Raw genomic sequence first — 115343 nt, 5'->3', positions numbered from 1 at the left:
TATTCATATTCCAAAGTGAAATCTTCCTCTGGTAAAGCATCAGGATTTGGCTTTGGCGTTTCTTTGTCAGGAAGAGGATATCCCACTTTATAATCTCCTGTATCTACATCAATATAAGGTGCAAAAACTTCTCCTGGAAGTCTTGACCAGTCAAACCCATAATTAGGAATTCCTTGTGGGTCATTCTTGAAGTATTCTAACAGGTTCTCTCCCATTGTTTTATCGGTTGCTTCTAAGATAGTCATATATTTATCCTTGATTTTGCCTTCTGGTAACTCAAAAACAAGAGCATGAGCTAACTTATAGTCGGGTTCTATTAAACTTTCTGTTACACGATTAATAGAAGTATCAACAAAATATAGTCCATATTTTACTTTAGCATCGTTATCTGATAATCCGTCAATCCAAAAGAACATTTCATCTAATAAATTGTCTTTTTCTTCGGATTTATACCCGCTTGACCAAGGAAGTTCAATTAAGGTGTCGATTGCTTTCTTCACATCTGCCTCCAACGCAGTCTGCTTTGCCTTATCAACAGCCTCTTTCGCTTCTTTTAATTGTTGGTCATATAGTTCATCATCTTGTGAGTAGTAAAGCGTATTTGCAATACTTTCAAGTCCTAACAAGTTTAACGTATAAGGGTTTGCTACCAATGCCACTCCTGTAACTGCTAAAGTAGCTGTTTTCCATTTCTTTTTCAATGGACAACCTCCTTTCAAATAATCTATTTTCTAAAACTTATCTATTATATACAAGTTTTATAATTATAATTTTCTTGCTCCGAATTCAGCTAAACGACCACGTTGATTTCTATTATCAATATCTAATGTGATGTGACCGATAAAATCTTCTTCTTTACCAGTTTCAATCAAATGAATCATACCATTGTTGTAACGGTTTAAGTTTCTATCATCAATTTGGTCTACGTCACCTGTTACAATTAGCTTAGAAGTGTCTGTTAAGCGTGTAACAATACTTTTCATAGTGTGGCGATTTGTATTTTGTCCTTCATCCAGAATGACTCTTTTATCGAAAATACTCATACCACGAATATGAGCGAGAGGGAAGAACATGAGAATGTCTTCATTGATTAATTGTTCTACTTTTTGGTCTACTGAAATGCGTTGAGAAGCACGATAAAGGTCTTCTTTAAAGATTTCTTCGACTGCAGAGTATAACGGTTGGAAATGTGGTTTTAATTTGTCGTTTAGACTGCCTGGATAGAATCCCAATTCTTCTTTTGAATCAATCGCAATAGTCGGTTTTGTATAATACAGTTTATTGGCTAATTTGTTGTCAATGGATGAAAAGGCGTAATCAACTGGTAAAAGAGTTTTTCCTCTTCCTGCAGTACCCAATGCTGAAACACATAACACTTCAGGGTCTAATAGCAAGTACAAGAACATTTTTTGCTCTAAATTTCGTGGGCGTAATTTCATGCCTTTGAAATTCATTTTGTCAAAATAAACAGGTAAGATTCTATTTTTCTTACAAATACCGATACCTACGTGTTGAGGATTCCATTCACTTTCCATGATGACAAATTCGTTTGGATATAAACCATATTCATTTTCGAGTTTTTCTCTATAAAGAAGTTCTATTTTGTTTTCTGGAACAATGATTTTACGGTATCCTTTATAGATTTCAGTTTTAATCATATCGGCTTCATAATCTTCAGCTTTTACGAAATCTCTTGCAAGTACACGCATCATTCTATCTCTGGAAATGAGAATAGCATTTTCATTCTTAGCACATGCAATGATTTTATAATCATTTTTGTCCATAATAAGAGATTGCTTGATTTCTTTGTTTTCAATTTTATAGCTTGTCCGAATTAGTATGTTTCCTATTTTAACTCCCTGACGAAGAGGGGATATTTGAGATAATTCATCTAATTGTTCTGCAACTTTTCTTGCATAATAACCTCTTTCAGAATTTTCCTCTTTTAGAATGTTGATTTCTTCATGAACTACCGAAGGAATAATAACCTCCTCAATATCTTGCAAATCTTGGAATTTGCTAATCCACTCAATATCATAAATAGGAATACTTGTATCTAAAACGACTTTCTTTGACAATAGAACATCTCCTCTCGATTATTGTTTATAGTCAAAATCCTGCTACTCTCATAGTAAGATTTCTTTTTACTTTATGCAATACGAAATCGGTTTAATCAGTTTGTAGAAGAAAGCAGTCATATAAATGATAGAGTGCGAATATAGATAAATGGAGTTATAATGATAGGGAAGGGGGTTAATCAAAGACAGAGAATCTATCTGTTAAAGATAATAACTATTACTTTCATTCTTTTATCTATTTAAACAAAAATAATATAAAAGATTATATAGGTATTTTTTTAAGGGTTCTTTAAAGATTAAAACCAGAAGTTTAGCAAATGGAAAACACGAAACCCCTTCATACACATGACTTAGACCTCTTTTTTACCCTCATGATTTTTTCCAAGCATTTTACACTTTATTTCTACTGTGAGTATTTTTTTTAACTATGTGAACATTTATTTTTCAACTGTGATTATCTTTATTTTTTATGTGAATATGATTTGTTCTCCTGTGATTATCTATCTTTCTTATGTGATTATTATTTTTTCTTATACCGTATTAATATTTCCACTGTGGATAGAATGTGAATAAAATGTGGATAAAAACGTGGATAAAATGAAGGGTAAAATAAAAAGACTTTGCATAAAAAAGGGGAGAGATACCCTAATCAAGCAAAATCTTTTATAGATTATCCTTTTATTTATATATTTTGAATAAAATGGAAGTTTCAGGCACGATAAATAAACGTAGATTAAGCTACATTTTGAAAAATACCTTTGATAAAGTTGTTCCGAATGACAGTCCGAATAAACCCACCGACATTGTTAATTTTTTCAGGGGTTGATTGATTGCGTTGGAAATCTATATAAATATCCAATGCCTCTATTACAAGGTCTACACCATATTCCATTGAAAGGTGAGAAAGGTCTTCAGTATCAGAATCCAATAGTTCAACAGATTCCTCACCAGCCATAAACAAGCCCCGATTCACGTCAATCATATGACCAGTAATCGTGCTCTTAAACTCTTCCTCTTTTTGTTGCTTCTGTACTTTCCCATTAAATTCATCTTTTAATGAAATAAACAAGCCTTTATCGGTTGCTTCAAAATCAAAAATGTGTTTGGTTTTCAACAACAATTCATCAATGATTTTTTTATGATTGATATTAGAAGGCATGAATCTCTTTATGTCATTGTAGCTGTAATAACATTGTTCTTTCTGCTTTAGTTCTACCTCATTGTCATATTGCAATAAAGCACGAATCGCTAATCGCATAGAGTTTACATTATCTAATGTAACAAGAGCTTCTAAGAAGTTTTTGCTCATTTGGACATAACCAGTTCCACCTTCCATTTTAGTAAGGTGGTAGTCTTCATATCCTTGAATGTCCACGCTAAATAAATCTGAACTATAATGAGTAATAGAAATCAGACCTAACTCAACAAAGCGTTTGTTGTTGTTTTTAATCGTTTTTACTGTACAATCAAATTTCTCTGCTAATTGTTTAGCCGATACAAAAGGAACAACTCCACGAGAATCCACGCCTAAAAAATGATAGCTTACTAATTGCAGAAGTTGGTATTTAGACAGTCTATTATCCTCTACTACCAATTCCTTTTTAATGTTATATTTGTGGCGTTCATTCATGTACACAACTTTAGGTGTTTTCATTTGGCGATTATGTAGGCAATTTTCCATACAGACATTTCTCTTTTTCTCCACATCAAAGCGGAATAATGGACAGTCAGTAGGGCAAGAATCAAAATCTATTTCTTCTACAATCATTTCCTCTTTGTAATTTTGACATACTCCTGCTACCATGACTAACAGCTTTTTTCCAACCTTGCCAATTTCTTTGAATGGAATCTCTTTCACCAATGAAAACACCTCCTCATTTACTAAATAAATTTATTAAAACTCTCAAAATTCATTGTAGTAGATATCCTTTTCTTTGTCTAAACAGCAAAAATATGTCACAGAGTACGGATAAAAATAGACTTTGGCTAAAAAGAAGTTGGTATAGCACTCTTTGTTATTTTTTTCTATCAGTTTGTCACAGAGTACGGATTACGATAGACAAGAAGGAAAATCCATTCACATCAAGACATTAAAGAAAAAACAATGGAAATATGTTGATTCAAGAAAAGAAATTCATCTTTTTTCAAAAAGCAAAAATTTTTTTGTGTTAAAAACTCCACACAGTACGGAACTTTTTAGACTTTGAAGCAAATTTTATCAAAATATGTCACAAAGTACGGAGATTAATCGACAAGCAATCTCAAATATAAGGGAATTCAATTCTTAAAAAATTAATTAAAAATTTTATGTCACACAGTACGGAAAAAAGATGACAATGAACTTAAACTTACTTCTGATAAGGTTTTTATGAAAGTTCGAGTGTTTTTTTTATATAATAATTTCCTTTTTTAAAATGTTGTTTGGTACAAATACCTATGAAAATTTGCAAAAATTCCACATAGTACGGAGAAAAATAGACAATGGCTGAAATCTGTCATAGAGTACGGAACTTTTTAAACTCCCGACAGAGCGGTATGTCACAAAGTACGGAACTATTCAGACTTGGATTCATTCAGAATTATTCTATTAACTATTTCATAGAGGGAAATACCTAAAAAATCTATTTCCAGCTTATAGAGTATCCATAAAGTCGGTGTTATAATGTAAGAAAATAAGCAGTAAAGAGGTGGGAAGATAGTGGAATTATCCAAATCTCTTGTATTAGATATTACTCAATTTATTCATGATAAGTTTTACGATGTGTATAAAGAATATATACAAGAAAAGAGAGACAACGATTTTCAAGAATATCTTGAAGAAGTAATGGCAGAAACATGGAATGAGATTTTTAACTTAATAGAGATAACCGATGATTATTTGTTACAAATTAAACAAAAAAGATTACTGAATAAAAAACGGTGGGTAAAAAAAGAATTAGAAGACGTGAAAGATGATAATAAGAGGATAGGCTTTAACAAACAAGTGCTACTGACTGCACGTTTATTTTATGAAGAATTTCAACAAAATGAGATTGCTTGTTTATCTGCTTATGAATATAAAACCTTTAAAGAATATAAAAAATCCAAAATAGAAGAACTTGTGAAATGGAGAGATGATTCAGAGACTTTTGTTTGTGATTATCTCTATTTAGAAAGCAAGAAATGGAATCAAATAGAAATTTCTTTGAAAAATGATATACGGTATCTCATGATTAAAGAAGTAAAAGAAAGATACTCACAGGATACTGGAAATGAGATTCTTTCTATACCGAACACTATGACCAAAGTCCCTTATGACTGGTCAAATAAAGCTCGTTTGAATGATAGTAATATTGTAAAAAAGATAGTAGATGGAAAAGAAGCGGATTACTTTCGGGATGTTCGCATATTAGATGATAGTACCGTATTGGAATCGCACTTAGCAGTAGAATCTTTAAAAGAGGGATTATTGAAAGCAAGTTTTAAAACATTAAATTCTACTGACCAACGAGTTCTTTTATATCTGATGTCCATTAAGGATGAAGAGTTTTATCGAACAGGGAAAATGGTTGTTAGAATAGGAGATATTGTACGTGGTATCAATCTAACAGACGGTGAAAAAAATTACACTACCGTTAAGCAAAGTATTATCAAAATGAAATTTTTAGACACTGCAGTAATAGACAAAAGTCTTCGCATGGTAAATGTGAGTATCTTTTTAAGTGCAGAGATTGTACCTGAAAACGAATTAAATAAATTCGATATGTCTCATATTATAAATGCAAAGGACTCAACAGAACTTATTTCTAACAGAAAGAAAAAGATAGAGTTTGCTGTTCTTCATTTTAGTGATGCGTTGGTCAGGGAAATTGTGAAAAACGAAACAACCAGCGTATATAAAAATGTATTTAACCAGTTTACTTCAAGGGCTTCTCAACTTTTAATTTATCCACTTCAAGGTGAAAGGATTGCTTGTTGGAGGGCAAATCCTGACGATGAAGAATTGACATTTCAAGTGAATTTAAACTATTTCAAAAAGATTATTTTATTCACAACAAATAGACGTGATAGGCAGATTAAAGTGATAGAAGAAGGCTTAAACGAAATTGTGAAATGTGATTTTATTATCAAAACATATGAACGAATAGGAGATAAGTTTACGATTACTTTTTATCCTTTAACAATAAAAGAACAAGAGGACTTACTGGACAATAATAAACCGATTTCTTTATTAGAAGCACCTTAAACAAAGGGGAGGAGATTGCTATTCCTTCTCTTTTTGTTTACAAAAAAATACAGACTATGTTATATATAGTCTGTATCTTTATTAAGAATTATTCTTCAACAAGTTCTTCTTGTTCTGAATCTACTTCAATAGAGTTATCTACTACAATGGATGAACCCATTAGTTTTCCTTTGATTTCTTCATAGATAGAAGGGTTGTCACGAAGGAATTGTTTTGCATTTTCACGACCTTGCCCCATGCGTTCGTCATTATAAGAATACCAAGAACCCGATTTTACAATCACATCTTCGTCTGCACCCATATCAAGGACTTCTCCATATGAGTCGATACCTTGTCCATACATAATGTCAAACTCAACAGTTTTAAATGGAGGAGCAACTTTATTCTTTACAACTTTTACTTTTGTCTTGTTACCAATCATATCTTGACCATTTTTCAAGACTTCTGCACGTCTTACTTCTAAACGGACAGAGGCATAAAACTTGAGTGCTCGACCACCAGGAGTTGTCTCAGGGTTTCCGAACATAACGCCAACTTTCTCACGAATTTGGTTTATAAAGATAGCAACAACTTTTGATTTATTGATTGCACCAGAAAGTTTACGAAGAGCTTGTGACATCAATCGTGCTTGAAGACCTACGTGAGATTGCCCCATATCGCCTTCAATTTCAGCTTTTGGCACAAGTGCGGCCACTGAATCGACTACGAGAACATCAATTGCACCAGAACGAACCAACGCTTCTGCAATTTCAAGAGCTTGTTCACCTGTATCTGGCTGTGATAATAGTAGGTCATCAATATTTACACCTAACGCCTGTGCATATACAGGGTCAAGGGCATGTTCGGCATCGATAAACGCACAAGTACCGCCTTGTTTTTGTGCTTCTGCAATGGCATGTAGGGCAACGGTTGTTTTACCTGACGATTCGGGACCGTAAATTTCGATAATACGACCTTTTGGATGACCACCAATTCCAAGAGCTTTATCCAAGTAAATAGAACCTGTCGGAAGGGCTTCAACTGTCATATCAGACTTTTCACCCAATTTCATGATAGAACCTTTACCAAATTGTTTTTCAATGTTTTTTAACGCCATTTGTAGGGATGCTTGTTTATCACTTGTTAATGTCATTAGTGTAATTCTCTCCTTTTCTTTAATCCATAGTTTTATATGTCATGGTGTTGATACCTTTACCATAGAGCTTATAGCAATGCCAAAACGACTTTTCAAAAAAGACCTTTTGAGCAATCACTTGTTTCTGGAAAATCGTAAATTCTTTTGCTTTCCATTTGGCTTTCTTGATTTCCAGTTCCAATTCTTCATTCGGAACTTTTTTATCAAAATAGGCATTAAGCCTATCAGCTTCCATTTGATAGTCCAATGTTTTTGCTTGGATAAAATTCTCTACATCGGACATGTAGTTACTCCAAAGATTACATTCCGTCATTACCTGAAAAATTTCGTACAAATCATGGTCTTGTAAACGGAAATATCTCATGACAACTTCTTTGTAACCTTTAAAATTCAGATTTAAATTCTCTTCTTTTAAATAGAAGTTAATCTTTTTTGCCATATCCTCAAACCTTAAAGGGGATTGGCTTTTCTTTTTTCTTCCACTTGAGCCTTCTTTATACGTTTTCATATAAAAACCCCCTTATCTTTGGGGCTGTTGGGAAGACATTGGAGAAGGGGTTGATTTGTTAGCCCATTCGCAAGTAGCCTTACAATGGTAGTAACCTCTTTCCAAGAATTTAATTTTCGCTTCCAATTCATCATGGAAGGCTTTAAGCGTATTTCTCTTTTTTCTTGCGTCAATTACTCTTGGGTCTTTATTTGATAAACGCTCTCCATTTGCCACTTTGACTGAATCGGCTTCAATAGAAGAGGTTGCTTGAACTTCGATTTTATCTGTTTCAGCATCCAAATAGACTTTTTGAATAAGGTTCGCAATACTTGAAAAGTATTCAGACCAAGCATTTAACTCTTTCGTTAATCGCCAAGCCTTTTCTACCTCATGTTCTTGCATATTTGCATAATCAATGAGCGTATCTGTATATCCTGCAAAGTTCAGATTGATACCGTCTTTTTTTAGATACACATACGACATTCGTACTAACATTTCAAAATAACTCATTTCTTTTCCATCCTCTGTTTTTAGAGGTGTTACAGGTGGCTTCGCCAAGTTATTTCCCCCTCTCCATATGTAATGCTTATAGTCTTATTATAGATAGTTTATTGCCTATTGTCAATTATTTTTTACTCAAATATAAGAAAGAAAAGAGCCTCAAAAAATGAAGCTCCTTGCCTGTTTATCTTATGGTTTTATGTTGTTGGAACAGGTTGCTGAACCTTTAGGTAATTATCTCCATCTACAATAAATTGAAGAGAAACATTTCCTCTAAAGACATTTAATTGAGGGAATCCAATTGCTTTGATTTCTGATGGCTCTCCCATTGCTTTAAATCGTTCTGCTTCGCTCCACATAATGAGAGATACTTTATTTCCACCTAATTTTACGTGTTGTTTTTCTGAACCCATATAGAATGGTTTGTCACCCTTGAAATTTTCCATTACCAAAATTGGTTTAGGAAAAGATTCTCCGAATGGTTCAAGTTCTTTTAAATCATCCACAATATCAAGTTCAATTGTTTTAGCATCAAGTCTTGCATCGACATGATATTTTTTTACAAAGTCATCTTCTGTTAGCCATTTGTCAGCTAAATCATTTACTGCTTTTTCAAAACCTTCTAATTGGTCTAAACGAATGGATAATCCAGCGGCCTTTGCGTGTCCACCACCGCCAACCATATGTTCTTTGACGATTTTAAAGGAATCCTTAAGATGAAAATTATCAATGCTTCGTGATGAACCTTTTAATAGTCCATCATGGTTTTTCGTAAAAACGAAAGTAGGGCGGTTGTATTTCTCTTTTAATCGACCAGCAATTAATCCCACAATACCCTCATGGAAATCATCTGAATAAACAACAATGACCTTTTTTAAGCCTTTTTCAGTAATCATTTCTTCAGCACGTTCACACATTTCTTGTGTCATGCCTTTTCGTTTTTCATTGAGGTCTTTTAGATAAATGATACTCTCACGAATTTCGTCTTCATCTTCTGTAAAGAACATTTCAATCGCTCTACGTGGGTCTCCATCTAATCGACCAATTGCATTTATCATTGGTACATAGATAAATCCTAATGTCCAGTGAGCATTAATTTCTTTTGCTTCTGTTACTTCTTGGAAGATACGGAACACAGCACGTTTGTTATCACGAATCATTTTTAGACCTTCCTGAACCATCACACGATTTTCATCTACTAATGGTACAATATCTCCCACAGTTGCTAATGCAACAATATCCAACGTATCATAAACTGGTTCAAGCGGAAGTTCCATTTCCCAAAATAGAAGAAGCATTAATTTGAAAGCAACTCCTGCACCACATAATCCTTTAAATGGATACTCACAATCATGGCGTTTTGGGTCTACAACTGCATGGGCGTTAGGAAGGGTGTCTCCTTGCTCATGGTGGTCAGTTACAACCACTTTCAATCCTTTATCAAGAGCATGTTGAACACCTTCAAATGCCATAATTCCGTTATCACAAGTAACAATTAATTTTGTATTAGGATGATGCTCCAAGATTTGGTCTACACCAGAAGGCATCATTCCATAACCTTGTGTAAAACGGTTATTTGTATAGAATTCTGCTTTTGCTCCTGCTTTGCGTAAAAGAGAAGTCATAACAACTGCACTGTTTACACCGTCACTGTCATAGTCACTATAAACAACGATTTCTTCACCATTCTCTATAGCTTCTTTAATAATAGCGACTGCTGTTTCTGCATCTTTCATTAATCGAGTATCATGTAGAGCATTATCCATGTTCGCAAAAAGGAATGATTCAATTTCGTCTGCTTGAGTGTATCCACGATTAACTAAAATTTGTAGCACAATGTCGGAAACACCAGTCAAACGCTTGTCCTTCTTTAATTCATCTATTTTGTTTTTGGAATAAATCCATTTCTTTTTCAAGATATTTCCTCCTTTAATTTCGGATTTTAATGCAATGTTGTTTGATATATAAAGCCATTATATGCTTCAGCTAAGAGGGTTAGTTTAAAAAACATAAATGTATTATACCATAAAAAGGTTTTACAGTAAATTATATTTTACACAATCAAATTTTTATACAAAAAACATGAGTAAGGCATTGATAAAAGGGTAGATTAAAAGGGGAAGGTGGTATCCTTCTTGTAGGATAAAGAATCCCTACATACCAAGAAGTTCCATTGACCTTGCTTATCAAGGGCGACTATACTGGAACAGTAGTCAGGCTATCAAGGACTTTCAAGGAGCAGTGATATTGCAAAAAACCAAGATGTATAAAAGGCTTAGAAATTTTCGCATACAATCAACCGTAACAGGAAAAAGACAAATCACCATTCCGAAAGAAATCTACGATTACTATGATTTGAAGAACGGAGACCAAATTAGCTTTATTGAAAAAGACGGTCAAATCATTTTTGAACCTTCGGATTACACTGTCCCTTGTTTTATTTGTGAAGGAACAGGAGCTATTATGGAGAAAGTTTGTTTTGTTTGTTGCGAAAAAGGTCGTATTGATAAAATTATGTTAGAAGATAACATGAGATTTTTTAGTTTTATTGGATTTAATGCGTTTCGTTATCGTGTTAGCGTGGGCTACAAATGTTTCAATGTTCCTTCAAAAGAAGGGGAGCTTTATTTAAATTATCCTGTCCTTTCTTTAGATAGCCAAGAGTATGATTCTGATAAACTGGTATGGATTAGGGATTTTCTTCAATCTAAAGTTATAGAAATGGAAGTTAAGAAAGATATAGAAAAAGCCTATCATCAAAGAGAGTTTCTTGAAAAAGGGATTGAGGCTTCCATGTATTTAGAAGAAGAAAAAGAAAACTTAAAATCCTGGTTGAAAAAGACATTCGATGATTTTATAGAGGAACGTACTTATTCATCAAATTAGAGAGGACTCTGCCAAGTCCAAAAGAATGCTCTGCCAAGTATTCAACTTTCTATAGATGAACCTCTATTGTCTTGAATGATAAAAGATTTGCATGAACATTTCCCCCTGAAATGAATCTGCAGATAAAAAGAAAACAACGGTCAAAAGGGAGTAAATCCTTTTTAATACCGTTGTTTTTTCTTTGTGCAAAATTATTTAAATAAATCAGGTATATATAACTTTTCGTGATATTCTTCAAGTTCTTTTGTTGAACGTAAATAGATAGAACCAAATGTAAGTGGTAAAAGAACAAATAAAGACGAAAGAAGAAAGTTCCAATATACAATATCTTTTGTAGCAAAATACATAGCAACCAATTCAAGGCAAATTAAAGAAGCAAAAAATATAAACATAGCAATTGTAGGAATTTTTAATTTAGAACGATAGTTCATGCTGTCGTACACAAATATAAATCCGAATCGACTTTTACGTATCCCTTTAGAAATTAGAAGAAGAATAAGAAATTCAACTGTTTGAACAATACAAGTCGCAAATGGTGTATAGATTACATCTTTCATTCCTATTAATTGAAACGAATCAAGAATAAAAATAAAAATGGATTGTACAAAAAGACCTGATATATAACCAGTAAGTGAAAGCAAGATAGAGTGCCACCAGGTAGCCTTTAAAAATAGTTTACTTAAAATAAAAATCATAAAAATAACGGTAAATTCGTTAATAACAAAATAGGATTGAATCATATCATATTCAATCGTCTGAACAATACTAACAAGAACAGAAATCCATAGAAGCTCTTTTAGAAATAAACCATACGTGCTACGGAAAATAGCTGTACTAATTAATAAAACTCCCAAAACTTCTAAAGAACCAAAGAGCGTTTTTAGGAAATAGATTAGCATATTATTCAAATATCCCCTTAATCAAATGTTGTATTTTCCTTTTGAAATCTGGTTTCATTTCTAATGTCTTATCATTTTGAAAAGCAACCATTCGTTGCAGTAGATTTTTTACAAAAGGAATTTTTATTCTTGCAACAGTACAAAAGATACTGTCAGGTGTAGGATTTTCTTCAAAGAATACTTTACCATATTTTTCGTCAAAAGAACGGATTTTTCGTAAATTTACAAGATTTGGTCTATCTAAAGAGACAAAACCTTCCTTCAATAACAGTTCATCAAATTCTGTTTTAGTAGACAAATGATAATATTTTTTTAATCCTATATAAAAAATAATTTTCCTTTTATCACTTTCAATGAATTCAACATCAGATAGATTAATAGATTCTAATTCTTGTTGTTCATTGATAACAGTCATATACATGTTTTCCATTTTGTCAAACTCCTTTAACACAAAATTATCATGAGGTCAATAAAAATTCGTGTACGCTTATTCGTGTTTACAGGATGAATCATGATTAGATATACTTACAAGGTAAGTTACAACGGATGATAGTTAATTAAAATTTAAAACATCAAGTTCTTTATCTCTGCCAAGATAATTGAGTTTGATAAAATCAATTGGTTGTAAAATGATAGCATAGTGAATCCCCCTAAGTTTTTACTGTGCATAAAAAACAAATCCTGTTTTATCTTTTATCACTGCCATGAAAAAAGATGAAAATAGGGATAATCACGATAAAATAATAGCTTTCTAATTATATAGGGAGCTATTTTTTTAGTCAACGAAAAAAAGACCAATCTTTTCTATTTTGAACGTAGAAAAAATTGGTTATTTTTTTTAGATAAAAGGTATCGTAAACACATGTCTGCTACCTAAGAACAATAATGTTCCGACTATGATAACTAAGCCTACGACCCCTTCTAAGAAGCCCCCTGTTGTTAAAGGTAGAAAACTGAATTTCTTACTTGTTAAAGGGTAGAGAAGAGGAGCACCGCCTTTTGTCAAGCAATCTAAAAAGATATGACTGGCAATCCCAAAACCTAATCCAATTGACATGTAACTAAATAAATCTGTTGCCATTCCTGTCATAAAGGTTCGTGAGATAAACAGTAAGAATGCTACAACTCCCATGAGTAGGAGAGGGGTGTGAGTAATTCCTCTGTGAGAGATGATGGTGCTGGTTGAGCCTTTCTTTCCAGTTACCGTATTCGTCACTTTTTTCACTTGCTTTGTTACTTCACCAGCTACAGTAAGAGGTGTTGAGACAATTCTCATTCTTCTTCCTAAATAGCTTCCTCTATGGTCAATGTCTGGTAAGATAGAACCAATCACTGACCCTGCTACAAAAATGGAACTCATTAGCATCTGTGTTGCTGTATCACCAGAAGAGGTGTGCTGAATTAAAAATTCATTTGCAATAACTCCTGTACTTATACCGCCTATAACGTGTGTTTTGAAATTCATATATATTCCTCCTGATTTAATATTCTCTTGATGTTAATATACGGTTCTGCAGACGATTATATAAATTCCAGAAGGTTAAGTAGTTAAAATAAAAAAGCATAAGTATGGGGATACCTATGCGTTGGTTATGATTTCCTTTTTACGACTATATGATATTCTCATTGAAAAAAAATAGTAAGGAAACACATATGTTGTTAATTACCTACAGGAAAGAATAACAACAGGATAAAACTTTCAAAAAGAATAACTTAATAAATATTTTTTATATCATACAAATAAATCTCTAAGATATAACTTTATATAGATAGAGTAACCTGTTAAAAGGGTTGCTCTATTCTTGTATAGAAACAAACTCTAATGGACTTATAGATAATAAAATAAAAAAGCAAAACAAAAAGCAGTAGGAGATGTCCCACTGCTTGTCGTTACAGGATTAGCCGATGATGAAGACTTTTACGTAATACCCTGCGATTAAACCCAAGGAAATCATAAGAACGTCTCCGATAATTTCAACCAGCAAATTCTGAACGAACTCTTTGTTCTTGAACTTTGCCATCAGAGTTTTCATGATTTACTAACCACCTTTTTTGAATTGATAACATATGGCTGAATTCTTTCACCCAATTTTTTGTAGACCTTAATATACTTCTCATTGAACTCATTACGAAGTTCTTCTTTAGCTTGAGAAGTCAACTTTACAGTAGAAAGGTCGCTACCCTCTTCTTTTAGCTCCTCTACTTTAGCTGGAGTATGATTGTTCAGAAGCTCTTTTAGGAGTTCTGCATGTTCATCTCTGGTCATGTATTGCTTTGTATCTTGGTTGAAATATTCAAAACCATTTACCGCTATCTCTTCTTTTTTGGCAGTGTTATCAAGAATCATCAGGTTGACAACATCTACATAAAGAGTAGAGTCTCTTTCTTGCTTGTAAGGCTTAACCCAAGCACTTTCAGTAAGAGTAAATAGTTCCTCAACAGAGATACCTAAAACATGACTTACTTTTAGTGCAAAGTCTACGCCAGGTTTCATTTTGTTCTTAACAACAGCATTGATGTTCTGTCTTGAAATACCTGTTAGCTTCGCTAAATCTGAAACGAGTAGTCCTTTCTCCTTTAGTATGGTCATAATGTGGTTTTCCACAGTTGTTTCATCTTCATCTATTATACACAAGCCTTTTTGCTTTAATTCGGCAAGACTTTTTATTTTCTCTCTACGAGGGATACTTCTTAATTCTTCCATTAGAGCTTTCTTAGCGTCTCCTGCTGGTAAGAAATGAAGTAATTCTCTTGCTGTTTCTACTTCTGGATACATACCAGATTCTTTCGCTTTTGTAACTGCCTCAACCGCTTTATTGTAGGCTTTTTTTACCTCTTTATCTTCTACTTGTTTTACTTCCGCTTCTACCAATTGAATCGTTTTTTTGTTTAGCATGTCTTTTCTCCTCCGTTGTGTACGTTCTGATTTTATTATTATTCGACACATTTCGATAATGTTGTTTGTTTTATTTTTACAATTAATACTTAAAACCTATCACAACAAAATGATTTCGTCAAGTATTTTTTACAAAAAGTTTAAAAATGTGTAAATTATTTTTTCTTCATAACCTATTTGAATGATAGATTAGACATATAAAGATATGTAAAAGGTCTGTTTATCGTAATGAACAAATAATTGAAATCAAATACATTCAGATACGAAAGAGATATAAAAACCCTTCCTCTAAAAAAGATAGAGAAAAGGTTTCGGAAAAGATTAGAGCGAAGAATAAACTAAATAAAAAACCATTCCGACTGTAAAGAAAAAAGCTCTTCGCAGAATCAACCATTTTTTAGCGATTATTTTTTGAACAAAGCCTCTCTCCAATGCCTTATCCTGAAATAATACATCACTTGATAGGTTGACCACCTTTTCGTTTTGACCTGTATTCATTTATCAAATCTCCCCTTTCAAGAACTAAATTAAGTATATAATGATTTAAAAATATTGTCAATTATTTTTTACAAAAAACAAAATGTTAATACGCAAAAAAAAGAAGAGGGGATTATCCCTCTTCCTTTTACTTATTTACACGACTAACAACAAAGTCATAAACCTCTTGAATAATATCATTCAGTGGTCTTAAATCTCCTGGTTGACCCTTTTCTACTTTGTCCTTAAAACTATCTTCTGTTACAGAATAAACCGTCTTCCAGTTCATGTACTCTGCAACCCAACAAGCATTTTCGTAAGATTTTCTCATAAAGTTTTGGTCTCCTTCATGAATGTCTTTCTTACTTTCACCTGTTATTTTATTTGCACGTTCTTCCATCAACTTTAAACTGTTTTGAATTGGCATGTTTAAAAAGATGGTTTCAGTAGGGGAGGGAAGTCCCATTTTAACGAACTCTAAATCCCAAAGCCAATCTAAATAGATTTTGCGTTCCTCTTTATTCTCGATTTTTGAGGCTTGGTGAATAGCGTTAGAAGAAGTGTATCTATCCGCAATGATAATCACTTTGTCTTCATAGGCTTCTTTCCATTCTTTTAGATATGACCCAATTCGGTCTACTGCATAAAACGTAGAAGCAGTATAAGGGTTTACATCTTCTGCATGAGTGCCAAAATCTCCATTTAGATACATTTTGACAAGAGCAGACGTGTCACTGCCATAGTTCGGATAGGTTAGCTTTAATGCCTTGTATCCATTTTCTATCAATTTTAAATAAACGGCATCTGATACGGTTTGTTTCCCACTACTATCTGTTCCATCAATTACAAATAAATTCCCTATTTGATTAAGTACATTTTGAATGTTTGTCATGTTTATATACTTCCCTTCTTATATAAGATAGAATCTTTCCTTTTTTATCAATAAAGTCTTTATATTCTAATGGCAAATAAGATGAATCATTCCAAATTAGTGTACCATTTCATTGACTATTGTCAATATAGTATAATATAGATGAATCGTATATACAAGAAAAGAAATAGAAGATAGTTCGAGAAAGAGTCTGGTGTCGTCTTATACGATGATATCTTTTTATAATTTACATTTAACCAAACTATAATGATAAAAACGAGAATGAATATAAATATGAGAAGAGGAGGGAAAAGAAGATGAAAACACTAAAAAAAATGACAGAATATATGTGGAAATATACTCCAATGTTCGCATTGATAATGATTTTATATACAGAGGTAGCTTTTGCAAGTGATAACAAACAAAAGGATTTTATTACAGCTTGGAAGGCATTAATGAATGAATACAGCGTTATTGTGGCTGGTGTAGCAGGATTGGGTGCTTTAACTTCCATGCTGGTCTTTATGGTTCATATGTTCCAATTAGCCTCTATCGGAAGTGCTCACCCTACAATAAGAAGAAAGATTATTAATGATATTATGATTTCAGCAGTATGTACAGCCTTATTAGGTGGAGTAGGCTTAATTTATGTAATTGTTTATCAAACAGTATGGTTTGGATAAGAATAAGAATAAGAAAAAGAGCTTAGACATTAAATCTAAGCTCTTTCTTATTGCAATGATTGATGTAATAGTTCAATAATCTTTTGTTTAACAGTTTCAGAAATCTGTTTATCTTGATAAATGCAAATATCTTCTGATAAAACCTTTTCTAAATCCACACAATTACTTTGTGGACTTTCCAAAAGATTTGCAACTTTTAATAGAGTTACATACTCAACATGAAGTGGAATTGCTAACTTCTCAAGAGTTAGGGGAGAAGGGTGTCGAACTCCTCTCTCCATTCTTGAAATATGAGAGGCAGAAATGCCACTTTCTTTTGAAAGTTGTTGAATAGATAGTTTCATTTCTATTCTTCTTTCTTGAAGAAAATCATGGATGGTTGTGCTCACATTTCTACCTCCTCTTTTTATTTATTATGCTTCATTTGGTTTGAATGTAACTGCTTTGATTTCTTGTAAGACATCTTGTTCAGGAAGATAACGTAAGAACGCACCTGTTTCATAAAGAACACGTTGAATCCGTTCATCCGTAGATAAGCGGAAGTTCTTGATTTCAGATGTTTCCGTAATTAACTTTCCTGCTTCTAAAGCAGTTAAATCACTATCAGCAAAAATAAATAGAATTGGAGGCTGGTCAGCATCGTAGTAGTATTTCTTCCAAGCATTTGTGGTTACAAGGCTTTCTAATTTAAATGCCTTATCACGCATAGTTACAGGGAAGTCAAACTCTCGAACACATTCACCAATGAAATACTTGTTTTGTCCATTTATCTTCATAGCCATTTCAAAGGAAGGAACAACATTTTTCTTTCCTACTCTAAATTCAGGCTCTACATTAAAGTAAAGCAGTTTATCTTTTGAAGTTTCTCTTACACGTAAGAAGATTTCAGTGGCTAATACGTTTTTGGAGATAATTTCCGATGTTTTCATATTCACTGTGCTGTACCAATCTGTTGTATCCTCATTAGAATAATGGGAAAGTAGGTATCTTCCACCTAAATCTAAACAGTAGACTTGGTAAGCATCTGGTGCTACTTGTTCCTCTTCAAATTCAGAAAGCATAAACTTATTAAGTACACGATATTTTACCAGTTTGTCCAATCTGTTTTTTAGATTTACTTTTGTTTTATCTTCTCCCAAAAGTTTATAAATTTGGTCTGCAGTAGCAAACTTAAATTGAAATAAGAACTTGGCAATTAAAATATCTCTGTCTGTAATGACATTGTTGTTTTTCATTTTGATGATTTCGTTTTTACCAATATTTAAATTAAACTTATTTTCAAAAGTTTGTTTTAAATCTGCTGGAATAACGGTAGGTTTGTCCTGTTCTTTTAAATACATCAATTAACGCTCCTTTCTTATTTTGAAAAATAGGCAGAAAGGGCTTCTTTCTGCCTTTTTATGAAACGATTAGAGGATTCTTACGATTTTTCCTCTTACACGTTGGTCTTCTGGTTTGATTTGAGTGATACGGAAGGATACTTTCATACCTTCTTCTAATTCGCCAGTTCCAGGGATAGGGCAAAGTGCGTCTAATCCTGGTGCGATGCAAACATATACACCCCAAGGTTTTACGTTACGAACGACACCAAGAACTACTTGGTCACGCTCAAACATATCGAAGCTCATGATTGTTGGGTTTTTGTATTTTTCGATAGCTTCAAAAATTAGGCGGTCATTAGAAGATACTTTTTTCAATTTAACATTGACAGTATCCCCAACTTTTAATACTTCACCAACAGTTGTGTAGTCATCAGCGAAGTCTACGTTTTTAAGCAAACCAGTTACTCCGTCAATTTCTACATATGCTCCGTATTTCAATACATTGATAACCTGTGCGTTGAATACTTCACCTTCACGTAGACGCTCAACTACTTCTTGTTTTAAGATTTCTTGTGCGTCTTTACGAGAGCAGATAACTACACCAGTATCTCTATCAATCTCTTTTACTACGAAACTTACTTCACGACCTAAGAAACCAACAAGAGACTTCCACTCTACTTCAAGGTCTACTTCGTCACGAATGATGATACCTTTCACACCATCAAGGTCAAGAACCAATACGTCTGTATCAAGTTCAGCGTTGTGTTGAACCACTTTCACCAAACCTTTAAGAATTTCCTTGCTATTCATTGCTTTTTCATATGCTGTAAATTTAGTCATAATATTTTATTTCCTCCTTTTAATGTTTTTTACTTTTTAAATAATTTTTTGACCATTCCAAACAAGCCATCATTTTTATCATTATAGTTGTCTTTATCTGAAACATTCAAAATTGGTTCTTCTACATCTGTTTCATCATAATTATCATGTTCGGAACGAAGAACTCTGCCTCTTGGTGGGCGAATATTTACTTCTCTTCCATTGGAACTATACGTTCCTTGTGGGCGAATATTGATTTCTTCTATTTTTCTATCAGTCTTTTTAGACTTCGTAATTTCAACAGTAGAAATCAATGTTTCTTTCTGAACAGGATTAGAAGCTGAAGATTGTACCTCTTCACGTTTTTGTGGTGGGTTTGGTGTCGCCACTGGTCTTGGTTCAGGTTTTCTTGGTGGAACAGGTGCTATTGGAACAGGTTGCTCAACCACTGGTCGTCTACTGATAGGTTCTTTCACTACAGGAGTAGGTTGTTCATCTGTTTCAAACTCAATGAGGGTTTCATCTGGTTCAAATTCGACAAGAGTTTGATTGTCCTCTAATTCAATAAGGGAATCATCTTCTTCGACTTTTTCTTTTGTCAGACCAAATTCCTCTTGTTCTCCTTCCACAAGCTCCTTATATTCCTCTGGAAACTCAATAGAATCTTCTTCATTTTCAATCACAAACGTCATGCTCTTACTTTCGTCAGGCTTGTCCATGATTTCAATTTCAAAGTTATCAAAATTATCTTCATCTGCTTCCATTGCAATGACAGGGGAAGATGGAGCAATTTCGATTTCTTCTACAACCGTTTCCGCTTCTAATTCAACCGTTTCGGGTTCTTCTAACATCTTCTCTAACTTACTCCATAGAAAAGCTGGTTGGAAAGGTTTTTGAAGATATTCCAAGACTCCTGCTTCTAAAATTTGACGTTTGATTTCGTCATCATTATTACCAGTTACAGCAATAATCTTAGCGTTAGGGTCTTTCGATAAAATTTGCTTCGTTGCTTCGATACCAGAAATGTCAGGCATATTAATATCCATCGTGACAATATCAGGTTTTAATTCAAAATAAAATTTGATACCTTCTTTACCATTTTTAGCTTCTCCTACGACTTCATATCCTGCTTCTTTTAGAGCTTTCTTTAACAAGTTCCTCATAAAATAAGCATCATCGATAATCAATACTGTTTTGCTCAATAAATGAACCTCCTTTCAAATATCAGGTACTTTTTAATATCTTAGTTGACCAGCGTTGATTTCATTATACTCTCGTATTGACTATGGACAAATAGCATTTTGGTTTGACTATGTTCTATGATTTTTGCCTATAAAATGTACACATTTATGATTTTGTAAAAAAAAATTGACGTTTTCCTGATTATTTGCTATGATAGTTATACAAACCAAAACAGATTGGCATTATAGGAGGAGAAAGAAAAAATGATTGGGAGAATGTATCGACCATTAAAGATTTTGAACCTAAATAGTTTCCGTAAAGATAAAGATAAAAGAGGATTTAAAATTTTCAACAAATACAAATCAAACTTCGGGGGTACGTTTAAGTTTGAAACGAATATCTATTTGAAATATGATGCAGAAACACAAACAGAAGTCGTTCAAGTAGAATTTGAAAACCTAACGCTTCCTATATATATGGAAACCGCTATTCGTTTAGATGAAGACAAAGCGATTAGCTCTAATGAAGAAAGAACCATTTCATCTTTGAGAAAGCTGGTTAGACCTACGAAAATTACTTCTAAAGATATTCTTGAATTTGTCATGATGATTGAATCTTCCAGAGAAGAAACAGAAAATGACATTTTAGAAATGAGTCTTGTGCCTGTTATGAAAGATAATCAGGAATACATGAAGATAGAAGTATCTTGTCAAACACCAGTCGTTATCCATTCACAAACAACATTGAAAATAGCAGAATAGGAAGTGAAAAAATGATTCCAAAGGAAGGAATGAATATTCCAGTACGGTTTGAAGTCGTTAAGATTAGACACCGCAATGAAGCAAACGGATATACGATACTCCAAGCGAAATTCATTGATTATCCTTCCACATATTTACCTACATCAGAAATCGTCATTATCGGAAATTTTCCTTCCATATTAGTAGAAGACGAATTTGAAGGAGTCGGTAGCTGGAAAAGTAACAATGTATTTGGATACAATTTTGTATTGGAACAAGCTAAACGTGTTGTCCCTCAAACGGAAAAAGGGATTCAGGAGTTTTTAAAGCGTTGTGCCAAAGGTATCGGAGCAAAAACAGCAGAAAAGATTGTAAAGACATTTGGAATCCAAACCATTTCCATTATCGAAAAAGATTGGAAAAATCTTTTAAAGGTTCAAGGAATGGGTGAGAAAAGGGCTAAAGCCATTCATGAAAAGCTAATCGTTCATAAACGCTTTGAAGAAATTGCTATGTATGTATTGAGCCAAGGAGCTTCTTATAATACTGCCATCCGTATATATGAAGCGTTCGGTGAATCAGCTATTATGAGAATAAAAGAAAACCCATATGTCTTGTGTACCATTCCTAAAATCGGATTTGCAGAAGCAGATAGATTTGGAAGAGCAGAAAGAGTCCCATTTTCTCATGTAGAACGAGTAAAGTATGGAATCCTGCAGTTTTTAGAGTTGAACACCAAGAATCGTGGGAATTTATATACAGAAAAGCAATACCTGAATGAACGTATTCAGAAGTTCTTATTGGATTACGGTGCTTTTAAAGCAGAGAAGAATGTGGAAGTGATTTCACCAGACAGAGTGAATGAAGCTCTAAAATTCTTGAAAGATGAAGAAAAAATTGCGATTGAAAAAGAAAAAAATGGTACTGAATGTATCTATATGAAATCCTATCATATTACTGAAAACCAAATTGTTCGTCATTTGAAGAAGTTGATTGAAGAACCAAAAACACCTATTGCATTGACTTCACAAATTGATACGTTTATTGAAGAGTATCAGGCGACAAAAGGAATTACATTAGCCCAAAGGCAAAAAGAAGCGGTTTATATGGCATTAAGGAATGGTATGAGTATCCTAACTGGTGGTCCTGGTACTGGTAAAACGCAAACCATTAATACCATTATCCAATGTATCAAATCCGTTAAACCAACTGCTGTCATTCATCTTTGTGCTCCGACAGGAAAAGCAAGTAAACGAATGACTGAACTAACAGGTATGGATGCCATGACTATTCACCGTACCATTGGATTAAATAGCTTTGAGAAAGAAAACGAAACAAGTGTGATAGAAGGGGATTTTGTTATCATTGATGAATCTTCTATGATTGACGCTTTCGTATTCTACAAACTGTTGGAATCTATTGATGAAGATGTAAGAATCCTGTTTGTTGGTGATTATGAACAATTACCAAGTGTGGGACCTGGTTTGATTCTTCGTGATTTGATTAACTCTAATAAAATTCCTACTACTGTATTAAATGAGATTTTCCGTCAAGCAAGAGAGTCCCAAATTGTCATGAACTCTCATAAGATTATCAATGGCGTAAAAACAGGGGATGAAGACGGATTAACCTTTGACGTAGAGAAAAAGGACTTTTATTTTGTTAGAAGAAGCGATAAAATCAAAGCTCAACAAGGGATTTTAGAGAGTGTAGAAAGTTTCATTAAAAATCATGGCTATAAACTCCAAGATATTCAGATTCTTTCTCCTATGAGAAAAGGGGATTTAGGTGTTTGGCAACTAAACCGTTTGATGCAACAAAAATACAATCCACCTACCGCTCATAAAAGAGAAATGAAATTAGATGAAATTTCTTTATTGCGTGAAGGCGATAAGGTCATTCAGACAACCAACAACTATGAGTTGGAAGTCTTCAATGGAGAAGTGGGTTATGTGAAATACATTGGTCTAAATGCAGATGGAGACCAAATTGTAGAAGTTGATTTTGACGATAAAACGATAACTTATGATGCATTGAGCGTAGAAGAGTTAGAATTGGCGTATGTCATGACGATTCATAAATCACAAGGAAGTGAGTTTCCGATTGTGATTATGCCAATCCATGCTTCACAAGAAATTATGCTGAATAAAAACTTGGTTTATACTGCATGGACAAGAGCCAAGCAAACAGTTGTATGTGTAGGTACGACAAGTGCATTGGATAAAGCTATTGATAAAAATGACAACACACTTAGAAATTCAAAAATTAAAGATAAAATCATTGAGCAAATTCAACCGTTGGCTTCTTAATAGAAGGGGTAGTCTATTATGGCTACCTTTTCTTTTTTATTTCTTTATGGAATGAAGGCTTTTTTTATATAATGAAATATCTAAGAAGAAAAAGGTGTTTGGAACAAAACTTTTTTAACAGGATGACATATAAGGGGTGAATCGTTATGTGGAGCATGAAAGAACTTTTTGATGAAAATTTCAAAAAGAAATTTGTGGCTAAATTTGGGAAGAATCTTTGGAGACTTACTCGAATTATTGTTATTTTGATGTGTATGTCGCACTTTTTCCATTTTGCGATTGTACCATCAGAATCAATGTACCCAACCATGCACGTAAAAGACTATTTGATGGTTTATACTCAAATTGACGAGTATGAAAGAGGTGATATTATAGCCTTTAAGTTTCCTGAAAATGAAGAGGAAACCTATTTAAAACGTGTCATTGGGCTACCTGGTGATACCGTAGAAGTCAAGGATGGGTTGGTTTATGTGAATGATAATTCTTTACAAGAAGATTATCTAAATGAAAAACCAACTTACACATATTCTAAAACGGTTGTTCCAGAAGGGAATTATTTTGTTCTTGGAGATAATCGAAATAACTCTTACGATTCTCATAATTGGGGATTTGTAAAAAAAGAAAAGATTAGAGGAAAAGCGGTTGTAAGATTGCTACCTTTTAGTCGTTTCCACGTTATCAATGAACAAGATTGAAGAATAGGGCATAGACTTTAGTCTAATGCTCTATTTTTATTGCCTAAATAGTACATAACTGATAAACTATATAGTAGCTTACTATAATGTTTTATACATTTTGTATCATTAATTAAAGGAGGGAACATGATGAAAAAGAAACAAAGTACATTACTTTTAACTGCACTATTAACACTTGGCTCGTCTGTACCAGCAATGGCAACAAGTGTCACAGATACAGCAACCGCTACACCAACTTTCTCATATTCTAATTCAACTTTGCCTAATTTCGAGTCGTTTTCAAATGAAAAAGTATCAAAGGAATTAAAAGAGAGAAAAGAAATGTTAGAGGAAACCATTTATGCGGATTCTTTTAAAGAATTATCGTTAGGAGAAAAAATGGTTTTAGTAGAAGGGTATTTTACGGTTCGCTCTGACATTCACAAAGAAAACCAAAAGACTATCTTATCTGTAACGGACATTTTAGAATTACACAGAATAGAAGGTGATTTAAAGAAGGAAAGCGATAACGAATCAAAAGACAATGCCTTAATTTCCGCTTTAATTCAAGAAGTAAAGACCAAAGATATGTCCAAACTAACTGCAGATGAAATCAAAAATTCAAAAGAATTGATGAATAAATTGATTGGGTCTAATAAAGATTTAAGAACTGCAGGAAGGGACTTGGATACGCTCATTCATACTCAAATCAAAATGTTTAATTCCACTCAATTGCGTATGCTCAATAAATTCGGACAAGAATCTGAAATTAACGGAGATAAAGAACAAGCATTGGAATTGAATAAAAAAATGTTGAAATTAACAGAAGGGGATATTCAAGCCTATAAAAAGGTAACAAGTCTACTATCTGCTCAAGGAAAAAACTTCTTCTTTGTTGATAATGAAGTCATTGAAACGACTATTCCATTCTTTACGAAAAATGGTGGAGCATATATTGATATTTCTGACATGTCCAAAGTAACTGGATTTGAAATTACGAATGAAGAGAAAAAATTAACGGTACAAAATGGAGATAATAAAATTGAAGTGAACAAAGAGGATTCAAGTGCTTCCTTCAATGGAACGCCTATTGGAAAGGATTTCACTGTTTTAGATAATGGAAAACTCTATCTTCCAATTCACTCTATCTTTGAATTGTTCCACTATGATGTAAAGTGGGATGGCGAAATTCAAAAAATTGTCATTTACAAGCAAGTATATGAAAAGAATGAATTAGATTCTCTTTCAGTAGAGCAATTTGTTGATAGCTTGTTTCCGCAAGTACCTGTTGAAAAGGTAGAGAAAAAAGCAGACAAACCTTCAACAGATAAGCAACCAACAAAAGAAGAAAAGATACAATCGAAACCACAACAATGAAGCGAAAATGTAAAAAATAATTGACAATAGTCTACGAATAGGTTATACTGAAAGTAGGCTATTTCTATGAAAAGAAAGCGAGGAATGTACTCATGAGAGCATTACTAATTGCAGAAAAACCTTCTTTAATGAAGGAAATCCAAGCAGTTTACAATAAATATGGTCATAAAGATACGATTGAATTTAAAACATTTGCTGGTCATACGATGACTTTGCAAGAACCTCAAGAATATAACAAAGATTGGGAAAAGTGGAATTTAGCTGTTCTTCCAATGATTCCTGATAAGTTTAAGTACAAGCCAACTAAAGACAAATATGCAATGTATAAAGATATTAAAGAAACCATTAAAGTTGGTGAATATGATTACATTATCAACGCATGTGACCCTGGTCGTGAAGGACAACATATCTTCTTTAGTTTTTATGATTCTATCGGAGTGAAATTACCAGTTAAACGTATATGGCATAAAGATTTAACTGAACCTGAACTTAAGAGGGCTTTAGATAATTTGCGTGATGAAAAAGAAACAGCATTACAGAACATGACAATCGCATCTAAATATAGAGCTTATTTTGATTGGTTAATTGGGTTGAATGGAACGAGAGCAGTGAGTATGACAACCAACAAGAAAATTCGTGTTGGGCGTGTTATGACACCTGTCCTAAAATTAATTGTTGATAGAGAACTGGAGCTTCGTAACTTTGTACCTAAACCGTTTTGGGAGATTGAAGGAAACTTTGGTTCATATAAAGGGATTTATTTTGATGCAGAAAACGAAAATGAAACCAAGTTTTTAGATAAAGCAAAGGCAGAAACCCTAATTAAAAAGTTAGGTAAACAAGGAACAGTAGTTCAAGTAAATAAGAAGAAGGAAACTAAATTTGCTCCTGGTCTTCATAATTTACAAGAATTATCAAATGAAGCCAACAGAACCTTTGGTTATACAATGGCAGAAACTTTAAAGATTGCTCAAGAACTGTATGAAAAGAAAATTTTAAGTTATCCAAGAACGGATTCTCCATTTCTTACAACAGCCATAGCAAAAGATTTTACCAAGCATTTAAAATCTCTGTTATCAGTTCCAGAATTGAAAGATAAAACAGAAGCCATTATGAAAAATTCTTCTGTACTGACTTCCGTATCAGGAAACAAAAAGTACGTAGATGATAAGAAAGTTACAGACCACTACGCTATCATACCAACAGGGGTAAGTGTTGACCTTTCTAAGTTATCTGTGAAAGAAAAGAATATCTTTCAAATGGTCTGCCGAAGATTTTTGGCTATTTTCTTACCACCAATGGTAACAAACAAAACAAACATTATTACTGATAGTAATGGACATAAGTTCAATACGACTGGTAGTGTGCTTGTAGACCTTGGCTTTATGGAATTATACAACTACAAAAAGACTGACAATGTGCTTCCTGATGTGAAAAAAGGAGAAGTGTATGACCTAAAAGGAGTAAAATTAATTGAGAAGAAAACATCTCCCCCACAGCGTTATAATGACGAAACATTAGGTAAAGCAATGGAAAACCCAACGAAGTTTGTAGAAGATGAAGAATTATCTTCTGTCCTAAAAGAAGCAAATGGAATTGGTACACCAGCTACAAGGGGTGGAATTGTAGAGAAACTGGTTGACCTTGAATACATGGGTAGACAAGGTTCAGGTAAAGTAAAGCAGTTTTATGCTACTGATTTTGGAATTTCTGTTATCGAAGCATTAAAAGGCAAGGATATTACTCTTCCCGAATTAACTGCTACATGGGAGAAAAAATTATCAGGCATAGAAAAAGGAACATACAAAGCTGAAGACTTCTATAAAGAAATGATTGAATATGCAAAACAAACGACAGAAGACTTTAAGAGCTTGAAAGCCACCGTTTCAACTGCTTCCACTAAAGAATCATTAGGTCAATGTCCAAAATGTAAGTCGAATGTAGTGGAAGGTAAAAGTTTCTACTTGTGTACAGAGTATAAAAAGACATGCGATTTCATTATTGGAAAAGAAATTATGGGTGCAAAAATCAGCAAAACAGAAGCTAAAAAGTTGTTAGCTGGTAAAGAATCCAAAGAACTTGAATTTACATGGAAGTCTGGTAAGAAAGGAAAAGCAAAACTAAAATTAAATAAAACCAAATTGGATTTTGTTTTTTCTAATAAGAAATAAAAGAAAGCTCCCTTTGTAGGGGGCTTTTTTTTGTTATACGCTTGTAAAAATTCATTATTAAACTTGATTCTACATATTATTTATATGAAGATAGTCAACGAAAGTTATATAATTGACTATATGCAAAATAATAAGGAGGAGATATCGTTGAAAGAAGTAGCGAAAAAGAAAATCATGATTGGTGCATTAAGTGTAGCGATTGTCGTTAGTTTGGGATTTAGCATTTATACTTCCAAACATTTAAATGATGATAATGACAAAGAAACTCCTAAGACCAGCCAAGTTTCTCAAAACCAAAAGGGTGAAGGGGATAAAGCAAAGGACAAAGATGAAGAACCTGTTTACACAAATCCAATGAATGAAGGAAAAGAAGACCCTGTATTAACAGAAGGGAAAAAAGAATTGAGTGTAGGTGAAATGAAAGGGAAAGAGCAAGAAGTTCGTGACCTTTATCGTGAATATAAGTTCGATGAAGGAATTAAGGAACTTGATAAGTTGCAGAGTAGTTACAAATTCACAGAGGATGCAGAAGTTTTGAAAAAATTGCAAGACGATGGTGCATTGTTCTCTAATCTTTTCTCTGGTCATCTTACCGATGAAGATGGAGAAGTAAATGGATTGGCTCTTGTAAACTTGATGGGTGCGTTTGAAGACCCTGAAGATTTATTAATCGCCATGCTTCATCTTGATTCAGATTTAAGGCAATATGTCATTCTTTATGATGGAAGTTTGAATCCAGTTCTTTATGAAGAAAAAACGTATCCACTTATTTCAAAAAAGACAACAGAGGAAATTCCTCATGAAATTGGGATTATGTACCCTGAAACAAAAACGTATCACAAAATTGAATTTACTTTAGAAAAATTCAAATTAGAAGCCTATATTTTAGAAGATGAAAGCGGTGTTCTTCGTTTTTACATGATTAAAGACCCTTACAACAAATCTAATTATTACACAATTGGTCAGTGGACAAAAATGGAAGAAAACAGACAAAGTGGCAGACCAATTATGGATGGTGTTATGGAGCTGAAAGATAAGGCAAACGATGGTATTTCAACTCCAACGATTGAAGAAGAAGTCGAATCTTTTGAAGATACACCAGTAGAATCAACAACAGAAACAAACGAAAACAAAAAGTAGTTTGATTCATAACAACAATTCATAGAAAGGAGAGGACAAGTTTTGTCAGAGAATAAAAACAAGTTAAGTGCCAAAGCAACAAATGTATTAAAAGAACAGTTCAATACAATTATCACCGCTTTATTTACCCTTCAAATAGCAAATTTTGTATCTGCCTATTTGTTTTATAAAGGTTTGATAGTCGTTACCTTTACTCTTTTTGCTCTTATTTTTATCGTCTTTGCGGTAGGAAAAGATTATACAGAAGAAAAATCGAAGAAATATGGGTTTAAAATTTTTAAAATTTCATTGCTCATTTTCATTCTTTCATTAGTCAATCATTTCTTTTTAATGTTAGGAGGAATGTCCAGTAGTGAATCGAAAGCTCATGCCATATTCAGATTGAGTATCTTTATCAATATTGCAACATCTATTGGGATTATGACTTTGGTAAGAAAAGACGAAACCAAAGATGTTTTTAACAATATTTATGAAAACTCCATTTTGGAGAAATTTGGTCTTAAATCTTCAACAACTGAAACAAAACAAGGAGATATTAAAATAGCAGTCAATAAAGATACTGGAAAAGAGGAGATTCTACCATTTAAAGATAGATTCTTGCACATGTTAGTTCTTGGACCAACGGGTTCTGGTAAAACCTCTCAAACTATCATTCCTATGATTAACCAAGATATGCAGAATCCTGATTGTGGTATTACTGTAATTGAACCAAAAGCGGATTTGGCTGAAAAAATCTATGCAATGGCAAAACATTATGGTAGACCAGTTATCTACTTTAATCCTATTTTGCCCGATTGTCCTTATTTTAACCCTTTATTCGGAAAAGAAGAGGATGTAATTGAAAACATTGCTACAACATTTAAAATGTTAAGCCCTGATTCTCCACAGTTCTTCATGGACATGAACGAAAACCTTATTCGTAATGCCTTGAAAGTATTGAAAAGAACAATGGCAAATGATGCAACCTTTATCGACCTTTATACACTAATTGCAAATCCTGGTGGAGCAGGGAGAAAAATGGTTATGTCTTTCTCACGTATGAACGCTGAAAGTGCAGAAATTGCAAAAGAAAATTCAGATATTGCTCAATACTTCTTGAATGACTATTTCAATGAGAAATCTAAAACGTATGAACACTGTTCTGCAGTACGTACACAAGTTGGTAAATTGATTTCTAATAAATTCTTGCGTAAAGTGTTAAATCCACCAGCAGGAAAGAATGATATTGACTTCGATAAACACCTTGCAGAAGGTGGAGTTATTGCAATTGCGACTGCACAAGGTACATTGCGTGACCTTGGTCGATTCTTGGGTTACTTTATCATTCTTCAATTCCAAGCGTCTGTATTCCGTAGACCAGGGAATGAGAATACTCGTCTTGCACACTTCTTGTATATAGATGAATTCCAAGTATATGCAAACCCAGGTTTTGCCGACATGCTTACACAAGGTCGTTCTTATCGTGTAGCTTCTCACCTTGCAACACAAAACAGAGCGTTAATTGGTATGGGTCGTGGACAAGAAGGGAAAGACTTTATCGAGCTTGTTTCTACGAACGCACGTAATATCATTATCTATCCTGGTGGAAACGCACTGGATGCGAAATATTACAGTGACCAATTTGGTGAAATTTTGAAAAAGACACTTCAAAAAGGGGTTTCTTCACAAAAATTCAATCCGTTATATGGATTCCAAAAAATGAGTTACGACAATGTTAGTGTTCGTGAAACAGAAGCAATGGAAGCACGTTTCTCCCCTTCGGATATTATGTATCGACCTTTCGGAGAAATTACGTATCTATTAATCAAGAAAAATAGTATTCAATCACCAGCAGTTGGAACAATTGAATACATTCCAGTTGAATTAAACAATAAACTGGATGCCATGATTGAAGAATACAATGAAAACATCTTTAAAAAGCCAAGTCTTGATAATACAAGCAAAGAGGATTCTTCAGAAGAAACGCCTCAACAAGCTCATGTACAAGACCTTGTTCTTCAAAAAGAGCCTGTTATCGCAAAGAATCCAGTTGTTGCTCCTGCAACAAAGAAAGAGATTCCTGATAGAGTGCCAAACATTGATGACTTTATCCTTGTAGAAGAAAAGAAAAAGCCTGTTGATAAAAGAGAATTTATTTCTCCTGATGACGACTTTACGGATGACATTGTATTAGAGGCAGACGATAAACCATTTACTATCAATGAAGCTAAAAAGAATGATTCTTCTTCTGATGAAATTAGCTTTATGAATGACGAAGAGGATGACCTCATTTAATAGGAGTTGAAAAAGGGGCTATAGTAGACAGAGAACAAACCAGTGACCCTGAAAGACCCACAACCTATGAATAGGTGGTTGAAGCTGTTAGGTTCTCTAATGTCCTATTAAACAGTTAGAGAGAGTACGGAAGTAATTCTGTACTCTTTTTTATTTTTTGATAAATAGATATGAAAAAAGTATGAATAAAGCATGAAGATTAACATAAAAAGTACATAAAAAAACAGGCTACTAAGAGCCTGTTTCTGTTTGTTAGCGAACGCTTTCGATTAGACCGTAATTTCCGTCTTTACGCTTGTAAAGAAGGCACATTGTATCTGTTTCTCCGTTGAAGAAGAAGAAGAAAGAATGTCCTAACATTTCCATTTGAAGAATAGCTTCTTCCTCCATCATTGGTTTCATGTCAAATTGTTTGCGTTTTACGATTGGTTCTTTTTGTTCCATAGTAATATCTTCATCTCCTTCGTTTAATTTAATGTTTTCCGCATAGCGAATCGTTTCATGAGTACGTTTGTTTGATTTTTCAATTCGTTTATTGACTTGATAATTCACTTTATCAATGAGTGTATTAATAGATACGTACAAGTCAGAATGAACAGCTTCCATTTTCAATAATTGACCAGCGACATGAAGCATAACTTCTGCTTTTTGACCTTCTTTACTGGTCGATAAGGTAACATGGAGAGTTGTGTTTTTGTCTACTTTTTTTGTAAGACGTTCAAACTTCTCTTCAACAAATTGAGTGATTCCTTTCGTTAATTCAAAGTTCTTTGCAGTAATGTTCAATTTCATAGTTCCAAAAACCCCTTCCATCAACAATATTCAACTAAAGTCTTGTAGAGCAAATATGCTATTCAAAAACTTTGTTGGCTTTATTATACTATACAATAGGCAATAAGTAAATATATATAGACTATAAGCAATAATGTCTGATATAGTAAGGAGGGAAGATATTGAGTGGTCAAATTCGTGAAAATATGAGATTAAATCATGTGTATCAAATGGATTGTTTGGAAGGTTTAAAATCCATTCCTTCGGAAAGCATTCATCTTTGTGTAACTGACCCTGCTTACAAGACTATAAGCGGTGGAAGGAAACGAAAAGAAGGACAACCAAGCGGAATTCTCTTATCGAATGACGGAAAGATTTTTCAACATAACAACATCAAAATTAAAGATTGGATGACAGAAGTATATCGAGTATTGAAACCACAATCTCATTTTTATGTCATGACCAATACGCTTAATTTACAAGAAATGTTGAATATTGCAACAGAGATTGGTTTTAAACTTCATAATCTTTTGGTGTGGAAAAAGAACAATTGTACGCCAAGTCAATATTACATGAAAAATGCAGAATACATTCTCTTTTTAAGGAAAGGAAAAGCCAAATACATTCACAATCTTGGTTCAAAAACAGTCATTGAAATAGATAACGTCAGAAACAAACTTCATCCTACGGAAAAACCAGTAGAACTTATGGAGCTATTTATTCAGAACTCCTCTAATGAAGGAGATATTATCTTAGACCCTTTTATGGGTAGCTTTACAACAGCAATCGCTACTTTGAATGTAGGTGGGAATCGAAAGTTTATTGGATTTGAAATTGACCCTACTTATATAGAGATTGGGAATCAACGATTACTTCCTTCTCAATATTGACTATAAACGATACAAACTATTTTTTGACTAAAAAGGAGGTGGTTTAGAAGTGTGGGAGAACCGATTGTTTCATGAAGATTGTGTAGGAGAAAGAGGAATGTGTCAAATTCCAAATCAATCAGTGAGCTTAATTTTTACGGATTTGCCTTATGGAACGACACAGAATCGTTGGGATACGGTTATCCCTTATGACGTGCTCTGGAAGGAGTATGAACGTGTAATTAAGCCAAATGGAGCTATTGTATTGTTTGCTCAAAATCTCTTTGCAAGTGACCTCATACAAAGTAATCGAAAGCTCTTTAAGTACAAATGGATATGGGTAAAAGATAGACCTTCTAATTTTTTAAATGCGAAACGGATGCCTCTCTTTGATTTTGAAGAACTGCTTGTGTTTTACAAGAAAGCTCCAACATACAATCCTCAATTTTTTGAAGGAAAACCTCTTCATGGGATGGGGAGCAAATACAAAGAAGGTCAATTAAAAAATAACAATTACGGTGAGTTTAAAAGTCATGAAAATCCTTCGGCAAATCGAACAGGGGATACAAAAAAATATCCAAGAACAACCCTTTTTTATCCGAAGCCTCACCCACCTATTCACCCCACCCAAAAGCCCATAGATTTAGCAGAATATATCATTCGTACCTACACAGATGAATCGGATGTCGTTTTAGACAGTTGTACAGGAGTAGGAACAATTCCTATTGCTTCTGTTCGTACTGGTCGAAAATTTGTCGCTTTTGAAAAAGAACAAGGTTTTTATGAAAAAGCCTATGAACGAATAGCTGAATCCATAACAGAAGAAAAAAGGGACTTTTATCAAAATTTCTTCTCTACACCATAGATAAAGTTTTCTACCAAACAACATAGAGAGAGGAGTGAAAAGGTGAATAATCAGTTTTTATTGAGAGATACATTTGAAGGATTTAAGGAGTTAGAAGACGAGAGTGTGGACATGATTCTGACGGATATTCCTTATTTGATTAGTCGTGAAACCAACTTTGCCAAACTCAACCGTTATAAACGGAAAAATAAAGACGTTCGTGGATACGAAGGGATGGAATTTGGAGAGTGGGATAAGGAATTTGATGTTGAACAATACATTCGTGAATGTGCCAGAATCCTGAAAAAAGGAAGAAGCATGATTGTATTTGGGTCATGGCAACAACTAAAAGAAATTAACGATATTGTTCAAGACGCATTAGGAAAAGACACTGGAAGCCCAAGAATTGGTGTTTGGGAAAAAAGTAATCCTGCAGTCTTCAATATGGACAAAATGCCAATTAATGCGTTTGAGTTCTTTGTCTGGAATCGAAAGGGCAAAAATTGGGTGTTTAACAATCAGCGTGGAAAACGTGTAAAAAATAACGGAACAGAAGTTCAAATTCCTGAACGGTTCTTGTTTAATTATCCGATTGTCGTAGGGGGTCATAAGACTGCTAAACCTGTTGGACTTTTTGAAGATTTAATTAAAACCTTCACTGATGAAGGACATGTTGTATTTGACGGATGTGCTGGTGGTGGAACAACTGCCATATCTGCACTCCGTACTGGAAGACAGTTTATCTGCTTTGAAAACAATCAAAGTAATTATGAAATTGCCAAAGAAAATTTCCAAAAATATCAGATTAAGAATCTGGAAGCCTATTTTAAATAAGAGAGGGGATAAAGACTGTGGAAAAACAAGAAAAAAATCAAGTTGAAATAGAAAACAAAGAACAACCAGAGAAATTGTCTTTCGACAAAATGTACTTTTTTGATTTAAACAAAATGACAAAGACAATGGGAAAAACCACGCTATTAGTGATATTAGGTGTCGTTCTCTTTAACTTTATGTTTTCCGATATTCAATGGTGGGCGAAAGCATTAGTTGGATTAGGCTCATTTCTATTAGTAGCGTTTGTTTATTATGACGTGAAATATATGTTGGGAATGAAAAAAAATCCATTTCAAATATTCCCTGAACGAAAAATCTTCCGTTATTACAACGAATTTGAAGGAAACAAAGAAATTGACATTACAAAAATCAAAGAAATTAAAGTGTATAGTCGCCCGAAACCAGAAGAAATCTTTTTATTAGAAATTTTTCTACACAACAAAAAGAAAGAAGAAAACGTGAATGTTGCTGGATTTACGCAAAATACCATTCATGAATTAATGAACGATATTAGACAGTTTAACAGCGATTATATTATCACAACGAATCGTGACCCAAAAAATAAAGAGAAAAAATAATAGAGAAGGGAGTGTTTTTGATTGGTTCAACACAATCATATTTATCATGGCAACAGCAAAGAAGTGTTAAAAACATTCCCTGATAATTACTTCCATTCTATTGTAACCGACCCTCCTTATGAAATAGGCTTCATGTCAAAGGGGTGGGATTCCACTGGAATTGCTTATGATATTGAATTCTGGAAAGAGTGTCTTCGTGTATTAAAACCAGGAGGACATCTCCTTTCTTTCTCTGCTTCTTCCACCTATCACAGAATGGCAGTAGCCATAGAAGAGGCTGGATTTGAAATTAGAGATAAAATAGATGTCTTTTATGACGGAAATCAAGACTTAGCAAATTTCATGGATTCCTTATCAACAGAACAAGCAAGTGCTTTTGCAAGATTAATAGACCAGCAGAATGACAGAGGATTATTTAGCTGGATATACGGTCAAGGGATGCCAAAGGGACAAAACATTTCTAAAGCAATTGATAAGCTCTATGGAAAGAAAAGACCACTTAGCGAAAAGCAACGCCCTATTGGTGGAAAAAACGGTGTGTTAATGGGGCAAGGAGGTAATTGGGGAGAAACGGAAGATATTCCGCAAACAGAGGAAGCAAGTGAATGGCATGGTTGGAATACTGCATTAAAACCAGCAAATGAACCTATTTGTATTGCAAGAAAGCCTCTTAGTGAAAAAACGATTGTCAAAAATGTCCTTCAACATGGAACAGGTGCATTAAATATAGACGCTTGTCGAATTGAACGTAAAGAAAATGACCGATTTGAGTATGGTGTTACAGGCAATCAAAAAGCGACCACTGGAACATATGGAATTTACGGACACTATGACCCTAACGCTTATACACCACATGAAGGTGGGAGATTCCCTGCTAATGTCATGATAGATGAAAGAGTAGCGGAAGAATTAGAGCAGACACATCCTGATAGCAGTCGATTCTTTTTTTGCTCCAAAGCAACAAAAAGTGAAAGAAAAATTGAAGAAGACCTTTTACAAATGAGAAGCGACCTAACACCTGAACAAATAGAATATGTACAAAATGAATTAAAACGATTAGGGGTAAAGGAGGAGAAATAATAGCGTGAAATTTAAAAAAATGTTAAAAGGATTTATTCAACATCCTATTTTTGATATTTCAATATTTGCTCTCCTTCTTTATGCGAAGTATCTTCTTCTTTTTGATGAAGTTTATATTGAAGGGGATACTTTCCTTACAACACCAGCTAAGATATTTACTACACTGACGTTAATTGCAATAGCTGGTTTGTTTTGGTTTGTATCGAACCGAAAAAGAAAATGGATTCTCCTTTTTGTTTCGTTCTTTATTTCTATCAGTATTTTTGCAGATGCAGTGTATTTTAGACACTTTAAGGACTTCACTTCTTTTTCCCTTCTTTATCAGGTAAATCAAGCAAATGATGTAAAAAATGCAATCTTCCATCTGTTGCAAGGAAAAGACATTTTATACTTTATAGACCTTATTTTTATAGGTGTTTTATTGTTTCTATTCAAAAGTAAGGTAAGTACAAAAAAACAAAAACTAAATTTAAACAGAGGTTTTGTTTACTTTACGTTTCTAACTATGTTCTTATTTGGTAACTTTGCTTTTATGCTGGTACATCTTGGAGACGATGGGATAAAAGATAGAAATTCTAATGCTCTTGCTTCTTGTATGATAGGGACAATCAATTTCCACTTTGTTGATACGTATGAAAGTATTAAAGAAAAAGTCTTTAAACCAGAATTGAACGAACAAAAAATACAAGAAATCCGTCAATCCTTTTATCAACCAAATGAGCAAGAAAAGAATCCTTATTGGGCTTCCATGAAAGGAAAGAATATATTATTTGTTCAGATGGAATCTTTTGCAAGATATGTTGTAAATGAAAAAATAGAAGGGAAAGAAATCACACCGAACTTCAATAAATTGATACAAGAGAGTTACTATGCAGAAAACATGTATAACCAAGTAGGATATGGTCATACATCTGATGCTGAATATCTAACATTAAATTCTCTTTATGGTTTATCAAGTGGAAGTGCAAATATCCTTTATGGTTTTAATGATTATTATACACTCCCTAAAATATTGGAAAGGGAAGGTTATTCTACCTTTTCAGCCCATGCGTATCGTGGGGAGTTTTGGAATCGTGTAAATATGCACAAATCATATGGTTTCCAAGAAAGCTATTTTGAAAAGCAGTTCGATATAAAAGATACTGCAGGATTAGGAATGAGAGATAAGGATTTCTTTATTCAAAGTGTTGATAAAATAGCAACATTGCAACAACCATTCTTCAGCTTTTTAATCACATTAGAAAACCATACTCCTTTTGATAGCAGAGATACAGATTTCAATGTTGGAAAATTAGAAGGTACACAGGTAGGTAAGTATATTCAATCTGTTCATGAAGCAGATAAAGCGATTGGGATATTAATTGAAGAGTTAAAGGAAAAGGGATTATACAATAATACCGTATTAATTATGTATGGAGACCATGATTCTGAATTGGAACAACCAGAAATGGAAAAACTCTTCCCTGATTTAGCTTACAATGATTTATACAAATTAAAACGAGTTCCGTTCTTAATTCATACACCTGATAAGAGTATTGTTGAAATAGACAAGCAACCATTAGGACAAATTGATACGATGCCTACTATCTTGCATTTATTAGGAATGAAATCTGAACACGCTTATTTTTATGGACAAAACATTTTTGACCAAAATAGAGAGAAAATAGTGGGACAAATCATGAATTGGGCGGTTGGAGATGGATACGTTATTAGAATCAATCCAAATGACAACAATTCTTATCTGGCATTTAACATCGATACAAACGAATCTATACCTGTTACAGAAGAAATGATAGAGCAATATGAGAAAGTTCAAACACAAATAAAAAATTCCGACTTACTAATCCGTACAGATGGCATCAAAGATATTATTAAAACAAGAGAGGGTGAATAAATCATGAGATATAGAGCAAGTGAAATACCTGAACATTTGTTGAATTTCTTTGAAAGAAGTGGTGAATCAGTAAGTGTTCATAACAATCATCCGACAGTGAAACCTTTAGACCTTATGCGTGAATTGGTAAAATTAGTAACTCCTCAAAATGGAGTATGTCTTGAACCATTTGCTGGTAGTGGAACAACACTGGTTGCTTGTCAATTAGAGGATATTGATTTTGTTGGAATAGAGCAAGAAGAAGAGTACGTAAAGATTTCTAATAGACGTGTTTCTTCTATAAAAACAAAAAGATAATAAATAGGAGAGGGGGTTGCCCTCTCTTATTTTTAATGAAGAGACGGAAACGATTGAGAATCAGAAGAAAGAATGGAAGTTAAGTAATCATGAACACAGGGTTTTAACCTGTGTTTTTTGTTGCAAAAAAACACCCCCAACAAGGATAATGACCAAGTGGGGGATTATTTATATGGATTCAATTTTCATTGTCTTCTCAAAAACTCTTTCTTCTAATCCGCTATCAGAAAAATGTTGAATATTTCCTAAAAAGTCAAATTGGAAAAGAGCTTCATGAAAAGGTTGTTCATTTAATCGTTTGAACGTAGTGAAGTAGACATTTTTTACGCCAATTAAGTCTACTAACTTAATATCCCGATAGATTTGTTCTTCACTTTCACCGACTACAACATAAGCGATTTCACGATTGTATTTTTGTTTAAAGAACAAGTTACTTTTATCCAGATAAGCCATTTTGTTTAGAACAGATAAAGCACTATACGAAAATTCATCCAATAGAAATTCTTGTATCCGATTGTTCTCAACCATGATATGATTATCTTCGTTGATTTTTCGTAGATAGAGTCCAAATTCCACTCCTTGAAAGACAGAATTTAATATATCTCCATTAGAAACATGAAATCCTTCCTTTTCAACTAAGGTTTTCTTAATTTCGGTTAGTTGTGGGTGTTCTCCTTTTAAAGCTGGAATCATCTTATCTGATAACAGTGTAAGAAGTTCTTCTCTTGAGCCAACATAAATATCAAAGTCAGCGTCAATCGTATCGACAATTCGTTCATAAATCGTATATTTGACCAAATCTGTTCGCTCTTTGATTCTGGTTGTATTTTCACATACAAACAAAACTACGATTTTACGTTCTTTATAAGCGTATTCTCTGGAGTTAATAAAATTTCGATAGTTCTCCCATTTCTCTAAGAGTTGTTTTTTGCTTTCCGTAGCCATATCCATTTCGATAAAAAAATCAGTATCTAAAATGGTAAGCATCCCATCTGGTCGAATACTGGTAAATTGACTAACGTATTTTTCATCATAGTATTTCCAGCCTATATCGAGATTTAACTGAGCAAAATCTATAACAAATTGGTTTAAGTGAACTTGGTGGTTAATGTTCTTCGGATAAATTTTTAATTCAGAAGCACGATAGTAACCTCTCTTCACTACTTGTTTCTTTGCATCATAGATATTGGTAGGTAAATCGAAGCAATAACGAATCACTTCAATACCTAATGGAGTTAAGAAATAAACAGGGTCAGGTTCTCCAAAAATAACTTTCGAGATTCTTTCCACTTCTTCAATCAATCCAAAATTCAATAATTCACCAATTTTCTTTTTGGCTATATCATCTGAAACCAACTCATTGTTAAGTAAAGACTTGCTGTAATGTAATTGATAAAGCTGGTTCATAGTCAAACATCTATATAGATAAATAGATTTTAACGCTTCAACATCCCTTTGAGAAAGAGATTTCAGAATATCTTTAATTGCACTTTTCATACTCTTCCCCTCTTTCCAAGATTCTCACATGTTAGTATAAACACTAAATGCCTTTAACATATTGTATGTAAAGGCATTTTAAAACATAATATATGATGATTTCGTGTAGGTTGTAGGTTTATTCTCACTCAATGTAGGGTAGGGTTTGTAAATAAAATACCATAGGTTAGGAATATATCGTTGTCTTTAGGCAAGTTTCAGAAAATTTATTTTATATTTTCTATATACATCGTTGACTTTAAACAATTTTTTTGTTAGCATAGACTTATGATAACGAAATCGTTATTAAAGACGTTGACTAACTTTAAGTAAATAAACGGTAGGCAAAATTAAAAATCGCTATTTTTAAGATGTTTATAGAAATAAGTGTCGATAGCTTGAAGGATTTTACCAGTTGATTGTAAGTTCATTCTTTCCAACTGATACTCAAGGTTTAAACCGCTATATTTTGTTTCCACCATATCCGCAATTTTCTCACATAGTACATAGCGGTTGTTGGACTTTGTTTCCTGAATAGCTGTTTTGATTAGTTCTTTTGTTCCTCTTGTTAATTTAAATTCTGACACGATAATTTCCTCCCTGTTTTATGTTTTTTTGGTATTAAGTCAATGCGAGTGATTTCATTGACTATAGTCCTAATTATATGTCATTGACTAAAAACTGTCAAGATGAATTTCGTTGATTATAAACATTGAATATTTTGGATATAATAAGGCAAAGAGCATAAAGCAGGTGAAGGTCTTCTAATCTTTTGTATTTTTCAGGTTAATAATTTTATTATCATTTAATTTAATTTAATTTATTAGGGTTCAAACATCAGAGGAGGTAAGGATTATTATGGCAAACAAAAAGGTTGAAACAGAAAAATTGGGATGGTACGAAGAGTTAAAAGCAGGAATGGAAGGGCTTGGAATCGAAAGTGTTTTACGTGTCATGGAGGTTATTGATACGGCTGAAGGTCACGAAACACAGGAAAAAGTTGACGAAATCAACTCATTGATTAATGAATTGGATTTGACTAATGAAGAAATGAAACAAATTTTCGATAACTTTAGTCAAGGTGTTGCTTCTTTCAAAGGTTCTACTGATGCTCTGAAATTTGTGAAAAACAAATTAAAAAGAAAAGCACGATTATTACAAAACCGTATTCAACGTGCAATTCCAGAAGGTTTCGGAAGTTATATCCTTGATTTAAGAAAGAAAAAGGATTACTCCCTAAAAGATGTAGAAAGAATCACAGGTATCAGTCAAAGCTATATCAATCGTATTGAAAAAGGGGAACGTAAAGCTCCATCTTATCCAATCATTGAGAAATTAGCGGATGCATACAGTGTGGAAATTTCTGATTTATTAAAAATCGCTGGAATCGCTACAGACGAATCCAATGTACAAGGGCTACCGCAGTTAATCTATTCTAACAACTTTACCATTAACGGTAAAATGACTTCTACTAAAAAGAAAGAAGTTTTAGTAGAAATTATCGAGAAAATGGACAATGTAAAATGGGATGATGCTACGAAGCACTTAGATACAGTTGAGCTTATCAATCTTATTAATAAGTTCAAAAACCAAGAATAAAATAATCGTTCTACCAGAAAGACACAGGTCATTGTTGCCTGTGTCTTTTATTTTGTCCATAAGTTGAATATAATTTATAAGTTTCTATATATTGAATATAGACTACGAAAAACATAGAACATAGTCAGACATAAAACCGATTGAGTGAGATTTAAAAACATGGAATAATAAGCTCAAACGATTAATTATGTCATTTGATTGAGGAGGTGGAAAGATAAAATGGAAAAAATTCTATTAGCAGTTGGCTTTAGACAGTTAGAAGAGTTTTTAGAAAAACAGCTAAAAAAAGAGTTTGTTTTTGTTGGAACAACGGTTTATCGTGAAGGAATTATTCGTGCGATTGGTCAGAAAAATCCTGATATTGTTGTCATTCGTGAGACATTAGAAGGAAAAGAAAACATTTTGTCTATTGTATATGAAATTCGCCAAAAATTTAGTAAAAAGAGAATCATTTTTATTGCTGGAAAAAGAGAACCAGGTGATGCTCTTCTTGCTACACTTGTAAGTTATGGTGTGTATGACATATTACAAGGTGAAAAGATTCGAGCACAAGAAGTTGTTGCTTTAATCCGTAAGCCGAATGAATACAAAGATGTTCAGCACCTACAACCTGTTCCTGTTTTGGATGAAAGACGTAATGAAGTGTTATTCCAAGCTCCAAACGCCATCATTCAAGAAAAGGAAATTATTAAAGAAATCTACATTGACCAAGGCGTTCATGCTCCAATAGGTAAACAGCCAACTGAAGAACAACCTATCAATGTGAAAAAGCAAGAAGAACCTGAAATGATTCCTGTTGAAGAAACGCCTGTTGCTCCTTCTAAAAAGGAAGTAAAGAAAGAGAAAAAGGTAGAAGTACCAAAAGAAACACCAAAGGATAGTGCTAAGAAAAGTTTCTTAGATAAGTTGGTTTCTAAATCAGAAATCACCAGTTCTTTTGGAGAAAACATGGTTTCGACTACAAAACAAAAAATCATTACGTTCTTAGGTAGTAAAAATGGAGTAGGGAACTCTTCACTTGCTTTTAACACAGCTCTCTCATTAGCTCAAAAAGGATTAAAAACCATTTTTATTGAGTTCGATGACAAAACTCCTGCTGTAAGCTATTGGTATGAGTTAGGGTTTGTAGAAGATGGCATTGATTCCGCTCTAACTGCTTTGGAGAATAATAATTTTGAAAAAGTAGAAGAAGCGATTGTGAAAAGTGCTGATTTAAAGAAAACCGAAAGCCTGATGCAGAAAAACTACCGAAAATTCCCGAATACATTAGATTTTATGTTCTTCTCTAACAAGTATCTCACAAGAGAACCAGAAGAAGGATTAGAAGCACATGTAAATATGGGATTTTCTAAAGAGTTATTCTTGTATCTCATGTTCCAATTAGATTATGACTTTATCATTTTAGATGTCCCATCAGATATTAACCATCCTGCAACGTCAAATGCGTTACTTTATTCTAATAAGGTATTTATGACTCTGACACAAGATGTATCGACTATTGGGTATTCAATTTACAAAATGAATGAGTTGTCTAAAAAGGGCATAAACATCAGCAAAAAACTTTATTATATCATTAATAAATTTGAAAAAGCTGACTTGTCTTTAAAGGAAATTGAGGATTGGATTCAAGCCGAAAACATGACGACTGTTCCAATATTGAACAAGGAATTTGCAAATGCAAACTTCTTAGGATTGCCAGTGTTGCTTTACACAAAAAATTCAGGACTAAGAAGTGCGTTTCAAAAAATAGAAAAAATTATTGTCTAAAAGAAATTGACTATATGGTATAAATATAAATTTTGCCATATAGTCTAAATAAAATAGGAGGTGTAGTTCTTGAAAAAGAAAAGAGGTTTAATGATAGGTGTGCAAGTTGGATTAGTAGTAGCCTTCTCCTTCTCATTCTATCAGTACGTACAAAATGAGGTACAGCCAAAAGAGGTTTATGTATTTAAAAATGACCTACCAGTAAACACACAAATCACAAAAAATGATTTAGAAAAGGTTACAATTCCAGCAAAAGCAATTACAACTGATTTTGCTTTAGATGCAAATGACATTGTAGGAAAATATGTAACAACAAAAACTTTCGGGAACCAGTTTGTTTACAAGCAACAATTGGTGGAGAAAGAGGATGTTGACCCATTTGACAGCATGGATATGTCAAAATTGCGTAAAATTTCCCTTCCAGTTGACTACCTGAACTCGTTTGCAGGAGATATTGAACGTGGAGACAAAATTGACCTTGTGTTCACTGGTCAAGGTGTTAAGGGTAGTGCGAATGGTTCAGAAGGAGAGTTCAAATACTCCAAAGTCTTCTTACAAAACGTATATGTCTATAACGTAGCAACAGAAGATGGTTTCAAATTTGAAAGCCATGCAAACCGAACAAAAGGTTCTGAATCTGAAGACGCTGAAGGTGAAAAAATCGACACTTCTGCTGATGAAAGCAAAATCGGTGTTGTAACTGTAGCTGTAACTTTAGACCAAGCAGAAGAAATTACTGCTCGTATGAAGTCTGGTGAAGTTCGCTTACTTGGTCGTTTTGATGATAACCAATCCTATGAAACTTTAGGATACGTTGTTGGAGAATTCGGTAAAGTGTTTTCAGAAAAAGCAAATGCAGAAACTGGCAGAGCAACAATCAACGAAGATAACCAATTCCAAAAATAAGGAGTAGGAGGTGAAGAAACACGCTGTTTGCGTTAGCTCTGGATGTAAATAGCGTGTTTTTTATTATTATGAAAAAAGTCTTAGTCGCAACAGGACAAAAAATTATTGATGACACAATTGCAAAGTTTGAAAACTTCGATGTAGTAAGTTCTGTTGAATATAAAAGCGAAGTACATGAAGCGTGTGAATATTTCCAGCCTGATATTTTACTAATTGGAGAGGGTTTAGCAGGACATGAGTCGCTTATGCAAATCATGCTTAAATTAGTAAAGGATTTCCCACATTTGCGAATTATTTATCTTGCTGGATATGTCGATTTACGTGACGAGCCAAAAGTAAATGCCCTTGGTATTTTAGTAATGGCTGGAATCTATGACATTGTTCATGAAAGAAAAATTACAGTTCCGATGTTACGAAACATATTGGATAATCAAAAAGATGCAGAAAGCATGGCTTATCTCACAAAGAGGGTAAATGAATCGCATTCTAAATCAAACAAAGAAGATTTGATTGAATTTGAAATTCCAGTTGAAGATAAAGAACAAGAAGATGAAGATATTTATAAAAACCTTCATGTTGTATCTTCTATCAAGCCTGGTACTGGTAAGAGCTTCTTATCAACAAACATTGCTACTGCGATTGCAAACTTTGGTGTAGAAACAAAAGACGGAAGAAAGCCAAGAGTAGGATTAATCGAGGCAGACTTACAAAACCTTTCTGTCGGAACACTTCTTCAAATCGAAGATGACAAAAGAAACTTAAAAGCGGTTATGGACAAAATCGGAACAATCGTAAATGATAACGGATTGGTTGGTACACTTCAACAAACCGAAGAAGTCAACGCTTTTATCAAGAGTTGTTTTAAACCATATTATCGTGTGAAGAATTTAGAAGCGTTAGTTGGTTCACAATTAACTTTCCAAGAGATTGAAAGTGTAAAACCATACTTCTATATTTATCTGTTAGATGCTATCGCAAATGAATATGACGTTGTAATTATTGACTCAAACTCTTCTTTAACACACGTTACCACTTACCCACTTTTACAAATGGCAAAAAGCTGTTATTACGTTTTAAATTTAGATTTTAACAATGTACGTAACAATGCTCGTTACAAAGATATTTTAAAAGAAATGGGAATTTTAGATAAAGTGAAATATGTATTGAATGAAGATATTGTTAATGATGCTTCTGAATCCCTTGCGTCTGGTACAGAGATTGAAGAGCTAATCTTCACTGCTGACCACTTAGACGATTCTGATTTCAAATTAGAAGCAAGAGTTCCTATGTTGCCAAAAACCGTATTCTTAAACCGACTATATGAAGGAACACCAGTCGTATTGGATGACAAAAAATACACATTAAAAGCACGTTATGAGCTTTTTAAAGTAGCCAACCAAATATGGCCTATGAAGAACTTCAAGGAAATCGAGGAAGAATATCTGGAAATGAAGAATGGGAACAAAAAGAAAAAGGGATGGTTTGCAAAATAATCATCCCTTTCTTTTCTCTATATTATCGACTATAACCCATAGAGTAATTATTTTACTTATAGTCTACATCAAGTAAGGAGGGAAAATGGGTGGAAAATAAACAAACAAAAAGACAAATTCTATTAAATAAATCATTGCAATATGTCTTAAACATTTCTCTCATTTTGCTATCCTTTGTTCTTATTTGGCTACTCGGAAAAGAAGGATTTCATTTAATCCATTTAACTTTTTTTGAAGAAACCAAGGAGGGTCACAAAGAAGTATTAGAAAGTATTTTGACTTTCTTCCTATATTTCGAGTTTTTATCAATGATAATTAAATATTTTCAAGAAGACTATCATTTTCCTTTGCGTTACTTCATGTATATCGGTATCACCGCAACAATAAGACTTATCGTTGTTGACCATGAAGATGCAAAACAAACACTTTATTTCTCTGGTTCTATTCTTTTGTTAGTTATCAGTTATGCCATTCTAACTTTGCTTTCTATCATGAAAAAGAAAGCAAATATGAATTAGTGTTTAAAAACAAAATTAAAATAGTCATTTAATAATAAAGAAGATAAAAAAGGAGGCAACATTGTGGAGCAAGATTTTAAATCATTTAGGAAAGATTTAATGAAGTTCAATCGCCAAAAATCAGATACAGTTGGAGCATTAATGGATTACGAGGATGCTCTTGAATTGATTCGTACTCAATTAGCAGAAAAATTGGCAACTGAAATGGAAGTAAACAGTAAAGGAAACCAGCAAAAAGCGGAGAAAAAAGCGAAGAAAGATAAAGAATATTTGAGAAAGAAAAAATCTCAATACAAGACGTACATTACAGATATTGTGTTAGCTGAAAACCTTCGTGTGCGTGGATACGATGATATGAACCAAAATGTATTTATTGAAGAAATGGTGGAAGAATTTGCAGGGTATTCCGTTTTAGCAGATGCCTTCGCTGACCCTGATGTATCAGATATTTTCGTCATAGATTGGAAAACCATTTATGTTGAAAGAAAAGGAGCAAACATGAGGTATCAAAAGACATTCCGAAGTGCAAAACACTTCAAGGATGTACTGGAACGCTTTATTCGTGAATCTGGTAAAGAGATTAACATGGGTGACTCCAAAATCGTTGACTTTGAATTGTATCAAGACAGGGGTTGTGCGACTTCACCAGGGGTTTCTCCAAGAGACTACTCTTTAACGATTCGTAAACACGCTGAAGACCATATTACGAAAGAACAAATTGTCGGTTGGGGCGTATTAACAACAGAAATGGCAGACTTCCTTGGTATGCTAATTGTGGGTGAATGTAATATTATTTATGCTGGATTAACAGGTTCAGGGAAAACGACTTCCATTCGTGCATTGTTAGACTACTATGTAACAAAATCAAATAAACGTATGTTAGTTTGTGAGGATACACAAGAGTTGTTCCCTAAAAACGACCACACGTTAGAATTAGTATCTGTAAAAAGCGATGACAAAGCATTGGCTGTACCGCTTGGAAACCTCATTCATACTGCATTGCGTTTGAAACCAAAATACATTGTAGTAGGGGAGGTACGTGGTGAAGAAGCACAAGCGGCCGTTGAGGGGATGGAGACTGGACACAGTACGATTTTCACGATGCATGGAGGCAACCCTTGGAATATCATCAACCGTCTGGTAACAAAATACCTAATGGCAATGCCTTCACTTGGGATTGACGTAGTAGAACGTATCATTGGTTCTGCAGTAGATTATGTATGTATTCAAGATAACGTACCAGGTACAGGCAGAAAGATTACAACCATTTCAGAAATTAACTACAACTTTGAAAAAGGTCGTGTTGACGTTAAAACCATTTGTCGTTATGACTTCCGTAAGAAAGATTTCGTATGGGAAGGAAAAATCGACAAAGAAAAAGCAGACAAAATGCTTAGACGTGGTATTACACTTGAGCAAATCGAGCCTTGGGTGGAAAAATAATAGTCAAAAGGAATTAAACACTTTTTTTATTCCTCTAATGTTGACTATATGCTATATTTTAATCATTAGAGATTATAGTATATAAGATATGAGGGGTGTATGATTAAATGCCCCTTGTATCCACTATAATTTGTTAGTGAATAAAAAATAAAAAAGGTAGGTGAAAGGAAAAGAATGGGATTTAACATTATGCTATTTGCTGTTTTAATGATACTGACTATTGTAATTGCAAGTGTAGGCAGAGGAAACAAAAGTACATTAGATGGTCGTAAACAGCAATCCAGTAACATTTTGAGAGAAAATGTGTTAAAGAAACGATTAGAAAAATACAACGAAGAAAAAGTAAAATTTTCTAAGCGATATGCAATTGAAACACTAAGCCTACAAGCTGGTTTTAAACTAAGCTACACTGAATATCGTATGATTACGATTGGTTCAGCAATTGTATTTGCTTTACTTGTTGGTATCTTAATGAATAACCCCATCTTAGGCGTATTGTTCGCCCTAATTGGTTACATTCTTCCAAAAGAGGTTATTACTTTCTTAAAAAACCGAAGAGTAGCCCTTTTAGAGAAACAGATTGGACCGTTCATGCAGATGGTTATCAAGCGTTATGAAACCACAAAAGACTTTGGTAAATCACTTGAATTAACAATGGTTGAATTCAAAGGTGAAGAACCTATGTATTCTGAAATCAGACAAACGGTTCTTGAAGTCAATGTAGGTGTCCCTGTTGGAGAAGCAATGGATAACATGGGAAGACGTACAGGTAACAAATACATGGTTCGTTTAGCTGACTATTACAAAATTGCCTCTTCTTTAGGTACAGAGGAAATCCGTAAAAAGCTGTTAAATCAAGCATACCAACAATATGAAGAAAACAGAAAAACAAAATCAGTAATGAAGAAAGAACTTGCTGGTCCTAAAAATGAAGCGTATATCATGTTAGCGTGTATTCCAATGTTCGCTATCTATTCTGCTCTAACCAACGATACGTATATCGACTTTATGATTAATACGTCAACAGGTAAGATTGGAACTGCTGTAATCGCTTCTATCTTCATGGGAAGTATCTGGTTTGTAAACTCCAAAATTGGAGCACCGCTTGAATAAGGAAGGAGGTTAGAAAGGTGTTAGTAATATTTGCAATCGTAGCAGTCATATCAATGTTTTTCCTTGCAAGAAGCCTATTTATACTTGTCTTCTCAATGGAAAACTACAATGTTCACCGAAAAAGATTGAAGCAACTTCAATTTAACAATAAAAAAGAAGATATGGAAATGAATGAGTTAATTGATAAAGTCACAAAACCAGTCATTCGCCATCTTCTTCCAAGGTTAAAACCAAAGAACTTAGAGCAATTAGAACGTGATTTGAAAATGGCAAAGTGGGAGAAAAATTTCACGCCTATTCAATATCGTGCATTAAGCATCACTCTAAAAATAGCTGGATTGGTTTTAGGTTTCGCTCTTTACAACCTAATTGCACCATTCATGGGTATTCTATGGGGAGTTGTGTTATTCTTCGGACTTGATTTCTTCCTAAGAAACTCTAAAAACAACCGCAAAGCATTGTTAGTTGCTGACTTCCCTGACTTCATCCGTATTACAGAAGGATACCTTTCAGCGAATGTTTCTTTCTCACAAGCAGTAGCAGAAAGTATCAAATATGTAGGAGAAGAGTGGAAGCCAATTCTTCAAAACTTTGTTGTTCAATGCGATGTTAAAAGCATTGACGAAGCTCTTGACTCTTTAAGAGAAGATGTTGACCTCTTTGAAGTTCGTGAGTTCGTTGCCCTTGTAAAATTAACTCTTGAACAAGGGGGAAGTGCAAGTGAAAGTTTCAATGCACAAGCGGATAAAATTCGTGAAATGCAATTAGACGCAATGGCTATGAAAATTGGCAAACGCCAAATGATGGCAACTGCACTTCAAGCACCACTGTTGCTATGTATTATGGCTATCATGGGTCTTCCAATGTTAGGCTCAATGACTGGTCTTGCATCTATGTAAGTCAAACTGTCAACACATGCTAAAGCATAGTAAAACCAAAAAAGGCTTTTTTTCAATAGAAGACCTTATTATAATGGTATTATCAAAGTATGTGTTGACTATAATCTATTAAGTAGAGATTATAATATATTGTCGATACGCATATTATGAAAAATAAAACATTTAAAAGGAGGAAATTGGTACTATGAAAAACTTAATGAACAGAGCGAAATTTGTATTAAAAGGTGAAGAAGGAGCTTCCAACATCGAGATTATCGTCTGGATTTCCGTAGTTCTTGTAATCGCTACTGCATTGTTCGCATTCAGAGATTCTATCACTAAGTTCTTGGGTAGCTCTAAAGGCGAAGTTGATAACTTAAAAGTGAAGTAATCGAATATCAAGTAGAAAAGGGAGATGAGACCATCTCCCTTTTCTAAGATATATCAAGAATTAACTTGTCCATACCAAACAAAGAAAGTAAAGGTGGTGAAGAAGACTGCATGAAAATGTTTAAAAGATTGAAAGGATTTAAGAAAAACAAAAAAGGTGCTTTAGCCATTGAAATTGTTATAGGTATGATGATGTTCTTAATGATTGTCAGCTTTGTAACAGACGTAGCTCTTCTCACTTGGAAGTTTACGGTTATATCAGATACAAACTCTTATCTCGCACGTACAGTAGGGATTCAAGGAGGGTTATCAGGTTCTACACCAACAAACTATCCAGGGGGTAGTGGGGCGTATATCACAAGAGGCGAAATGGATTCCATTATCAAAGGAAACATGGATAAAGCAGGGATAAAAAATTACAGTTACAACTTATCTGATTACAGTGCGGATTATGGAGACATGATTGATACGGAACTGAAAGCAGAATACAAATGGGCTATGCTAAGTAACTGGATTCCTGGTAATGTCACCAACGAAATTGTTTCCAAACGAAGTGTAATGTCCGAATTCCAATTCCGCTATGACAACTTTAGAGGAGAGTAATAACATGAAAAATATTAAAAAGTTTTTAAAAGACCAAAAAGGTGCATTTAGTATTCTTTTTGTTATTCTCGCCTTTATTTCTGTCTTAATCATTACGTGGAGTATGGATGTACTAAAGCAATCTTATACCATTAGTGAAGTGCAAGGTATCATGGATGTCGCTGGTGTTTCTGCCTTGAATTATTCAGTAGATAAAGAATCTCTAAGAGGAGAGGAATTTATATATAGTGAAGATGCGGTTCGTACCAAATATCACGACATTATTGAAAAACGAATTCATGCTGGTGGCTCTCAAAATATCAGCTACAAGCAAGTAAGGATTCGTAGGGTTGATTACAAATACACGAATGAAGGTTTGGGAGAAAGAACGAAACCAGCTCACCAATTATGGTTAGATTCTTATATGGTTGTTCGTGTGAAAACAAGCCAAGTATTTGACCTTTTCCCTTCATTAGAGAAACAATTCTATGATTCTTTTGATAAAAACAACTTTGATATTAGCGTCACTGGTCAAACAGAGGATGGAAAAACAGAATTAGTAATTAGGAGTGTGAGTCGTCTTGTTTACAGATAGTCAAACATTTATCAATACGATGCTCCAAGATATACAAGGTCTTTATGGCAACTATTATTTAGTTGCCATATTGACTCTATTCTTGGGAATTGCAACATATACAGATATGAAATCAATGAAAATACCAAATAAATTAAACTTAACTTTTGGTATCATAGCCATTGGCATTATTCCATTTATGGATTATTCTACATCAGAAATTATCTCCAGAATCACTGGTTCATTGTTTGGGTTTTTTGTTCTACTCATTCCTGCTATGATTAAAATGCACAAAATGGGTGGAGATATTAAATGTATCGCAGTAGTAGGATTATATTTAGGATTTTTCCAAGTCCCAATCTTCCTTGTTTTAGCTTGTATCTCTGGAATGGTGTATATTTACTTCCGTTTCAGAACTGGTAAACCGATAGGGAATATGCCTTTTGCCCCATTTTTTTTATTAGCTCATATTAGCTTATTCTTCGGGCAATTCTTAATCCCTTATCTTCATTACCTTTAATAAACAAAGAGAGCTATCCTTTTTAGGGTAGTTCTTTTTTATTGCACCACAATTATCTATACGAAACATTGACTATAGTGTATAATTAATGACATGTGATAAGACAGGATTAAGAGGAGGAAATAAATTGAGTTCATTTATTCATAGAGAAATTGCCAAAACAACCTTAAATGGAGAAGAAATATATGTGTGTATGTATGTACATGAAGAAGTCTTAGTAAATCTATCATTCTTTAAAAAGACAGATGTAGGGTTTGAAGAAATGCTTCGTCATGATGTCCCTGCAGAAACAGGAAAAGAGTTAGTTCGCAGAGTACGTGCTAATGATGTCGAGAAAGTAACACCAACAGAACTTAAAGTGTTCAATCAGTCCCTAAATATGTACAATATCCTTTTATCTAAGGAAATTAAAGGACTGGTGAGTAAATCGGTAAACGGTATGAAAGTAGAATATGTAGGAGAACTTGCTGGAATGAATTATATTGTTTCCAAATCCGATGAAATGAAAATCCAACAAATATATATGCTTCAAAAAGCAGGGGTGGAAAGTGGATTTGAAATCGGAAGAATCCCTGCTCCATTTGTAGAGATGATTCTTCTCGATTACGTTCACCATAACAAAGTAGGGGAGAAAGCTTCTTATTTTATGGTTGACCAAAATCAATTTTTCGGCTTAAAAGAAAGTAAAAGTTCACGTATTATTTATGTTGTGAAAATTGATGTATTCCCTGAAAGCGTATCGGCAACTAAGGCGTATATGATTTCTAAAAAGAATCACTACGAATATACCCTCTTGCCTATACAAGAAAGTACACCACAATTAATGAGTGGCTTACAAGAGGAAGGGAAAAAGATTATCAATCAATTTATAAAAGAAATGAATATGACTGCACAATAAAAACGGTGGGATTTCCCACCGTCTTTTTTATTTCTTATCTGTTGATTGTTGCTCTGCTTGTTGAGAATCTTCTGGAAGTTGCAATTCTACTTTTTCTGTCTTATTGAAAGATTGAGTAAGTGTTGTTTTGAACGCTAAATCACTCATGCTACTTAACACAACATCACTTACATCTCCACCAACATGAACATATTGAATATAGCCTTCTTTATCGACAAAGATAAATGTAGGTGTGTATTTTACTTGATAATCGTTAAAGATACTATTTAGTCCTTCACCAGCAATAACCTCTTCATCTTTTTCATATTTATTGATTTTGAAGAAGTCGTCTACTTCTGCTTTACTTTCATTTGGAAAAACAGTTAAAACTTTTACTTGTTCTCCACTCATATCCTTGAAATCATTAACAGAAGGATAAGAAGCAATACACGCAGGGCAAGTAGTAGAACCCAATTCAATAATGACATTTTGACCTTTTAGTTTACTTAATTGGATTTCTTCACCCTTTAAGTTTTTCACTGTAAAATCTGGAGCTTCTGTTCCAATCATTTTTTGAGCATAATCTCGAATTTCTTCATTCGGGAATAAAGTTTCAAAATCTAATTCATTAGTAGTATTTTCTTTCTGTTCTGCAGTTACTTGAGGGGTAGTTTCTTTTTCTCCCTCATTTTTATCCGAACTATTAGAGCAACCGACAGAAGTCAACATAAGAGCTACTAAAGACACCGCTAACCATTTCTTTTTCTTCATACATATCCTCCTTTGTTTTCTGTACAGACTTAATCACGATTATTTTACCATATACATTGATTATAGTCAATGAAGTAGATTTTGTATTATAAAGGCAAATAATCGGAAGTATAATAAAAGGATTTTATATAAAAAAGGAATATGTATATATGTTTTTAAACAGGGAGGATTTTATTTATGAAAAAAGTGCAGTTTTTAGAAAAGGCTTGTGTAGGTGTAGAAACAATTATCACAAAATCTATGAGAAAGTTAGATATTTTTACGTACACTGCAACGAATCATGAATTTGGAAGAAAGCAGTCAAATGGCAGATTCAACATCGTAACAGAGGATGAAATTGCGAAGGAATATTTGGAATCTGGAAAGGGTGTTTTCTACAAAGGTCATATTTACTTCCAAGAAGATAAGATGACAAATAGTACACATTTTCAAGAGTTTAATAAAAAGTATAAGAGAATTACCAATGAATTGAATCGTAAAGTAGATGGAGAATATCAAACCTACTTGAATGGGGCATTGTATGGTGCGATAAAGGATATTCAACATTTCCCAATGTTAAAGTCTATGATTACGCTATATCAAACAGGTATGTTTTCACTTGAAATAATCGAGTTGAAATTGCAAACCTATTTGAAACCAGAGGGAGTTCAATTGGTTCTAAACGAATTATATGAGTCAGTAGAAAAAGCAGGGTAATACCTGTTTTTTTTATTGACCGAAACACAAAATTGTCAACAGGTCAAGACTTATTGACTATAAAACGCATTGTGTAAACATTGACTTTATTCTATTCTTATATACATAGGCAAAAAACGAAAGGAGTGAGCGAACTTGCTATTAACGAACGAAGAAAAAAATGTCATAGCAGAAGAAAACTTGTCATTGGTTTTTTATGTTGTGAAAATGTTTCAAAACTCAGGTATTGCATATGACGAATTATCAAGTATTGCAATGGTTGGATATGCAAAGGCACTAAACGCTTATGATACAGAAAGGAATGTGAAGTTTTCAACGTATGCTATTAACTGTATCCGAAATGAAATTTTATTCTTTTTAAGAAAAGAGAAAGGGCATATGAAGAATAACATTTCTATGAACACAATTCTATCAATGGATAAGAACGGAAATAATCTTTCCTTAGAGGAAACCGTTTCTAACTTAGATAGTGATAAAGCCTCTTTAGAGCAGGATGTAATGGTTGCAGACGATGTTAAGTTTTTAAATTTTGCATTAGAACATCTTACTCCAAAAGAACGATATATTGTAACATATCGCTATGGACTTGATAGAGGGATTATGAAAACCCAAAAAGAAATCGCCAACCATATTGGTATGAGCCAAGCTAATGTTTCTAAGATGGAGAAAAACATTTTAGAAAAAGTGAAGAAAATACTGAAAGAAAAATACAACATGGAAGACACCATTGTAAAAAAATAAATGGTTTCTCAACCATTGTAAATGCACACAGTTCTTTACTTAACAAGGCTTCGCTGTTATAATTAGGGTAAATGTATTGACTATAGTCATTAAACGAAATATTTTGACTATAATTATTAAAAATAACAATCATTTGTTTCGATAAAATATGTAGCCATCGAGCTACACTACATCAAAGAAAAAGAGGAAGGAGTTGAGAGTTGTGTCTAAACAATGTTCATTTTGTGGAACGACTGAAGATACGAATGTGGTATTACTTGAAGGAGCAGAAGCCAATATTTGCAAAGATTGTGCAGTTTCTTCATTAGAAGCATTTGAAGAAATGGTAGAAACCCAAATCACACAATCTAATACGTTTTTAAAACCTCACCAAATTAAAGAGGAATTAGACAAATATATTGTGGGACAAGACGATGCGAAAAAGATTCTATCTGTAGCTGTATATAATCACTACAAACGTATTCATTCTAATTCCAAAGTTGATATTCAAAAGACCAACATCATGCTGATAGGTCCTACTGGTTCGGGTAAAACCTACCTCATGCAGATATTAGCAAAAGTTCTCAATGTACCCCTTGCTATCGTGGATTCTACCTCTTTAACGGAAGCTGGTTACGTAGGTGAAGACGTTGAATCTATTTTAGAGAAATTGATTCAAAAAGCAGACGGAGACATAAAAAGAGCAGAAAAAGGAATTATCTATATTGACGAAATTGACAAGATTGCTAATAAGTCGATAGAAGGAAGAAAAAACACCAGAGATATTTCGGGTGAGGGCGTTCAACAAGCTCTTTTAAAAATTGTTGAAGACAGCGAAGTATATGTCAATGTAGGTGGCAGTCCTACTACAAAACGTAAAGTCTTGCTAAATACCAAAAACATATTATTTGTTTGCGGTGGGGCATTTGTAGGAATCAATGACATTGTGAAAAAACGATTAGAACCGAAAAAAACGTCAAGTATTGGGTTTAGCCTTCCAACTGAATCAAAAGCAGAGGAGAAGGTAGATTACGATAAAGATGTAACACAGCAAGACGTAATCGAATTTGGATTTATTCCAGAGTTCGTAGGTCGAGTTCCTGTTGTGGCAATATTAAAGCCACTATCAAAAGAGGATTTAGCCAACATTTTAGTCAAGCCGAAAAATTCAGTTATTAAACAATACCAAGCTCTCTTCCGTATGGATGGTGTTCGACTAAAATTCCATCAATCTGCGATTGATTATATCGTGGAAGAAGCTGAAAGAAAGAAAGTGGGAGCAAGAGGACTAAAAGGAGTCATTGAAAAGAGAATGTACGACATTATGTTTGAATTGCCCAAACAAAGCGATGTAAAATCTTATACCATTACAAAAGACGTTTTATTGAATAAGTAAAGGTGAATCATGGGCTACTTGGTTTTTCAAGTAGCCTTTTTATTTCTCAAAGAAAGGTGGTACAACTATGAGCTTACATTATAATCCTGTGAAATGGAGTGGAAGTAAAAAAAGCCAAGCAAAACAAATACTTGAACATTTCCCTTCCTCTATTCACACCTATTACGAACCCTTCTTGGGAAGTGCTTCTGTCTTGTTTGAATTACTTAATTCGGATATTGAAGTGCAACAGTATGTGGCGAGTGACATTTGCAAACCACTCATTGAAATATATCTCATGATTCAAAATGAGCCTGATAGATTAGTAGAATCTTACCGAAATCATTGGGAGACACTTCAGCACATTGGACAATCTTATTATTACGAAGTAAGAAATCGTTTTAATGAAGAACCAAATCCAATTGACTTTTTATTCTTAACCAGAACATGTACAAATGGATTAATCCGTTTCAATCAAAAGGGAGAGTTTAACAATTCCTTTCACTTTTCACGAACAGGGATTCAACCTGATAAATTAGAAAAAATCATTTTCAACTGGTCTACTAAGATACAAAATGTAACATTCTTACATTCGGATTACAAAGATTTAACTCCGAAAGAAAATGACTTTATCTATTTAGACCCACCGTATTTCGGGACAAAGGGCATGTACTATGGAACGATTAACTATAATGAACTATGGAATTGGCTCGAACAATCTCCTGCCAGTTTTGCTATGAGTTTTGATGGGAAGCAAGGAGAAAATGACCGAACATATGAAGTTCCAAAAGAGTTGTATTCCGAACATTATTACATTGATTCAGGAATTAGTAGTTTTAGAAGATTGAAAAATAAAGGCTCAATTGATGTAAAAGAAAGTTTATATGTCAATTTCAAATAAATTTCTTTTGCGTAAAAGATGCCTTTATCTACTCAATATCAATAGATAGATTCATAGAAAGGAGTTTTGATTTTGAATATACAAGATATTGATTTGAATGATATTTTTACACACGCAAAAGAAAGCACTGTCTATGCTCATGCAATGGTTTATATCACTTCAGTATTAGAAGATGAAAAGAAAACGGAGCGTGAAAAGTTCAAGGATATACGAAAAATTATAAACGAAGCAGAGAAACATTTAGATTAAAAATCTATTCAAACTATAAAAAAGAAAAGTAGTAATAAAAGGAGAATAAAAAGTTATGAAATCATATAAAAAAATATCAGCAGGGGCAGTAGTAGCATTAGGATTAGTTGCAGTACCAAGCGTTGTAGCATATGCAGATGAAGGGGTTGTAACGAGTAACTTTGAAGTAAAAGATAAGGATGGAAACCTAATAAAAGACTTTAAAGAAAATGACATTCTTCACTTGAAATCTGAAAATGAATCAAACTATCTAATTGATTTGAATGGACAAGTCTATCAGGCTGAAAAAGGGAATATTCTTAAAACCATTAAGCATGAAGAAGAATCTTTATCTGTATTAAAAGAAAGTACCACATTAAAAATTTCCCCTGATTTATTCGGAAATACACTTCTGCAGTTAAATAAAGGAGAAGTGATTCACAGAGTAGATGAAGTAACGGAGCAAAATGGCTTTACGAAAGTAAGGACTAATCAATCCGTAGAAGGTTGGGTATTGACCTCCAGCTTAAAGCAAAATTTACGTTCTATCCCTGTTAATACAAGTGCCTTTATTGATGAAGACACACAAGAAGATAAATCCCTTAAATATGGAGACACAGTTACAGTAGTTGGATTTGAAAGCAATCAATACAAAGTAACATTAGGAGTTAGTTCTGTATTAATTAGCAAATCAGCCATTTCCTTTACTGAACCACCTAAAAAGTTTCAATCACCAGTTCAACAATTAAATCCAAGAATCACCTCTTTACCAGGATGGAGAACTGACCCTGTTTATGGTGATAGACGACATCATGGCGGTGTAGATGTAGCAATACCTACGAATACACCAATCTATGCAACTGCTGATGGAATCGTTGTTCAAACTCATACAGGAGAAACTTACAACAATGGTGCTGGTTATGGTAACTACGTCAAACTTAGCCATAAAGATGATATTACTTCTGTTTATGCTCACTTAACTTCGTTAGTTGTAAAAAGTGGAGAACAGGTGAAGCAAGGACAGTTAGTTGGATATAGCGGTAGTACAGGAAAATCGACTGGACCACACTTGCATTTCCAAATGGAACAACATGGTGTTTTGTTAGATACAAGTGACATTGTTAAAGGGGCATTAAATGAATTAGAATCAGCCCCAAAATAAGAGAGGCAAGGAGGAGAGGAAAAGAGTGAAGTCATATAAGAAGTTATCAATAGGGACAGTTTTGGCATTAAGTGTAGTCGCTGTCCCGACTATTATTGCACATGCAGATGAAGGAGTTGTAACAGACGATTTCTCTGTAAAAGATAAAGATGGAAAAGTAGTGAAAGACTTCAAAACGAATGAAGTTGTTCAATTAAAATCAGAAAGTGAACAGAATTACCGAATCTCAGTAAATGAAAAAGAATATGAAATCGAAAAAGAAAACATTTTAAAGACCATTAAGCATGAGGAGGAATCTTTAGAGGTTTTAGAAGAGAATATGACACTAAAAACCTCTCCTGATTTGTTTGGAAGCACACTGCTTCAATTAAACAAAGGGGAAACAGTTTTTCGTGTAGATGGAGCAAATGAACAAAATGGATTTGTAAAAGTAAGAACTGGTCAGTCTGTCGAAGGATGGGTATTGAAATCGAGTTTAAAACAAAACATTAGAAATGTACCTGTCAATACAAGTGCTTTTATCGATGATGATTCAGAGAAAGATAAATCCCTTGCTTATGGAGAGGCAGTTATAATTGTTGGATTTGAAGATAATCAATACAAACTATCAATTGAGGATAAGACTGTTTTAGTCAATAAATCAGCCATCTCCTTTACAGAACCACCTAAACGTGTCATTAAGCAGAAAGTATATGAAAAAGAGGAACGTGCAACAGTTCATAATGATAGCGTAGCAGATAGAGTGATTGATAAAGGGTATGAATATTTGGGTGTACCGTATGTATGGGGTGGAACAACTCCAAATGGGTTTGATTGTTCTGGATTTACTCAATATATATTAGCCAGTCAAGGTGTTCATATCCCAAGGGTAGCCAGTGACCAGGCAAGAGTAGGAATGACAGTAGATAGAGACAAATTACAAAAAGGAGACCTTATTTTCTTTGAAACGTATAAAGAGGGACCTTCACATGTTGGTTTCTATATTGGAAACGGAAATTTCATTCATGCTGGTGGCGATAGAGTACAAGTAACAAATCTAAGTAACTCTTATTATTCGGAGCGATATTTATGGGCGAAGAGAATGTTTTAACATTCTCTTTTTTTTATGGAGAAAAATCATTCCAATTAGAAACATTTAAACCTTTTTCGATAGTTATAGAATTATATTCATTGAAGCATTGCATATAGTATATAGAACACTATTAGGCGACTATAGTGTTGTTAGTTATTATGCGAAATCATATAATGAGAATACATTAAGGGAATCAAGGAGGTGAAAAAAAACTATGACAGCTACTATGACAAAGAAAATCTCTATGGGGATTGTTGTTGCTTTCCTAATCAGCATTTTCTTCATGTTTGCTTCTCCAATCCAATCATATGCGGCCTCTGCTTCTAAGGGGAACGACATTGGTGGTGTAAAAGTAAACGTAACATCAAAAGGTCAACTTACTATCAGTGGTAACGATAACTTTACTACTGGAAGCTCCGCAGGTGCGTGGGGAAAACTTTTTGAAAAATACAAAGGATTCATCGTAGGTATTTCAGGTATCGGAGCAATTTCCATGATTGCGTTCTTCGTAATTCAATTCATGAAATTAGGTGCTTCTGCTGGTAATCCACAAGCACGTTCTCAAGCATTAGCTGGTGTGCTTTGGACAGGATTAGCGGCCGCTGGACTTGGTGCAGTAACCATCATCACAGGTTTCTTCTACAACTCTATCGGTTAATAAGACCTGGAAAACTTGCATGAAAAACCATGATTTAAAAAAGCCACTAAAGGAGGTGTAGGATGCCAATAGCTTCCAAACAGGAGGCTGTTGGCATTTTTATTTATGAGAATGTATAACGTACCACCAAATATGAACGAAAAAGAAAAAGTAATCGGTGGGATTCTAAACCTCAATCAATTCTTCTGGATATTAGGAGGTTTAGTTATTGGAGCTTCCGTTTTTGGTCTACTTTTTACATTAACAAAAATTGGTGGACTTGCCTTAACAGTTGGAGGCATTTTCTGCTTAAGCGGAACACCTTTTGCTTTATTTAAAAAGAACGGATTAACTTTGTTTCAATATCTCACTCGCAAAAGAAAATTCAAGAAAAAGGTAAAAAAATTACCGAATCATAGGAAAGAGGTGAATTTGTAATATGTTAGGAGTTATTTTACTGGTTGTTTTTGGAGTTGTCTTCGGTGGAATGGGCTTTGCAGTTTATAAAGTAATGGCTAAAACTGACCCCAAAAGAGCAGATAGTTCCACTGTTGATTCAATTACAAGTGCTCAAGAATTTCTTCCTTTTGAAGATGTGAAAGACGGAATGATTATTTTAGGTGGACATAAGTATCGAGCAGTCGTTGAGGCTTCCTCTACAAACTACAACCTAAAAACAGATAAAGAGAAAGAATTAATTGAGATTTCATTCCAACGATTCTTAAACTCTTTAACATTCCCTGTTACTTTCTTCATTCAAACAAAAGTAATCGACAACAGCAAAATGTTAAATCTTTTAGAAGAGGAAATGAAACAAGCTATTTCTCAATTTCCACACTTAGAAGAATATGCAAACATTTATTTCAATGAAATGATGAACTTAAATGGGTACATCGGAAACAACAAACAAAAGAAAAAATATATCATCATTCCTTACGAAGAAGCTAACAATCTACCAAACTTATCTGATGAAGAAAAGTATGATTATTCGATAAAGGAGCTTTATACAAGGGCATCAATTATCGTAGATGGTTTAGGTTCTATTGGTGTAAAAGCTAAAATTCTTGACACGAAAGAATTAGCAGAACTTATCTACTCTACGTATCACAAAGACAATTACTCTCAAATTGAAAATATTACAAACGGAGAGTTCTTAACGCTTATGACAGAAGCAAAAGATAGAAAGATTGAAAATCTAACAGAAGACGCTAAATTGGATTGGGTTCTATATGAAGCTCAAATGAGATTGCAGACAGAACTATTAGGCGAAACAACGCCTGATTTCATTAAAGAAAATGTTGAAAGAGCAATTTCAGATATTAACAAACTTCGTGATGAAGTAAGTGGATATTACAAACAAGCAGATTCAGATGTTGACGTTGAATTTGACAACGAGGAAGATGCGGAATCTTTCAATCTCAAAAAATCAGTTAATTTAAACAAGAGATAAAGGAGGAAAACATTAATGGGACTTTTTGGTAAGAAAAATAAAAATGCGGTACAAGACATCACAATTAATGTTTCCGACACTTCACCATCACTTAAAAAAGGTGATTCTTCTCAAAGCGTTTTAGGAAAAGGGATTCGGAGCGTAAAAGACCTTATCGCTCCACCTTCCTTTGATAGAAGCGAAGAAGATTGTATGAAAGTTGGAAATAAATATGTTCGTTCATTCGTAATGAATGGATACCCATCTACTATTTCAGTTGGTTGGTTAGATTATATGTTCAACTACGATGGAGATATGGATACTGCTATCTATGTAGAACCAGCAGATGAACGTACAGCATTGGATGAATTGACAGGTAAAATCACACAGTTTGAAGCTCAATTGTCACTTGAAGTTCAAAAAGGGAATATCAAGAACGTAACACGTTTAAGAAACACGATTACCCAATTGTATGAACAAAGGGAACGATTAGAGCAAAACTTTGAAAACCTATTCCATATTGAAATTTTGAGCAATCTTTATACTTCTTCTAAAGAAGAATTAGATAAGGAAACTCAAAAGTTAGACAACAAATTAAAAGGTAGAAAAATCTATCTCATGCCAGTTTATTTAAGACAAGACGATGCGTATAAGTCTGTACTTCCATTTGGGAAGAATTACATTCCTGACATGTATCGTAACTTTAACTCTGGTGCTTTAACTGCTTGTTTCCCATTCTACAACAGTGAAATTTCTCATAAAACAGGGATTTTCTGTGGAGTAAACCTTGCAACCATGACACCAGTGTTAATCGACTTCTATGACAGAGGCGTATTAAATAACTCCAACTTAACAGTATTTGGACAAGCTGGTTCTGGTAAAACATTCTTCGTTTCTCTTTTAACTTTACGTTCTGCACTTAAAGGTGTACGTACAGTTATTATTGACCCTGAAGGAGAATACAAAAAGCTAACTAAAGCGGTTGGTGGAAGCCATATCTATATTGCTCCTGATTCAGATACTCGAATGAATCCATTCGACTTAGAAGAAGAAGAATTAGAAAAAGGCTTAAAAGAAGTGAAAATCAAAGATAAAGTAGCAGACGTACTAAACCTTATTGCGGTTATGGCAGGGGGATTATCTGCTGAACAAAAGAGCTTAGTAGCTTATGTATTGACTGAATTATATCAATCAAAAGGATTTACAGAAGACCCTAAATCTCTTTATGTAACAGACCCATTCTTTGATGAAGAAACAGGTGAATTCTACCATGATGGTATGAAAAAACCAATGCCTACGTTCAGTGATTTCCACAATATGTTGGAACAATTTGCTCAACAAGAGAAAAATGGCGAAGTCTTGAAATTAGCCAATGCCTTAAAGATGTTCAAAAAAGGTGGCGTATATGACCTATTCGACTGCCAAACATCTTCTGACCTTGCTGACTTTAAAAATTCTCCTATCGTAACCTTTGACATTAGTCGATTAGAAGAAGGAGTTTTACGCCCTATCGGAATGTACATTGCACTTTCTTGGACATGGGAAAAATTCGTTAAGAAAAACCCTCATATCAAGAAGCGTATCGTATGTGACGAAGCATGGATGTTGGTAAACAAAAACATGGCTGGTCACGAATACACTGCAACATTCCTTGAGAACTGTGCAAGACGTATCCGTAAACGTAATGGAGGACTTTTAGTAGCTTCTCAAAACTTTATCGAATTTGCTGATAACCCACAAGGTAAAGCAGTATTAACAAATACCGTTGTAAACATTTTCTTAAAACAAGACTCAACAGATATTGATGCGGTTCAAGACACATTCAAATTATCTGATGGGGAAAGAAACTTCTTACTTGGAGCAAAACGAGGGGAAATGCTTATCAGAATGAATGGTGAAAGTTCTGTTGCCTTTGCGTTCCCATTTGAATACGAAAAAGAATTAATTTCTAAGGCATATGTAAGCAAAGATTAATTCTTCATTATTGAAGAAAGGAGGAAAAATAACGTGAAATCATTCTTAAATAAATACAAGAGAGGATTAGTTTTTCTAATCTTCTCCTTGATTCTTTTATTACCTATTAAATCGTTTGCTCACGATACGTACTTCTTACAAGTTCTTATTGATGACCACAAATATCAATACATGGGAACAATCGTAGAAGAAGATATTATCAAGGAAAGTTCCCATATTGAGACACAAATAGGTAAGTTTAGTGGTCTTGACCAAAAAGTTCATCCCTATAAAGGAAGTAAGGAAGATGATTATACTAAATATGAAGGTGATAAGAAGTTAAGTAACGATACTATGCTCTTTACATTTTCACCAGTAGAAATCAAAAAGTGGTACGGAGCGGCCTCTAACCATGCGAACAAATATGACGCAAATATGGCGTATAAAGCTCAAGAAAACCTAATGGCTGGTTTAAATGACGCATTACGTATTGCGAATGGTGGTAAACAGTTCACAAGCACAGAGGAACTTATGAAAATGGGTAATACGTTAGTAACAACTATGAATGATGCTGGTGGTTCAGGTACAGCTTCTTTCAAAAACAATGATGGTGATAAATTTACGGTCAATGTTGGAGTTAAAAAATCAGGTCCACCCCAAGAGGGATTCATTGAAAAAGACTATATGTACCTTGAAGATTCAGAGGGAAACCGATATGAATTTATTTACCGCTCTAAAAAAGGGTATATTTCAACTGGTGAAGCAGGAAGTGAAAAAGTTGAACTAAGTAAAGATGTAAAAGATAAATATGCGAAAGATTCTTCTTATCTCACTTGGAATCAATTAATGTACCAAGCAAACTATGCGTTTGTAGTTAAAGGATACACATTGAAAAATGGTCAAGAATTAGTAAAACCAAACCCTGTTGAGGAAGCAATTGTTGGTCTATTCAGCAGTATGTTCAACCAATTACGTGTCCTTTTAGGTTTATATGAAATCAATGACTTAGTTTTCAACGAAGGTATTCGTGGTTCTTCTGCTTGGACACATGGTATCATGTCTAAACAATGGTCAGACCAAGCCATTGCTTATCACTGGCTATTCCAAGCATTAGCGTGGACAATCATTACTTTCGCTATTGTGAAAAACTTAGTACAACGTAACTTTGCAACAATCAACCCTGCTATGAGAATTTCCCTTATGGAAAGTATTCAAAACTTGTTAATAACAGGATTCCTCTTAGCAAACGCTGTTCCAGTTATGAATATGCTTATGTTCCTCAATGCAAAATTAGTTGATGTATTTGGGGCTACTGCTCCAAACTTCTCTGATTTATCAGGAATGAACGCATATTCTGGCATGATAGGTGGAGTGCTTCTACAGATATTCTACTTAGGTGTATCCATTTATCTAAACTTTGTTTATATCATGAGAGCTATCACTGTTGCTATCTTAATTGCAACTGCCCCATTGTTTATCGTAACGATTGCATTTGGTGGTAAGTGGAAGCAGTTATTTAGCACATGGTTGCGTGAATTAGTCGGAAATATTTATCTCCAATCATTCCATGCTTTCATGCTAAGTTTCTTCTTCTCTGTCGCAACAAGCAGTCGTGGTATTGAATCAGCCATTGTTACATTAGCCTTAATCCCAATGACAGAGTTCTTTAGAAGTTTAGTTATGGGTAGCGGTGGTGGTATCGCTCACTCAATGGGTATGCAGTCGATGTCACAAGCTGGTTCACTTGTTGGTGGAGCATTATCCAAAGTTTCAGGCAACAAGAAAAACACTGGTTCTACGAAAACAGATGGTGGAGGCTCTGGTCGTGAAACAAGCTCTTCAGGCGGTGATACTGGAATGAATAATTATTCTGGTAATAGCGACAAGATTAAAAATAACAGTGCTACTATGACACAACGCCAACGTATCAACTCAACAAAAGAAGCATTGCAAAAACGTGAAATGCCTGTACACGTTGCAGAAAACAAAAACCATCCAGATAGAGCCAGATATGGAGCGGATAAAGACCTTCAAACAAAACCAGGATTTAATATTCGTGGTAAAGCTGAAGATGTACAACAAGCCTATTCCAAAGGGAAAGAGTTTCTTGACAAAAATCCTGTTGTAAATGCAGGAAGAGCGGTTGCAGGAGCAGGACAAGCAATGGTTGGTCTTGGTGTTGGACTGGCTATGGGTATGGAAAATCCAAAAATAGCTCAAGATGCTTTCAAAAGTGCTCAAGCTGGTAAGGATATGGCGGTTACAGGAGGTAAAAATTTAGTAAACTCTCTTCCTGAAAGTACAAAAGCATATGCTACTACTTTACCAAATGGAGATATGCAGATTCATAGAAGTGCAAAAGCTATGGCTGACGAAGGTGTTGTTGGAGCAACAATGGAAGGTACAAAACAAAATCCAATTGCTAAGTACACTTATGATGTGGCTAAGTTAGACAAAGGCGAATGGAAAAACCTTCAAAGTGTGTATGGAGCATACCAAGCTAACAATACAGAAGCAATCAATCATTACAAAGCACAAGGTATTGAAAGTATTGTGAAACGTGGTGACAATCAACTTGTTGTTCGTTACAACCAAACTGGTATGGACAAAATGGGTATTAAATCTGTTCAAACTCTTGCAAGTGCTGGTGGAAAAGCACGAATTGTTGAAACCAAAGCAAGTGACGCACCAAATACGCTAAGAACGATTCCTGTTCAAAGATACCAACCAAGTACAACTTCAAACACGAATGGAAACACGAATGGAAACACAAACACAAATTAATCATATAAAAACCTCCTCCTCTAAAGGGGAGGTTTTTGTTTTTAAATTAGTAAATAAATAGAGTTCTGAATATAACAGTAATAGAGCTTTTCTTTAATTATCAAACGCTATTGACTATAAACTATATTGTTTATTATTTGAATATAGTCGATAATTAAAGAAGAATTTTTGAGAGGAAGGAGGAAACATTTTGGCAAATCCAAACGGTAATGAAACAAATAATCCCACCGATGAAATGACTGGTGCGGTCAAGGAGCAAGGAAAAAAAGCTGGAAGAGCAGTCGTAAATAAAGGGAAACAAATAGCAAAGAAAGCAATGAAAGAAGTAGGAAAGAAAGTTGCTAAAAAAGCACTTGCAGTTGCGGTCAAAATTTTAGCGAAAGTTGCACTTCTCTTAGCAAAATTCATTGTTCCAATACTTATTATTGGCTTTATCGCTGTCTTAGCGTTTTATATTCTCTTTGAAATAAGGGGTACGGAGCAAGTCTACGTTCATGATAAAGAAGCCCAAAACCAGACAGAGAAGGATGACAACGGGGTAGAGAAAACAAATAGTAGTTTAGAAAGTGGACAAACCCAAGCAATCCAACAATATTACCATTACATGTCAGACCGTTCTTATTGGCAAATTGTTACGGATGACAATGAAAAGTTGGAGTTACCACAAGATACAGGGGTGGAAGACTTGTATCAAAAAGAAAAAGATTACCTCTTAAAAGCAAACTTCCTATTTGCTTTAGATGAAACTTTGCATAAGAAAAAGTTTATTTATCCTGAACAATTCACAAAACCTGTTCATTATGACCCTGAAAAATTAGTGCTAAAGCGTTTGGCTGATGACAAGAAAGGAGCCATTGTCGAATCAGAAGAGTATGATGAAGATGGGAATAAAACTGGTGAGAAAGTAAAATCTGTATCTGATTACGGACTTGCGTCTATTTTTAAATACAAAAAAGACCAAATCAACGTAACAGTTGAAGGGACAATGTATGAAAAAGACGTATGGAACGCTGATAAAAATAAAAAAGAAACCATTAAAGTAGATGAACCTTTTACTTATACTATGGAAGGTTATCCAAAAGATGTATGGTTAATGACAAAAGCTGTTACCTTTGTAGGAGAGTTTGAGTTTAAATACAAGGAGGAAAAAACGAAACAATCTGAACTACAGGATAATGCTGACCCAGGTGATAAATCTTCACCTGTAAAAAAAATCCAAGTTGGTCAAGGTAAGAAAATGAAAACCGAATATTATTACGATACAGAAACAGATGAATTCGGTGTGGAGCATAAAGTTAAAAAATCAAGACAAGTCTTTGATAAATACGTTCCGCTTTATGGATACCGTAAAGGTGGAGTTTATGAGACAAAGCCTGTACCTGATGAAACTACACCTCACGATAAAGGGAAGGATTATTTGTATGACTTAATGTTTAACTATAATATCTTTATCCCGAAAAGTGTATTAGCAGAATTTAACCTTGAATCTCGTGGAGTAACGGATTTAGGAGCAGGGACTATTAATGCGAATGTTGGTTCTATCGAAGGAACAGGAACAGGTTTAAATACAAAACAATTTAAAAACGCATTACAATTTTTCCCTACCATGCAATACTACGGAAGTCTATATGGTGTTGACCCATACATTGTATTAGCAAAAGCAACCTTAGAGTCTGCTGGTAATCCAAATATCGAGGATGGATTAATGCAAATTATCGGAGATGGGGCAAGAACCGTTACAGCGATGAATGTTCAAACGAAAAAGAAAGAGAGCTTTACAATTTATAGTGAAGCTGAAAGAAAAGACCCAGAGAAAGCCATCAGATGGGGTATTATGTATTTTGCAACTTTGGCTCAGAAATACAATGGGGATTCACTGAAAGCTCTCCAATCCTATAACTTTGGTAGTGTTGACTATATCGAAACTGTTATGAAACAAAAAGGTATAGGAGACAAATGGAACGATGGCTCGACAGAATGGATGAAGTATCGTGAAGATGCAAGACTTCATTATGGTGGACAACATACTTATAGTGCAAACTATGGATGTATGCCTGACAGAGCAAAAACTGGTTCAAGTCGATGGGGTAACTCTTGTTATGTAGAAATGGTTCTTCAATATTACGGTGGAAGCTCTAATCCTACTGCTGGAACTGGAACTGGAACTGAAACAGGTACAGGTACAGGTACACCAACTGAAAATGAACTCAATCTTACGCCAGTACCAGAAAATGGGAAGAAAGATGAAGGAATCTTTAGCTCAATCTGGAAAGGTGTAAAAGAAGCATTTGAAGCTATTATTTCTGACTACTCTAAAGAGACAGTGTTCTACCCATATCATCGCTTTTTAGCTCCAAATGATGTAGATTCAGCTTTAAAACTTTCAGTGGCAATGGATAAATATGAACTATTCTCTAAAGTTGAGCAAGAAGATTTGGATACAATGAACTTTTGGGAAGATGGCTATGTGGATACATTAGCTGGTAGTAACAACAACGCTAAAAACTACGTGGCTAACACTGACGTTGCTGGTTTCCAAAATCCACTAAATGTTCAAAATGTCGGTTCTAAAATCACATCATTACCAGGGAACAGGATTCACCCTATTAGAAAGAAACCGCATTATCATGGTGGAACGGATATAGCTGTTCCAAAAGGAACACCTGTTTATTCTATGGCTGATGGTAAAGTTACGGTTGCTCATACAGGAGAAACAGAAAAGAACGGTAATGGTTGCGGAAACTACGTTACAGTAGAACATGCTGATGGTTTCACATCACAGTATTGTCACTTAGACCAAGTATCTGTAAAAATTGGTACACAGGTTACAAAGGGTCAAATGGTTGGAACAGTTGGTACAACTGGTGACTCAACTGGTTATCACTTACACTTTGTAGTTAAGCATAACGGTGTTCTGATGGATAGTAGCCAAATCATCACAGGAGAGCAAGGAAAATTACGCTCTGCCCCTTAATAAAGAATATACCCCAAGGTAGTTAGCTTTGGGGTTTTTCTTTATTTATATCTTTATATATAAACTACTATAATATAAAAACCATTTTAGGAGGTGAAAATCATTATGAAAAAATATGTTGGAATCATGCTAATTATGTTATTTGTTTCCTTCTTCGGAGTTAGCTCTTTCGCAACGTCAGCAGATACTTTCTCTACAAAGACGATTACTGAACCTACAACACCTGAACAAGACAAAACAAAGGCAATTCAAGCAAGTATTGAAGGGCAAACAGAAAGAGTAACGATTGGAGAAGCGGAAAAATGGGCTGAAAGAAAAGGATTTGAAGTCGTTCACTTATTACAAAAAGTGGTACAACCATTTGCTATCATTATCTTTATTTTAAGTGCTTTCATGTCTTTAGCTGGTTCATTTGGTAACTCTCAATTAGTCGGAAGAGGTATCTTCGGAATGTTTATTGCAGTTATCATGTACGCTGTCGTTCTTTACGCTCCTGAAATTATGGACTCTGTATTAGGATGGCTTACTTCTTAGAAATTATTAAGAATAGACTATAATCGAATAATTATATTATTTGACTATATACCCATCCTAACGGAGCATACATTCAGTAATACCGTTTGAACAATAACCCTATTTGATAGAGTGTTGCATATGCAATGCTCTTTTTTTATAGAAAGGAGAGAAATAAATGAAAGATATAATAATTGCTGTAAATGGTTCAGCCATCTTCTTTATGATTTTTGGATTGATGACAGTGGTTTGGTATTACCAATTACGAAATCAAGGAAGTGTAGGGCAACCTATGAGGGATATGTATAAAATGAATCTATATATGTGGATGCCTCTTTTTACAATTGCTGGTCTCTTCATTTTCTTGGTAAAAGGAATGGAGATAGGATTGTGCTTTTTAATTCCAGTTATTCCGTTTTATTGTGCTGTTTTCATTATCCATTATCTTATGAAGAGAGAATATGCAGAATAAAAGGTTACACTATGCTTCGTCATGGTCACACCATATGAAGTTATGAATACTCATTGAACAAAACTATAATAGTAAAAATCATTTACTTTATAGGAAAGGAGACACAAACCTATGTATGAATATAAAATTATCAAAATTGAATTAGGTGGAGTTTTTAAAGCAAATCCAAAAGAGGATTATACAAAAATCATCGCTGAATACGCTTCACAAGGTTGGAGATTGGTTCAAATTTTCGCACCAGGACTTGCGAACAATGGTGCTCCAATATATTTCGATGTTATTTTTGAACGACCAATTGAATAAATTTTTCATCATTAATCAAAGTCTATATCTAATGGTATAGGCTTTTTTGTTTATCTGCAGATGTTTTGTTTTTTTATAAAATGGTTTTCTTTTTCAGATAGATTAGATAGGTCTTAAAGAAAAGAAGAAGACATGCTTTAGCATGTTAATTAAAAGTTGCTTTTGATGTTTTAATAAATTTTAGATATTTAAGAAGAATAGATGTTTTTGAAGATGTGTTTTGACCTTTCTTTTTAACGATAGATTTTTGATGTTTTAAATGTATTTTAGATATTTTTTTTAGGACTATATAGGTTTATGTTTTCCGAAAGTTGTAGAGCCAAAAAAGACTTGATTTATCAAGGGGTTTACGTTCTTTTTGCAACAAAAAAAGCAAGAGGATTTCTCCCCTCACTTTCTTCTTATTTATCCTTTTTAGGGAATACAACTGGAACGCCTTGCTTACGCAAGAACTCTGTTAAACCATTCATAATTGGCTTAATTGTATCAAGTTGAGCTTTCAGTTCTTGAACCTCTTGGCTTTCATATTGAGAAGCGATATACGCTTGAATATGAGATTGAACCACAATCGCTAATTTTTTGAAATCATCATCAGAAAGAGCAACACGTACAAATTCTTCTGGTCTACCTTGTGGAACAATTAGACCTTTGTCGTCTTCTTTCCCTGCTCCAATCTCTGCAGATAGAATCCAAGGAATTTTATCTCCTGGTGTGATTTTGAATTGACGTGACATACTCATACCATCTGGTCGTTCTTTTCCACGTCTCTTCAAGTTTTCAGCAGAAATACCGCCTAAATCTGCATAGATTTCTTTAGCGTACTTATATCCACCTTTTGTTTTCGCATCATTTGCTTGTTTAGCCAAATGTACCATGCGACCACTTAGAATGTCTTGTGTAAGAAGTAAGAATTTATCCGTATCAATATACATTGGAATGTTCTTCGTTTGGCGACTTTTCGCTTCTTTTGAAGTGTCATACTCAATAAAATTAAGTTGTACCTTTCCAATTCCAAATGCTGAATTCATAACTTCTACAAATACATTTTTTCCGTCAAAGCGGATAATTTGTTGGGGGCTTTTTTCTCTCATAGTCTCGATTTCCTCCTAAAATGTGAATGAATTTTCTCCTTCATTTATAAATCAATTATACATTATAATTATAGTAAAGTCAATTATTTTTTACAACAAAATAAAACCGTAACGTGTTTGATTTTTGTTTGAGGGAGTGTGATTTAGCACTATCTCATTGACAATAGTCTATAAACGAACATATAATGACTATATAAATTTTATGGAGATTACTATAATACGTATTTTGCCCTTCATATATAAAGAAAAAATGAACGAATAGATTAGGAGAAAGGAGGGGGAGTAGTGTTAAATTACGAGAGTGAACTAAATGAATTATTTTTGGATAAGTTATCTTATATGTATGGAATAGATAGAAGCATTGTTTATCATTACTTCTACCTTCGTTTTCTCATTGAGTATTACGATAAAAAAATAGAAAAGTTTAATAAACATAAACGATTGGTTGATTTCTTGTTAAGAGAATTGAATTTGCCAATAGAAGAAAAAGAATTGGTTTATAAAGGCGAAGCAATCAAGAAGGGGTATGGATTAGAAAATTCATTGGAGAATATTGTTTTGGATTGGGAGTTTTCTGCTTCATTAAAAAGTGTAACTACCTCAAAAGGTGTTAGTCTTCCCTATGAGGAATATATGGATAAAGAGTGGAAGAGTGTCATTCGACATGGAAAAAACAAAGCGAAACCTTATAAATCTCATTCAAGATATTTGTCTTATTTAAAATGGAACGCATTGTCGTTATTAAACAAACGCTATTCTGCAAATCCTAACAGTCCTGCTGAAATAGAAGACTTTGAATACCCTGATAATCATCATCCATTTGTTCGTACATTAGAAGAAGTCTATTATGCAGATATACATTCTGTTGAGTTAGTGACAACAAGTGTTGTAAGTATAACAGAGAACGACTTGGAAAAATACTTGATTAAGCATTTGGATTTAATTGAAGAAGGATTAAGATATGTCGATAGACAATATTCCATTAAGGATGGGCGTATTGATGTGTTGGCAAAGGATAAGGAAGGAAATTTTGTGATATTAGAACTGAAGACAGTTGAAGACTTTAAGGATATATTTTGGCAGTCTATATATTATCCTATGCAGTTTAAAACAGAACACCATGTAGAGAAAGTACGAATGATAACCATTGCACCTAAATATCCAGAGCATATTCTTTTGCCCTTGCAACAAATTCATGGGATAGAAATTATACAATTTAAACCTCTTATTGAACTTGGTAAAATAAAATCATTGACGTTATCAAAAATAAGCTAATACAAAAAGGTATCTACAATTTTTATGTAGATACCTTTTATTCGGTGTTTTTATTCATTTTATATCAATCCTAAACTCACTTTTAATCGTTCATTTATGTCTTCCATAATTGAATCATCTAATTTGGAAATTTTACGAATCAATCGCTTCTTATCAATGGTTCTTATTTGTTCTAATAGAATCACTGAATTTTGTGGAAGGCAAGACTCTTCTTTGCAAATTTCCAGATGTACAGGCAAATCTAATTTTTTCGACATAGAAGTAATCAAAGCTCCAATGGTAGTTGGACTGTATTTATTCCCAACATCATTTTGAATGATTAGGACTGGTCTGATACCGTTTTGTTCAGAACCAATTCCTTCTCCTAAGTTTGCAAAATAGATTTCCCCACGCTTCACGACTTTAATTTCTTCATGCTTTGTGTGGTCACTCATGTTGCAACTCAACCCTCCATTTCTTTTCGGTTTATTTACGTTTTTTATCGTCATCTTTCAAATCACCGAAATCTTCATATAGTTGAATGAGAGAATTGATACTCAAAAACATGGAAGCGATTATGATAATAAAAAAGAAATTTGAATGAATAAATAAAAACGCTACGAAGATAAGGACTACAGCCAAAATATTTAAAATGGTCATGGTTCTTACTTCTTTAAAATATTCTTTCTTGATACTGTCAGGGAAAATTTGAAAATGTGTTTTCTTCTTTCCAAGTCGCACCAATGCAACGACAGCCGATACAGTAGATAAGAAAAGGACTAACCATTTAACGATTAGCATAATATCCATAATGTAATCTTGCCTCCTTTATATTTATTGACTATAATATTATATTAATACTGTCATTGACTATATTCAATACATTTTTGGTTGAAGAGTGCTTAATTGAAGAAATATTTAGCAATATTCTCGTTGTTCTTCCAATATAAAAAATAATTTACAAAAAAATAATTTTATTATAGAATAAATCGAGGAAGTCTTGGTTGATAAGGCTTTAGAACCCTTACATAGTAGGGTAAAATGGGTAAATAGAATATTTTAGCCAACGAACAACTATATGAAATAGATAAAAGTAATTCACAATAGAAAGGAGAAAAACAACATGAAAGAATACAACGGTAGTTCTATTCAGGTGTTAGAAGGATTAGACCCTGTTAGAAAAAGACCAGGAATGTATATTGGAAGCACCAATTCCAAAGGTTTACATCACTTAGTATGGGAAATTGTAGATAACTCAATGGATGAACATCTTGCAGGGTTTTGTACGGAAATACACGTCATTATTAATGAAGATGGTTCATTAACGGTTATTGATAACGGAAGAGGAGTTCCAGTGGATATACACCCACAGAAAGGAATCACTACGGAACGTATTATCTTCACTGTTCTTCATGCTGGTGGTAAGTTTAGCAATGACAACTATGCAGTAGCAGGAGGATTGCATGGGGTAGGAGCTTCGGTTGTTAATGCTCTTTCTTCATGGTTAGAAGTAGAAATTTCAAGAGACGGAAAATTATATCGTGACCGTTATGAAAATGGTGGTAATCCACAAATTGAATTGGTAAATGGAGAACTTCCTTCAATCGGAAAAGCAGACGGAACAGGAACAAAAGTAACCTTTATGCCTGATGGCACGATTATGGAAACGGTAGAATTTAAAGCTGAAATTATAAAAAAACGATTAAAAGAACTTTCTTACCTGAATAAAGGTTTGCTCATTGTATTTGAGGATAAGCGTACAGGGGAGAGAAAAGAGTTTAAAGAAGAAGAAGGGATTGTTGGATTGGTTCGTGACCTCAACAAATCAAAAGATATTTTGAGCAATGAAGTCCTCTACTTAACAAGCAAATCGAATCAGATTGAAGTAGAAATTGCGTTCCAATTTACAAAAGAATTCACAGAGTCCATTCATTCATTCTGTAATAACATTAATACCGTTGAAGGCGGTACTCATGTAAGTGGCTTTAAAACTTCCTTTACACGTATTCTAAATCAATACGCAAGAGAAATTGGTGCGTTAAAAGAGAAAGATGAAAACTTTGAAGGAAAAGACGTTCGTAACGGAATTACTGCAGTTGTTTTGATTAAACATCCAAATCCTCAATATGAAGGACAGACCAAAACAAAATTAGGAAACTCTGATGCCCGAAGTGCAGTAGATGAAGTGTTTAATATTGAAAGTCAAAAGTTCTTTGACCGAAATTTAGACTACCTAAAGTCCTTGATTGACAATGCAATGAAGTCGTTAAAACTTCGCAAAGCAGAAGAAAAAGTAAGACAAAATCTATTAGGCAATAACAATAAATTTACTGGAAACGGAAAATTAGCTTCTTGTTCAAAAGGAACACCACCAGAAAAATCAGAGATTATCTTCGTAGAAGGAGATTCAGCAGGGGGGTCAGCAAAACAAGGAAGAGATAGAAGTTTCCAAGCTATTTTACCGCTTCGTGGTAAAGTGTTGAACGTAGAAAAAATTGCTCTTGCAAAAGTCCTTTCTAATGCAGAAATTCAAACGATTATTATGTCGTTAGGTTGTGGTTTTGGTGAAGGTTTTGGAGATGATTTTGATATTGCGAAACTGAAATACCACAAAATCATTATCCTAACAGACGCAGACGTAGACGGAAGTCATATCCGAACATTGATTTTGACATTCTTATACCGTTATATGCCTGAATTAATTTATGGTGGTTATGTGTATATCGGTGTACCGCCTCTTTATAAAGTGTCAAGCGGTAAAGATGTACAGTATTGTTATTCAGATAAAGAATTAGAAACAAAAATGAAAGAAATGAAAGGGAAAAAATTCGATGTACAGCGTTACAAAGGATTAGGAGAAATGAATCCTGACCAACTTTGGGAGACTACACTAAATCCTGCTACACGACTGCTCTATCAAGTAACGATTGAAGATGCGGTACAAGCAGAGAACATTACGAATATCTTAATGGGTAGCAAAGTACAGCCACGTAGAGAGTTTATTTACGAAGAAGCTCTTAATGCAGAAATTGACTTATAATCAGAAGATAGGGAATCCTTAAGGGGGTTTCCTATTTTTTTATTGGACTATATTCAATAGATAATGAATTGTTTTAACGTATAAAAATTATAATATAGATACGTTAGCACGAATAAAGAAGGGAGGGTTTTTATCAAATGAAAAAAGGGAAAATAGCTCTTTTTATAGCAAGTGTAGGTCTTGTTGGGATTTATACACCCATTCATTCATCTGCGGAAGAGGTAAAGGTTGTCGGGACATTTGAAGCAACGATATTAGATGTGAAAATTCCAGCTACAACCACGTTTATTTACAACCCGAATACAGAAGAAATGATTTCAGACCATATCAATATACAAAGCGAAACCAATGCTCCTATATACTCCAAGATGAAAGAGATTAATATTTCAGAAGAATCTATATGGAAACCACAGTTGGTATCCCCTGATAAATATACAGATGACCAGTGGAATAACTTAACTCAAACGAAAAGTAAAGAGGAGGTCGCATTAGGTGTATCTCCTTTAGAAAGTGAAGAATGGTTATATCCATTAGAGAAAGATAAGATTTGGACTAATGAAGTCAAAATGGGAACAATTAGAAATCATGGAGTAGTAAATGTAAAGCCGATTTTGAAGGCTGGTACATCCTTTACAACAGAAGACCTATTAACAGCTAACTATATCTTTGAATTTGGTTTGGAAGAAGGTGAACCCCTTGTGGTTGAAGAGCCTGTATATACAGCACCTAATGGGTGTGCCAATACAATAGCACCTAATGTATATAATTATAAAGATTTTACAGCTAAAGTAAGTGGCGAATATATCATGCAAGGGAATTTAATGAAAGGGTGTCATTTGTTTGATGGAGATGCTACAACTGAATGGATGTCCAATGGTCTTGCAGGAAGTGTAACAATTGATATGAAGTCTCCTACAATTATGAGTTCTATTTCTTTCCTTTCTGTTTCTGGACAAAATATGACCGTTAAATTATATAACGAAAATAATCAAGTGATTGAAACAGGGAAGGTCTATATTGCAGATAAAGTGTATTACAACCCTGCTACAAGAGCCACGTATCAAGTAAAGACATCTTCGCCTATTACAAGGATTGAAGTGTCAGGAGCAAATTCTAACAGTGGATTTAATTACTTTAACTTAATGGAGATTGAATTAAATAAACGGAATTAGATATTTCTTATATAAACTTGAACAGAGTATATGATAATAATATGCTCTGTTTTTTTATGTTGTTTTATTTGACTATATTCGACACGAAATGAATTGTTTCATCTTATAAAACGATTAAAATATAGAGGTTAGCACCAAAAGAAAGGAGGGGGAAAGAGATGAAGAAAAAAAATATCGCTTTTTCTTTAGTAACGATTATAGGAACAGGAACAATGGCGTTGAGTACATCTATTCCAGCTTTTGCTGAAGAAACAAAGGTTATAGGTACATTTGAAGCAACCATTATCGATGTGCAAATTCCAGCCATGACAACTTTTATATACAATCCGAATACAGAAGAAATGATAGCAGATAATTTAAATATAAGCAGTGAAACCAATGCACCGATTTATGCCAATATACAGGATATTAATGTTTCAGAAGAATCCATTTGGAAGCCAGAATTAGTATCTCCTACAAAATATACGGATGAACAATGGAATAACTTAATTCAGAGTAAAAGTCAAAAAGAGGTAGCTTTAGGTTTATCACCGTTATCAAGTAGCGAATGGTTATATGATTTGGAACAAGACAACATTTGGAATGTTAAAACAAAAATTGGGACAATCAAAAATCATGGAGAAGTGAATGTTAAACCGATTTTGAAGGCTGGTACTTCTTTTACAACAGAAAATTTATTAACAACGAATTATGTGTTTGAGTTTGGATTAGAAGAAGGAGAAACAGGAGTTAAAATTCAAGGAATGAATGGGTATGCTCTTCCAGAGGGAACAACTGCAACAGCAAGTAGTTATTATGGCGGTAGTGTTCCATCACAAGCTACTGATGGAAATTTAGGTACAGTCTGGACAGTACCAGGCTTTAGTGGATGGATACAGTTCAATTTCCCTGCACCTCAAACTATTACTGGAATTCAGTTAGCTTCCAATGCATCACCATCTACGAATGAAGTTTATACAGTCTATGGATTGCAAAATGGAGAATGGAAACAAATTAGTTCGCCAACTACTTTATATGTAAGTGCTGGACAACCAAATATATTACCTGAAATCCCTGTGACAAGAGGTACTTATGAAGGGATTAAAGTGGATGTTAATGGGGGAAGTTCTTGGGTTTCTATTAATGAGATTACACTTATTAAATAAGAAATATCCGATAAGGAGCAGAACAGATTTAGTGTTCTGCTTTTTTATGTTTCGAGAAACAAAAAAGAACACCTAATAGTGTCCTTCTAATCAAGAGCTTCTTTACTATTTTTCATGAGACGAATAATTTCATTCGTTGCTCTTTTATTGTTTCCTGCTTTATAATCCTCAATAAAGTTCACCCAAAGATTTGAAATTAATTCTTCGAGTGAAGGAGCTTGTCCGTATAAATCTTCCATTTCATCTAATAGTAATTGTCCTTTTTCTTTGTTTTTCTTATCAATAGTAAAGGAAATAAAACTTTCTTTTCCTGCTCTTTTTGGATATTCATATATTGATTCATTTACATAAATCCTTAAAGTTTGGTTATACCCATGTGAACGAGTCATTTCTTCATGGATTTTTTTAGGATTATATTTTTCAATGGATGTCCGAAGAAATTCAAGATAAAGGGTTAAAAGAAAATCAGAAACTCCAAAATACATATCTCCTTTTTCAGAAATATACTCACACAACAGCTTAGTACGAAGATAAACATTTTTTGGAACAGCAATTTCTAACGATTCGGTCTTACTAAAAGAAGAAATAAAGGAATCTATGAAATCCCAAAAACTATATCTCTCTTGTTTTCTCCATGCAGGATTATCATTTATAGCTTGTACCGAATTATATTCTCTCATTACTCTCAACCCCTCTATCAAGTCTTTGTATTAAATGAATATGGCGTGGATATACAGAATATGTATATTTTTTTTTACTTTTGTCAATAATCTTGAATAAAATGACATTAGGAGGAAAAGTAAGATGCCGAAAAAGAAGAAAGATACGGAAAAAAAGGAACTTCAAAGCCTGATAAAAGCCTTAAGAAAAAAGGGGAGTATCAAAATAAAATCAGTTCGTCATGGCTAATGGCGTGGAATCAATAGAGTATTAGCTTGTAACTATTACTCAGCCCTTCTACGACTGATATAGCATTGTTTGAAATTGTCCATCTCGATATGATGAACCTATTCAACATAGAAAGGATGAAGACAATGAAGAAAAAAACAATACTTGTTAGTTCTTTAGCGACTGCACTTATAATTGGTGGCTATTTTGGATATGTGCAAATCGCCCCTCATTATATAGGACAACCCCCTGGAATTATGAAAGAAGAAATCAAAAGTGCTACTTCTGAAAAGGAGAAAATAGCTCAACATATTGCTTTTAACTTTAAATTAAATAATTTTGGTATCGTTATGGTTCGTGAGGTGGTGGGAAAACTTTATCACGAAGATAAAGATACAAAGGAATATATAGTAAAAAAACAAACGGAATTAGCTGATTTGATACGACAAATTGAAGAACAAGAGTTACCTAACTATGACCCTTTTCTTGAAAAAAATAAGGGAACGCAATTAGCTTATGCTCGGACAAATCAAGAAGTCTTATCAAATGCAATGGCGTTTTACGTACAAAGAACAAAAGAGAACGGAAATAAATTAGCAGAATCAACAACAGCTTTAACCAATCAAGTGAATGACCTTTTAAATATAAAAGAAGACTTTTCTGGGCGGTATGATATAAAAATCGCATTATCTGAACCAGTGAAAAGCACGAAAAAATTCAAGGAAGCAAATAACACTAAAAGTATAGATGATAAGCCAGTTACTGCAGGAATAACGATTTCTTACCAAGAAGGTGCAAAACTGCATTATATAGAAGTAGAGTAGGAGAGGGAAAACCCTCTTTTTTTATTCCTTATTTTTCAGTGTATATGGATTTGAATGATAGAATGAACTTTTGTATATCATGAAAAAGTTAAAAAACTAAAAAGACTATACTGAGGAGGTTATCGCTTGATTATTCAAGAACGAAAAGACTATCAAAAAGATGAACACTTAATGAATAAATTTAATGTTTTAAACGAATACGCTTATTTTAAAAAAACGGGTAAATATTGCAACTCTGAAGGAGAAAGAGTAAAAGTACATGGTTATTCGGCTGAACAATTAGTAAATGAATTAGGTTTAAAGCCAATTTTCGCATATAACTGTCTGGTTTCATTAATTGACGAACCAAGTCAAACCTTATTTTTATTGAGACAAAAGGATGGAGTTTTGATAAAAGAAGAATTGATTGAACATTTTATGGACACGTTAAAAATGAGCCATAAACAATCCACTCAATATTATCAACGCCTTGCTACACATCGGGACATCTTAATGGAATATCATCATTTCATGAAAACTGGACAATATTGCAATGAAAAGGAAGTTAGTATCCAAGTTGGGGAATACACAGCGAAAAGACTCATGGCTGAAACAAACTTAGAGCCAATTGGAGCTTATAACTACCTCATATCATTGCGTGAGAAGCCTGAATGGGCGTTAAAACAATTAAAAAGAGGATTACCTGTGAAGTAAAAGTAAGAGAGAGGATAAACTCCTCTCTTTTTTATTGAGTAAGATAAAGTCTATCATCTTATAAATAGGCTAAAACACCGTAATGTGTAATAGAGTTTCAATCAAAACAGGATTAAGAGTTTATATATGTTTCAAATTATTCTTATATCATGAATTTTTGAACGTATGGAAGCATTGGAAAGAGCATGAAAGCTCAACTTTTCGCTGTTTGTCAATGTAAAATAAAATTGACAATAAACTACATAGAAAATATAATGAAGTCATGTTGCTTATAATATGTGAACTATTAGAATAGTATATATCAAAAATTTAGCACCCATGAAAGGAGTTTAAACAGCAATGGCAAAAAAGAAAGAAACTACTGAAATAGTAGAAAACATAGTAAAAGTTGATTTTGAAGATGAAATGAAAAAATCCTTTATCGACTATGCCATGAGCGTTATTGTTCAAAGGGCATTGCCTGATGTAAGGGATGGATTGAAACCTGTTCATCGAAGAATTTTATATGCAATGAAAGATTTAGGCATGACACATGATAAACCATATAAAAAATCAGCACGTATTACAGGTGAGGTTATTGGTAAATATCACCCTCATGGTGATACTGCTGTATATGAAGCAATGGTAAGGTTAGCACAAGACTTTAACATGCAAGTTCCTTTAGTGCAGGGTCATGGTAACTTCGGTTCGATTGATGGCGACAGTGCGGCCGCTATGCGTTATACAGAAGCCCGACTTGCACCAGTAGCTTTAGAAATGCTATCCGATTTAGAAAAAGGGGTAGTTGATTTTCAAGGGAACTATGACAATACGGAAAAAGAGCCAATGGTTCTTCCTGCACGTTTCCCACATCTTTTGGTAAATGGTATATCGGGGATTGCAGTGGGTATGGCGACTAATATGCCACCTCACAACCTAATCGAAATCATAAAAGGGATTATAGATTACATTGATAACCCTGAAATTACAATTGCAAAATTAATGAAACACATTAAGGGTCCTGACTTTCCGACTGGTGGAATTATCACCACTAAAAAAGACCTTCAAACCATGTATGAAACAGGGGAAGGAAAACTTCGTGTTCGTGCCAAAATTGAAATTGAAGATGCTGGTTACGGAAAAACGAATTTGGTTGTAACAGAAATCCCTTATACTTATTCAGGAAGCAAAGCGAAATTAATCGAGAAAATTGAGAATTTAGCAAAAGATAAAAAGTTGGAAGAACTATCAGATATTCGTGATGAATCTTCTAAAGACGGAATCCGATTAGTGTTAGAGGTAAAGAAAGGCATTAACATTGAAAAATTCCTTAATAAACTTTACAAGCGAACACCATTGGAAGATACCTTCTCTTCTAATTTCTTAGCTCTTGTAAATGGAAAGCCTGAAACTTTGAGCTTAAAACAAATGATTGAACATTTTGTAGAGTTCCAGAAGGAAATCACAACAAAGAAATATCAATACATGTTGAGAAAAGCGAAAGAACGCCAAGAAATCTTGCAAGGATTAATTAAAGCACAAGATATGATTGATTTGATTGTGGAAATCCTTAGAGGAAGTAAAGACGTAAAAATGGCAAAAAACTGTTTAATGAATGGGGTTGTAGAGGGGATTGCCTTTAAAACCAAAAAATCAGAAAAACAAGCGACTAAGTTAGACTTTACTGAATCTCAAACAGATGCCATTTTGGATATGAAACTTCAAAAATTGATTAGCTTAGAATTAGATAAGCTAACTGAAGAATTTAATGAGAAAACAAAAGACGTAGAAACCTACGAAAATATTCTTTCCCATGAATCTGTATTGTTAGATGTCATTAAATCTTACTTGAAGGATATTTCTAAATCCTATGGTAAAAAACGCAAAACCGTTATTGATGACATGGAAACAGTTGAATATGTAGAGGAGTTTAAAGAAGAAGAACTTTATGTATTGATTGACCGTTTTGGATATGTAAAGACAACAGATGTTCTAAATGTTCAGCGTTCCAATGAAGATACGGTGAAGGAATTTAAACATTCGCTTTTAACTATGAATACAGATAAAGTGTGTATGTTCACGAAAGAAGGAAATCTTCATAGCGTAAAACTCATGGATATTCCGAAAGTGAAAATCAAAGATAAGGGTGTTCCGATTGATACATTAGTTAAAATCGGAAAAGAAGAAGTGGTCTTATTAGATACCTTCCAAAACCTAAAAGAGAAGAAACTAATGTTTACAACGAAACAAGGAATGATAAAGATTGTAGACGGAAGTGAATTTGAAACGAATCGAAGCAGTATTAGTGCGACAAAATTAGATACAGGCGATGAAGTTGTGTCTGTTCATATTTTAGAAGATAACGAAGATATTTCTCATGTTGTTACGGTTTCAGATAAAGGATTTGCTCTTAAATTTGAAATGGAAAGTGTTCCTGCCATTAAAAAGGGAAGTAAAGGGGTAAAAACAATTACCTTAACCGAAGAGGATTATGTAGTAAATGTTGTCCTTCTGAAAAAATCGGATAAAGAATCCATCGTCAAAGTCAATGGAAAAGAAGTAAACCTAAAATCCATGAAAACGAAAAAACGAAATCAATTAGGGGTAAAGGTTTAACCTTCTCCAACACCAATAAGAATAGAACAAGCCCATTTTCCATAAAAGGAAGATGGGTTTTTATTTTGCTTTTATAGGCAAAAAATATTACACATTGACTATAAGCAATAAAAATAGTATGATAAGAAATAATATAATGTATGGTTTTAACCATCATGCCTACATAGGCTCACAATAAAGGAGTGAATCTTGTGATTTATACAGTAAAATCAAAAAAAGATTTAGAAGAATTGATTGAGATTTTAGAAGAAGAAGGGATTTCTTTATCTTATAAAGACAATCATTTAATCGATGTTCATTCAGAAACAGAAAAAGACTTTGATGTATTCAGCAACATCTTATCTTTCTATGTGTCGTACATTAATTTCCAAGAACAATTAATTGCAAACTTTATCAAAAAGGGTGTATCGAAAAAAGAAGCAGAAAAAATGGTAGATGAATCTCTGTTTGATTTAACAAATTCTCATTATTTCTATACTTTTACAAGAGTGCTTGTGAAAGAATACTTCAAAAAAATGCAAACTTTTAATGTAGATAGTTTCTCTTTATTTAACATGAAAGGGTTCAAAGATGAAGTGAAGTTGTTTGCAGAAAGTACAATTCAATTTCAAAATGAACACCAAAACCAACAAGCAAATAAAAATCTTGACCTTGAAACAGAAACAGGGAATGTAAAGGGGCAAGGAATAAAAGATTTGTTCTCGATTCTACGTGAACGTGGTGTTGAAAATGGATTGAAATTAGCAGATTATCAAGAGCTTCATATTTTTCAGCAAGGAAACTTCCTTCATTTTAAAAATAAAGATGGCATTGCAATGGATAATGATTTCTTGTTGGAGTATTTGGGGAGTGCATTAGAATTTGAAATTATTGACGAGGTAGACAATCCTGAATTATTTGAAGGGATGATGATTTCCTCTGTTCTGATTAATATATTTGATGTGAAAAAAGTCGTAGTGCATAAAAGTGTAACAGAAAAAGCGAAGGAAATTCTCACCTATAACATTACTTCTTTAAAGAAGGAAACAGGAAAGAGAATTAAAGTCATTATGTGTAACGGTTGTGACAAATGTGAGTGATTCCATATTTGGAATCGGAATTGACCAAGGGATAGCCAATTGTGGCTATTCTGTGGTTGAACTAACAGCGACAGATGACATTTTAATCCATACATCAGGTACAATTATCACTTCTTCTAAGCACGAACTTTCTGAACGAATATCACTCATTTACAATACGATTAATCATTTATCGAAAGAATATAATGTAAGTATATTAGGTTGTGAGAAACTATTTTTCAGCCCAAAACAAAAGTCTGATTCTAATAAAAAGGGTAGAAATAAATCCGCTTCGATTGTTTATACCAATATGGCAACAGGTGTTTTATATCTGATTGCAGGACAAAACAATTTGCATTTGAAAGAATTTGTTCCAGGGACAGTAAAGAAATACGTAGCTGGACATGGAAAGGCGACCAAAGAAGAGGTTGCAGAAGCGGTAAAACTACTGGTTAAAGGATTGAATAAGGAACTGGAAACAGAGCACGAAGCAGATGCGATTGCGATAGCCATTACTGCAGTAAGATTTAAAAAAGAGTTAATGGAAAAAGGTTTGGAACGAGAAGTGAAGCCAAAGAAAAAGAAATCGAAAAAAGCATTGAAAGAAGTGCCTGAACCAATCTTTGTTGAATTAGAAGAACCAGAACCAACTAAGTTTGAAATGGAAATAGTAGTCAACAAACCTCTTGAACAAATAAAAAGGACAAAGAAAGGAGAGATAGAAACGTGAGCAATAACAAGAACAAAAAACGAAACACCATGATTGGTGTTGGAGTTGCCTTGGCATTAACTGTAGGTGTGGGAACATATTATATTTCACAATCTCCTGATAAGGATAAAGAGCCTACATTAGAAGACCAATTAAAAGAAACAATGGCAAATCAGTTATTTGCTTTTACAGATAATGGAGTAGTAAAACTCTATGATTCTAAAAACAGTAGTGAATTAGATTCTTTTGATTTAAAAACTTTGGCAACTGGTAAGGAAGTGGTTGTTGAAACAAAACCAGTTACACCTACTCCTTCCAAAGAACCAGCTAAAGTCGTAACCGAAGAATTTGGAGACTTTTTACGTGTTCCTCATAAAGTTATAGCAGGAGAAAACTCTTGGAAAATTCAAGAATCATTAACTCCAAAGAGGGATACTGCTAATATGCTGAAATTAGTGGCACAAGCAAACGGAAAAACAAAACTTCACCCAATCTTTCCTGGTCAAACGCTTTACTACTTAAAAGAGAAGGATGGTTCTTCTCCAGAGGAAGCAGTAAAAGAAGTGCAGACTGGTGAAGCTATTGCAGAGCAAAAGGTTGAAAAAGTGGTGAAGAAAGTAGATGAAAATTCAGTATATCTCTACTCTAAATCAGAAGACTTTAAAACACTTTATGCGTATAGCGATATTGAACAAACCTTCTATAGCGTAACTGAAAAGGATAAGAAAATTGAAGCGAAAGTTCTATTTACTGCTACTGACCTAAAAGGTGTGAAAGACTTTAAGGTAACAAGCGATAACAAGTTATATGTTGTGTTTGAAGACGGAACAAAGGTAAGAGAATTTGACCTATCTACTAACAAACAAACAAAAGAATACAAATTACAAGGTACTTCTGATTTATTTGCAGTACGTGATGGATTCCTATTCTACACATTTGCAGATAAGTTAGGAAAAATTGACCTTAAAAACGGAGAGGAACAATCTGTCCTGTTAGGTGATAAGAGCACCGACTTTGTATTCACAAAAGACAAGCTGGTTATCCTGAATGACTTCGGTTCAAAAATGGATAACTCTGTTCTTATGAAAATCAATCCTACTGATTTGAAGGTTGATGACCTTGTAGAATTGAAATCTAATGAAAATGCGATTCTTTCTGAAGAAGTGGATACAGAAACCGTATTAGTTGGACAAATCAGTAAAACGACTGACCTTGATAAAAAGGTTAAGAAAGAACCAGTTGTGTTGCCAATTAAATTGAGCAATCTTCAAAAAGACTTGTTCGTGAAAAAAGTTCCATTTGATAAAAATGCTTTAGAAGTAGATGGCTTTATCTATGAAGTAAAAGATGGAACAACAACGGTTTATTCTGCTCAAAACGGTCAAGTATCAAAAGAAATTGATGTGGACAACGCCACAAAGATTATGCCTTTAAAATAAAAATAGCAGGGGAGAACTCTCCCCTGTTCCCTTTTAGGGGAACGAAAAGGAGGAATTACATTGTCTACTTATGAAAGTAAAAAAATTCGATTCTTAGGTGAAACACCTACTCATATTGAGCAAGAAAAAGTTTTAGATTATTTCCTTTATACATTTGAATTTATCTGGACTGCTCCTGCCTATGATATTTATAAAGATTCGATTCCAGTACATTTTAAAAATCTATTAGATGAATTAAAGGCACGACAAGAACAACCTTTAACACTTGGTCAAGAGTGGTGGGCGTTAGTATTGTTGGCTTTAAAGGATTTAGCAGAGGCAGAAAAGTATGCTTATCCTACTGAAACGATTCAATTCATTTTAAACCGTATTCATACTCTAACGGATAGTGAATTAGAAGATTATTGCAATTCTATTAATAACGCTTTCTACGATGAAATGCCTGATGTGTTATCTATTCGACCACTGGAAGTCCAGAAAGTTCATTCAGACGCTTATCAAAATGATTTTGTATTGGCATATTTTTTGGATAAAAAAGAAGCATTTTTAAACGTATTCCAAAAACACATGAAGGAAAAAGACATTGAAAAAATGTATATTAATCAACTAACGGTTAATAAAAAAGAAATCAATGAGCAATTTACGGATTTTTGGAACACTTATTTTGAAATCTATACTGGCTTCTCTATTTCTATGTATGATATGGTTTCTCAACACCCTCAAAAAACATTGGAATACAGAGAACAAGTATTGAAAGAAGTGAATTTAGTGTTCTTGATTGCTTCCTTAAAAAACAATGCTAAAATGGATGCCCTCAATAATCAATTAACAGAGTTAGTAAGACCTCTCTATCTAAAAGATATTCCATTGACATAAGCTACGAAACCCTGTTTTCACAGGGTTTTTTTTATTGAACTTCACTAAACGCCCTTTTTCTTATTTTTCGTTTCATACCTCATATAATAATAAAAATATTAAATGAAAAAAAGAAGGAGGGAATAAAAGGTGAAAATTATAGATGGACAAAAACATTTTACAGCAAAAGAAGTTGGAATGTTGGTTGAAAGAACTCACTTAACCGTTCATTTATGGGATACGTGGAGTAATGAATTAGCTGAAAGAGGCGATAAACGCTTAATTCCAGAACCTATTAAAATCGGTAAACAAAAAACACGATATTGGAATGAAAAGGACATTCCAGCCATTGAGCACTTTGCAAAGAACATTCATCGTGGAGATTTAGCAGAGTTCAGTAAAAGACAATGGAGTAAAAAGTCAAATGAATCTTCCAATAAAAGAGGAGACATATCTGAAAAGAAAAGACTTAAATCCATAGATGCTAAAAAGGAGCTTTCTTTAGAGGATAAATTAATCTATACGTTTATTTATCTATTAGATAAAGAAGGTAAAGAAATCTCTGAATTAACGATTGAAGATTGTTTTGCGTTTGAACGTGAAAAAATCAATAAATCCCTTCAAGCGTTAATGGATATGAGTCTTGTCATAAAAACAGATAACAAATATGTAGTGATGTAAGAGTAGAGAGGAATTCCCTCCCTGCTCTTTTGTTTTTCTTTTACATACCTGTATATAATAGATTAGTTTTTATAAAAAAGGAGTTTGTTTTCAAACACAATAGACAATGGAAATGGGTAAATTTTGAATAAAATAGGTAATCGTAGGTAGAACCAAAAAAGCCTATTTGAAAAAGAAATCTGTACTTATAATGAAGGAAGAAACTTACTAACAGGAGGAATACACAATGCAATATTTCGATGGAGAATTAGGGTATATTACAGTCATTTCAGGTCCCATGTTTTCTGAAAAGTCAGGTGAACTGATTAGAAGATGTGAGAAAATGCAGAAATATGGAAGGAAAATCGTGAAAGCCTACAAACCAAACAATGACAATCGTTTTTCAGAAGATGAAATTGTAAGTCGTATGGGTTATCGTCTTCCAGCAACCAATATTCCAACAGACATTACAGAACAAGTCATGGAACAAATATTGGAGGAAACAAAATATGTTGACGTAGTGGCTTTTGATGAAGCACAGTTCTTCAGTAAAAATATCATGAAATTAGTGGATGAATTAGCATCACGAAAAAAATATGTAATAGTAGCAGGATTAAACATGGACTATAGAGGAAAAGAATTTGGTTATATCGGTGGACTAATGGCGATGGCAGTTGAAGTGGTGAAATTAACTTCTTACTGTTCTTGTTGCGGAAGTCCAATGGGTACACACAGTCAAAGATTAACGAATGGGAAACCAGCTAAATTAGGAACAATTGTACTAATTGGGGATACAGAAAGCTATGAACCACGTTGTCGAAACTGTTATGTTCCACCGCATAAAGTAAAAGAAGCTGAAAAAACCGAAAAACTTATTTCTCATAAATAGAGAGGTGTTTAACACCCCTCTTTTTTATTTACATACCAATTTCTTCTGTTGAATTAAAACCTACTTTGAAGGCTGGTACAGCTTTAACACAAGGAATAAGTCTTAACAGCAAACTATGTGTTTAAATTTGGTCTTGAATAAAAGAGGGGAGAAATCCCCTCTTTTTTATGTATAAATATGGATAGGAATAAAAATCCATTTTAAATATCATTGATTTTATAGGCGATAGATGGTAGTATATTGACTATAGTGTGCAAATTAATCATTATCGAATAAAAGAAAAACCCGATATCTATAATACTATAAGGTTTATAAAAAAGGTTTTTTCTTAAAAAAAATATTTATTTAGGAGGATGTAAGATGCATCAGCGTGAAAAGGTAGTACGTAAAATTAAAGGTGAAGAACAAATTGTGGATTTCGTATTTGGGTCAGGTATTTTAACTGCTAACCCACCAGAAATCAAGGAAGTTACAGGTGGCTATAAAGTAATGAGAGCGTTTGGTTTTTCTATGAAATTTAGTAATGGAAAAGATAAGAAACCAACGTATTATGCTTTAGAACTATGGGGTAATAATGCTGAACATATGTCTAAATTGGGCTTTGAAGGTCAATTGATTGAAATTTGTGGTCGTGTAACAAGTTCTACGTATAAAAACAAAGATGGTGTAGAGAAAGAACTTCTTACCCTAACTGTTGAGCGTTTTACTTGCTTAGACCGTAAAAATCAAGGACAAGTTTCAGAATCTAACTCAACAGAAGTAAATTCTAATGAAGGAGATTCTAATGAAACACCTTCTACAGAAGAACATAAGCCTGTTCATGAAGAACCGTCAACAGGTGTAATTGAAATTCCATCAGGGATTGAGGAAGTAGTAGAACAAAAAGACGAATTTGATGATATTCCATTCTAATACTCCTTATCATTGAGGAAAACAAAGGGTAGGGGAATCTCTCCTACTCTTCTTTTTATATAGGGTTTCAAGAGATTGTTTTATATACAAAAGGTTAAGACTTTAAATAGGAAAAGGTTTTTTTACTTAAAAGGGAGAGATTTTACATGATGGACAAAAGACAATTTGCAGACGAGGTAATTACAAGTGTACGGAGTTTATCTATTACCTCTGTATTGTCTACTCGAATGGATTTAAAAACTCGTGGTGGTTACTCTAAAGGATTATGTCCTTTCCATAATGACGGAAAATTAGGTAGCTTTGTGGGAACAGATTCTAAAGGTATTTGGAAGTGCTTCTCTTGTGGAGTAGGTGGCGATACAGTTAAGTTCGTTGCTCTACATGATAATATCAACTACTTAGAAGCGGCCTTTAAACTTGGATTAGAGTACGGTATCATTTCTTCTGCTCAATACGAAGAGTATTTTGAAAGAAAAAGATATACAAGAGATTTTATTGTCAGCATTGAACGTAGATATACAGAAATAGACAAAAAACGTCTGGAAAATGAAATTGCCGAAGATTATGTATTAGACAAAGTATTCCGTTTGTTTATTCAAGAATCTCGTGCATTGAGTCGTTCTAAACATGGTTCTATTTTGTCTCCTGAACACATGGAGCACTTAAAGAACGAACGTAATTTAACAGAAGATGAAATCAAAGATGGAATGTACTTCACATTTCCTACCAGATGGGTGTTAAAAGATTTTTCTGAACAATTAAGAGACCGTTTTAAAGATGGGGAGTTTATTTTAGAAAAAATTCCTGGTTTCTATTATGACAAAACGATAAATCCTAAAACTCAAAGGGAAAAAGGATTCACTTTTGCTAAACACAGTGGCATTGGCATTGGAATTAAAAATTCCAAAGGTCAAGTAATTGGTATTCAAATCCGACATGACAAAAAGAATGAAGAAAAAAGCCGATATGTTTGGTTCTCTTCCTCTTTCGCAAGTTATGACGACAAGTTTGAATTTGGAACGTCTTCTGGTTCACCTATTGACGTTGTGTACCCAACTGTATTAAAGAATCGAAATATCATTATTACAGAGGGTCGTTTCAAATCTCAACAGATTGCAAAAGAAGTGGGGTCAATTGCTATATCTGTTCAGGGTGTAGGAAGCTGGAGAGGGATTGTAAAGGAATTAGATTCAATTCCTGAATCATCAGTTTTGAAAAATTTACTTCCTGATAGAGAGTTTGTTATCAACACTGTATTGGTGGCGTTTGATGCAGACATGAACTACAAAGTTCAAGTGTTTGAACAAGCGAAGAAAATGACAGACGCATTAGAAAAAGTCGAAGATTACAAATATCCTGTGTATTATCTGAATTGGGATGAAAATCTTGGAAAAGGAATGGATGACGTTTTAATTAGCGGAAACAAACAAGCGATTAAGCGTTATGATAAGCAAAAATGGGACAAACAATATGAAAATATGATTCAAGATATTCTGGACAAAGAAGAGTACCTTGAAATCAAGAATGTTCCAGTAGAAATTGTTCAAAGATATTATCACGAACATTTCTCTCAATTTGCTCCACTTGGAAAAGGTGACTTTTCAGATAAACATAAGAAAAAAGTGCAACAAGCATAGTTTTTAACGATAACGAGGGAGAGTTTCTTTCCTTCGTTATTTTTTGTGAGCCTTTTATCTAAAATAAAAGAGTTATATAGAAAAAAGGTTTTTATTTTTAAAACATTTTTAGGTAGATTTTTAGTTTAAAAAGGAGAGACTTTATTTATGGCAAAAAAGGTGTTAGTGACCATTACTGGAATTGGTGCAAAAGATTCTGGTAAGTACAAAATTTCGATTGGAGATACGGTTCGTTTACAAAAAGAACCTTCTAATCCATATGATTCGGATGCGGTTCATGTTTTAACTCGTATTGGTGAATCTGTTGGATATGTCGCCAATAAACCGACTACTGTACAAATTGATTGTAAATCTGCTACTCAAATTCATAGTTTGTTCGACAATGAAATTGAGGCTAAAATAGTAGACACAACACAAATACAGTTTCGGAACGGAAAAATTTCAAACGGTTATATTGCAGAACTAATCATGGAAACTAAAAAAGCGGATAAAAAAGGGGAAATTAAAATGGCAAACGTACAAGAATACAGAGTAAAATTAACAGGTTCAGTATCTTTATATCCTAACAAATTTAAAGTTGCAGAAGCACTGAAAAAAGGAATTTTTCCTACAGTTAAGTTGGAAAATACAGGCGATAAGATTGTAGCGTACTTTGAAGGCGGTCTTTGCGGTTACATTGACGTTCGTAAGCAAGAAGGTATTTGTACTTATGATGAAGTCAAAGACTTGATTGACGGAGAAAAAATCGCAAAAGTTGTTTCACAAGCACGTCAAAACTATATTGCAGTATTTACCATTGGTGAAAATGAAGTAACCAAAGCTAAAACGGATAAATCTTTGAAAGAAGCTATGGAACGTATCATTTCAGAAGATATCTTAACACAAGGACAACTTGACGAACGTATGACGTATTTGAAGAAAAATGGTGTAACAGAAAAGCAAATGATGTCTCTGTTTAACTCTTATAAAAAATACGAAGATGACGTTGCAACAAAGATTCCTCAACCTAAAACATTGTACCAAGATTCCACTGGCTTAGTGAAAAAATCTATTGGTTACATGAATGTTCAACGAAATCTTCTTTTTGAAGGAGATAGAGGGGTTGGTAAGAACGTACTGATTGAAACTTTAGCTTGGGTGTATAATCGACCACTGTTTGAGTTCCCAATGAACTCTCAACATGATAACAATAGCATGTTAGGTGGTAAAACGATTACGTCTGAAACAACTGAAGACGGAAAGGAAAAGACAACAATTAGCTTTGACCCTGATGTTATCGTTCAGGCAGGAGAAGTTGGGGGCATTTTAAACATTGACGAGTTCAATACTTCTTTTGGACACGTTATGAGTTTGCTAAACTCTTATCTTGACGATAGAAAACGTATTACCGTTCCAGGATACAAAACAATTGAGCTTGACCCTAACACAACTGTTATCGCTACTCAAAACCGAGATTATCAAGGTACATTTGAGAACAACGAAGCAACGGTTGACCGTTTTGTTCCAGTTATTTTCCCTCCATTAGAAAGCATTGAAGATATTTTAATGGCAAAAATTCCTGGTATCTCTTATGACATCGTAAAAGATTGCCAAATGTTATTTGCTGGTATCAAGAAATGTGTAGAAGATGGAGAGATTTCAGAACGAACTATCTCTATTCGTGGATTCATTGATGCTTGTTTAGTAACAGAGCAAGATATTCCACTAAAGGATGCATTGATTGACAATATTGCGAATCGTGCAACTGATAGAGACGAACGTAACATTATTAAATTGATGATTGAAGATATTAAAGGCTGATTCTTTTTAGAAGGGTAGGGGTGAATGTTTTTACTCCTACCTTCCTATTATTATTTACTTTTAAACAGGTTAAGATTTTTATATATAAAGGGAGAGAATTTACTTATGGCAAATTTATCAAGAAATTATTCAAAAAAGGCAATTGAAAGAGTACAAAAGTTTTTGAATCGTGAAAACGTATATAAACAATTAAAAACAATGGTGAGCTTCTTAATTCCACATAAGAAAAACGTGAAATTAACTTTAAACATTGGTGGCGGTTCTTATACAGATGGTAAATCTATCACTGTTGGACTTCCTGAATTGTTTATCGAAAGAAGCTACGAAGAAATGTTTAGTGCGTTACGTGCTCTTCTTGGACATGAAAGCCAACATATCAATTCTTCTGATTTTGAGGCTTTTGTTCAATTCCAAAAGGATATTGGTGACTACTTCTATAAAAAATACAAGATTCCTCATTTCTATGGTCAAAAGGTAGCGAAACACCTTTTCAACTCTGTTGAAGATGGTCGAATTGAAAAAATTCTTTGTAATAAGCTACCAGGATATAAGAAACATATTCAGTTCTTAAACGGTTCGTTTTGGGAACACCAAGAAATCAAGGGTAATTCTGAATTAGAAGATTTTCTTTATACGATTACAAGCTATTCTGTTACTGGTCTTTTTCCAAAAGGATTTAAGAAGATTTACAAAGGTTCAGAATTGCATAAGAATATGAAGAAAATTGAAGGCGATATTCACAATGGAATTGATGCAGTAACTTGTAAGCAATGTGTATTGGTTTGTCATGAAATTATCGAAAAGGTAGAAGATTACCTTGTAGAGCTTCTTCAAGACCGTAGTCAAGAAGACGAAGAGTTCATGAGAAACATTCCAGACCAAAGCGAATTTACAACAAGTGAAGAAAAAGAGAAAAATACTTCTGATTCAGTATCCACTCACTTTGTTCCGAAAAAGAAAAAGAAGGATGAAGAAGAGAAAAAAGAAGAAGAGCAAAACGAAGACCAAAATGGTGAAGGTTCTGGCTCTGATTCAGGAGAAGAAAAAGAAGAAGATAAAAAAGAAGAAAAAGGTAAAGGCAAAGGAAAAGGTAAGAAAAAAGAAGAAGAACAAGACGATGAAGATGCAGAAGGTCAAGGAGAAGGAGAAGATTCAGAGGACAGCAAAGGAGACGAAGATTCAGAAGACCAAGAAGGAAAAGGCAAATCTGATAAATCCGAAGATGACGAATCTGACGAAGAAGCGGAAGGCAATTCTAAAGGTGATTCTGACGAAGACTCTGACGAAGATTCTGAAGACGAAAATGCTGACGGAGATTCTGGTGAAGGAGAAGATTCAGAAGACGAATCTGACGAAAAATCGGATGGAGAAGGAAATGAAAACTCTGACGATGATTCAGAAGACGAATCTGATGAAGGCTCTGACAGTGATTCCGATAGCAATTCTGATAATGATTCAGACAGTGATTCTGATAGCGACTCAAACTCTGACGAACCACAAGACCCAAGTGAAGAAGAATCTGAAACGGATGAAATTCCTGATTCTACAAACGAATACCCTTCTGGTGTAAATCAAGATGACGAAGATGACGACATGGAGATTGACGAAGAAGCGATTCGTGAACGCATGAAAGAAATTACAGACGATGTAATGGAAGAGGCAAAAGCTAAACTCCAAGAAGATAAGCCAAAGAAACAAAGCAAATCTTCTAAAAAAGATATTGAAGAAATTACTCAAGAGGAACTTCAAGAGGTTGAGAATCAATACAAAAATCAATCTGTTAAGAAGTTCAAGGAGATGAAAGGATTCAAGAATCACTATACATTGCCTGTTGAAATCAAGCGTGAGGGAACGAAATTCCGTAAAGAAGTAGAAAAAATCTTCCGAAACAAAGAGTCTTATAATCTAAGAGCACAAAAGAAAGGTGTTTTAGATACTGCTAATCTTTATAAGTTTGCAACAAAAGACTACAATATGTTCATGAAAAAAGGAACACCTGTTACGACAGATTATGTAGCTTTTATTCTTCAAGATGGTTCAGGTTCAATGATGGAAGACGGTAAGGAATTCCAATCTGCAAAAGCAATGGCAGTTATGGAAGAAGGCTTGAAAGGAATTGTACCTTTCAAAATGTCTACATTCTCTGTTGAGTATTATTCAAGAGCAGTGATTCACTATACAGCAAAAGATTGGAATGATAATCAATCTACGCAAAACTACTCTTACAACTTCCATAGAAGTCGTAGAGCAGGGGGCGGTAATAAAGATGGATATTCCATTCGTGTAGCAACTGCTGAACTAATGAAACGACCAGAGAAAGACAGAATCCTTATTATCCTCTCTGACGGACTACCTTCTGATTACAATGGGGGACAAAGAGAAGGAATGGTTGACGTGAAACAAGCTGTTAAAGAAGCTCGTAAGAAAGGTATTCACGTTGTATCGTTAATCTTTGGTACAGAAGACTTTAGAGACTTCAACATTGAGAATTACAAGTATATGTATGATAAAAACATCATTTCTTGTAAGCCAGAACAAATTACCAGCAACCTTGTGAAAATGTTAAAGAAAATCATTTCACGATAAAAAAAGAGAGGACTATTAATTAGTCCTCTTTTTTATTGGCTATAGTGTGGAAAACATATCAATCCACTTTTCTTGAGTGGTTTCATCTACGAAGGATAACAATGAAAAGAATTGTTCTCTTGTTTCAAAATTCATATTCAATACAAATGTTTTCATAGTATCTGGATTAGACATATTGGTTAAGACGTGCAGTAATTCAGACTTCAATTTTCTACCCCTTTTCCTCTTATTTGTTTACCTTACTATAGAGAATATATATCCAGTCTATTCCATTTAAAAGAGTTATTTGAAAGGATAGATTAGATAAACGCTGATAGTCCTAAGTAGTAAAATCTATAATGTTATGTACAAAACTACAAAGGTGATTCAATCAATCAGTTTTAAATAGGTTGGACAGTTTACATGGAATAAAATTTTATTTAAAGGAGTCTTATAGACTTTAGTCAATATTTTTTGTATAATGTCTATATGCACAAGAGGAGGAAAGAAAACATGATTAAAGTAGAATTTAAAAATAATAGTGTTGTTGAGGTTGAGGAAGGTCAATTTCTTGATGTCTCATTAGACCAAAATATCCTTACCTTTTCTTCTAACGGAGTTGTGTTAAGTAAAATAGAAGCTGGTGAAGCGAAAACAGCTTTTAAACGAAGAAAACAGCTAAAAGCAGTCGTACATGAAGTGTATAACTCTCAGGTTACGGTTCAAGTTGTTCGTTGGGCTGACTTGCACCGCCACAGCGGATACAGTCTATTAAAGAGTTCCAGTAAAATTAAAGATATTGTGGAAAGAACAGAATATGTTGGAGCTTTGACAGATAACGGAGCAATGTTTGGAGCAGTTGATTACTTCAAGCAAATGAAAAAAGCAGGGAAAAAGCCGATTATTGGATATGAAGCCTATACGGAATCTATCGATGGCGAAAAGTATAACTACCCTCTTGTTCTGTTAGCCATGAGTGAAGCAGGATTTAAAAATCTTGTAAAATTAACTTCTGTCAGTTATGAACATCATTTTGAATCCCCACAAGTCTCTTATGATATGTTGAAAAGTCATTCAGAGGGTGTTTTAGCTCTATCTGGTGATTTAAATGGGGAAATTCCAAAACTTCTTAAAAGAAATGATTATGAAGGAGCAAAAAAGGTCGCTACAACATTAGCGTCTATCTTTGGAAAAGAAAATTTCTACCTTGAAATTCAACGTCATGGAATTCAGCACGAAGACCAAATTAATAAACAACTATTGAAGTTAGGAAAAGAACTGGATTTAAAAGTAGCTGGTGCAGTAAACAGCCACTATACCAATGTAGAAGATTCAGAAGAACAAGACATTCTTCTTTGTCTAAGTGAAGGAACAACTATGGATGACCAAAACCGCTTCATGATGGAGGGAGAAGGTTTCCATCTTCATACTGCAGACGAAGTGGAAGAATTATTTGCAGATATTCCAGAAGTATTAGATGTTACGCTTGAAATTGCGGAAAAGTGTAATCTTGAAATAGAACTTGGTAAAGTATATTTGCCACACTTTGATGTTCCTGTTCTTTTTAAAAGTGAATCTGCTTACTTTGAACATTTGTGTTGGAAAGGTTTTGAGGAGCGTTATACTGGAAGTTACAAATTAACAGATAAGGAATATAAAGAACGTCTTCAATTTGAAATCGACACCATTAACAAAATGGGATTCCCTGGTTATTTCTTAATCGTATGGGATTTTGTTCGATTTGCAAAAGAAAATGATATTCTGGTAGGTCCTGGTCGTGGTTCTGCTTGTGGTTCTTTAGTTGCTTACGCTCTAAATATTACAGAAGTTGACCCAATTGAATACGGACTACTATTTGAGCGTTTCTTAAATCCTGACCGTATCTCCATGCCTGATATTGACTTGGATTTCGATGATTTAAGACGTGAAGAAGTTATTGATTATGTAAAAGAAAAATATGGGGAAAATGCGGTTTCTCGTATTATCACATTCGGAACACTGGCCGCTCGTGCGGTTGTACGTGACGTTACAAGGGTAACAGGAAGTCCTTACTCTTTAGGTGATAGAATCGCTAAATCCATTCCAGCAGTGCCTAAAATGACACTTAAAAAGGCTATGGTGGAAAGTGTTGAATTTAAGAAAATGTACGATGAAGAATCAGATGTAAGAGACATCGTTGATAAGGCAATGAAATTAGAAGGTTTGCCACGTAACATTTCTCAACATGCTTGTGGAGTCATTATTGCCCCTTCAGCAGTTACAGATTACATTCCACAAATCATTGTAGAAAACGAAAAAACAGGATTAAAAGAGGCAACTACACAAGTAACAATGGCTGAATGTGAAGAAATGGGACTTCTTAAAATGGACTTCCTTGGACTACGTACAATGGGTGTAGTAGGAAGAGCGTTGCAAGATATTAACCCAAGACGTAAAGCGGAAGGAAAAGAGGAAATAGATTTCCTAAGTATTCCAACAGATGATGTAAAAGTTTATGATTTCATTTCTAAAGGAAACACAGAAGGGGTATTCCAGCTTGAATCAGGCGGTATGACTTCCTTTATGAAAGAACTTTTCCAAGATGCTCACAGCTACCTTTCTTTAAAAGACCAAAGTCAATTAAAGAAAATTGGTAGACAGTTATTTGAACGTACAATTGCTGGTATTTCTTTATACCGACCAGGTCCTATCGATGAAATCCCTAACTACGTGAATAACATGCTAAACCATGATTATATCAAATACGATACACCTGAACTAAAACCAATCTTAGAAAATACGTATGGAATCATTGTATATCAAGAACAGGTAATGTTCATTGTTCGTGAGTTAGCAGGGTTCTCTAAAGGACAAGCGGATACGATTCGTAAGGCAATGGGTAAGAAAAAGACAGAAATTCTGGATGAATATGAACAATACTTTGTTTATGGTAGTAAAGAACATACTATCAAAGGTTGTATTGCGAACAATATTTCAGAAGAAGTAGCGAAAACGCTTTGGGAAAAAATGAAAAAGTTTGGTCTCTATGCGTTTAACAAATCCCACGCAGGAGGATATGCTGAAATTGCGGTACGTACTGCTTGGTTGTCTTATTACTATCCAACAGAGTATATGACTGCAACATTGAACTCTATCATTACAAAATCAGACCGTATCAAAATTTACCTTTCTGTATGTAAAAAGAAAGGCATTGAAGTTCTTCCACCAGACGTAAACAAATCAAGAGAGGCGTTTACCGTAGACGGAAGTGCGATTCGTTTTGGACTTATGGGTATTAAAAATATGGGTAAAGTATCCAAAGACGTAATGAAAGAACGTGATGCAAGAGGTGAATTTAAAGATTTCCAAGACTTTGCAGAACGTATGGCTATTCATTATCAGGTTAATAAACGTATGTTGGAAGCCCTTGTTTATTCTGGTGCAGTAGATGGATTTGAAGGCACACGTAAAGCCAAATTATCTGTACTTCCTAAAATCTTAGATTCTGCTTCTATTGAAAAGAAAAATCATGCAATGGGTCAATTAGACTTGTTCTCTATGTCAGATGAATTTGCTGATTTCAAAAAAGTAGTTATTCCTGAAATGGAAGAGTTTGATAAGAAGTGGAAGTTAGAAAAAGAGAAAGAATTTGCTGGTTTCTATGTAACAGAACATCCATTGGATGAATATGTGGAATACTTTGAACGTGAAGGCGTTTATGAAATTGGATTCCTAACTCCAAAAGAGGATGACTTAATTGATGAAGATGGTGAAGAACTTACTTCTTACAATTATGATGGAGAAACAGTGAAGATTGCAGGAATTATCAAAGACCTAAAAATCTTCTATACAAAGAAAGACCAAAAGCCTTTATACGTTTTCCAAGTAGAAGATAAAACAGGCGATATGAAGGCAGTTATTTTTGCTGACCGAATTGAATTGAACCAAGACAAATTGGTAGAGGGGAAAGTCGTGATAGTACAAGGGAAAGTCAAACAAGATGATTTTGGCGTACAAGTTATGGTACAAAACATGTTTGATATTGAAGCTCTTGTAAAAAGCGAAAAACCAAAAGCAGTTTGGGTAAAAATTTCTCAAAAAAGCCAATTTGACGAAGTGGTGCAAATCGCTAAAGAAAATCCTGGTGATTTACCAGTTTTCATTTACTACAATGAGAAAGCCTATAAAGCAAAAGAAACGATTGATTTAAACTTTGTTACATTCTCTAAACTCCAAGAACTATTTGGAGAAAATGTGAAGGTAACATACAATAAATAAGGCATACAGGGGAAACCCTCTATGCCCTTACATAGACTATAAAGTTGAAAGGTCTATCTATTGCCTATAATGTAAAAAGGAGGGTATTATGAGCATTTTAAATGGTTTTAACAGAAAGAATGTACAGGCAAATATGGAGTTGGAAATTATTATTACGAAACTTCAATTTTTAGCTTCTTGTATGGAGAATAACACTGATAAACCTTCTGATTTAAAGCATTGGCAGGAGAATATGACCAATCTTTATGATTTGCAGATAAAAAATGTGGCGTATTTATCTTTTATCAAAGATGCTTACCATACGTTATATAAGCTCTATCTTAAAAAACATCATCCAGAATTAACGGACTAATCACGACTATAGTGAATAAGAAGCTCTCTGTTGTATATAATTTAATATCTATAAATTAAATTGGTGAATTCAAGATTCATTTATATAACAGGGAGGATTTTATTTATGTTTGGATTATTTAAAAAGGCTAAAGTTGAGAAAGTAAATTTATTTGCAGTTGCATCTACATTGGGTCGTAGATTTTGGGAATACGAAATGGTTGATGGTAGCCCTGATACGATTATCGTAAAAGGCAAATACAGAAATCGTCATCAAGACTTCCATAAGCTGTATCTTAAATTCGCTGGGGAGAATGTAAGATTTACAGACCAAAGAGGACATGTGATTTCTGAAGTACCTAAAGCTCAAATGTATCCAGAATTAAAAGACATCATGAATGTACTGTAATAACAAACAAGGAGCTATTTTTTAGTTCCTTTTTGTTTTGCATAAAAAAAGATAGCCCGAAATGGACTATCCTTCATAAATCATTTTTTCGCCTTCTTGTGTTAATTTAATTTTATGCATTTCATCATATAATGATTTGATTGCAAATCCTAAAAAGAAAGAAAGAAATACAATTAAGACACTATAATGAAGCAAATTTTCTACTTTTGGTTGCAACCAAGCTAACGCATAATAGTGGAAAGATGTTAATCCTAACAGCATAGCTCGTTTGGTTAGTTTTTCTTTAAACGACAACTTTTTATAAGTTAGTTTCATATCTTTGTATATCTTCAAGAAGAACTTATCAAGAAGAAGCGTGTAAAGAAATAAAGAAACTGCCAATAATCCAATCTGTACATAAATTTCTATATTTGTAGAACCAGCTATCCATCCTGAAATAAAATGAGATAGAAGACCTGTTAAAAATCCAGCAACTCCAACGACCTCAACAAAAATTAAAAAAAGGTACAATGAAAACTCCTCCTAAATGGACTTATATCTATGTAGATAGCCATATCCTCTTATTCTTTCGTTCATTATATCACAAATAAACAACATTGTAAATTATAATTTACATAAATCAAGAGTGGTAACGAAAAAAGAACAACCCCAAAGGAATTGTTCTCGATTCATTAAGCCGTTTTTAATTCTTGAATCGTGAGTTCAAAAGGGTGAAGGACATAAATTGGTTTTTTTACCTTTTTTGCGTAGTCTACGCAATTGCCTGTTCCACCTTTTGTTCCATCCCAACAAGCGAACACAATATCTGCAGTATCAACCATATACTCATTGCGTTTTTGCATGAGCCAAGGTTTATATTCCTCATTTGATACTTGCGTCACTTTATCTGCTTGTTTCAAAATGTTGTAGTAAATTTCCTGGCTTTCTTTTATCCATCTACTCGGATGATTCTTACAAGGAATTGCACATTCCAATTTGAACTTATTAGGAAAATCCTTTTTGAGTTTAATGGCTACTAAAGCCCAAATGGTATCTATTCCTAATGCCATTCCACTAATCAGTGTGATTTCTCCCTCATAAGCAAAGGTATTTGTTTCTTTGTCGTATCCAGCTTGACTTAGAATAAATTCTCTCATTTTCTTGCCAATCGCAACATTCGTAGGGTGATGAACGTCATACGCATTTCCTAATTTGTTGGGTCTATGACCTGTTACCGTAATAATCAATTGATTACCTCCTGTTTTATAAAAAGATATTGTATTATATACAGTTGAGAATCCAACTATTGAATCTCCGCTTCTCTTTCTTTTTTATTAATCATTGTTGCTATGTTATGGGATAGCTCATTTATTTTTGTTTCATATTCAAATAGGGATTCATGCTCTTTCTTTTGAAGGATTTTCCCTAATAGACGAATACTTTCATGTAGCAAAACTTTTTCGCCATGTAGGGTTTTCCATATATCTGATGAATTTTGTTCCTCTGTATGGTTGATTTCCTCAAATAGTTTTAATGACTGCTCTTGTCTATTCAATATTTCTTGAAGGGTAACGAGAGAAGATTTAACCGTATCATGTTCAACTACAGATAATAGTTCTGTTAGTTGAGTGATTTGTTGTTGTTGTTGGGTTAATTCTGATTTTAGTTGGTTTAATTGATGAATTTTTTTAAGGTGATTGGTTGCTATTTTTCCTACACATTCATACATGGTCATCCCAAAACGTGTAAGTTTTCCATAGCTTTTTTCTATGACTTTTTTGAGGAATATCCTTTCCCACATATTTAAACAAAACTCCTTTTCCAACGGTTATAGACTCTTATTAAACCGAATAAGATTATAGTCATTATACTACGCTTATTGACAATAGGCAATGATTTAATATATAATGACTATAGAAAATATAAAAGGAGTTGTTCATCTTGTTCTATGAAGAAGAATTAGAAACAGAAGTAGTAGAAACAGAATCCGAGGCAAAAGAAAGAGAAAAAAATACTCACCGTTTACGTAGAGAGTCATTTAAACGTGATAAAGATAAACAGTTAGAAGATAGATTTGAAAGAAAAAAGAACAAATCAAAAAAATCAAACAAGAGCCAATGGTTTGATGAAGAAGATGACTATTAAAATGGAAGAGTAATCTTCCATTTTTGTCTATCTACATATAAATAGGAGGGTTGACATGAAGAAGTGGATAAAAGGTTTGTTAGTCACAACCGTTATCGCAGGAGGTACATTAGGTGGTGCTTACTATATGGGGTATCAATACAAAGTACCATCCTTTACGTCTTATGTATTAGAAAAAAATACGGAATTAACCAACTATGAAAGAAAGCTGTCTATCTCGCTTTCATTTGATGAAAAGAATGAATCAATAAGCAAGGAAGATTCTTTGGCTAAATTAGATGGTTCAGTTCTGGTATTAAAAGAAAAGAAAACAGAACAAGGAGAGACCGTTGAATACAGCTTGACCAGTCAAGGGGAAGACTTTAGCGGAGTTCAGCAATATACAGGGGATGGATTGATTGCAAAAAGTCCTATGTATCATCGTTATGTTGATTTTTATGATACGCCTTTTGGTAAGGAAGAAAAACAGGATTTGTCTTATTTAAAGGAAAGTGTCTATCAATTTGTGAAAGATACTAACTCTAATATGAAAGTTTATCGTGATATTGGTGGAAATGAAAAAGGCGTTAAAACGCTTGTCATAAAAGGGGAAAATGAAAAGGTAGAAACCGCATTAAAAGAAGTAACCAGTCAATTAAACAATGGTTTCCCTTATGAATCTATTCTTCTTACGAATGAACGGATTACCAATCGCTTACTAAAAGAACATTTGTCTGACCAAGATGTAGAACAGAAATTCAAAGGAGATATAAAGACGATTCAAGATAGTGTAGAAGGCGTTTTATCTCATTCTAAAGTAACGGACTCTGAAATTTCTATCAAAATCAATGAAAAACAAATGGTGAAATCGTGGAGTGCAGTCATTCAATTGACTTATACAAATCCTGAAACCAATCAAGAGTTACCATTTACACTATATCTGGATTTAAACACTTGGAATATAGGAAAAACGAATATTGAACCAATTGAAATAGACATTCTTAACTCTATTCGTTATGAGAGAATGACAGATGATATGGACTTTTTTGAAGATGAAAATCTATTGAAAGAGGAAAATGCTTCTGAAGATAAAAACCATACGCAACAAGGAGTTAATGAAGACAATAAACAAGGATTTGAAGAAAACACAAGCACGTTAAAGGAATTAGGCGATGATTTTACACCTATTCTTCCAGAAAAAAAAGAAGGGAATGAATAAGTTGGATAAATTGACGGTTTCTGTATTTGAAAATGAAGATTTCTCTATGAGTCATATTGCACTAATAGGTAAGTCTGGTGCAGGAAAAAGCGAGTTGTTAAAGCAGATTGTAGGCTCTTTTTTACAAAGCGGAAAGAAAATTATCTGGTTTGGTTCGTATGATGAACACTCTTCAATGGTGGAAAAGTGGAAAGGGTATCGAATTGATAAAAACGAAGACATCAATTCAGCCACTTTTTCTGCACACTCATTCATTTTAATAGATACATTGCAAATTGACTTTGAACATCTAAAAAACATTTTAATTCAGGACAATCAAGAGTGGATATTGGTTCAAGACGATATGGATGAAGTATCTATTAACTATGAACAAAGTGAGTTCATGACACGAAAACTTGAATTTCTTTACTTTGTATCTGAATTTGGTCGTGTTTTCAACCTCTATACACTGGTGGCAGGGGAGGATATAAGGACTTTTACTAAGACTCTTCCTTCCAAAAAGATAGTCGATAACACGAAAAACCTTTTACTTTTAGAACAAGACTATACTTCTCTTAAACATCTGAAAAAACATAAATGGATAAATGAAGAGCAAGTTAAAAAGATAGAAAGTCTTCCAAAATATGAAGCATTCTTTATTAGGAAGTAGACTCACTATTTTGTGGGTTTACTTTCTATCTTGTTTTAAAAGGAACAATATTTAAAAAGAAAGGGGGAGAAAAAGGAATGGTTAAAAAGTTTGACCTTAAAAATTATCGGTTATCTGATAGTAAAACGAAACACAATGAAATCATTAAGATATTAGCGATTTTATTTATGATTATTGACCACGTAGGTTTTATTTTTTATCCTGGTGTAGAAGTGTTGAGAATCATTGGTAGATTAGCATTTCCAATATTTGCGTATCAAATTGCACAAGGATATATCCATACATCTAATTATCCAAAATATATGTGGCGTTTATGGTTGTTTGCTATTGTATCTCAAGTTCCTTATACATTGGCTTTTGACACATTTCGATTTAATACATTATTTACCCTTGTCATAGCTTTATTCTTAATAGATAAGTTGGCAAAAAAAGAATATTACTGGATTTTTACGATTGTAGCGATTCCGTACTTCATTGATGTGGATTATGGATTATTTGGAATTGCTCTTCCTGCTATCTTTTATCTAACAAGAAATAAGAAAATAGTAAGTGCTCTGTTGGGTTTAATTGCAGTATTGGTGTATATTTACTTTCATCCTGTCTTTATTGAAGTCTATTCCATAATCGGTATTCTTCTGGCTCTTTATTTTCCAACAAGTAAAATCAAGGTGAAAATGGGTAAATATTTCTTTTACTGGTTCTATCCAGCCCACTTAGCCCTATTATTTGTTTGTAAAATGATTTTTCTCGTTTAACCTGTATAGGCAACTATCCTGTGCCATTGTACAGGTTTTTTTTATGGAAAAGTCGTTTTTTGCATATGGTAATAAATAAAACCGAAAGGAGGATAGAAACATGATTATGGGTAGTAAAACCTCACTTATTGATTTGGAATTAAAAGACCGAAAAAGTAAGGGAGTTAAATTTATAGAAATACAAGCCACTTTGGATGATTTTAAAGATTTGAAAGTCACCTTAGAGAAAAAACATCTAATCCGACAATATAGTTTATCTGTATATGCAGTACATGTACCTATTCTCAATTCATATGGAAGTGAATGTATATTAGGAGAAACGAATGCGTTAATTAGAAAAGATAATTTAAATTTAATCAAGAAAAGTATCATTTTGGCAGATAAATTTTCTGACTTGTCGAATCCATATGTGATTATCCCAACAGGGGGATTGGTCAAAGAAGGAGAGTTCATTCCTGATTTTTCAAGAGTAAAAAAAGGTCTTTTCCAAAAAGACTTATGGGAACTACGGAATTATGTCACAGAAAATTATCCAAGAGTAACACTATTGCTTAAAAACAACCCGATGGTAAAGAAAGAAGGGAATGAATATCTTCCATACGCATATGGATATGAAGATGATTTTATGTTTTGGATAAAAGAGTTGAAGGATTCTCACCTGGGTATCGCTTTAGACGTTGCAAATGCTATGGGAACAGTTCGGTATAATCAAGAACATAATTCAAACTCTGATTTTATGTCGATTGAATATTTCTTCTATCGTTATGCACCATTTTTGAAATTAATACATCTTTCAAATGGAAAGAACTTTTCTTCTCAAAAGGATGAATACGGACTACCTTTCTTATCTTCAGAGCCAATCGATGTGCAAATGATGAAAAACATTTTATTTGTTATTCATGATTTGAAATACACATCACCTATTACTATCACAACAAATGAAGATGACAGCCAAAACGCTGTGAATTTCTTAAAAACAAGAGATTGTATTGTTCAGTCTTTTAAAAAATAAACATGTTGAAATAGGGTATGGAAGAATCCATATCCTATTTTATTTTTTTGTAAAAAATAATTTACATAAATAAAAAACTATGATACCATAAATTATAGAAAAACAATAAAAACCATATAATAAAAGCAAATGTATAAGAAAGGGGAATCGTTGTGTTCAATTAGTAAAGGGTAGGAAATAGGCAAAGGGTATATTTTATTTAACAGGTTTATATTTTTTATTTAAAAAGGAGAGAACTTTATTTATGATTAAAAGATTAGCAGTTTACGGTATTGGAATTTATATTCTTGGAATATTGTTTTCGGGTATTACATTAGTCATTATGGATTTTGTTCCATATTTTGTCGCTGGAATGGTTTTAACAACTCCTATTTATGGTGTGGTTAGACAACGTACAGGAAAAGGTCAAAAAATAAACTTTGGAATGAAGAAAGTAGGTCAAGGTTTAGGAAAGTATATGAAACCAAGCAAGGCATCTATCTCTGTTTATTTGGTGATTGCAGTTGTTGTTTCTGAAATACATGGAGACCTTGCGGATATGTTAATTGAATCAGCCATTATTGGTGTAGAAACTTTAGCAGTAGCGTTTGTCTTATGGGAAATGACACGTTTTATTGCAAAGAAAGCAAAAAAAGTTCAATTCTTGTCCTTTGGGGAGGCAGTAAAAGGAGCTTTTTAAAAGGAAGGGGATGTTTTTTATCCCCTTTTTTTTATTCATAGAAATTAAAACAGGAAAAGAAATGAGGAGAAAAAATGGGAAAAGAATTAAACAAGGAATTAGAGACGTTGAAAAAGATAGCAGAAATGATAGTGAAAATGGGTGGACAGATTTACTTTGTAGGTGGATATGTTCGTGACTTTTTTACAGGGAAAGAAAACAAAGATATTGATGTAGAAGTTTATGGATTAAGTCCGAAACAATTGAAGCAGATTCTTTCTCAATTTGGAGAAGTAGATGAAGTAGGAGCTTCTTTTGGAGTTTACATGGTACATGGATTATCCATTGATTTTGCTTTACCAAGAAGAGAAATTCAAGGGAAAGTAATAGAAAAAGAGGAGCGTATTATTCTTCCAAGAACATATGAAGTTATGTACATGGAAGAAATAAAAACGAAATATCCAACGTATGAAATTCAAATTCATGCAGAAGAAAAGTTTGGTCACAAAGATTTTATTGTGATTCCAGACCCTTTTATGAGTTTGAAAGAAGCTACGATTCGTAGAGATTTTACAATGAATGCGATGATGAAAGACGTTCTAACATGTGAATTGATAGATATATGGAGTGGAAGAGACGATATTGAATCTCAAGTTATTCGACATATCGATGATAAGACATTTGTTGAAGACCCTCTTCGTGTCCTTCGTGCTTGTCAATTTGCTTCTCGCTTTGAGTTTTCAATTGACCAAGAAACAAAAGAACTTTGTCAAACGATTGATTTATCCTCATTAGCAAAAGAACGTATTTTTGCAGAAGTTGAAAAAGCTCTAATGAAATCCATGAAACCTTCCATTGCTCTTGAATATATGAGGGAACTCTTAGTTGTGGAAAAACTATTTCCTGAATTAGAAGCGTTGATTCATTGTCTACAAGACCCTGTACACCATGCAGAAGGTACAGTATGGAATCATACGAAAATGGTGTTAGATATTGCATCTTCTTTAAAAGGAAAGACAAGCAATCCTACGAAATTCATGTTTGGTTCTCTTTGTCATGATATGGGTAAGCCGAATACAACGAAAGAAGTAAATGGTCGAATTAGCTCTCATGGTCATGAAGCAGAAGGAGAAAAGGTAGCAGAAGTCTTTATGAAGCGTATCACAACTGATAAGAGGTTAATAGAAGGGGTTAAAGAATTAACCAAACATCATATGAGACTTTTATCTCTTTATCCAAATGGAAGTGACAAAGCGATTCGTAAACTATCTCTGGATACGAATATTCAGGATTTAAGATGGTTTTCAGAAGCCGACTATCGTGGTAGAGGATTGGTTGAACATGACTTTACACCGATTTCTTTATGGTTTGAAGAAAGAACCAAAGAAGTAGGGGCAGATAAAGAAATCCAACCACTGCTAACAGGAAAAGACTTGATTGAAAAAGGATTAAAGCCTGGTAAAGAATTTGGAATTCTTTTGCAACAAGCATTAGAGTACCAATTAGAAGGATATAACAAAGAACAAATCATAGACAGGTTATTTGCTTAAACGTGATAGAAAAGAAACTCTATTTATCACAGTCATGGTAAATTCTATAATATTCATTGACTATAATCAATGGATATGTGATAATATACTATACAACAGGAGTGAACAAACAATATGGAGCAAATAGCTGACTACGTAAACGCTTTAGTAAATGCGAAAGAAGAGCTTTCTTCTCATAGTAAAGAGGTATCGAAATTAGCCTATGAATTTGGTATTTATTTAGGTCTTGGTTTAAAGGACTTGAATAACTTAAAAGTCGGGGGCATGATTCACGATATAGGAAAAGTCGAAATTCCAGAACATATTTTGTTCAAAACCGATTTTTTAACAGACGAAGAATTTGAATTAATCAAGAAACACCCATTGTTCGGATATGAAATTCTTCAAAGAACCAAACATTCCTTTTCAAAAGATGTGTTGGAAATTGTCCTTCAACATCATGAAAGAATGGATGGAAGAGGTTATCCTCACAAATTAAAAGATAAAGAAATTAATCCTTTAGCCAAAATTGTTTCTCTCTGCGATGTGTTCAGTGCGATTATCAATGCAAGAAGCTATAAGAACTCTTACAGTTTTGAATATGCGTTAGAAGAAATGAAAAAAGGATTTGGTACTCAATTTGATTCAGAATTGGGCGAAAAATTTGTACAATTTATGAACCAAAAGTATGTAAACAAGATTAACCAACATATGACAATACTATAATAGTATTAATTTCATAGAGTCTATTATAGACTCTGTGAAACTACATTACACAACATGAAAAACAAAAAAGGAGGAGTTTTAATGAGAAAACTTCAAATCATTTCTGATTCAGATGAAGTAGTTGCGAAAAATATTCAAGAGGTACTAAAGCGATATAACGGTGAGTATAAAACAAGTTTGAAGCAAGAAGAATTGATTGATTGGGATTTAGTTAATTTCCAAAAAGAAGGAACGGACATTCTGAAATATTTTAACGAACCAGGTTTCTTCAGACATTTGGAGATTATGGAGGAAGCTCAATATTATATCAAGAAAATCATTGAAGATGGACATGATTTTATTATTGCTACCGCTTCTCCAAAAGAAGGTATTATTGATAAAATTGAGTTCTTTGAAGAGTATTTTCCGTTCATTCCGTTTGAAAACATTATCCCAATTAAAAGAAAGGATACATTAGTAGGCGACATCATGGTAGATGATGCTCCGCACAATCTGGAAACTTCTAAATGTAAGTATCCTGTTATTTTTGATTGTCAATGGAATCGCAATACAGAAAAGTATCCATTCCTAAAAGATTTGAAACGTGTTCATTCTTGGAAGGAATTTTATGAGTTTGTTTGTGAAGTAGCAAATGAAGATACAGATGAAAGAGCATCATAAAAGATGCTTTTTTTTTATGACTAATGTTGGGTAGAACCTTGGTTTCATTGACTATAGTCTATGACTATGGTAATATAGACACATAGTTTTGAAAAGGAGGTCTATTCTTTGGAGCAATTTAGAAAAGGTGATTTCGTCTGGTTTACGTATGAAACAAAAGAAGTATATCCAGGTCGAATAGTTGATATTGTAAAAGACGACTACATGGTAGAGATTTGTATAAATAAAAAGAAAAGTTCAGGAAATGAACTGGAAGTCATAAAAGGTAAAAAACATCAGCTTCAAATCAGGGTATTAGGATTATAGAATACTGACAACCAAATAATGTGGCATTATCCATTAATGCTACACTTTATAGACAAAGTAACAACGTCTATAAACCAATTCCTTTTTGAGCTTAATCATATGCGTACTTATACATTTTTTATTAACTTTAATACGTATAACCATTTATCATATACTTGTTATTTCAAGCCTTGAGGAGACTCAAGGCTTTTATTGTTTTTGGTTAAACAGTTACTTTTTTATATTTACTACTACGTTTGCATATAATGAAAAAAGTTTTTTGGCTTATAGGAAAAATGAACTTATAAAGGAGGAGCGAATGAATAATCGTAAAGAATTTATTGAGAAAATGTTAAAAAACACAACGTCATGGGTAAAGAAACCATTTTATTCTAAAAAATTTGTAATGAGTTTTATGATAGCGTCAACCGTAGTAGGTGGAACGATGGTGACACAAGGGTTTGATGCAGGAGTGGAAAAGAAAGAAGAAGTGATTACAACGGTTGAGCCAAGTTACAATTATTTTGATGTTTCATTAGATAATGAAAAGAAGGAAGGCTTACTTCTTGAAGCAAAAGCAGAAATTGTGGCACAACAAAAATTAGAAGAAAAACGATTAAAAGAAGAAGCGGAAGCAAAAGCAAAAGCCGAAGCGGAAGCGAAAGCAAAGGCAAAGGCAGAGGCAGAAGCTAAGGCAAAAGCGGAAGCAGAGGCAAAGGCAAGAGCAGAAGCAGAAGCAGAAGCCAAGGCAAAAGCGGAAGCTGAAGCAAAAGCTAAACGTGAAGCAGAAGAAAAAGCAAGACAAGGCTTTTATAACGGAAATATCCCTTTATCTAAAGATATCCAATCTTATTTATATAAGAAAGCGAAAGAAAGAGGATTAGACTTAGCTGAAACATTAGCGGTTATGAAAGTAGAAAGTGGATTTAATCCAAATGCAAAAAGTAGCAGTAGTTATGGTCTATTTCAAATTAATGGAGTAAACCATCAAATGTTATCACAAAAATTAGGTACAGCAAATAAACCATTTGACCCTTATGTAAATATTGATTGGGGAACATATATGCTCTCTGATTTATATAAAACATTTAAAGCCAAAGGATTATCTGGACAAGAATTAAGAGAGGTTGTGTTAAGTAGTTACAACAAAGGTATCGGTGGTTATCAAAACTCTGGTAAAGCCTACTCTTATATTAATAAAGTGAACCAAGCACAAACTCAAATGAGAAATTATGTGAATTAAAGAATTAAAAGATATTTTTTATCCATTCATTGACTTTAGTCTATACTGTGTCTATAATTGTTTATAGATTAATAAAAACGGTATGTGGAGAGTGGTTAAAAAATGTCTTTTTCTTATAATGAGGAATTAGTGTTTGAATCAAATTCAGTTGTTGAAAACTTAGTAGCTCAAATAGATAAAGCACGTATTATTGACACCATAAAAGCTATGGCATTGCAAAACATTTCGGTAAATAAATTAAAAGAAGAATTTGAAGGAATATGTCCATTTTCTGAAATAAATGGAGAGTATATCAAAAATTATTTTGTGATTGGGTGTAACGGAATACAGTTGCTTTGGAACAAAATGAAATCCGAAGAGGCGTTGTTACAGTCTTGCCAATCAGAACCTCTATATGAAAATGTGTTTACTTATTTTGACTGTTTGGTAGATGAAATAAATTTTGATAGTTTGTTTGTAAAAGAATTACTATTGCTAAACTGAACATAACATGGGGAAAATCCCCATGTTTTTCTTGTACATAGAGTTTGATTGTAAATCTTATATTCTAAATCGGAATGAATAAAATGAAAGAAGTACGAAAAAACAGGTGAATATTTTTTATATATTAAAGGAGAGATTTTATTTATGGCACTATCATTGAAACAATCATTTACGTTAAAAGGACTAAACGGACAAGAAGCAACTTTTTCAATTCCTTTTGTGAATGATGAAAAACAATTAGAGTTTAAGTTCTGCAGTTTCTTTACTGGTAAAATCCTTTTAAACGAGGAGAAGAAAGCTATTGAACTACAAAGTGAAAAGAAAAAGATATTCCTTTTGCTACGTGGTGAAAATGAATCCTTGTTTGATGAATGTATGGAAATAAGAAAGCAAATATTGTCTGATTTACGTCAATTAACACAAAATTTTCAGACAGGAAAAGAACCGATTTATGCAATAGAGTCAGGAAACGAACAATATCCATATTTAATTACGTCTCCTTTGGTTTTGGAAAATGGTTTACATTCTGTTAAATATTCAAAAGCCATTATCTATTTTATCAATGAAGGGGTAAAGAAAAAAGGTAAAAAGACGAATATTGATACCTATAATGATTTATTGGAGAAGGTTGGACAAGCTCTTCATAAATCTGATTTATCTCAATTCGAGCAAGGGAAGTTCGGAGAAGATAAGTATTATAGCGTTCCATTGGATAAAGTCGTTGAGCTTTTATAAGGGTGAATTTCACCCTTTTTTTATATGTATATCTTGTAAAAAATAATTTACAAAAACTATTATTAAGGATATAATATAATTACAAAGGTTAGGAGAGATTATAATGATTGAAACGAAATGGATTAAGTCATTAAAGGAAAAATATTTTGCTGGTATCAGCAATATCTTCATGATTACAGGAAATATTGGAGACTATGCTGTTCCAGGTACTCTATTTAAAAATTATTTAGTAAAACAATTAGGAACTTGCGAAATGGATAAAGTGATTTCTTATGATTATTCTATTGGAAGCTACTATCATAACGATGAAAAAAACACCACTTCTAAGGACAAGGAATTGGATTGGAAAAAAATGATGGAAGACCTTCAATCAGATAAGGAAAAGATTGCGTATATCATTGAATATCCAGAATTTTTAGTTCCAAACATTAATAATGGATTTCCTGATGAAGAAACAAAAAAGCGTCTTATTGACCTTCATAAAGTCATGAATAGTAAAGGATTCTTAAATTCCAACAATATTTTGATATTTGTTACAGAGGTAAAAAGCAATATCAACAGTATGTTTATCAGTTCCAATGCAAGAACTTTTCCTATTACAATTGAATATCCGAGTGAACAAGAACGATATGAGTTTATTGAACATTTAACGAAAACCAGCGAAGAAAATGTAGATTATCAGATTAATAAAGAAAAATTTGCGAAACTAACTGCTGGTCTTTCAAGAGTGAACATTGAGGATATCTTTCTTTTAGCAGAATCAAAAGGTGTATTGGGTAAAGAAATGATAATGGAGCGTAAAAAAGAACTCATTTATAAAGAGTTTGGAGAGATTATTGAAATTTTTGATACCGAAGGATACTCCTTAAATGACTTTGCAGGACAAGAACATATTAAATCCTATCATCGTGAAGTGGTCATTGAACCGATTTTAGAAGGGGATACTTCCATTGTTCCAAAAGGACTTCTTTATATGGGACCGCCTGGGACTGGTAAGACATACTTTTCTAAATGTTTAGCTGGTGATGCCAATATCAATTTCGTAGAGTTTAAAATGAGTAAAATCTTAGATAAATATGTTGGGGAAGCGGAAAGAAACTTAGAAAAAGCACTTAGCTGTTTTGCTTCTTTAGCTCCTGTTGGTGTGTTTATTGATGAAATTGACCAAGCACTATCCAGAGGAGATAATGACGGTAATTCAGTAGGGAGAAACCTATTCGGGATGTTTCTTGCTTTTTTATCTGAACCTTCTCACAGAGGCAAAATCTTGTGGATAGGAGCAACCAACTATCCAAACAAACTGGATGAAGCTCTCAAACGTGCAGGGCGTTTTGATAAAAAAATACCGTTCTTGCCACCAAGCAAAGAGGAAAGAATTGAAGTGTTTAAGATACATTTAAAACGAAATGCTTTCCCTTATCAGATTAATGATTATTCTGCATTGGGAGATAAAACAGATATGTACACTCAAGCTGAGATAGAAAACGTAGTTGTAAAAGCACTTGAAGTTGCAAAGCGTAAAAAACTAAGTGAAATAACTGAAGACACTTTGCTGTATGCGATTGAATGTATGATTTCATCTCAAAATGCCAAAGTAAAAGAAATGACGGATATTGCACTGAATGAATGTAATGACCGAGAATTTCTTCCAAAAGAATATAAGAAATAGGAAAGAAGACTCTCTTGTTTTAGAAAACAGGGGGTCTTTTTTAGTCAAAGATTATTGACTATTGTCAATAAATTCTGTATAATACGAAGTGTAAACAACATAAGAAAGATACTTCAAATACATCAGGAGGCAAAGGAATTATGCAAGATGAAAAATTGAATAAGGGAAAGAAAAAGTTGTTTCAGTTCAAAAGTGTCAGAACAAAGCTAATCGTTGGGATGTTGTCCATTTCACTTATACCAACAGCAATTTTGGGTGGAGTTTCTACTTTTAAAGCACAGAGTATAATGAAAGAAAATATGGAAAGCGATTCCATTCAGATTACAAAAGAAATTAATAAAGGGATTGATAATTACCTATTGGGTTTAAAGTCTCCTGTTAATATGCTTTCTATGAATGTAGACTTTACTGAATTACACATTCATCCTGATTATAAAGTGTTTGCAATGGGTCTTTTGGAAGAAACACAAAAAAGTCGTAAGGATATTAAGAGTATCTATTTTGGAACAGCTTCTAAAGATATGCTTTTATATCCAAAGCAGGATGTAGGAAGTGATTATAACCCAACAACACGCCCTTGGTATCAAGAAGCCCTTAAAGGAAATGGGGAAATTGTAGTAGGTAAGCCATACCTTGATGCTATATCTGGAGAACCTGTTGTAACCATTTCTAAGGCTGTAAAATATGAAAATGAGGTAGTAGGTGTTCTTGCCCTTGACCTTGATTTAAAAACGATAACTGGACAAGTGAGTTCATCTCAATTAGGAGATGCAGGATATATAATCCTTGCTGATGAAGATGGAACAATCATTGCTCACCCTAACAATGAACTATTAGGCAAACCGTTAGAGAAAAATGTTAAAGAAATCGTAGATAAGTCTGAAACTGGATTTGGTGAGTATGACTATAAAGGAGAAGGTACATTCATAGCCTTTGACCATAACAAAGAAACC

General features: G+C 33.6%; 110 protein-coding genes and 1 pseudogene (2 of these 111 cut by a window edge). 81 read left to right on the top strand and 30 right to left on the bottom strand.

What is annotated here, in order from left to right; genetic code table 11:
* The 3 genes from CVD28_RS04750 to CVD28_RS04740 form a co-directional block, all read right to left on the bottom strand.
* Positions 1–701, bottom strand: partial view of a hypothetical protein gene (locus tag CVD28_RS04750; protein ID WP_101591203.1) — the 5' portion only. The gene continues 592 nt to the left of window position 1, outside the view; 701 of the gene's 1293 nt are visible here — the first part of the coding sequence; the start codon lies at positions 699–701; its stop codon lies beyond the left edge, outside the window.
* Between the two features lie 63 nt (positions 702–764).
* Positions 765–2078, bottom strand: coding sequence for a PhoH family protein (locus tag CVD28_RS04745; protein ID WP_101591202.1), 1314 nt, complete (start codon positions 2076–2078; stop codon positions 765–767).
* A gap of 733 nt (positions 2079–2811) precedes the next feature.
* Entirely contained in the window at positions 2812–3939 is a 1128-nt protein-coding gene (locus tag CVD28_RS04740) for a hypothetical protein (RefSeq protein WP_101591201.1), read from the bottom strand.
* Positions 3940–4776: 837 nt separating this feature from the next.
* Here CVD28_RS04740 and CVD28_RS04735 point away from each other — a divergent pair.
* A complete protein-coding gene (locus CVD28_RS04735) occupies positions 4777–6303 on the top strand; it encodes a hypothetical protein (RefSeq protein WP_101591200.1) in 1527 nt (508 codons plus the stop codon).
* 88 nt (positions 6304–6391) lie between these two features.
* Here CVD28_RS04735 and recA read toward each other — a convergent pair whose 3' ends face one another.
* From recA to recJ, 4 genes are all read right to left on the bottom strand, one after another.
* The gene (gene recA / locus CVD28_RS04730) at positions 6392–7435 is read right to left on the bottom strand and encodes a recombinase RecA (RefSeq protein ID WP_101591199.1); all 1044 of its coding nucleotides are present in this window, start codon (positions 7433–7435) and stop codon (positions 6392–6394) included.
* A gap of 22 nt (positions 7436–7457) precedes the next feature.
* Positions 7458–7946 carry a hypothetical protein gene (locus CVD28_RS04725; protein WP_101591198.1) on the bottom strand — a complete coding sequence of 163 codons (489 nt, stop codon included), beginning with the start codon at positions 7944–7946 and terminating at the stop codon, positions 7458–7460.
* Between the two features lie 12 nt (positions 7947–7958).
* Entirely contained in the window at positions 7959–8486 is a 528-nt protein-coding gene (locus tag CVD28_RS04720; RefSeq protein ID WP_101591197.1) for a hypothetical protein, read from the bottom strand.
* 140 nt (positions 8487–8626) lie between these two features.
* Entirely contained in the window at positions 8627–10345 is a 1719-nt protein-coding gene (gene recJ / locus CVD28_RS04715; RefSeq protein WP_257985752.1) for a single-stranded-DNA-specific exonuclease RecJ, read from the bottom strand.
* Between the two features lie 331 nt (positions 10346–10676).
* On the opposite strand from recJ, the gene CVD28_RS04710 reads away from it, so the two are divergent.
* Complete coding sequence (locus tag CVD28_RS04710) at positions 10677–11315, top strand: AbrB/MazE/SpoVT family DNA-binding domain-containing protein (protein ID WP_101591196.1); 639 nt, start codon at positions 10677–10679, stop codon at positions 11313–11315.
* A 191-nt stretch (positions 11316–11506) separates the two neighbouring features.
* Here the strand turns inward: CVD28_RS04710 and CVD28_RS04705 are convergent, their stop codons facing one another.
* From CVD28_RS04705 to CVD28_RS04685, 7 genes are all read right to left on the bottom strand, one after another.
* The gene (locus tag CVD28_RS04705; RefSeq protein ID WP_142384727.1) at positions 11507–12223 is read right to left on the bottom strand and encodes a hypothetical protein; all 717 of its coding nucleotides are present in this window, start codon (positions 12221–12223) and stop codon (positions 11507–11509) included.
* Entirely contained in the window at positions 12216–12644 is a 429-nt protein-coding gene (locus CVD28_RS04700) for a LytTR family transcriptional regulator DNA-binding domain-containing protein (protein ID WP_101591194.1), read from the bottom strand. Before CVD28_RS04700 ends, CVD28_RS04705 begins: the two co-directional genes overlap by 8 nt.
* Positions 12645–13052: 408 nt before the next feature.
* Positions 13053–13679: a metal-dependent hydrolase gene (locus CVD28_RS04695; RefSeq protein WP_101591193.1), complete on the bottom strand. Its 627-nt coding sequence runs from the start codon at positions 13677–13679 to the stop codon at positions 13053–13055.
* Positions 13680–14112: 433 nt separating this feature from the next.
* A complete protein-coding gene (locus tag CVD28_RS28560) occupies positions 14113–14247 on the bottom strand; it encodes a hypothetical protein (protein ID WP_257985751.1) in 135 nt (44 codons plus the stop codon).
* Complete coding sequence (locus tag CVD28_RS04690) at positions 14244–15110, bottom strand: helix-turn-helix transcriptional regulator (RefSeq protein ID WP_180953936.1); 867 nt, start codon at positions 15108–15110, stop codon at positions 14244–14246. The genes CVD28_RS28560 and CVD28_RS04690 overlap by 4 nt, the downstream gene beginning before the upstream one ends.
* A gap of 321 nt (positions 15111–15431) precedes the next feature.
* A complete protein-coding gene (locus CVD28_RS27880; protein WP_180953934.1) occupies positions 15432–15608 on the bottom strand; it encodes a hypothetical protein in 177 nt (58 codons plus the stop codon).
* Between the two features lie 127 nt (positions 15609–15735).
* Positions 15736–16479 carry a dTMP kinase gene (locus CVD28_RS04685; protein ID WP_101591191.1) on the bottom strand — a complete coding sequence of 248 codons (744 nt, stop codon included), beginning with the start codon at positions 16477–16479 and terminating at the stop codon, positions 15736–15738.
* A gap of 296 nt (positions 16480–16775) precedes the next feature.
* Here CVD28_RS04685 and CVD28_RS04680 point away from each other — a divergent pair, with 296 nt between their 5' ends.
* Entirely contained in the window at positions 16776–17141 is a 366-nt protein-coding gene (locus CVD28_RS04680) for a hypothetical protein (protein WP_101591190.1), read from the top strand.
* A 47-nt stretch (positions 17142–17188) separates the two neighbouring features.
* On the opposite strand, the gene CVD28_RS04675 is transcribed toward CVD28_RS04680, so the two are convergent.
* The 4 genes from CVD28_RS04675 to CVD28_RS04660 form a co-directional block, all read right to left on the bottom strand.
* Complete coding sequence (locus CVD28_RS04675) at positions 17189–17530, bottom strand: helix-turn-helix domain-containing protein (RefSeq protein ID WP_101591189.1); 342 nt, start codon at positions 17528–17530, stop codon at positions 17189–17191.
* 24 nt (positions 17531–17554) lie between these two features.
* Positions 17555–18481, bottom strand: coding sequence for a hypothetical protein (locus CVD28_RS04670; protein WP_101591188.1), 927 nt, complete (start codon positions 18479–18481; stop codon positions 17555–17557).
* A gap of 69 nt (positions 18482–18550) precedes the next feature.
* Positions 18551–19237, bottom strand: coding sequence for a S1 RNA-binding domain-containing protein (locus tag CVD28_RS04665; protein ID WP_257985750.1), 687 nt, complete (start codon positions 19235–19237; stop codon positions 18551–18553).
* Between the two features lie 95 nt (positions 19238–19332).
* A complete protein-coding gene (locus tag CVD28_RS04660; protein ID WP_101591186.1) occupies positions 19333–20484 on the bottom strand; it encodes a response regulator in 1152 nt (383 codons plus the stop codon).
* 243 nt (positions 20485–20727) lie between these two features.
* On the opposite strand from CVD28_RS04660, the gene CVD28_RS04655 reads away from it, so the two are divergent.
* From CVD28_RS04655 to CVD28_RS04625, 7 genes are all read left to right on the top strand, one after another.
* On the top strand, positions 20728–21225 hold the full coding sequence (locus CVD28_RS04655; RefSeq protein WP_101591185.1) for a hypothetical protein: 498 nt from the start codon (positions 20728–20730) through the stop codon (positions 21223–21225).
* 11 nt (positions 21226–21236) lie between these two features.
* Entirely contained in the window at positions 21237–23513 is a 2277-nt protein-coding gene (gene recD2 / locus CVD28_RS04650) for an SF1B family DNA helicase RecD2 (protein WP_257985749.1), read from the top strand.
* 146 nt (positions 23514–23659) lie between these two features.
* A complete protein-coding gene (gene lepB, locus CVD28_RS04645; protein ID WP_101591184.1) occupies positions 23660–24208 on the top strand; it encodes a signal peptidase I in 549 nt (182 codons plus the stop codon).
* 129 nt (positions 24209–24337) lie between these two features.
* Positions 24338–25564, top strand: a complete 1227-nt coding sequence (locus CVD28_RS04640) for a stalk domain-containing protein (RefSeq protein ID WP_180953932.1) — start codon at positions 24338–24340, stop codon at positions 25562–25564.
* Positions 25565–25656: 92 nt separating this feature from the next.
* Positions 25657–27735 carry a DNA topoisomerase gene (locus CVD28_RS04635; protein ID WP_101591182.1) on the top strand — a complete coding sequence of 693 codons (2079 nt, stop codon included), beginning with the start codon at positions 25657–25659 and terminating at the stop codon, positions 27733–27735.
* 147 nt (positions 27736–27882) lie between these two features.
* Entirely contained in the window at positions 27883–28875 is a 993-nt protein-coding gene (locus tag CVD28_RS04630) for a hypothetical protein (protein WP_101591181.1), read from the top strand.
* Positions 28876–28917: 42 nt separating this feature from the next.
* On the top strand, positions 28918–31149 hold the full coding sequence (locus tag CVD28_RS04625; RefSeq protein WP_101591180.1) for a type IV secretory system conjugative DNA transfer family protein: 2232 nt from the start codon (positions 28918–28920) through the stop codon (positions 31147–31149).
* A 252-nt stretch (positions 31150–31401) separates the two neighbouring features.
* Here the strand turns inward: CVD28_RS04625 and hpf are convergent, their stop codons facing one another.
* Positions 31402–31941, bottom strand: coding sequence for a ribosome hibernation-promoting factor, HPF/YfiA family (gene hpf / locus CVD28_RS04620; RefSeq protein WP_180953930.1), 540 nt, complete (start codon positions 31939–31941; stop codon positions 31402–31404).
* Positions 31942–32102: 161 nt separating this feature from the next.
* Between hpf and CVD28_RS28555 the strand changes: the two genes are divergently transcribed.
* Genes CVD28_RS28555 through CVD28_RS04585 form a run of 7 tightly spaced genes read left to right on the top strand, consistent with a single transcriptional unit; the run spans position 32103 to position 38316 of the window.
* A complete protein-coding gene (locus tag CVD28_RS28555) occupies positions 32103–32810 on the top strand; it encodes a DNA-methyltransferase (protein ID WP_101591178.1) in 708 nt (235 codons plus the stop codon).
* A 49-nt stretch (positions 32811–32859) separates the two neighbouring features.
* A complete protein-coding gene (locus CVD28_RS04610; RefSeq protein WP_101591177.1) occupies positions 32860–33654 on the top strand; it encodes a DNA-methyltransferase in 795 nt (264 codons plus the stop codon).
* A gap of 42 nt (positions 33655–33696) precedes the next feature.
* A complete protein-coding gene (locus CVD28_RS04605) occupies positions 33697–34467 on the top strand; it encodes a DNA-methyltransferase (RefSeq protein WP_101591176.1) in 771 nt (256 codons plus the stop codon).
* Positions 34468–34484: 17 nt separating this feature from the next.
* Positions 34485–35045, top strand: a complete 561-nt coding sequence (locus CVD28_RS04600) for a hypothetical protein (RefSeq protein ID WP_101591175.1) — start codon at positions 34485–34487, stop codon at positions 35043–35045.
* 21 nt (positions 35046–35066) lie between these two features.
* Positions 35067–36125: a DNA methyltransferase gene (locus tag CVD28_RS27875; protein WP_101591174.1), complete on the top strand. Its 1059-nt coding sequence runs from the start codon at positions 35067–35069 to the stop codon at positions 36123–36125.
* Between the two features lie 4 nt (positions 36126–36129).
* Positions 36130–38019 carry an LTA synthase family protein gene (locus tag CVD28_RS04590; protein ID WP_101591173.1) on the top strand — a complete coding sequence of 630 codons (1890 nt, stop codon included), beginning with the start codon at positions 36130–36132 and terminating at the stop codon, positions 38017–38019.
* A gap of 3 nt (positions 38020–38022) precedes the next feature.
* The gene (locus CVD28_RS04585; protein ID WP_101591172.1) at positions 38023–38316 is read left to right on the top strand and encodes a site-specific DNA-methyltransferase; all 294 of its coding nucleotides are present in this window, start codon (positions 38023–38025) and stop codon (positions 38314–38316) included.
* A 168-nt stretch (positions 38317–38484) separates the two neighbouring features.
* On the opposite strand, the gene CVD28_RS04580 is transcribed toward CVD28_RS04585, so the two are convergent.
* Together CVD28_RS04580 and CVD28_RS04575 are read right to left on the bottom strand one after the other, a co-directional pair.
* On the bottom strand, positions 38485–39813 hold the full coding sequence (locus tag CVD28_RS04580; protein ID WP_101591171.1) for a replication-relaxation family protein: 1329 nt from the start codon (positions 39811–39813) through the stop codon (positions 38485–38487).
* Between the two features lie 329 nt (positions 39814–40142).
* Complete coding sequence (locus tag CVD28_RS04575) at positions 40143–40379, bottom strand: hypothetical protein (protein WP_257985748.1); 237 nt, start codon at positions 40377–40379, stop codon at positions 40143–40145.
* A gap of 271 nt (positions 40380–40650) precedes the next feature.
* Here CVD28_RS04575 and CVD28_RS04570 point away from each other — a divergent pair, with 271 nt between their 5' ends.
* The 13 genes from CVD28_RS04570 to CVD28_RS04510 all read left to right on the top strand — a co-directional run bounded on the left by CVD28_RS04570 (position 40651) and on the right by CVD28_RS04510 (position 52473).
* A complete protein-coding gene (locus tag CVD28_RS04570) occupies positions 40651–41391 on the top strand; it encodes a helix-turn-helix domain-containing protein (protein ID WP_101591169.1) in 741 nt (246 codons plus the stop codon).
* A gap of 219 nt (positions 41392–41610) precedes the next feature.
* Positions 41611–43158: a ParA family protein gene (locus tag CVD28_RS04565; RefSeq protein WP_101591168.1), complete on the top strand. Its 1548-nt coding sequence runs from the start codon at positions 41611–41613 to the stop codon at positions 43156–43158.
* Between the two features lie 69 nt (positions 43159–43227).
* Positions 43228–44064, top strand: a complete 837-nt coding sequence (cpaB, locus tag CVD28_RS04560; RefSeq protein ID WP_101591167.1) for a Flp pilus assembly protein CpaB — start codon at positions 43228–43230, stop codon at positions 44062–44064.
* Between the two features lie 53 nt (positions 44065–44117).
* Entirely contained in the window at positions 44118–45557 is a 1440-nt protein-coding gene (locus CVD28_RS04555; RefSeq protein WP_257985747.1) for an AAA family ATPase, read from the top strand.
* Positions 45558–45646: 89 nt separating this feature from the next.
* Complete coding sequence (locus CVD28_RS04550) at positions 45647–46075, top strand: phosphate-starvation-inducible protein PsiE (RefSeq protein ID WP_101591166.1); 429 nt, start codon at positions 45647–45649, stop codon at positions 46073–46075.
* A gap of 63 nt (positions 46076–46138) precedes the next feature.
* The gene (locus CVD28_RS04545; RefSeq protein WP_101591165.1) at positions 46139–47518 is read left to right on the top strand and encodes a CpaF family protein; all 1380 of its coding nucleotides are present in this window, start codon (positions 46139–46141) and stop codon (positions 47516–47518) included.
* Positions 47519–47692: 174 nt separating this feature from the next.
* A complete protein-coding gene (locus CVD28_RS04540) occupies positions 47693–48631 on the top strand; it encodes a type II secretion system F family protein (protein ID WP_101591164.1) in 939 nt (312 codons plus the stop codon).
* Between the two features lie 17 nt (positions 48632–48648).
* Positions 48649–49530: a hypothetical protein gene (locus tag CVD28_RS04535; RefSeq protein WP_101591163.1), complete on the top strand. Its 882-nt coding sequence runs from the start codon at positions 48649–48651 to the stop codon at positions 49528–49530.
* Positions 49531–49714: 184 nt separating this feature from the next.
* The gene (locus CVD28_RS04530) at positions 49715–49900 is read left to right on the top strand and encodes a hypothetical protein (RefSeq protein ID WP_101591162.1); all 186 of its coding nucleotides are present in this window, start codon (positions 49715–49717) and stop codon (positions 49898–49900) included.
* A 110-nt stretch (positions 49901–50010) separates the two neighbouring features.
* A complete protein-coding gene (locus tag CVD28_RS04525) occupies positions 50011–50502 on the top strand; it encodes a TadE/TadG family type IV pilus assembly protein (RefSeq protein ID WP_257985746.1) in 492 nt (163 codons plus the stop codon).
* 4 nt (positions 50503–50506) lie between these two features.
* Positions 50507–51076, top strand: coding sequence for a Flp family type IVb pilin (locus CVD28_RS04520; protein WP_101591161.1), 570 nt, complete (start codon positions 50507–50509; stop codon positions 51074–51076).
* Positions 51063–51575, top strand: coding sequence for a prepilin peptidase (locus tag CVD28_RS04515; RefSeq protein ID WP_257985745.1), 513 nt, complete (start codon positions 51063–51065; stop codon positions 51573–51575). The genes CVD28_RS04520 and CVD28_RS04515 overlap by 14 nt, the downstream gene beginning before the upstream one ends.
* A gap of 127 nt (positions 51576–51702) precedes the next feature.
* Complete coding sequence (locus CVD28_RS04510) at positions 51703–52473, top strand: hypothetical protein (protein ID WP_101591160.1); 771 nt, start codon at positions 51703–51705, stop codon at positions 52471–52473.
* Positions 52474–52500: 27 nt separating this feature from the next.
* Here the strand turns inward: CVD28_RS04510 and CVD28_RS04505 are convergent, their stop codons facing one another.
* Positions 52501–53223 (bottom strand): TlpA family protein disulfide reductase, encoded by a 723-nt coding sequence (locus tag CVD28_RS04505; RefSeq protein WP_101591159.1) that lies wholly within the window; start codon positions 53221–53223, stop codon positions 52501–52503.
* Between the two features lie 177 nt (positions 53224–53400).
* On the opposite strand from CVD28_RS04505, the gene CVD28_RS04500 reads away from it, so the two are divergent.
* From CVD28_RS04500 to CVD28_RS04430, 16 genes are all read left to right on the top strand, one after another.
* Complete coding sequence (locus tag CVD28_RS04500) at positions 53401–53919, top strand: hypothetical protein (RefSeq protein ID WP_101591158.1); 519 nt, start codon at positions 53401–53403, stop codon at positions 53917–53919.
* 135 nt (positions 53920–54054) lie between these two features.
* Positions 54055–54660, top strand: a complete 606-nt coding sequence (locus tag CVD28_RS04495; RefSeq protein WP_257985744.1) for a sigma-70 family RNA polymerase sigma factor — start codon at positions 54055–54057, stop codon at positions 54658–54660.
* A 202-nt stretch (positions 54661–54862) separates the two neighbouring features.
* Complete coding sequence (gene clpX / locus CVD28_RS04490) at positions 54863–56035, top strand: ATP-dependent Clp protease ATP-binding subunit ClpX (RefSeq protein WP_101591157.1); 1173 nt, start codon at positions 54863–54865, stop codon at positions 56033–56035.
* 67 nt (positions 56036–56102) lie between these two features.
* Positions 56103–56915, top strand: a complete 813-nt coding sequence (locus tag CVD28_RS04485) for a DNA adenine methylase (protein WP_101591156.1) — start codon at positions 56103–56105, stop codon at positions 56913–56915.
* 72 nt (positions 56916–56987) lie between these two features.
* Positions 56988–57164 carry a hypothetical protein gene (locus CVD28_RS27870; RefSeq protein ID WP_180953928.1) on the top strand — a complete coding sequence of 59 codons (177 nt, stop codon included), beginning with the start codon at positions 56988–56990 and terminating at the stop codon, positions 57162–57164.
* Positions 57165–57219: 55 nt separating this feature from the next.
* On the top strand, positions 57220–58305 hold the full coding sequence (locus tag CVD28_RS04480) for a M23 family metallopeptidase (protein WP_101591155.1): 1086 nt from the start codon (positions 57220–57222) through the stop codon (positions 58303–58305).
* Between the two features lie 25 nt (positions 58306–58330).
* A complete protein-coding gene (locus CVD28_RS04475) occupies positions 58331–59395 on the top strand; it encodes a C40 family peptidase (protein ID WP_101591154.1) in 1065 nt (354 codons plus the stop codon).
* Positions 59396–59591: 196 nt separating this feature from the next.
* On the top strand, positions 59592–60035 hold the full coding sequence (locus CVD28_RS04470; RefSeq protein ID WP_101591153.1) for a hypothetical protein: 444 nt from the start codon (positions 59592–59594) through the stop codon (positions 60033–60035).
* Between the two features lie 90 nt (positions 60036–60125).
* Complete coding sequence (locus tag CVD28_RS04465; RefSeq protein ID WP_257985743.1) at positions 60126–60452, top strand: PrgI family protein; 327 nt, start codon at positions 60126–60128, stop codon at positions 60450–60452.
* Between the two features lies 1 nt (position 60453).
* Positions 60454–61464 carry a hypothetical protein gene (locus CVD28_RS04460; protein ID WP_101591152.1) on the top strand — a complete coding sequence of 337 codons (1011 nt, stop codon included), beginning with the start codon at positions 60454–60456 and terminating at the stop codon, positions 61462–61464.
* 15 nt (positions 61465–61479) lie between these two features.
* Positions 61480–63417 (top strand): VirB4 family type IV secretion system protein, encoded by a 1938-nt coding sequence (locus tag CVD28_RS04455; RefSeq protein WP_101591151.1) that lies wholly within the window; start codon positions 61480–61482, stop codon positions 63415–63417.
* 33 nt (positions 63418–63450) lie between these two features.
* Entirely contained in the window at positions 63451–66180 is a 2730-nt protein-coding gene (locus CVD28_RS04450; RefSeq protein ID WP_101591150.1) for a hypothetical protein, read from the top strand.
* A 190-nt stretch (positions 66181–66370) separates the two neighbouring features.
* Positions 66371–69154, top strand: coding sequence for a M23 family metallopeptidase (locus CVD28_RS04445; protein WP_101591149.1), 2784 nt, complete (start codon positions 66371–66373; stop codon positions 69152–69154).
* A 105-nt stretch (positions 69155–69259) separates the two neighbouring features.
* Positions 69260–69688, top strand: coding sequence for a hypothetical protein (locus tag CVD28_RS04440; RefSeq protein WP_101591148.1), 429 nt, complete (start codon positions 69260–69262; stop codon positions 69686–69688).
* Positions 69689–69845: 157 nt separating this feature from the next.
* On the top strand, positions 69846–70139 hold the full coding sequence (locus CVD28_RS04435; protein ID WP_101591147.1) for a hypothetical protein: 294 nt from the start codon (positions 69846–69848) through the stop codon (positions 70137–70139).
* 111 nt (positions 70140–70250) lie between these two features.
* Positions 70251–70442 carry a DUF4177 domain-containing protein gene (locus CVD28_RS04430; RefSeq protein ID WP_101591146.1) on the top strand — a complete coding sequence of 64 codons (192 nt, stop codon included), beginning with the start codon at positions 70251–70253 and terminating at the stop codon, positions 70440–70442.
* 401 nt (positions 70443–70843) lie between these two features.
* Here the strand turns inward: CVD28_RS04430 and CVD28_RS04425 are convergent, their stop codons facing one another.
* Positions 70844–71533, bottom strand: coding sequence for a hypothetical protein (locus tag CVD28_RS04425; protein ID WP_180953926.1), 690 nt, complete (start codon positions 71531–71533; stop codon positions 70844–70846).
* Between the two features lie 285 nt (positions 71534–71818).
* Between CVD28_RS04425 and CVD28_RS04420 the strand changes: the two genes are divergently transcribed.
* Positions 71819–72808 (top strand): endonuclease NucS domain-containing protein, encoded by a 990-nt coding sequence (locus tag CVD28_RS04420; protein ID WP_101591145.1) that lies wholly within the window; start codon positions 71819–71821, stop codon positions 72806–72808.
* A 59-nt stretch (positions 72809–72867) separates the two neighbouring features.
* On the opposite strand, the gene CVD28_RS04415 is transcribed toward CVD28_RS04420, so the two are convergent.
* Entirely contained in the window at positions 72868–73242 is a 375-nt protein-coding gene (locus CVD28_RS04415; protein WP_101591144.1) for a type II toxin-antitoxin system PemK/MazF family toxin, read from the bottom strand.
* Between the two features lie 31 nt (positions 73243–73273).
* Entirely contained in the window at positions 73274–73597 is a 324-nt protein-coding gene (locus CVD28_RS04410) for a hypothetical protein (protein ID WP_101591143.1), read from the bottom strand.
* A 313-nt stretch (positions 73598–73910) separates the two neighbouring features.
* On the opposite strand from CVD28_RS04410, the gene CVD28_RS04405 reads away from it, so the two are divergent.
* The 3 genes from CVD28_RS04405 to CVD28_RS04395 all read left to right on the top strand — a co-directional run bounded on the left by CVD28_RS04405 (position 73911) and on the right by CVD28_RS04395 (position 78144).
* Positions 73911–75827 (top strand): DNA gyrase/topoisomerase IV subunit B, encoded by a 1917-nt coding sequence (locus tag CVD28_RS04405; RefSeq protein ID WP_101591142.1) that lies wholly within the window; start codon positions 73911–73913, stop codon positions 75825–75827.
* A gap of 137 nt (positions 75828–75964) precedes the next feature.
* On the top strand, positions 75965–76999 hold the full coding sequence (locus tag CVD28_RS04400; RefSeq protein ID WP_101591141.1) for a hypothetical protein: 1035 nt from the start codon (positions 75965–75967) through the stop codon (positions 76997–76999).
* Between the two features lie 158 nt (positions 77000–77157).
* Positions 77158–78144, top strand: a complete 987-nt coding sequence (locus CVD28_RS04395; RefSeq protein WP_101591140.1) for a discoidin domain-containing protein — start codon at positions 77158–77160, stop codon at positions 78142–78144.
* Between the two features lie 86 nt (positions 78145–78230).
* On the opposite strand, the gene CVD28_RS04390 is transcribed toward CVD28_RS04395, so the two are convergent.
* Positions 78231–78824 carry a hypothetical protein gene (locus CVD28_RS04390; RefSeq protein ID WP_101591139.1) on the bottom strand — a complete coding sequence of 198 codons (594 nt, stop codon included), beginning with the start codon at positions 78822–78824 and terminating at the stop codon, positions 78231–78233.
* A 354-nt stretch (positions 78825–79178) separates the two neighbouring features.
* Here CVD28_RS04390 and CVD28_RS04385 point away from each other — a divergent pair, with 354 nt between their 5' ends.
* The 13 genes from CVD28_RS04385 to CVD28_RS27865 all read left to right on the top strand — a co-directional run bounded on the left by CVD28_RS04385 (position 79179) and on the right by CVD28_RS27865 (position 95689).
* Positions 79179–79856: a hypothetical protein gene (locus CVD28_RS04385; RefSeq protein WP_101591138.1), complete on the top strand. Its 678-nt coding sequence runs from the start codon at positions 79179–79181 to the stop codon at positions 79854–79856.
* 126 nt (positions 79857–79982) lie between these two features.
* Complete coding sequence (locus CVD28_RS04380) at positions 79983–80549, top strand: hypothetical protein (protein WP_101591137.1); 567 nt, start codon at positions 79983–79985, stop codon at positions 80547–80549.
* A gap of 339 nt (positions 80550–80888) precedes the next feature.
* The gene (locus CVD28_RS04375) at positions 80889–83144 is read left to right on the top strand and encodes a DNA gyrase/topoisomerase IV subunit A (protein ID WP_101591136.1); all 2256 of its coding nucleotides are present in this window, start codon (positions 80889–80891) and stop codon (positions 83142–83144) included.
* A gap of 191 nt (positions 83145–83335) precedes the next feature.
* A complete protein-coding gene (locus tag CVD28_RS04370; protein WP_101591135.1) occupies positions 83336–84223 on the top strand; it encodes a hypothetical protein in 888 nt (295 codons plus the stop codon).
* A complete protein-coding gene (locus CVD28_RS04365; RefSeq protein ID WP_257985742.1) occupies positions 84216–84932 on the top strand; it encodes a crossover junction endodeoxyribonuclease RuvC in 717 nt (238 codons plus the stop codon). Before CVD28_RS04370 ends, CVD28_RS04365 begins: the two co-directional genes overlap by 8 nt.
* Complete coding sequence (locus CVD28_RS04360) at positions 84929–86350, top strand: YncE family protein (RefSeq protein ID WP_101591133.1); 1422 nt, start codon at positions 84929–84931, stop codon at positions 86348–86350. Before CVD28_RS04365 ends, CVD28_RS04360 begins: the two co-directional genes overlap by 4 nt.
* Positions 86351–86410: 60 nt before the next feature.
* The gene (locus CVD28_RS04355) at positions 86411–87226 is read left to right on the top strand and encodes a hypothetical protein (protein WP_101591132.1); all 816 of its coding nucleotides are present in this window, start codon (positions 86411–86413) and stop codon (positions 87224–87226) included.
* A 129-nt stretch (positions 87227–87355) separates the two neighbouring features.
* On the top strand, positions 87356–87886 hold the full coding sequence (locus CVD28_RS04350) for a hypothetical protein (protein ID WP_101591131.1): 531 nt from the start codon (positions 87356–87358) through the stop codon (positions 87884–87886).
* A 226-nt stretch (positions 87887–88112) separates the two neighbouring features.
* Positions 88113–88754: a thymidine kinase gene (locus tag CVD28_RS04345; RefSeq protein WP_101591130.1), complete on the top strand. Its 642-nt coding sequence runs from the start codon at positions 88113–88115 to the stop codon at positions 88752–88754.
* A gap of 360 nt (positions 88755–89114) precedes the next feature.
* The gene (locus tag CVD28_RS04340) at positions 89115–89666 is read left to right on the top strand and encodes a single-stranded DNA-binding protein (protein ID WP_101591129.1); all 552 of its coding nucleotides are present in this window, start codon (positions 89115–89117) and stop codon (positions 89664–89666) included.
* Between the two features lie 146 nt (positions 89667–89812).
* Entirely contained in the window at positions 89813–91303 is a 1491-nt protein-coding gene (locus CVD28_RS04335) for a CHC2 zinc finger domain-containing protein (protein ID WP_257985741.1), read from the top strand.
* 147 nt (positions 91304–91450) lie between these two features.
* A complete protein-coding gene (locus tag CVD28_RS04330; protein ID WP_101591128.1) occupies positions 91451–93103 on the top strand; it encodes an AAA family ATPase in 1653 nt (550 codons plus the stop codon).
* 105 nt (positions 93104–93208) lie between these two features.
* A complete protein-coding gene (locus CVD28_RS27865) occupies positions 93209–95689 on the top strand; it encodes a hypothetical protein (protein ID WP_180953924.1) in 2481 nt (826 codons plus the stop codon).
* Positions 95690–95728: 39 nt separating this feature from the next.
* On the opposite strand, the gene CVD28_RS27860 is transcribed toward CVD28_RS27865, so the two are convergent.
* Entirely contained in the window at positions 95729–95896 is a 168-nt protein-coding gene (locus tag CVD28_RS27860; protein ID WP_180953922.1) for a hypothetical protein, read from the bottom strand.
* Between the two features lie 285 nt (positions 95897–96181).
* Between CVD28_RS27860 and dnaE the strand changes: the two genes are divergently transcribed.
* The 3 genes from dnaE (at position 96182) to CVD28_RS04305 (ending at position 100664) form a co-directional block, all read left to right on the top strand.
* The gene (gene dnaE, locus CVD28_RS04315) at positions 96182–99925 is read left to right on the top strand and encodes a DNA polymerase III subunit alpha (protein ID WP_257985740.1); all 3744 of its coding nucleotides are present in this window, start codon (positions 96182–96184) and stop codon (positions 99923–99925) included.
* A gap of 88 nt (positions 99926–100013) precedes the next feature.
* Complete coding sequence (locus tag CVD28_RS04310; protein WP_101591126.1) at positions 100014–100277, top strand: hypothetical protein; 264 nt, start codon at positions 100014–100016, stop codon at positions 100275–100277.
* Positions 100278–100382: 105 nt separating this feature from the next.
* Positions 100383–100664, top strand: a complete 282-nt coding sequence (locus tag CVD28_RS04305; protein WP_101591125.1) for a hypothetical protein — start codon at positions 100383–100385, stop codon at positions 100662–100664.
* A 66-nt stretch (positions 100665–100730) separates the two neighbouring features.
* Here the strand turns inward: CVD28_RS04305 and CVD28_RS04300 are convergent, their stop codons facing one another.
* The 3 genes from CVD28_RS04300 to CVD28_RS04290 all read right to left on the bottom strand — a co-directional run bounded on the left by CVD28_RS04300 (position 100731) and on the right by CVD28_RS04290 (position 102468).
* Complete coding sequence (locus CVD28_RS04300) at positions 100731–101174, bottom strand: hypothetical protein (RefSeq protein WP_101591124.1); 444 nt, start codon at positions 101172–101174, stop codon at positions 100731–100733.
* Between the two features lie 161 nt (positions 101175–101335).
* Positions 101336–101890 (bottom strand): SLOG family protein, encoded by a 555-nt coding sequence (locus CVD28_RS04295; protein WP_101591123.1) that lies wholly within the window; start codon positions 101888–101890, stop codon positions 101336–101338.
* Between the two features lie 56 nt (positions 101891–101946).
* Positions 101947–102468 carry a hypothetical protein gene (locus CVD28_RS04290; RefSeq protein ID WP_180953920.1) on the bottom strand — a complete coding sequence of 174 codons (522 nt, stop codon included), beginning with the start codon at positions 102466–102468 and terminating at the stop codon, positions 101947–101949.
* A gap of 116 nt (positions 102469–102584) precedes the next feature.
* Here CVD28_RS04290 and CVD28_RS04285 point away from each other — a divergent pair, with 116 nt between their 5' ends.
* The 15 genes and pseudogenes from CVD28_RS04285 to CVD28_RS29175 form a co-directional block, all read left to right on the top strand.
* Positions 102585–102788: a hypothetical protein gene (locus CVD28_RS04285; protein WP_101591121.1), complete on the top strand. Its 204-nt coding sequence runs from the start codon at positions 102585–102587 to the stop codon at positions 102786–102788.
* Positions 102789–102843: 55 nt separating this feature from the next.
* The gene (locus CVD28_RS04280) at positions 102844–103986 is read left to right on the top strand and encodes a hypothetical protein (RefSeq protein ID WP_101591120.1); all 1143 of its coding nucleotides are present in this window, start codon (positions 102844–102846) and stop codon (positions 103984–103986) included.
* Position 103987: 1 nt separating this feature from the next.
* Positions 103988–104635, top strand: a complete 648-nt coding sequence (locus tag CVD28_RS04275) for a helicase HerA domain-containing protein (RefSeq protein ID WP_180953918.1) — start codon at positions 103988–103990, stop codon at positions 104633–104635.
* Positions 104636–104712: 77 nt separating this feature from the next.
* Positions 104713–105390 carry a TraX family protein gene (locus CVD28_RS04270; RefSeq protein WP_101591118.1) on the top strand — a complete coding sequence of 226 codons (678 nt, stop codon included), beginning with the start codon at positions 104713–104715 and terminating at the stop codon, positions 105388–105390.
* 100 nt (positions 105391–105490) lie between these two features.
* Positions 105491–106402 carry a hypothetical protein gene (locus tag CVD28_RS04265; protein WP_101591117.1) on the top strand — a complete coding sequence of 304 codons (912 nt, stop codon included), beginning with the start codon at positions 105491–105493 and terminating at the stop codon, positions 106400–106402.
* 244 nt (positions 106403–106646) lie between these two features.
* On the top strand, positions 106647–107081 hold the full coding sequence (locus tag CVD28_RS04260) for a hypothetical protein (protein ID WP_101591116.1): 435 nt from the start codon (positions 106647–106649) through the stop codon (positions 107079–107081).
* A gap of 74 nt (positions 107082–107155) precedes the next feature.
* Complete coding sequence (locus CVD28_RS04255; protein ID WP_101591115.1) at positions 107156–108610, top strand: CCA tRNA nucleotidyltransferase; 1455 nt, start codon at positions 107156–107158, stop codon at positions 108608–108610.
* A gap of 114 nt (positions 108611–108724) precedes the next feature.
* Positions 108725–109315, top strand: a complete 591-nt coding sequence (locus CVD28_RS04250) for an HD-GYP domain-containing protein (protein ID WP_101591114.1) — start codon at positions 108725–108727, stop codon at positions 109313–109315.
* An 81-nt stretch (positions 109316–109396) separates the two neighbouring features.
* Positions 109397–109975, top strand: coding sequence for a 5' nucleotidase, NT5C type (locus CVD28_RS04245; RefSeq protein ID WP_180953916.1), 579 nt, complete (start codon positions 109397–109399; stop codon positions 109973–109975).
* A 108-nt stretch (positions 109976–110083) separates the two neighbouring features.
* Positions 110084–110281: a hypothetical protein gene (locus CVD28_RS04240; protein ID WP_101591112.1), complete on the top strand. Its 198-nt coding sequence runs from the start codon at positions 110084–110086 to the stop codon at positions 110279–110281.
* A gap of 298 nt (positions 110282–110579) precedes the next feature.
* Positions 110580–111503, top strand: coding sequence for a transglycosylase SLT domain-containing protein (locus tag CVD28_RS04235; protein WP_101591111.1), 924 nt, complete (start codon positions 110580–110582; stop codon positions 111501–111503).
* A gap of 102 nt (positions 111504–111605) precedes the next feature.
* The gene (locus CVD28_RS04230) at positions 111606–111986 is read left to right on the top strand and encodes a hypothetical protein (RefSeq protein WP_101591110.1); all 381 of its coding nucleotides are present in this window, start codon (positions 111606–111608) and stop codon (positions 111984–111986) included.
* Positions 111987–112130: 144 nt separating this feature from the next.
* On the top strand, positions 112131–112721 hold the full coding sequence (locus tag CVD28_RS04225; RefSeq protein WP_101591109.1) for a hypothetical protein: 591 nt from the start codon (positions 112131–112133) through the stop codon (positions 112719–112721).
* A 103-nt stretch (positions 112722–112824) separates the two neighbouring features.
* Positions 112825–114390, top strand: a complete 1566-nt coding sequence (locus CVD28_RS04220; RefSeq protein ID WP_101591108.1) for an ATP-binding protein — start codon at positions 112825–112827, stop codon at positions 114388–114390.
* Between the two features lie 140 nt (positions 114391–114530).
* Positions 114531–115343: pseudogene (locus CVD28_RS29175) on the top strand (cache domain-containing protein) (its annotated part continues 261 nt past the right edge of the window); the annotation flags it as partial.

It is taken from the genome of Bacillus sp. M6-12, from assembly GCF_002860285.1.
Taxonomy (GTDB): domain Bacteria; phylum Bacillota; class Bacilli; order Bacillales; family DSM-1321; genus Peribacillus.
This window is presented reverse-complemented; position numbering and strand designations above follow the sequence as displayed.

Bases quoted from the DNA above. Each gene is read 5' to 3' on its own strand.
- CVD28_RS04725 (WP_101591198.1), bottom strand. From the start codon at position 7,946: ATGAAAACGTATAAAGAAGGCTCAAGTGGAAGAAAAAAGAAAAGCCAA.
- CVD28_RS04405 (WP_101591142.1), top strand. From the start codon at position 73,911: ATGAAAGAATACAACGGTAGTTCTATTCAGGTGTTAGAAGGATTAGAC.
- CVD28_RS04470 (WP_101591153.1), top strand. From the start codon at position 59,592: ATGACAGCTACTATGACAAAGAAAATCTCTATGGGGATTGTTGTTGCT.
- CVD28_RS04400 (WP_101591141.1), top strand. From the start codon at position 75,965: ATGAAAAAAGGGAAAATAGCTCTTTTTATAGCAAGTGTAGGTCTTGTT.
- CVD28_RS04480 (WP_101591155.1), top strand. From the start codon at position 57,220: ATGAAATCATATAAAAAAATATCAGCAGGGGCAGTAGTAGCATTAGGA.
- CVD28_RS04700 (WP_101591194.1), bottom strand. From the start codon at position 12,644: ATGGAAAACATGTATATGACTGTTATCAATGAACAACAAGAATTAGAA.
- CVD28_RS04260 (WP_101591116.1), top strand. From the start codon at position 106,647: ATGATTAAAAGATTAGCAGTTTACGGTATTGGAATTTATATTCTTGGA.
- CVD28_RS04415 (WP_101591144.1), bottom strand. From the start codon at position 73,242: ATGAGTGACCACACAAAGCATGAAGAAATTAAAGTCGTGAAGCGTGGG.
- CVD28_RS04230 (WP_101591110.1), top strand. From the start codon at position 111,606: ATGTCTTTTTCTTATAATGAGGAATTAGTGTTTGAATCAAATTCAGTT.
- CVD28_RS04565 (WP_101591168.1), top strand. From the start codon at position 41,611: ATGGAAAAAATTCTATTAGCAGTTGGCTTTAGACAGTTAGAAGAGTTT.
- CVD28_RS04580 (WP_101591171.1), bottom strand. From the start codon at position 39,813: ATGAAAAGTGCAATTAAAGATATTCTGAAATCTCTTTCTCAAAGGGAT.
- CVD28_RS04340 (WP_101591129.1), top strand. From the start codon at position 89,115: ATGCATCAGCGTGAAAAGGTAGTACGTAAAATTAAAGGTGAAGAACAA.
- CVD28_RS04265 (WP_101591117.1), top strand. From the start codon at position 105,491: ATGATTATGGGTAGTAAAACCTCACTTATTGATTTGGAATTAAAAGAC.
- hpf (WP_180953930.1), bottom strand. From the start codon at position 31,941: ATGAAATTGAACATTACTGCAAAGAACTTTGAATTAACGAAAGGAATC.
- CVD28_RS28560 (WP_257985751.1), bottom strand. From the start codon at position 14,247: ATGAAAACTCTGATGGCAAAGTTCAAGAACAAAGAGTTCGTTCAGAAT.
- CVD28_RS04390 (WP_101591139.1), bottom strand. From the start codon at position 78,824: ATGAGAGAATATAATTCGGTACAAGCTATAAATGATAATCCTGCATGG.
- lepB (WP_101591184.1), top strand. From the start codon at position 23,660: ATGTGGAGCATGAAAGAACTTTTTGATGAAAATTTCAAAAAGAAATTT.
- CVD28_RS04435 (WP_101591147.1), top strand. From the start codon at position 69,846: ATGAAAGATATAATAATTGCTGTAAATGGTTCAGCCATCTTCTTTATG.
- recA (WP_101591199.1), bottom strand. From the start codon at position 7,435: ATGACATTAACAAGTGATAAACAAGCATCCCTACAAATGGCGTTAAAA.
- CVD28_RS04635 (WP_101591182.1), top strand. From the start codon at position 25,657: ATGAGAGCATTACTAATTGCAGAAAAACCTTCTTTAATGAAGGAAATC.
- CVD28_RS04345 (WP_101591130.1), top strand. From the start codon at position 88,113: ATGCAATATTTCGATGGAGAATTAGGGTATATTACAGTCATTTCAGGT.
- CVD28_RS04695 (WP_101591193.1), bottom strand. From the start codon at position 13,679: ATGAATTTCAAAACACACGTTATAGGCGGTATAAGTACAGGAGTTATT.
- CVD28_RS04270 (WP_101591118.1), top strand. From the start codon at position 104,713: ATGGTTAAAAAGTTTGACCTTAAAAATTATCGGTTATCTGATAGTAAA.
- CVD28_RS04485 (WP_101591156.1), top strand. From the start codon at position 56,103: ATGAGCTTACATTATAATCCTGTGAAATGGAGTGGAAGTAAAAAAAGC.
- CVD28_RS04525 (WP_257985746.1), top strand. From the start codon at position 50,011: ATGAAAATGTTTAAAAGATTGAAAGGATTTAAGAAAAACAAAAAAGGT.
- CVD28_RS04395 (WP_101591140.1), top strand. From the start codon at position 77,158: ATGAAGAAAAAAAATATCGCTTTTTCTTTAGTAACGATTATAGGAACA.
- CVD28_RS04460 (WP_101591152.1), top strand. From the start codon at position 60,454: ATGTTAGGAGTTATTTTACTGGTTGTTTTTGGAGTTGTCTTCGGTGGA.
- CVD28_RS04255 (WP_101591115.1), top strand. From the start codon at position 107,156: ATGGGAAAAGAATTAAACAAGGAATTAGAGACGTTGAAAAAGATAGCA.
- CVD28_RS04385 (WP_101591138.1), top strand. From the start codon at position 79,179: ATGAAGAAAAAAACAATACTTGTTAGTTCTTTAGCGACTGCACTTATA.
- CVD28_RS04500 (WP_101591158.1), top strand. From the start codon at position 53,401: ATGAAAAAAGTGCAGTTTTTAGAAAAGGCTTGTGTAGGTGTAGAAACA.
- CVD28_RS04425 (WP_180953926.1), bottom strand. From the start codon at position 71,533: ATGAGAGAAAAAAGCCCCCAACAAATTATCCGCTTTGACGGAAAAAAT.
- CVD28_RS04250 (WP_101591114.1), top strand. From the start codon at position 108,725: ATGGAGCAAATAGCTGACTACGTAAACGCTTTAGTAAATGCGAAAGAA.
- dnaE (WP_257985740.1), top strand. From the start codon at position 96,182: ATGATTAAAGTAGAATTTAAAAATAATAGTGTTGTTGAGGTTGAGGAA.
- CVD28_RS04570 (WP_101591169.1), top strand. From the start codon at position 40,651: ATGGCAAACAAAAAGGTTGAAACAGAAAAATTGGGATGGTACGAAGAG.
- CVD28_RS04305 (WP_101591125.1), top strand. From the start codon at position 100,383: ATGTTTGGATTATTTAAAAAGGCTAAAGTTGAGAAAGTAAATTTATTT.
- recD2 (WP_257985749.1), top strand. From the start codon at position 21,237: ATGATTCCAAAGGAAGGAATGAATATTCCAGTACGGTTTGAAGTCGTT.
- CVD28_RS27865 (WP_180953924.1), top strand. From the start codon at position 93,209: ATGGCAAATTTATCAAGAAATTATTCAAAAAAGGCAATTGAAAGAGTA.
- CVD28_RS04245 (WP_180953916.1), top strand. From the start codon at position 109,397: ATGAGAAAACTTCAAATCATTTCTGATTCAGATGAAGTAGTTGCGAAA.
- CVD28_RS04670 (WP_101591188.1), bottom strand. From the start codon at position 18,481: ATGTATTTAAAAGAACAGGACAAACCTACCGTTATTCCAGCAGATTTA.
- CVD28_RS04310 (WP_101591126.1), top strand. From the start codon at position 100,014: ATGAGCATTTTAAATGGTTTTAACAGAAAGAATGTACAGGCAAATATG.
- CVD28_RS04530 (WP_101591162.1), top strand. From the start codon at position 49,715: ATGAAAAACTTAATGAACAGAGCGAAATTTGTATTAAAAGGTGAAGAA.
- CVD28_RS04235 (WP_101591111.1), top strand. From the start codon at position 110,580: ATGAATAATCGTAAAGAATTTATTGAGAAAATGTTAAAAAACACAACG.
- CVD28_RS04520 (WP_101591161.1), top strand. From the start codon at position 50,507: ATGAAAAATATTAAAAAGTTTTTAAAAGACCAAAAAGGTGCATTTAGT.
- CVD28_RS04410 (WP_101591143.1), bottom strand. From the start codon at position 73,597: ATGGATATTATGCTAATCGTTAAATGGTTAGTCCTTTTCTTATCTACT.
- CVD28_RS04430 (WP_101591146.1), top strand. From the start codon at position 70,251: ATGTATGAATATAAAATTATCAAAATTGAATTAGGTGGAGTTTTTAAA.
- CVD28_RS04680 (WP_101591190.1), top strand. From the start codon at position 16,776: ATGAAAACACTAAAAAAAATGACAGAATATATGTGGAAATATACTCCA.
- CVD28_RS04335 (WP_257985741.1), top strand. From the start codon at position 89,813: ATGATGGACAAAAGACAATTTGCAGACGAGGTAATTACAAGTGTACGG.
- CVD28_RS04690 (WP_180953936.1), bottom strand. From the start codon at position 15,110: ATGCTAAACAAAAAAACGATTCAATTGGTAGAAGCGGAAGTAAAACAA.
- CVD28_RS04655 (WP_101591185.1), top strand. From the start codon at position 20,728: ATGATTGGGAGAATGTATCGACCATTAAAGATTTTGAACCTAAATAGT.
- CVD28_RS04375 (WP_101591136.1), top strand. From the start codon at position 80,889: ATGGCAAAAAAGAAAGAAACTACTGAAATAGTAGAAAACATAGTAAAA.
- CVD28_RS27880 (WP_180953934.1), bottom strand. From the start codon at position 15,608: ATGAATACAGGTCAAAACGAAAAGGTGGTCAACCTATCAAGTGATGTA.
- CVD28_RS04280 (WP_101591120.1), top strand. From the start codon at position 102,844: ATGAAGAAGTGGATAAAAGGTTTGTTAGTCACAACCGTTATCGCAGGA.
- CVD28_RS04585 (WP_101591172.1), top strand. From the start codon at position 38,023: ATGAGATATAGAGCAAGTGAAATACCTGAACATTTGTTGAATTTCTTT.
- CVD28_RS04440 (WP_101591148.1), top strand. From the start codon at position 69,260: ATGAAAAAATATGTTGGAATCATGCTAATTATGTTATTTGTTTCCTTC.
- CVD28_RS04455 (WP_101591151.1), top strand. From the start codon at position 61,480: ATGGGACTTTTTGGTAAGAAAAATAAAAATGCGGTACAAGACATCACA.
- CVD28_RS04220 (WP_101591108.1), top strand. From the start codon at position 112,825: ATGATTGAAACGAAATGGATTAAGTCATTAAAGGAAAAATATTTTGCT.
- CVD28_RS04640 (WP_180953932.1), top strand. From the start codon at position 24,338: ATGAAAAAGAAACAAAGTACATTACTTTTAACTGCACTATTAACACTT.
- CVD28_RS04685 (WP_101591191.1), bottom strand. From the start codon at position 16,479: ATGACAAACATTCAAAATGTACTTAATCAAATAGGGAATTTATTTGTA.
- CVD28_RS04330 (WP_101591128.1), top strand. From the start codon at position 91,451: ATGGCAAAAAAGGTGTTAGTGACCATTACTGGAATTGGTGCAAAAGAT.
- CVD28_RS04540 (WP_101591164.1), top strand. From the start codon at position 47,693: ATGGGATTTAACATTATGCTATTTGCTGTTTTAATGATACTGACTATT.
- CVD28_RS04225 (WP_101591109.1), top strand. From the start codon at position 112,131: ATGGCACTATCATTGAAACAATCATTTACGTTAAAAGGACTAAACGGA.
- CVD28_RS04505 (WP_101591159.1), bottom strand. From the start codon at position 53,223: ATGAAGAAAAAGAAATGGTTAGCGGTGTCTTTAGTAGCTCTTATGTTG.